The sequence below is a fragment of the Streptomyces sp. NPDC007991 genome (genome assembly GCF_042958445.1).
Classification (GTDB): Bacteria; Actinomycetota; Actinomycetes; order Streptomycetales; family Streptomycetaceae; genus Streptomyces.
The window spans coordinates 171098-285479 of sequence record NZ_JBIBJD010000002.1; the positions used below are offsets into that span (position 1 = coordinate 171098).

Below are 114382 nucleotides of genomic sequence, written 5' to 3' on the forward strand. Positions count from 1 at the left end.
CGGTGGCCGGACTGCTGGTGCGGTTCGCGTCGGCGACGGCGCAGCGGGAGTCGCGTGGCGAGTCGCGGTCGGAGCAGTACCGGCGGCTGCTGGCCGAAACCCCGTCCGCTCCCACGGCCGTCGAGACGTCGGCGGCCGAACTGGCCGCACAGGGCGACTTCCTGGGCTGGGCGAAGGCGCGCGGCCTGCGGCTTCCCGACGAGAAGGACGTCTTCCTGACCGACGCGAACGCGGCACCGGACTTCGTCTACCGGCTCCCGGGCGCCAACGTCGCGGTGTTCGTCGACGGCCCCGACACCGAGCCGAGCGCGCTGCGCGACGCCGACGCCGAGGAGCGGCTGTTCGACGCCACCTGGGACGTGGTCCGCTTCCCGCACGGCGGTGACTGGGACGCCATCGCAGCCGGCAACACCCGCTACTTCGGCTCTCCGGCCGCCCACTAGTCACCCACCCAGAGGATTTGAAGATCGCTATGGCATTCACGTATTCCGCCGGATCCCTGGTGAAGGCCCGTGGCCGCGAGTGGGTGGTACTCCCCGAGAGCGAGCCCGACCTGCTCGTCCTGCGTCCGCTCGGCGGCTCGGACGACGACATCGCGGCCGTGTTCCCGTTCGAGCCCGTCGAGGAGGCCCGCTTCGCCCCGCCGGAGCCGACCGACCTCGGCGACCAGCGTGCGGCGGGCCTGCTGCGCACGGCCCTGCGCGTGGGCTTCCGCTCGGGAGCGGGCCCGTTCCGCTCGCTGGCCGGCATCGCGGTGGAACCGCGCGCGTACCAGCTGGTGCCGCTGCTGATGGCCCTGCGCCAGAAGACGGTCCTCATGCTGATCTCGGACGACGTCGGTATCGGCAAGACCATCGAGGCGGGCCTGATCGCGAGCGAGATGCTGGCGCAGGGCGAGGCGAGCGGCGTGGCGGTGCTCTGCTCCCCGGCCCTGGCCGAGCAGTGGCAGCAAGAGCTGCGCGGCAAGTTCGGCATCGACGCGGAGCTGGTGCTGTCCTCGACGGTGTCGCGCCTGGAACGGGGCCTGGACCTCGGCCAGTCCCTCTTCGACAGGTACCCGAACGTGATCGTGTCGACGGACTTCATCAAGTCCACCCGCCACCGCGACGACTTCGTACGCCACTGCCCCGACCTGGTGATCGTCGACGAGGCCCATACGTGCGTCGCGGCCGACGACACCTCGGCGAGCGCCCAGAGCCAGCTCCGCTATGAGCTGCTGCGCCGGGTGGCGGAGGACGCCGATCGGCATCTGCTGCTGGTGACGGCGACCCCGCACAGCGGCAAGGAGTCGGCGTTCCGGAACCTGCTCGGCCTGGTCAAGCCGGAGCTGGCCCACGTGAACCTGGAGTCGGAGACGGGCCGGAAACTGCTCGCCCAGCACTTCGTGGCACGCAAGCGCGCGGACGTACGCCAGTACCTCACCAAGGAGGACGGCCTGGCGGACGACTCCCTCGCCGAACGCACCGCCTTCCCCTCGGACCGCTTCTTCAAGGACGAGACGTACAAGCTGTCCCCCGAGTACCGGGCCCTGCTGGACGACGCGATCGACTACGCGAGCGAGCGGGTCGAGCAGGCGGGCGGGCAGGGCAAGCGTGAAGCCCGTATCGCCTGGTGGTCGGCGATCGCCCTGCTGCGCTCACTGGTGTCCTCCCCGGCGGCAGCCGCGCAGACCCTCACGACCCGCTCGGCTGCGGCGATCGCGGCGTCGGCGGAGGAGGCCGACAAGCTGGGCGCCCCGCTGAACAGCGACGCGGCGGACAGCGACGCGCTGGAGGGCATGGACGTGGCGCCGGGAGCGGAGACGGACGAGGGCCCGGTGAAGTCGCAGCTGGCCGAACTGGCAGAACTGGCCGCGCAGTTGAAGGGCCCGGAGAAGGACCTGAAGCTGAAGGCGCTCATCAAGCACCTGAAGGCGCTGCTGGCCGACGGCTACAACCCGATCGTCTTCTGCCGCTACATCCCGACGGCCAAGTACCTGGCCGAACAGCTCGCGAACGACCCGGAGACGAAGAAGCGCGGCCCCCTGGGCGCGAAGACGGTCGTCAAGGCGGTCACCGGCGAGCTGTCGCCGCAGCAGCGCATCGAGCGGATCGAGGCGCTGGCGGCGGAGGCCGGCGAGGACGCGGCGGCCCGCCGGGTCCTGATCGCGACGGACTGCCTGTCGGAGGGTGTGAACCTGCAGCACTACTTCGACGCCGTGGTGCACTACGACCTGGCTTGGAACCCCACGCGCCATGATCAGCGAGAGGGCCGCGTCGACCGCTACGGCCAGCGCCGCGACGAGGTCCGCGTCATCACCCTGTACGGCGACGACAACGGCATCGACGGCAAGGTCCTGGAGGTGCTGATCAAGAAGCACCGCCAGATCAAGAAGGACCTCGGCATCTCGGTCTCCGTCCCCGACGAACTGTCGACGGGCGTGACGGACGCGATCGTGGAATGGCTGCTGATGCGCGGCCGGGAGAACGAGGACGCGCTGTTCAGGGCGGACGCGTTCAAGGTGAGCACGGCGAAGCTGGACAGCGACTGGAACTCGGCGGCGGAGCGGGAGCGGGCGTCCCGCTCACGGTTCGCGCAGCGTTCGATCCACCCGGAGGAGGTGGCCCGCGAGGTCGCGTCGATCCGGGAGGCGCTGGGCGGGGCGGGGGAGATCCGGACGTTCGTGCGGGAGTCCTTGGGCGCGCTGAACGCCGTGCTGCGCGACCACGGCGACGACTTCACGGCCCAGGTCGGCGGTACGCCGATGGGCCTGCGGGATGCTCTCGCGTCGACCGTGGGCGCGGAGGTGATCGAGAAGGACCGCGAGATCCCGTTCCGCAGCGACCCCGCGGTGGCACGAGGCGAGGCGGCCTTGGTCCGCACGGACCCTGTGGTGGGCGCACTGGCGTCCCACGTGCTGAACGCTGCCCTGGACGCCCAGGCGGAGGGCGCCCGTCCGGCGCGCCGCTGCGGGGTCATCACGACGGGTGCGGTGAGCACCAGGACGACACTGCTGCTGGTCCGGTACCGCTTCCACCTCACTCTGCCGTCGAGGAATGGTGAGCGGCAGCTGGTAGCGGAGGATGCTCGGCTGCTGGCGTTCGAGGGCGCGCCGAGGAACGCGGTATGGCTGCCCCAGGAGCGGGCGACGGAACTGCTGGACGCGACTGCGTCGGACAACACCGACCCGCACTTCGGCGAGCGGACGATGACGCGAATCCTCGACCAATTGCCGGACGTGAACGGCTATCTGGACTCATACGGCGACGAGCTGGCTGCCGAGTTGGACGCGGCCCACCGCCGAGTGCGTGCCGCGTCCGGCGAGATCGTCCGAGGTCTGTCGGTGACGGCGCAGAAGCCGGCCGACATCCTCGGCGCCTATGTCTACCTGCCCGCTGCTGCTTCTGTTTCGGTTGGAGTATCCGCCTGATGGCCGCCACCGCCCGCAACCAGGTGTTCACCGCCGTCCACACGGTCGGGGGGCTGCTGCCGGCCGACATGCTGCTCAGGATCTCGGAGGGCAAGGACGTCCCCGGCTGTAAGTCGGCCGACTACGGCCTGCCGTCGTCGCGTTCCGTGCGGGACGAGGCGGAGCGCAGCTGGGAGTACCTGAAGCCGCTGTGGCGGGAACTGCGCACACGCCTGCCGGAGAACCAGGAGACCGGTGTCCCGGCCTCCGACCCGACAGGGATCGCCGACACCGACTGGCTGGCGCCACTCTGGCGCGAGCTGGGCTTCGGCCGGCTTGCGGCGGTCGGCCCGGCGGGCATCACCGCCGACTCCGACTCGGAGAAGAAGTTCCCGGTCTCCCACCGCTGGGGCCACGCCCTGATTCACCAGACGGCGTGGAACGCCGACCTGGACAAGCGGCCGGGCGGCGCGGGCACGGTCCTGCCGCAGTCGATGCTCCAGGAGTGTCTGAACCGCACGGAGGCCCACCTGTGGGGCGTCCTGACCAACGGCCGCCAGGTCCGCCTGCTGCGCGACTCCAGTGCGCTCGCCACGGCGTCGTACGTCGAGTTCGACCTTGAGGCGGTCTTCGACGGCGAGCTGTTCAGCGAGTTCGTGCTGCTGTACCGACTGCTGCACGCCTCGCGGTTCGAGGTGGCGGAGGGGGCGCCGCCGTCCACGTGCTGGCTGGAGGCCTGTCGTACGGCGGCCATCGAGTCCGGCACGCGCGCCCTGGAGCACTACCGGGACGGCGTGCAGCAGGCCTTGGCCGCGCTCGGCACGGGCTTCCTGCGCCATCCCGACAACACGGACCTGCGCGAGGGGCTGGACCCGTCGGCACTCCAGTCAGCGCTGCTGCGCCTGGTCTACCGCCTGATCTTCCTCTTCGTGGCCGAGGACCGTAACGCCCTTCTGGACCCAGAGGCCGACGAACAGGCCCGCGACCGCTATCACCGTTACTTCTCCACGGCTCGGCTGCGTGAGCGGGCCCAGCGCAGGCAGGGCACCGCGCACAGCGACCAATACGAGGCCGTTCAGCTGGTGCTGGCCGCGCTGGGAGAGGAAGAGGGTCGACCGGAGCTGGGCCTGCCCGGCCTCGGCGGCCTGTTCAACGCGACGGAAGCGGACGCGCCGCTGCGCGGGGCCCGGCTCTCCAACCGGTACTTCCTGGAGGCGGTACGGCACCTCGCCCGCGTCCGCGACGCCGACTCCGGGCGTTGGCGCTCCGCCGACTACCGGCACATGGGTGCCGAGGAGCTGGGGTCGGTGTACGAGGCGCTGCTGGAGCTGGTACCGAAGCACAGCGCGGTGAAGCGTACATTCGAGTTGGTGGACCGGGCGGGCAACGACCGCAAGAAGACTGGGAGTTACTACACCCCGACCGCGCTGACCGAGACACTGCTCGACTCCACGCTGAACCCGGTGATAGACGCCGCTGTCGCGCGGGGCGAGGAGCGGGCGCGGACCGAGGGCGCCTCCGACCCCGCCGAGAGGATCCTCGAGGAACTGCTGTCCCTGACGGTCTGCGACCCGGCCTGCGGCTCCGGTCACTTCCTCGTCGCTGCCGCCCGGCGCATCGCCAAGCGGGTCGCGTCGGTACGGGAGCGGAACCCCGAGCCGACGGTCGATGCCGTCGGTGAGGCCCATGCACGAAGTCGTCGCCCGCTGTGTGTACGGCGTCGACCTCAATCCCATGGCCGTGGAGCTGGCCAAGGTGTCGCTGTGGCTGGAGGCCATGAAGGCGGGCCGCCCCCTCGGCTTCCTCGACGCCCACGTCAAGCACGGCAATGGCCTCATCGGGGCCACGCCAGCGCTGATGAAGGACGGCATCCCCAGCCGGGCCTTCAAGAAGACGGAGGGGGACGACGAGGCGTACGCCAAGAGGCTGTTCGCCGAGAACGAGCAGCAGCGCGCCGGGCAGGGCCTCCTGTTCGAAGCGGAGGAGCGCGAGCCGAATGTCTCCAACACCGGCTTCGCGACCGGCCTGCGCCGCATCATCTCCGCGCCTTCGCGCAATCTGACGGAGGTGCGGCGCAAGGAGGAGGCGTTCAAGGCGTGGTCGACCTCGACGGAGTACCTGCGGGCACTGCATCTCGCTGATGCATGGTGCGCGGCATTCGTGTGGGTGAAGCGGGAGGATGCGCCGCCGGCCATTACTCACCAGGTGTTCCGGGGACTGGAGGACCCCGAGGGGGATGCCGCGCCGCAGTCGACGCACGATGAGATCGTGCGGTTGCGGGAGCAGTATGCGTTCTTCCACTGGCACTTGGAGTTTCCGGAGGTGTTCCAGGTGCCGGTGAAGGGCGAAGAGGCGGGGGCTGAGTCGGATGGGGTCGACCCGGGTACCGGCTGGGCTGGGGGATTCTCGTGCGTGGTAGGGAATCCGCCCTGGGACAAGGTCGACTTCATGGACAAGGAGTACTTCAGCGTCGTGGAGCCCGAGATCGCGGCGATCTCGGGCACGGCTCGGCGGACGCGGATCGCTGAGTGGGAGCAGGAGCATCCGGCGGAGGGCAGGCGTTACCGGAAGGCGCGCCGCACTGTGAAGGGGACTTTCCACTTCGCGGGAGACTCCTGGGTGTTTCCGTTGTGCGCGAAGGGGCTGACGGTCAAGGGCGTCAACTCGCTTCAGACGGACACGCTGTTCGCGGAACGGATGTCGAGCGTGGTGGCGCCGGAGGGGCGGTTCGGCGTGATCCTGCCTACGGCTATCGCAACGGGGGCGGGCTCGCAACACCTATTCTCGGACTTTATGCAGCGGGGGACACTGGTCTCGCTGTATGACTTCGAGAACCGTCGTCCCAAGAGCCCGGCCCTACCGAAGGGTGGCAAGTGGTTCGAGAGCGTGGACTCACGCTACAAGTTCTGTCTGTTCTCCCTCACCGGCCGGGCCACACGCGCGGACGCCAGCCGCATCGGCTTCTTCCTGTCTGACATCACGGATCTGGAAGACCCGAACCGGGTCTTCGCTCTGGATCCGGGGGACCTTGCGCGGGTCAATCCCAACACCGGCACTCTCCCGGTGTTCCGAACGCAGCGGGACGCGGATATCACGGCTGGGGTATACAGGCACGTGCCCGCGCTGTGGAACGAGGGACGCCGAGACGGCAACCCGTGGGGCATGACTTTCAAACGCCTCTTCGACATGACCGACGACTCGGACCTCTTCCGTACGCGGGAGCAATTCGAGGGTGCCGGCTGGCAGGCTAAGGGCAACAGGTTCGTGCGGGGCGGGGAGCGAATGCTTCCGCTGTACGAGGGCAAGATGGCGCATCTATTCGATCACCGCTGGAACTCTTTCACTGGCACGGGCAACGAGGACCGCCGCCGGATCGAGTCCGCCGAGAAGCAGGACCCGGAGCTCTGTGCACACCCTCGATACTGGGTCGCGGAGCACGGTCCGATCACCACCGTCCGCAATGGCAAGGAGATTGAGGGACGCGGCGTCACTGAGCGCCTTGGCGAGGTGGGTTGGGACAACGACTGGCTGGTCGGGTGGCGTGACATCTGCCGTACGACTGACGAACGCACCGCCATCCCGGCCTTCCTGCCACGTACGGCGGTAGGCAACACCTATTCCTTGATGTTCCCGCGAGTCTCATCCCCGCTGGTCGCAGCTTTGCTCGTCACACAGTCGTCTCTGATCTTCGACTTCGTGAGTCGCCAGAAGATCAGTGACGCGCACATGAAGCCGTTCATCTGGAAGCAGCTCCCCGTCCCCACCCCCACCACCCTCGAACCCCACCTCCCCTTCCTCCTCCCCCGCGTTCTCGAACTCGTCTATACGGCCTACGACATGACTCCCCTCGCCCGCGACCTGGGCGATGAGGGCGAGCCGTTCCGGTGGGACGAGCCACGCCGGGCGCAACTGCGGGCCGAATTGGACGCGTACTTTTTCCACCTGTACGGCATCTCCGCTGAGGACACCGACTACATCCTGGAGACCTTCCAGTCGGAGTCGGGCGGCCTGAAGAACAACGAGATCGCCAAGTACGGCGAGTACCGAACCAAGCGGCTCGTCCTCACCGAGTACGACCGCATGGCCACCGCCGGCCTGAGCCTGGAGAAGCCCCTCGTGGACGGCGAGACCTACACCTCCCCGCTCACCCCGCCCCCGGGCCACGGCCCCCGCCACCCCGCCTGACAGCTCGTCCCAGAGACAGGAGCTCCACGGACCATGAGCGACCGGCAGTACCCGAAGCAGCCCGACCTACTTCCCTCGGACTACGAGCTCGACGCCTGGCGTGCCATCCAGCAGTTCAGGGGCCGCCCCCTGTCACGAGCGATGACCAACGCCGGCGAGCACGTGGCCAACGGAGTCGGAAAACTCGGCAAGCGTGTTGCGAAGCAACTGGAGAATCACCCACGGGCGCAATCAGCGGTCTCACGTGGACAGGCAGCGGTCGCCAAGGGCGCTCAAAAGGTCGGCACCGGGGCTCGCGGAGCCGCCGACGCCCTGCCTGACTGGAGCGGCACGGCCGTTCAGTCCATACGGCAGACCCTGGGGCGGGTCTCGCGAGCGGGACTCTCCTCCAAGCGCGTGGTGGCGCTTCACAAGAAGCGCGGGCACGAGGTCGAGTCGCTCCCCGACCTGCGCCGCCTCGACCTCGAGCTGGTCGACGCTGTCCGTGGACGAAAGGCGAGCTGGTACTACCCGGCCGCCGCGGCACTCTCAGGAGCGGGTGCGGGGCTTGTGATCTCCGGAGGAGAACTCGTCCTCGCCGCCTCCGCCGGCGCCGCGGCGGCGCCGTCGGGAGGCGCGATCGCGGGGGCGTTCGCCGCCGATACCGCTGCCGTGCTCGGACTCGCGTCCCGCGCCGTCGGCCAGGTCTCGCTGTTCTACGGCTACGACCACGAAGAGCCTGCCGAGAAGCTCTTCGTGATGTCTGTCGTGAACGTCGGAACGGCGAGTTCGGCCACCGCCAAGAACGCCGCGATGGCCGACATCTCACGGCTCACCCAGGCGCTCTTCCGCGGCAAGGCATGGGACGTCCTCAGCGACTCGGTCATCACCAAGGTCTCCCAGCAGTTCGCGAAGTCCTTCGGCTTCCGTCTCACCAAGAAGGGACTCGGCAAGGCCGTACCCGCATTCGGGATCGCCATCGGAGGCACCCTTAACTGGACCACCCTGGAGGGGATCATCGACGCCGCCGAGATGGCCTACCGGCGACGCTTCCTCCTGGAGAAGTACCCGCATCTCGCTGACGATGAGGAACCGGGACCGTTCCTCGGCGACGACCCCGGCGTACCGGACGACGCCGACGAGGAGATCAGCGTGCTCGCGGAGATCGTCGAGGCAGGTGGACCCGACATCCACTGACCCTTCGTGTCCCGGCGGTGCACGCCATCACGCGAACCGCCGGGACGAACACGGCTCAGTCCCCACCGCGAACCCCATGGAACCCGACCCGCCCCTCACACCCCGTGAGAACAAGGCCGAGTACGGCGCCTACCACACGAAAGAATGGAACGTTCCCGAGCACGAAGGCATGGCTTCCCTCGGCCTCACCCTGGCGACCTGGCCAAGCCCAGGGCGAGAAGTACACCTCCACCCTCACCCCACACCTCCGCCACCCCGAAAACCGATCCACACCCCCTCCAAGAGACAACCGGGTGGCCGATCAGCGTCGACCAGCCACGTCGAGTCGAAGGGACAGCCGATGGAACCTCGCGGCTACCGCATGGTCGTATCGACCCCGCAGGACTACGTCACCACCTCCGCCCTCACCGAACGCCAGTTGTACGCCTGGCTGGAACAGAAGCGCTACGACACCTCCGCGCTGGACGAGGGCCGCAACGACATAGCCGTGAACGTCACGCTCGACCATGACTCGGCGTCAGGCCTTCGTGGCGCCTACACCCGCTGGCGCATGCGTGAGACCCCGTCCCCGCAAGTCGGGACCTGGCAGTCCACGCTCACCATCCGCCGGGATCATCGGGACCCCGAGGACCGTACATGGCTCCAGGTCGACATCGAGCACATGCCGACGTCCCACGCCAGTACACCGACGCGCGCCAACACGCCCGGCATAGCACGCCTGCTTCTCGATTCCTTGGACGCCAGAGACGGCCTCGCCGAGGTGAAGTCGAAGCCCAGCTTCATCGAGCAGGAGGACGTCCAAGAGGTCATCGAAGAACTCTGCGATGAGCAGCGCCGCCTCCCCGTCGTCGTCGCAACTGTCCCGTACGGCTCTGACGCCGACACCTACGCCGAGACCACGGTGGAGACCGCCTGCAAGTACCTCCCCGGCCTCGCCATCCTCTACGTCCTCTCGCCCGAGGCTCAGCCCGCTTTCAACAGAGCTCTCGAATTCCACCCGGTGTTCGGGGGTGGCATCCGGACCTACCTCCCCGGCATAGACCCCGCCTGGAAGCCGGACGCCCAACGCCACCCGGTGATGTCACGGCGAACCCTTGAGGCGGACGTACACCGTGCCGCAAAGACCCTCGCCGTCCTCCCTCAACGTCTCGCGCTGCGCCAGCAGTTGCCCGGCGCCCTGGCATCGTTGCCCATCCAGCGAACCAGACCGCGCCAGCAAGCCCACGGCTCCGACATCGACAAACTGACCGTCGAGAACAAGACTCTGAACGCCCTCCTTGACGAGGCCGAACAGATCGAGGCGACCCGGACCCAGGAGATCAGCGGACTCAACGCGGACCTGGAGAAGGCGGACCTTGCCGCAAACGAACTCCTGGGCGAGAACGAGGAGTTGTACGAGCAGTTCCAGGCTGTCCAGCGCCGCGTCCGCTTCCTGCAGGAGCAGCTCAGGAACGCCGGAGAGTTCTCGGCTGCCAACGCCGAGCCCCCGGCTCCCGACATCATCTACCCGGAGACCTTCTCCGACCTGCTCGACCGCCTCGGTGAACTCCCGCACCTCTCCTTCACCGGCAAACAGAAGATCACCCGCGACCTCGACAGCCAGTCCGTGGACAACTGGCTCCGCGTCGCCTGGGACGCTCTCCTCGCCCTGAACCACTTCGCCAAGGCATCGGCGGACGGCACCGCAGGCGGCGACTTTCTCAGCTGGTGCAAGAGTGAGGAGCCGCACGCCTACCCGTTCCCGGCGGCCAAGGTCGCGATGCGGGAATCGGACACCGTGGCCCGCAAGGACAAGCTCCGCCGGGAGCGCATGATCCCCGTGCCCACGTCGGTGGACCCCGCCGGCGAGGTCTTCATGCAGGCGCACCTGCGCATCGGCTCGGGCAACACCGTCGCTCCGCGCCTGCACTTCTACGACGACGGACCGCAGACAGGCCTGGTGTACGTGGGGTATCTCGGCCCCCACCTGCGCAACACCCTTACCTGACGGGTGCGGTAGCGATCAGTCCTCGGTCACGAATGCCACGAACTCCGTCCAGTGGTCTCGCCCCACAGCGAAGTACGGGCGAGTCACATCCTTGGAGTCCCGTACGCAGACGGCCTGTTCGGTAAGGGCGATCTCGACGCAGGTGTCACCCTGGCTGCCGCTGTAGCTGGACTTGAACCAGGCCAGTTCCGTCGCGCTCATAGTTCCCCCGTTCACTTCCGACGGCCGTCTTCGTCGCGCTACCGTCCCCACAGGTGAACGCGAGGGGACGTGACGTACGGAACGCCCCTCGCACGCGGCATACGGCGACGACGGGGGGCGCAGTGGCAGAGGACACGACGGCCGGGACGGACAACCGAGGCCTCTTCGACGACTTCGGCGCCTTTCGGACCCCGACCACCGACGACTTCACCTCCGTACTGACCCACGGTCTGGTCGCCCCCGACGCCAACGTCCTGCTGAACCTCTACCGGTACACCGAGCAGGCGCGCGGCGACCTGCTGCGCGCGCTCGGCGCCGTCGAGGACCGGTTGTGGGTGCCCCACCAGGTCCTCGTGGAGTTCTGGCGGAACCGTGAGAGCACCCTCAGCGACGCCCGGTCGTCCGGTGCGCAGGCCGCCGAGGACATGGCCGGTCACGCGGCCCAGGCGGAGCGCACCCTGCGCACCTGGGCCAATCGTGTAGCCCTGCCGGAGGAGGAGACCGACCGTCTGCGGAGTCAGCTGAACAACGTGTTCGACGACGTGCAAGAGGCGATCGTCAAGGTCGGCGAGGGTGAGTGGCAGAACATCACCCACGACACGAGCACCGATCCGGTCATCGCGGAGCTGGAGCCCGCGCTGGACGGCCGGGTCGGCGCTCCACTGGGTCAGCAGGACTACGACAAGGCGATCGCGGAAGGCATGCGCCGGGTCGAGAAGCGGCTGCCTCCGGGCTACATGGACAAGACGAAGGAAGGTGTGGGAGCCGCCGCCGACTATCTCGTGTGGGAGCAGATCCTCCGGGAGGCCAGCCGCCGCCACTGCGACGTGCTGTTCGTGACCGCGGACGTCAAGGAGGACTGGTGGCGCAAGGAGCAGGGTTTCAACCGTGGCCCCCGTCCGGAACTGACCGAGGAACTCAGGGCCAGGGGCGGCGGGCGACTCTTCATGCTGACGCCCAAGAGATTCCTGGAAGTCGCCGCGCCGATCCTGGAGTTCGGTCTCCGCGAGGGATCCGTCGAGGACATCGAACGCGTCGAACGGATCGGGAACGACGACGGAACCTACGGCGGCTGGACGTCCGACGCACTCCAGGAACTCTTCGACCGGTTGACGTACGAGACCTACGCGGACAGGGTCGACGTCATCAAGTACGCCGCCGCAATGGATGGTGTCGCGGACGCCAAGAGCGTCTACGACATCTGTCACTACCCCTCGGACCGCTCCCTCAGAGGCTTCACCAAACCGGTCACCCGCATCACCGGCCTGTTGCGCAACCTGGGCAAGATCCCGGAATCAGCCGTCCAGGTCCTGAAGGCCGAATACGACGCGGACCCCGGCGGCCGCGCGTCCGGCTTCTCCGTCCACCCTCTCCTCGTACCGCTCGTCAACGAGCTGGGAGAGGAGGACGAGTCGTGACCGCCGACCGGACATCGCACGGCGCGTAAGCGGTCGGCGAAGCCGCGTTGTTACTCTCCGCGCCATGTCTCATGCATCAGCGCGGGAGATGCGCTCTCCGATCCTGTCGATCCACCCGTACATTCCGGCGTTCGAGCAGCATGACAAGGTCATCTGTTCCATGGCCACGAGCGGCGAGTGCGACAAGAAGCTCGTCGCGGAAGTGCGCACCGAGTTCCGCGACGGCAGCGTCCATCACTGGCGAGTGTGCGGCGAGTGGCTGACCACCCATCCGTCAGCCATCGCCCACATCAAGACGAACGGCTTCCAGGAGCCCGTCGCCCCTTGACGGTCGGCGTCGGATCGCCGGGTGACGTTTACGCCAGTCGGTAAACGGCCTGGTCCGGCTCCGGCCTCACGATCAGACCGTCGTCGGCGAGCTCGCGCAGGTTGCGGCGGGCTTCCTTGCCAGCGGCTTCGTCGTTCGCCGGCCGGTACCCGGCGACTCGTAGAGCCAGTACGGCACGTTCCGTGTTCCAGGTGCCGCCCAGCACCTGAATCACCGCGGCGAGCGCCTGCTTGTGCGTCAGCGGCTTCTCGGTCATCTCACCCTCCCCTTCGAAGACCGCCACAGGATGACACGCGGGGAAGGGCTTTTGCCGGCCGGACCAGCTCAGAAGCGGAAACCGAAGAGACCACGTACTCGGCGAACAGCAAGACTCCCGCGTCTGGGTCTGCCGTTTGTCAAGGTCGGTTGCCATGGCCTCCTGCAACTCCGCCGCATGCAGAGGTTTCGATACATGCCGTCAATCAGCCCACATATATCGGTGTTTGCTGCTTGCGATGTCATGGGCATTCTGTATGGGTCTGATCACCTGCGTGGGTGCAGCCTTGGGGGGCCGATGTCACGAGGGGACGTCTGGGCGGGAAAGGGCACCACCGGATCGGTCGCAGACCTCGTGGCCCGGTTCGGGCAGGAGGTCAGGGCCAAGCTGCAAGGCCCCGCCGGGGCGGCCAGCGGCAAGGAGGAGAGCCTCACCTCACCGGTGGAACAACTGCTACGCGGCATGGCCTTGCGGCAACGCCTCAAACTCGTCGCCCACGGTCAGACTCGAATCAAGAGACTCAGGATTCGGCCCGACTTCGCCATCAGCTGCGGCGGCAGGACCATAGGGCACGTCGAGCTGAAGCAGCCGGGCAAGGGGGTCGATCCGGAGAAGTGGTCTGTGAAGAGCCACGACCGGCAGCAGTGGGAGAAGATCAAGGCCCTCCCCAACGTGCTGTACACCGACGGACACGAGTGGGCGGTCTACCGTTTCGGCGTGCAGGTCGGTCCTATCGGGCGCCTCGTTGGAGATCTGAAATCCGGCAGTCGGCAACTCGTCGTCGCGGACGACGGGTTCGAGCGCGCCCTCACGCACTTCTTCACGCCGGCGCCCCTCACTCACGGCAGCATCGACGAACTGGTCAGGCGCATCGCGGGAATCTGCGCCCTGCTGCGCGACGACGTCACCGAACGTCTCACCCGCGAGGAACACGGGGAGGCTGACGCGGCCTTCTCGATCCTGGCTGGGAACTGGAAGGATCTACTCTTTCCCGACGCCCGTCCGGAGGAGTTCGCGGACCATTACAGCCAGACGCTGACCTTCGCCATCCTTCTGGCTCGCCTCGATCGGATCGATCTGTACCAGCTCTCCCTCCCCGAGGTTGCCATCCGATTAGGGAAACGGCACTCCCTAATGGGCAAGGCGCTGGCGGTACTGACGGACGAGGCCCTCGTCGATCTGCGAGGGATCATCGACACGCTGATCGACGTCATATCGGCCGTCGACCCTGAGATGTTCAAGGACGAGACCGGAGACGCCTACCTCCACCTGTACGAGGGCTTTCTGAGCGCCTACGACCCGGAACTGCGACGGCGCACAGGGACGTACTACACACCCGGCGAGGTCGTCCGCTTCATGGTCGGGTTCACCGACGAGGTGCTGCGTGGCCGGCTCGGCCAGGAGGACGGGTACGGAAGTGAGGACGTCACCGTGGTCGACCCCGCCATGGGTACCGGGACCTTCCTCATCAACATCATCGATCATGTGGCCAAGAACTTCGCGCTGAAGTACGGCAGGCACCTCAAGTCCGGGCTCCTGCGGGAACTCTCGAAGCGGCTCGTCGGGTTGGAGAAACAGACCGGGCCCTACGCAGTGGCCGAACTCCGTGTGCACCATGCCTTCCAGGCCCATGACACTGATGTGACGCGTCACCCACCAAGACTTCTCGTAGCCGACACACTCGACGATCCCGCCGTCGAGCACCACCTGGGCCTGATGTACGAGGCGATCGCCCGCCACCGCCGTATGGCGAACAAGATCAAGGCGGACGAGAAGGTCATGGTCGTCATCGGCAATCCGCCCTATCTGCGGGGTGCGAGACAGTCGGGCGTCGGACGCTGGATCACCGAGGGCAACCCGAACGATCAGGGCCCGATCCTCGCCCGCTTCCACCCTGAGGACAACGGACGCGTCGGATACGCACTCGACAACCTCTACGTCTACTTCTGGGCGTGGTCCACCTGGAAGGTCTTCGACCAGCTGACGGCTACAGGCACACCGAAGGCGCCCAGCGGAGTCGTCGCTCTCATCACCAACTCCGGATACCTGGACAGTGAGGGCGCGGCCGGCATGCGTCACTACCTGCGCGAGGCCGCCGACGAAGGCTGGGTCATCGGCCTCTCACCCGAAGGCCCCTACTCCGACACACGCACCCGCGTCTTCCAGGACGTGAAGCGCGAGATCTGTATCGCCGTCTTCGTCCGCCGGGGTTCCCCGGCCCCGGGGAACCCGGCGCGGGTGTGGCGACTCGACGTCCCCGCGGGTACGCGCGAGGAGAAGTTCGCCTGGCTGGAAGCGCTCGGAGTCGAGGGCCACCGGAACGGGACCTCCTGGCAGCTCTGCCCCGCAGAGTGGACCGCGCCTTTTCATGTCACGCCCGACGCCGAATGGTCAGCCATGCCGTCAGTGGACGCCTTGCTGCCCTGGACGAGCACCGGCAACACGAACAACCGCAGCTGGCCCGTCTCCCCCAGCCGGGACGTACTGGAACGGCGCTGGCGCAGGCTCATCCAGGCTCCGGCAGAGGCCAAGGCGGCACTGATGAAGAGCACCGGAGACCGTCGGCCGGACAAGCCTGAACCACCCCTACCCGGCCAGCAGGAGACAGTGTGTCTCGCCAGGGAGAAGGACACGGTTCCGGTCATCGCCCGATACGGGAGGATGACCTTCGACCGACAGTACATCATCGCGGACCGGAGAGTGATCGACCGGCCGCGGCCAGCGTTGTGGTTCGCTCACGACGACCAGCGCCAGATCTACCTGTCCGAACTCCACACGGAATCAGGTCGCCCCGGCCCGGCGGTGAGCTTCACCGCCCTTCTCCCCGACGTTCATCACTTCAAAGGCACCGAAGGCGGCCGCGTGGCGCCCCTCTACCGCCATCCGCACCTGGCGGAACCGAACGTCACACCCGGACTGCTGCGGTTGCTCACCAAGACGCACGGCTTGACGGTCACAGCCGAAGACCTCCTCGCGTACATCGCGGGGATAGCCAGCCACAGCGGCTACACCCGTCGCTTCTCGCCGAACCTGGCCGAGCGCGGCGCTCGTATCCCCCTGACACGTGACTCGGCCTTGTGGGCGGAGGTGGTGGAGGTGGGCAGGCGTACGGTGTGGATTCACACGTACGGCCAGCGCTTCGCCACTGACCGCGACAGCTCACACGGACCAACCCCGAGACTGCCCCTGGCGGAGCAGCCCGAATGCGTCATCGCGATCGGAGAGGACGACGGGCTGCCGGACAGCATCTCCTACGACGCGACGACGCGAACCCTGACGGTGGGTAGCGGTTCCATTCGCCCCGTGGCGCCGGAAGTGTGGGACTACCAGATCGGCGGGGTGCAGGTGATCCGCAAGTGGTTCAGCTTCCGCAAGCGTAAGCCGGACGTGGAACGGCAGACCCCATTGAACGACATCCTGCCCCCGACCTGGCCGTCCCGGTGGACCATCGACCTCCTGGACCTCATCAACGCGCTCGGGCTCCTCGTAGCCCTCGAACCTCGACAGGCCCGGCTCTTGGACGCCGTAAGCAGCGGCCCGCTCATCACCACGGACGACCTCCGCGACGAGGGCATACTGCCCGTGCCTGCCTACGCGTCCAAGGAACCGAAGCCACCGCGGAGGTCCCGGCGCACCCCCGGACCCGGTCAGGAGAGCCTCGACTTCCCCAACTGACACACGGCCAGCTCCCACCGTGCGGACCTCATACATGGAACGCGTCCACGCGCCCGTCACCGTAGGCCCCATGAGCGCAACCACGCCTCAGGTCCAGCCGTTCAGCAGACTTCCCGCAACGGCTGTCCTCGACCCGCCAATGCGCCCGCCCGTCTGATCCCCACCGAAGCGCTCCGCTACCGTCACCGAACGCGCTGAACAGATCGTCACCGAACCCGCCGACAGGGCCCCCTGCACGGTCGCGTCCAGGGCCGTGGCCTCCTCCTGGCCAACAGCCTCTGTGACCACTGAGATGTACACCTCGGCGCCCCGCCCCTCAAGACCGTCTGGGCCCAACTCGACCTCGAAAGCGACTGACCCGGCCGACGCACACACCACGCAGACCCAACGCCCTACACCCCCTGCACCCACCACCGTTCCGGCATCATGACCCCCATGACCGACGGCGTGGACATATGGGAAGCAGCGGCCCGGTTCGACCGGAGCACCGCCGCCAAGGACGAAGCCGGCGCGGAGCAGGAGCGCAAGCAGGTGCTGGCCCAGTTCCCCCTGGAGGAGTGGCCCCGGCTGCCCCTGGAGCGCTACGCGTTGGGCCTGGAGCAGTCCGGGCCGGGGATGACGTACTGCCGGCTCATGGAGTTCGGCACCCAGTCCTTGGGCAGCATCAAGGGCGGCAGTGCCGCGAAGCACATCATGTACCGCCACAACTCCGGTGAGTGGCGTCTGGCCGCGCCCCTGCGCGGGATGGAGCCCCAGGACGCCTGGGAACGTCTTCGGGCCGAATTTCTTCGGGCATTGACCGCCGTGGGTGTGGGTGACTTCGCAGCCGTGGACGAACTCGAGATCCTTCGGTTCGGGCCCGCGCTGGTGACCAAGACTCTCGCCACCTACTACCCCGAGCACTTCCTCCCGGTCTACTCCGCGGGGCACCTGCGGAAGTTCCTCGCCCTGCTGGGTGGCACGTCGGGCGCCGACTCCCCGACCTGGCGCAGCAACCGGCAACTCCTCGAACTCGTGCGGTCCCGGCCGGAGTTCGCGGGCTGGTCCGGGAACGAGGTGGTGACCTTCCTCTACCATGACTTCGACCCGCGTCCGCAGACGCGCACGATCTGGAAGATCGCCCCCGGCGAGCGTGGCCGCCTGTGGGAGGAGTGCCGCGACGGCGGGTTCATCTGCGTAGGGTGGGACGAGCTTCGCGATCTGGGTGAGTATCAGACCGACACCGAGCTGAAGGAAGCCCTCGACGCCAACTGGCCTCGTGGCAGCGGTCGTAGCCTCACCACCGCGCGCAGACTCCTCGCCTTCCGGGACCTGGAGGCCGGAGACCGGGTGGTGGCCAACCGTGGGATGGACGAGGTCCTCGCCACGGGTACCGTCACCGGGGGCTACCGGTTCGATCCCGAACGGCCGGAGTTCCGGCATGTGGTCCCGGTCGACTGGGACGTCTCCCACGCACAGAAGCTGTCAGGGCCCCAGCACGGCTGGCGGTCCACGTTCGCCAAGGTCGACCCGACGCTCTTCGCCAGGCTCACCGCCCATCGGGCGGCCGACTCCCCCGCACAGGCGGCCCCGTCGTCCACCGACCTGGCGCCCGAGGACGTGCGGGCCGTACTGGACGCGCTGGAACGGAAGGGGCAGGTGATCCTCCATGGGCCTCCCGGCACCGGCAAGACCCGGCTCGCGCTCAGTGCCGCCCTCTTCATGGCCGGCCGCGCGGACGCGATCAACACCGACCCGGCCCGACGTTCCGCGGCCCAGGCCGAGATGCTGGGCGGCGAGCGGGTTCATCTGGTGACCTTCCATCCCTCCTACGGCTACGAAGACTTCATCGAGGGCTTCAAACCGGATCTGAGCGCCACGGGCCCCGGGCTCACACTCGACCTCACCGACGGGGTGTTCCACGCCCTGTGCGACCGGGCCTCGACACATCCCGAGCAGACGTACCTCCTGATCATCGACGAGATCAACCGCGGTGACCTGCCCCGGATCTTCGGCGAGTTGATCACACTTCTCGAACTCGACAAGCGTGGTCTGCCCGTCACCCTGTCCCTCAGCGGGCGGAGCTTCTCCGTGCCGCCGAACATCCGGATCATCGGCACGATGAACACCGCCGACCGGAGCATCAGCCACCTCGACGCAGCCGTACGCCGCCGCTTCGCCTTCGTATCCGTCGGCCCCGATCCGGATGCCGTCTCCGGCACGGTCGGCCCGCTGGACCTGGCTGAGTTCTTCGAGTCCCTCAACACCCGCATCACCCGGCACCTCGACGCCGACCACCAGATAGGACACGCCTACCTGCTGCGTGACGGCGCGCCGATCGCCACGGAGGACGACCTCGCCGCGGCCTTCCACCACGAGGTGATCCCGCTGCTGGAGGACTACTGCCTCGGCCGTGCTGATTTGCTCCACCGCATCCTCGGCAGCCTGGTCGACGCGGACACCGGCCGCACGGCGCTGATGTCTCCTCAGGACCTCGCCACCGCCCTGGCCGCCGAGTTCAGCGGCGGTCAGCCGAGCCCCGATGTCTGAGCGCACCGAGGTCCGCCTCGGCGAGTACGAGTCCGTTCCGCTGGACATCGAACAGCTCACGTCCCGGGACGTCGATCGCCTGCACGCCCTCCAGGCAGGGGGTCGCCTCACCCTGCGCCCCGACCGCTCCGGATGGCGGCTCCGGGCGGACTCGAGCGTCGGAGTCGTGATCCTGGACCGCGTCCGTCTCGTCATCGAGCCCAAGTTCGCCATTCCGGGCGATCGGCTCATGAGCTGGCTCGCCTACGCACTGAACGCGCCCACGCCTGTTCGGACGACGTCACGGCGCTGGGCCACCGGCAAGGAAGGCTACGCCGACCTCGTGGCCGCGGCCCTCCTGGAGCAGTGTGAGCAGCTGGTGCGCGAAAGACTGCGCCGCGACTACGTACGTCACCAGAGCGTGGAACCTGTGTTGCGGGGGCGGCTGGACTTCGCGGCCCAGGCCACGCGTCGGTACGGGCAACTGGACCAGCTACACATACGCACCTTCGACCGCGCGACCGACATCTGGGACAACCGCGTCCTGGGGACCGCCCTGAGGGTCGCGCTCACTCTCACCGCCGGCTCCGACCTGGCCCGCGACCTGCACGGTATCGCCGGCGCGTTCCCACAGGCCGCCACCCCGGAGGCGGCACTGCGCGCCCTGGATCGCATCAGGTACACGCGCCTGAACGCCCGCTACCGTCCCGCCCACACCTGGGCACGCCTGCTGCTGCGCGGCGGAGGCGTCACCGACCTGCTCACCGACCTGGGCAGCACGGCGGACGGCCTCCTGCTGCGCATGCCCGCGCTCTGGGAAGCCGTCGTACGGCGCCTCGGCGCCGAGGCCGCCGCCCCGTGCGGCGGACACGCCATCCCCGGCAGCGGCGAGACGGGCATCACCGTCCGTGGGGACCTCGGCAACACCTCGACGTTCCGCCCCGACCTGCTTCTGAGCCTCCCGACGTCTGACCGACCTCAGCGCGCACTGCTGCCGGTGGACGCCAAGTACAAGCGTTACGACCGTCACGGCGTCAGCGCCGCCGACGTCCACCAACTCCTCACCTACAGCGCCGGCTACGCCCCCGCCGACGCTCCAAACGCGGTAATCGTTCATCCCCACCCGGGCGGCCACGCTCATCGCGTCCTCCGGGTCGACGGCTCGCGGGGCAGGCTCGGCACCGTTCACGTCATAGGCGTCGATACCCACGCGCCCCCTCAACGAGCGGCCGCGTGGCTTACCGAGCGGGCCGCGTCGGTGTGCGGACCATCGCCGCACTGAGCGGTGGACACGAGCAGTGATGCCTGCCGCGGCGCCGTCACCCGTTCCAGACGATGTTGCAGATGTAGACGCACTCGTGCCGGGGTACGGCGAGGAACTGGATGAAGCCGCGCCCGCCGAAGATCGGGAAGTTTCTCAGCCCGCCGGGTTTGTCCTCGGGTCTGCTCCCTGCCGTCTCGGCGTCGCGGCCCAACGCTGCGAGTTCGGTGGCGATGCGCTCCACCTCTGCGACAACGCCGACGGGGAGCCCGGCGGTCAGGTACTCCTCGCTCGGGTTGTAGTCCCACTTCCAGTCGGTCACAGGCCGGCCTCGGCCTCCGCCTCTGCGTGGATCTTCCTTATCTCGGTGATGGCATCCGCCGGATCCTCCACCCCGCCGCTCACCACGTCTTCCAGGTGGCGCAGGCGAGCGGCTCGTGAGGGGTAGCGCTGGATCGCGACGAACACGCCCCACGTGTGGACGAAGGTGCGCAGCGGTGCGAGGGACTGGGCCCGCTGAGCGCTGGTGGTCGCGTCGACGAGATCACGGACGAACGCCGGCATACGGCTCGGCGTGAGTTCTTCGACAGCGGCACGCAGGGCGTCGGGGGTCAGGGCAGGCATGGGGATGAGCGGCTCACCGGGCTGCGGCTGCGTGTGCAGTGCGGTCACGGTCATGCTCCCGGTTCGATGGTGGGCGTTGGCTGCGGTCTAGACGGTACTCGCACCGCGCCGGTTCGACGGCCGGATCAACGCACGGACATGAGCCGATCACGCCTGGTCGCGAGCCGGTGAGCGAGTCACGTCGCACAGAAAGAACGTGCTCCGGGCCGACGGGTCAGGCCGCGGCCGGTTCCCAGCGGTACCCCTCGCACGTTTCGCCGTACGGACGCAGCAGCGGTTCCAGCTCCGTGCGCACGAGTTCGGCGTCAGCCGGCGGGAGGGTCAGCGACGCCCGCCGCATGCGGACGCTCCAGGTCGCCGGGTCGGGGAAAACGGACAGTCGCGGCACCAGGTCACGTAGGACCAGACCCTCACGGAACGGAGCCAGCCCCGACACCTCCAGGCGGCACCCCTCCGAGTAAGAGCGCTCGTCGAAGACCACCGGCTCGTCCAGGACGCGCACGGGACTCGCGATCGTCGCCCGGCCGACGACCCGTCCAAGGTCCCGCGTCGGATTCCGGAAGCAACCGCGCGTGGTGTAGAGGAAGACCTCGTCGCCATCCCCCAACGCGCGCGCCGCCTTGGCCCGGCCTGCCGGAAACGCCATCCGCTGCTCGGTGACCACCCAGCTCAGTGCGGCGCGGTCTCCGATGATCAGCAGGTGCGCGGACGGCATGCGGTCACCTTAGCGGGCTTGCTCAACCGGCCTGACATCTCATACACGTACACAAATTCGAATACTTGGAATCCCAGAAACGCGTTGACAGTGCTAACAAGTTGTCGTCATGCTCGAACTGCCAACAAGGCATCAGCAGCCCGCGTGGCCCCTTCGGCCACGCCCGACAACGGGAACCGACCATGACCGATCAGCCCCCTGCCTCCCTGCGCGCCCTCCTCCTCGACCGCCTGCACCACGCGGACGACCTCACGCCTCAGGTGCGGGAGCTGCTGCGCGAGCTGGTCCCCGACGAACCGGCCAGGAGCAGCGGGGGTCGCGCCGGGCCCGCGCAGCTCCGGTCCATCACCGCGGCCGGCTGGCGCGGTGTCGGTCCGCGGACCGCACTCGAACTGCCGCCCGGGCCCGGCCTGGTCGTCGTCGCGGGTCCCAACGGCTCCGGGAAGTCGAGCTTCGCCGAGGCCGCCGAGACCGCGCTGACCGGACGCAACTCCCGGTGGGACGGACGGCGGGCCACCGACTGGCAGAAGGGCTGGCGCAACCTGCACAGTCCCGATGTCACCCCCGAGGTCTGCATTGAGCTGGCCGTCGGCGAGCGGGGCGAGGCGGTGACCGTGCGGCGGACCTGGCACGGGCTCAAGGTCGACGAGGCGCGCACCAAGGTCGAGGGACCGGACGGCTCGGAGCGGAAGCTGGAGGAGGTCGTCGACGCCGAGGCTCTGGACCTCGCCCGGCCCTTCCTGCCCTACAGCGAACTCGGTTCGATGATCAACGGCACGCTCGGCGGGCTGCACGACGCCTTCTTCAAGCTCCTCGGGCTCGAACTGCTCGCCGAGTTCGACGGTCGGGTCAGGGACGCCGTGAGCGAGTGCGAGCAGGTGATCAAGCACGCGGACGCCCTCACCACGCGGCTCCTCGACGCGCTGGGCACGCTCGACGATCCCAGATCCCGCGAGGCCACCCAGGCGGTGTCGGGAGCCAAGCGCGACCTCGGCCGGGTACGTGCGCTGCTGGGGAGCCGCACCCCGGCCGCCGAGGCCGAGCTGGCCCGGCTGCGACAGCTCGCGAGCCTCGCCGGGCCGGATCTGGCGGAGGTCGGCGGGGCTGTCGGCCGACTGCGGGAGGCCGCCGCCGCTGCCGAGGAGGCCCGGTACGGCGGCGCCGAGGAGGCGCGCCGTCTGGCCCGGCTGCTGGAGGCGGCGATCGAGCACCAGCGGCGCTCGGGGAGCTCGGACTGCCCGGTCTGCGGCGCAGAGAACCAGCTGGACCGGGCGTGGGCCGAGCGGGCGCGGACGGAGGTGGAGCGACTCCAGGCGGAGGCGGCCGACGCCGAGGCCGCCCGGCAGGAGGTGGCGGTGGCCGTGCGGGCCGGGCACGACCTCGTACAGCCGGTTCCGGTGTGGCTGCGCGGGGACGCCTCGCCGCTCGTGGGGGTGTGGCAGGAGTGGGTTCAGTGCCGGGACGTCACTCACCCCAGGGAGCTGGCGGACCGCGTCGAGCGTGCCGCGGCCGCCTTGGACGACGCCTGCCGGCAGGTGCGGGAAGAAGCCGTTCAGCGGCTCTCCGCACATGACGTCGCCTGGCGGCCGTTCGCCGTACGGCTGGCCGAGTGGCTCGGTGCCGAGGAGGCGGCCGAGGTCGCGCGTGAGCGGCGCAAGCACGCGCGCAGGGCGCGGGCCTGGCTGCGGCCGATCATCGACGAACTGCGTGACGAGCGGCTGCGGCCGTTCGCCCAGCGGTCGCAGGAGGTGTGGCAGAAGCTGTGCGAGCACAGCAGCGTCACGCTCGGTTCCGTCACCCTCGCGGGCACTCCCGGTCGCGGCAAGGTCGAGCTCGACGTCTCCGTGGACGACATGTCAGCCCCCGCCTACAGCGTGATGAGTCAGGGCGAGCTGCACTCGCTCGCGCTCTCGCTCTTCCTGCCCCGTGCCACGCACGCGGAGAGTCCGTTCGGGTTCCTCGTCATCGACGACCCCGTGCAGTCCATGGACCCCGAGAAGGTCGAAGGTCTGGCCCGGGTGCTCGACGCGTACGCTCAGGACCGCCAGGTGATCGTCTTCACCCATGACACCCGGCTCCAGCAGGCCATCGCACACCTCGGCATCAAGGCGACCGTCCTGCGCGTGAGCCGCCAGACCGACTCCGTGGTGGGCGTGGAGACGCTCACCGACCCGGTGGAGCAGGCTCTCGCGGAGGCGCGGGCCGTCTCACTGGACCGCAGCCTGCCGCAGGACGTGGCCGACCACGTGCTGCCCGCCATGTGCAGGGTGGCGGTGGAAGCGGCCTGTCTGGAGACCGCGCGGCGCAGGCTCCGCGATGAGAAGGGGCTCGGGCTTCGGGCCGTCGAGGAACGCGTGGAGTCCCTTGAGCGCACCAAGACGTATGTGTCGCTGGCCCTGCTCGGTGACGAGCAGCAGCCTACCCGTGCAGCCGTCGAACGGATCTGTCCCGGAGGCTGGGCGCTGATCGAGGCCTTCAACTCGGGGGCCCACACGCCCTTGCCGACCGTCGACGACCGAAGGAATCTCGTCCGCCGGACCAAGGCGCTCGCGGCGGCGATCCGCAGCAGTGCTGGGACTCACAGCACCGGGGGCGCCCGATGAGCACGTCCCCGGAGGCCCTGGTGACCGCCGCCGCCCGACTCCTTCTGCCCGCCCCCGGCACCGTGACCACCCTGCCCCCCGGCCTCCGCGCCCGTGCCGCCGCGGTCCTGCTCCGCATGGCGCTCGACCAGGCCCTGGACACGTACTGGCAGCGGGTCACTCCGTCGATGACGCTGGTCGGCAAGCACCGCATGCTGTGCCTGGAGTGGTACACGGGCCACGACACCGCCCGCCGGTGCCGCACCACCTGGTCGGCGCTCAGCGCGGCATGCCACTACCGCACGTACGAGCTGCCGCCGGCTCCGGCGGAGATCCACGCCCGGTTGCTGGAGGTCACCGCGCTCCTTGCGGCCCTGCGCGGCGGACCGGACACGGCTTCCGTCACGGCGGCAGGCGCCTGAGGATGCGTGCCGTGTCCCCATACGTACTCCTCTCCGAGCGCCTCCCTGTCAGCGGCGCCCCCTATCGTTCTGGATGAACGCACCGTGCACGAATGGGGAATGGTGACCATGGCCGACTACGGCACGCCGTACCCGGAGTTCCGGCTGAAGCTGCCTGGCGGCGGCCCCGAAGCCCGGGGACGGCTGCTGACCGAGAAGGGGACGAACGGCAGCCAGAAGTTCATTGTCCTGGCCGGGTCGCCGGGGCGCCCGGAGGTCGTGCCGTCCTTCCCCGTCCGCATGCCGTCGTCCTACCGGCTGAGGCAGCGGCTGATCGAGGACGACATCTTCGTGGAGTCGGAGACTTGGCCCGGCTGGATGGAGCTCGTCGAGGACGTCGAGTGCAACTCGCCGTCGGCCGCCGCCGAGATCCTGGTCGGGCGCAGTGCCAACGGATGGCTGGAGTGGAAGACCGACGACGGCCATCCGCTCTCGGACTACCTCGACCAGGTGTGGTGGGGACCCAACCGGGCCTGGCTGGTGCGCGGTTCCAACGTCTCGGGCCTCGACCTCGTCCGGCGCCTGTGGCTGCCCGAGGGGCTGGTGACCCTGCGAGCGCGCCACCTGCGACAAGGCGTCGAGCAGGGCATCAGCAAGGACCGGCTGCGCACGGCCGTCGAGGAGGACTACGCCTCCACCGCGACATACAACCAGAAGGTGCAGCTGGTCGAGGAACTGCACATGTTCCTCTCCCGGATGAAGCCCGGCGACACCATGTGCACCATCTCGGGCGGCCGACTGTACGTAGGCAAGATCACGGGAGACGCCGAGCAGCTCGCCTCCGAGGACGGCCGGTCGGATCTGCGCCGACCGGTGGACTGGGCGGACGACGGGCACGCATACGAAGGCCTGCCCGAAGCACTCCAGCAGAAGCTCTCCGCACAGCATGACGTCGTCGATCTGACCGCGGTGAAGGACCTCATCGACGGCCTGGGAATAAGCGACGAGGACCTCATCGAGGAGGCCGAGGCCGCCGATCGGGATCCGAGCGCGGAGATCCCCGCGCTCACCGCCCGGCGCGAGCTGGAGTTGCCCGAGCCCACGGACGAGTTGGCCGAGGAACTCCTCGTGCACGACACCGCCTGGCTGGGCGAGGTGCGTGATCTGCTGTGGGACGAACGGCAGTTGGTGCTGTACGGGCCGCCCGGAACCGGCAAGACGTATCTCGCCCTGAAGCTCGCCGAGTTCCTCGGCGGCGGGCCCGAGCAGGTCAAGCTCGTGCAGTTCCATCCGTCGTACGCGTACGAGGACTTCTTCGAGGGTTTCCGGCCGCAGGAGGATCCGCAGACCCGGGAGGTCGCTTTCCGGCTGACCGCCGGCCCGCTGCGTGAACTCGCCGATCTGGCCTCCCGCGAGGGCAACCGGCACATCCCGCACTTCCTGATCATCGACGAGATCAACCGGGCGAACCTGGCAAAGGTCTTCGGCGAGCTGTACTTCCTGCTGGAGTACCGCAACAAGTCGGCCCGGCTGACGTACTCCGGCGACGACTTCGCTCTGCCGCCCAACCTCTTCGTGATCGGCACCATGAACACCGCCGACCGGTCGATCGCCCTCGTCGACGCGGCGATGCGCCGCCGCTTCGCGTTCGTCGAGCTGTCCCCGCGCACCGAACCGACCAGCGGACTGCTGCGCCGCTGGCTCACCCGCGAGGGCCACGATACCGAGCCGGCCGACCTGCTTGAGGCGCTCAACTCCCGTATCGACGACGCCGACTTCCGCATTGGGCCCTCGTATCTGATGAAGCGGGGTGTCTACCGGGAGGGTGGCCTCGAACGGACGTGGCGGACCAAGATTCTTCCGCTGCTGGAGGAGTACCACTACGGGGAGGGCGTGGACATCGAGAAGCGGTACGGTCTGGCGGCGCTGCGGGAGTCGCTCGGGTGACGCACGTCATCGAACTCGTCGAGCATGCAACGGCCGTGGGCGTCGCGCTGCCGGACGCGGTCGGACGAGCGCTGGCGGCGGGGGACATCGTGGACGCCGCTCCTGACCCGTACATCGCGGGGCACTGGGCTCTGCGGGCCGGCAGCAAGGTCGGTGCCGTGGCGGTCGCAGTACCGGGCAGCGACGGGCCGGTCAGGGTTCGCGTCGCTCCCAAGGTTTCCATCGCCCGGCTCTTCTTCCTGCTCGGGTACAGCCTCGACCCGAAGGGTGGCTGGCGAGACGGGGAGGTCGATGTCACCGGACACCGTGATCTGCTGCCCGCGCTCGCCCATGCCGTGGAGCGGCAGATCGACCGGGCTCTGCGGCAGGGGCTCCTCCAGGGGTACCGGGTGACCGAGGAGACGTCCCTGGTCGTCCGGGGCCGCATCCGGGAAGCCGAGCAGATACGGCGGCGGTTCGGTGCGACGCTTCCGGTGGAGGTGGAGTACGACGAGTTCACCACCGACATCGCGGAGAACCGCCTGCTGCGGGCCGCCGTCGAGCACCTCCTGCGACTGCCCGGCGTACCCCACGAGGTGCGTCGCGGGCTGCTCCACCAACGTGCCCGCCTGGCCGATGTCACAGTGATCGTGCGCGGTCAACCGCTGCCTGACTGGCGGCCGAGCCGGCTCAACTCGCGCTACCAGCACGCCCTGCGTCTAGCCCGAACCGTCCTGGAGAACGCCTCCGTTGAACACGCGCCCGGCAGGCTGCACGTCGAGGGGTTCCTGTTCGACATGAACAAGCTCTTCGAGGACTTCGTGACCGTGGCTCTGCGGGAAGCATGCCGTCGCTTCGGCCACTCGGCGCGGCTGCAGGATCCGCATCACCTCGACGAGGCGGATGCGATCCGCATGAAACCCGATTTCGTGCTGTACGGGCCGAACGGCGCCCCGTGCGCCGTGGTGGACGCCAAGTACAAGGCCGAGAAGCGGGAGGGTTTTCCGGACGCCGACCTGTACCAGATGCTCGCGTACTGCACAGCGTTGGGCCTTCACGAGGGCCACCTGGTGTACGCCAAGGGCAACGCGCCACACGCGGCCCACAGGGTGCGACACGCGGGCATCGTGATCCACCAGCACGCTCTCGACCTCGATCAAGAACCCTCCGGCCTACTGTCGGACGTGGAGCAGGTGGCCGCCCGGCTGGTGAGTACCCCGCGCGTATGATCGATTGCGGAGTGTCCGTTCAGGGTGGGGAGTGCGCCTCGTGCCGCAGCTCGCGTTCGCCAACAGTTTCTGGGAGAGCTACGACGTCCTGGAGCGGCCCGTCAAAGCCGGTGTGCGCAAGGCAATGCAGAAGTTCCAACAGCTCACCGTGCCCGAACTGCGTGCGGACAAAGGGCTGCACCTGGAATCCGTGGAGAACGCGCGCGACCCGCGCATGCGGACCATCCGCATCAACGACTTCTGGCGCGGCGTCGTACTCGCGCCCGACGATGGCAGTGAGGTCTTCCTGCTCGTCAACGTCGTCCCGCACGACGACGCCTACACCTGGGCCGCGAAGCGGCTTTACACAACGAACTCCGCGACCCGGGCGCTGGAGGTCCGTAACGTCGCAGCGATCGAGCAGCTGACCCCGGCCCTGGAGAAGGCCGCCGCGGCCGCCGACGCGCTGCTCTTCGCGAACTACTCGGACACGGTCCTGCGCGAACTCGGCGTCGACGACCAGGTGCTCAGGGCCGTGCGGACCATCGTCGACAAGGCGCAGCTGCGGGCCTTCGAGACGCTGCTGCCGGAGGACCAGTGCGAGGTGCTGCAGTACCTCGCCGAGGGCTTCAGCCCCGAAGAGGTCTACCGGGACGTGGTCGCCGTGCGGCGGCCCGTCGACGCGGGGCCCGACCCGGACGAGAGCCTGGCCGTCGTCATCGCCAACACCACGAGCCGCATCACCCTGGTCACCGGCCCGGAGGAACTCGCCGACATTCTGGAGAAGCCGTTCACGGCCTGGCGGGTGTTCCTGCACCCCTCACAGCGCCGTGTCGCCTATCGGACGTCGTACGGCGGCCCGGTGCAGGTCACCGGCGGCCCGGGGACCGGCAAGACAGTCGCGGCACTGCACCGGGTCAAGCACCTGCTCACGCGCTCCCCGGACACCCGCGTACTGCTCACCACGTTCACCAACGCCCTTGCCGCGTCGCTGCGGGAGAACCTGGCCGTCCTCCTGGACGACGACGAGTCACTGCTCACGCGCGTCGAGGTGACCACAGTCAACGCCTATGCGCACGGCATCGTCACCCGCCTCGACGGCCGGGCGCCCTCCCCGATCGGCGACCGGGAGGAACGACAGGTGTGGCAGCGGGTCGTCAAGAAGCTCGGCCTGCCCTGGACGGAGCAGTTCCTGGCCCAGGAGTACCGCCACGTCGTCCTCGCCCAGGATCTGCGTACCCTGGACGACTACCGCGCGGCCTCCCGACGCGGTCGCGGCAGCGCGCTGTCGCCGGTCAAACGGGAGCGACTGTGGCCCGCCGTCGAGTTGTTCGAGTCCATGCTGCGCGACCAGAAAGCCACCACCCATCTCAAGGTGTGCGCCCGCGCGGCCGAACTCCTGGCCGCTTCTTCCCCCACGCACGACCATGTCGTCGTCGACGAGGCGCAGGACCTGCACCCGGCCCAGTGGCGCGTCCTGCGCGGCGCTGTAACAGCCGGCAGCGACGACCTGTTCATCACCGGCGACCCACACCAGCGGATCTACGACTCGAAGGTCTCCCTCGGTTCCCTCGGCATCTCGGTGACCGGCCGGACGCACCGCCTGCGCATCAACTACCGCAGCACGGAAGAAATCCTCGCCTGGTCGACAGGCATCCTCACCCCGGTGTCGGTCGACGACCTCGGTGGCGAGGGCAGCGACACCCTGGCGGGCTACCGGTCGCTCCTGCACGGCCGTGCACCGCATGTCAACGGATACGGCTCGGAGCAGGCGGAGATCGCAGCGCTCGTCGAGCGCGTCGAGGGCTGGATTGCGCAGGGCATCCGGCCGTCGGAGATCGGCGTCTGCGCCCGCTTCAACGTGCTGCTCGACAAGGCGTACGACAAGCTGGCCGCGGCCGGGGTGCCGGTAGTCCGGGTCAGGGACAATCCGAGGCCGGACACGGACGGCGTACGGCTGGCCACCATGCATGCCATGAAGGGCCTGGAGTTCCGCTGCGTCGCCGTCCTCGGAGCGACGGCGAGCGCACTTCCCTTCGCCCGCGAGGTGACGCCGGCCTCAGTGGACGCGCTGCAGCACGACTCGGACCTGCTCCGGGAACGGTGTCTCCTGTTCGTGGCATGCACGCGGGCACGGGAGGCGCTCGCGGTGTCTTGGAGCGGATCGGCCAGTCCGTTCGTTCCGCAGGCGAAGTGACGTACAGCTCCTCCTTGTTATGAGACCCCCCATCAGTCTCCGGGCGCGAGAGCACCGTTGCCGAGCCCGTCCCGTGCCAGCGCCGATGCCTGCCTGCTGAGCTCGACCACCCTGCGCGCCCGCTCCTCGAACTCCTGCAGCGCACGGAACGCTGCCCCGTAGCGACGCTGCTCAACGATGTCCATCTGCGGGATGCGAGCGCCCTTGCCGTCGAGCCGGTAGGTGCCGCTGGCGCTGGTGGACCGACGGGTGTTCGCCGCGCTGCGCAGAAAACCCCGGAGGTAGTCGGTATCGAGTTGATCGCTCACCGATACCGGCTCCGGATCGCCGTACTCGACCAGCCCCGCACGCGCGAGGTCGGCGACACTGACGGACGGCCCTTCCAGAGCACTGGCGCCGTCGCCTCCCATCAAGGTCGGCAGCAGGTCGGCCAGCAGGCTCACCTGCTCAGCCAGCTCCTGCCGAAGCGCCCGGTACTCGGTCGCGTAGTCGCGGTGGGACTCCTCAACGTAACGGCCGGGAGTGAGATCCACAGCGTCGTCGAGGAGTTCGATCAGAGGTACGTCCGCCGTCTGGTCGGGCTCTGGCTCCAGGGGGTTGTCCGGATCGTTCGCCGTGAGGTCGACCATGCGCACCTTGACGGTCGCGTCATCAGGAGATCGCGGGCGGCGCAGATGCCAGAGGTGCACAGGGAGGGCGTGTGAAGCAGCGGTCCCGGGGGGCAGGGCGATGACGTGCGTGAGGAGGCCGCGGCGCACGAGCTCGGCCCGGATACGGCGGCCCGCCTTGCGGTAGGCGACCGAGGCGGGCATGACCATGAGAACGCGCCCGCCCGGCACGGTGTGTGCGTAGGCGTGTTGCAGCCAGGCGAGTTCGCCTTCGGCACGTGAGGGTGTGCCGAGCTCCCACCGAGAGTCAAGGAGCAGGTCCTCGCGTCCCCAGTCTGTAGTAGCGACGGGCGGATCACAGACGACGAGATCAGCCCTGAGGTCCGACCAGTGGTCGTCACGCAGGGAATCGCCCGTACGGATGTCCACGCCGGTGCGCCCCGTGAGATCGGCTCGCAGCTGCGCGAATCGAGCGCTGCGGGCGTCGACCTCCTGACCACAGCGTGTCGGCCCGAGTTCGGGTCCGACAGCCAACAGGAGCGTTCCAATACCGCACGCCGGATCGAAGAGGGTCGCATCAGCCGACACCTCGCCGGCGAAGTGCCGCACCGCATGCGCGATACGCGGTGAGGTGACCTGGTCGGATCCGGCCCGGCGTACTGAATCGGTGAAACGCTCGGTGAGTGCGCTCACCACGTCACCGGGGGATCCGCTGTCGCCGAGCTGCCGCGCCAGTCGAATGGCGTCTGCTGGCAAAGTCTTCGGGACCTTCCCCTCACCACCGGCGAACATCTGGGCGACGTCGGCGAGCCCACCGATCATCTCATCGCCGTAGGCCGCTCGAAGTGCCTGCCACAGCGACACCTCCGCCGAGACATCCTGTCCCTTACGCTGCTTGTCCAGCCACGCCTGCACTGCGGCCAGGTCGAACAACGGACTGTTCGCACCGCCTCCTGCGGGCGCGGGGAAATCCTCGTGCCGCCGCCTCCAGTTGGAGACAGCGGCACGCGTGACCCCTGCGAGCCGAGCGATCTCGGAGCCGGTGACAAGCGGTCCGCTGACTGGCGGAGCGGGATGGTCTGCCATGCGCGCCACCGTACACGGACCTCACGGCCCCATCAACGCCTGGTGCGCGTTGACAGCGTACACACGTCCATGCTGCTTCCTACGCACACAGGACGAGGCGATGCTCAGTCGCACGCGCGGCCAGCGTGGTGACGGAATCGGAGAGCTCACGCCGCCGCGTCTCCGCGCGGTCCTGGGCACGGCTGCGCGAGGTGTCTGGTACTGGATGACACCAGCGAAGACTGCGCCTCTAGGAGGATCCCCAAGACAGCAACGACGATGCTCGACAGGACAGGCCGACCAGCCAGGGTTTCGCAGACTCATCAGCCGTCACGACGGGACCGCCCGGTTTTCCGACAGAGGCCGCTTCCCCACAGGTCAGACACCGAAGCTGCCGATCTCCGACCCCACACCCCATGGCTACTCTCATGGCTACGTAGGTAGCCACGCGTCCCCGTCTGAACCGGTGTGGACCGGAGTGTGTCCCAGCCCTGAAGTCGCGGGGAAAATGCCCAGCAGATTCGCCGGTCAGAACCCCCCAGCGGCAGACGAGTCGGGCTGTACGCCGGGTTCTGTTCCCGGGGTTCCTCGCGGAGCCCCGGGCGACGGCCATCCATCTAGGGCCGGCGTTGCCACCGGCCTCGTGCGGTCTACCCGCGGACTCGGGCGGGCAGCCCTCGAGCGTCCGCGCAGGAGCGCCGAGGCGCTCCCTCTTGACCTTGCTCCGGGTGGGGTTTACCTAGCTGCCTGAGTCACCCCAGGCACTGGTGGTCTCTTACACCACCGTTTCACCCTTACCGAGGGCCGGAGCCCTTGGCGGTTTGCTTTCTGTGGCACTGTCCCGCGGGTCACCCCGGGTGGCCGTTAGCCACCACCCTGCCCTGTGGAGCCCGGACGTTCCTCGGGGAGCTCCCCGTCAGGGGGACTCCACGCGGCCGTCCGCCCGGCTCGTCTGCCGTGTGGACCATGGTACCGGGCATGAGCGGGGTCGCGGACCGGCGGCGGTCGCCAGGACCGAACCGGCGAGGATCAGGGTGAAGGCCGCGATGACGCCGGGGGTGAGGCGCTCGTCGAGGAACAGGGCCCCGGCCGCCACCGCCACGGCCGGATTGACGTAGGTGATCACTGTCGCCCGGGTCGGGCCCGCCTCCTTGATCAGTTCCAGGAAGGCGACGAACGCGATCGCCGTGCAGAGCACTCCCAGGGCCGCCAGGGCGGCCAGGACCTCGGGGGCCGGCACCGAGGACGGCCAGGACAGGGCGGCCGCGGGGGCGTAGACGAGTGCGGCCAGGGCCAGACAGAACGCCGTGAGCTGGAGCGACGGGACTTCCTTCAGGCGCCGGGCGGCGATCAGGGGGGCCGTCGCGTAGCCGAGGACCGTCAGCAGGACCTCGCCGAGGGAGCGGGCGTCGCCGCCGGTGAGGTGCGGGATCGTGAGGACCGCCACGCCGCCCAGACCCAGTGCCAGGCCGGTGACGCGGCGTACGCCGAGTCGTTCCGTGTCGCCGAAGAACCGGGCGATGACCACACCGACGATGGGGACGCCGGCGATCAGCAGGCCCGCCGTGGAGCTGGACAGGTGGCGTTCGGCGTCCGTCAGCGTCCACCAGGGGCCGATGATCTCGATGCAGGCGAAGGCCAGGAGAGGGCGCCAGTGGGCCCGGACCGTGCGGGTCAGGCCGCCCTGGCGCAGCGCGAAGGGGAGCAGGAGCGCGGCGCCCAGCGCGCAGCGCGTGAACACCACCATGGACGGGGACACCGCGTCCACCGCCACCTTGATCATCAGGTAGGGGACGCCCCACACCACTCCCATCAGGGAGAACAGGAACCAGCCGCGTGCAGTCATACGGCGAGTTTCGGCCCCCTCACCCCGCCGCGTCTTGAACGCTGTTGCGGTACACCGCCGGGGTCACGCCCAGCACGCGGCGGAACCAGCGGGTGAGGTGCGCCTGGTCGGCGAAGCCGACGAGTGCCGCGACCTCGGCGGGGCGCAGGCCGGATTCCAGCAGGCCGCGGGCCCTGGCGACGCGGTGCTGGGCGAGCCAGGCGTAGGGCGGTACGCCCATCGTCGTGCGGAAGGCGCGCAGTAGTTGGTAGCGGGACAGGCCCAGGTCGGTGGCGAGGTCGGCCAGGGAGGGGGGCTGGAGCAGTTCGTCCGCGAGGCGGTCGCGTACGGCCCTGGCGATGTGGCCGGCGCCGTGCACCGTGTCCTCGCTCGCCCGGGCCGTGGAGTGCCGGCGGGCCAGGGCCGTGAGCAGCCAGGGCAGCCGCGACTCGGCCTCCAGCGGGTCGGGGCAGGCGCTGAGGTCGGTGTGGGCGGCGCGCAGGGCTGCCGCCAGCTCCGGGTCGTGCAGGACGGGGTCGCGGAAGTGCGGGAGGCCGCCGAGCGTGCCGTCGGTGAGGAGGGACGGCTCGGCGTACAGGGCCTGGTAGGCGTAGCCCTCGCGGGCGGCCGGACCGCCGGTGTGCACCTCGCCCGGTTCCAGGACGACGATCGAGCCGGGGTAGGAGCGGATCAGCCCGCCCCGGTACGCGATGGCCTCCGAGCCGCCGACGGTGACGCCGATGGTGAACTCGTCGTGGGCGTGGGGGGCGTAGACATGCTGGTCGAAGTGGGCGGTGAGGAGGTCGAGCGGCGGGCCGGCATGGCCCAGGCGTGCCCTTGTCCATCTCGCCTGTTCTCGTATCCCCATGTCGCCCCCCGCCACAGGGGATCAGAGGAGATCCGCGGTGTCCAGTTCAAAGGCGAACGGTTCCGGAAGAGCGATGGGCTTACCGAAGGGGCGGGCACAGTGCTCGCGGTAGTCGTCGTCCTTCGGCTCGCTGAAGACCGTGACCTGAGCCGTATCCCGGTCGACGAGCAGGTAGAGGGGGATCCCGGCCCGGGCGTAGCAGCGGCGCTTGGCCTCGCGATCGGCCTGCGGCTTGGTGGAGGTCACTTCCATCACCATGGCGACGCCGTCGCATGACATCCACGAGCCGGCCCCGCCGAACAAGTCCCGCTCCATGGGGCCGAAGGTGACGTCCGGAACCAAGTGGTTCTTGGGGCAAGCGCCCCCGCTTCTCAACTTCAGCCCCTTGTTCCCGGAGAAATCCATGTCGGTCCGGGATTGCCTGATCACTTGCCTCACGATACGGCTGATGTACTTCTCGTGATCCCCGTCCGGCGGCGGCGTCACAACGATCTCCCCCTCGATCAGCTCGGCCCGGAAACCCTCCGGGGTGTCCAGGGCGAGAAAGCCCTCCAGCAGGACGTCGTCCTGCGAGAGCGGCTCGTGGGCCATGGCGGTCATGTCACGCCCCTCCTTCGGTCGCTCGCCAGACTGGGACATCGGCTGATCACCTGCCGGTGGAATCGGGAACCGTTCCCTCGATCGTGGCACACGATCACCGCCCTCGTCAGAAGGTCGGCGAGCCGCCGCTTGACCCTGCCGCAACGTCAACGTCTCTACTGGTCCCATGCGGATCGGAGAACTCGCCGACGTCGTCGGTGTCACCACGCGGGCCGTGCGGCACTACCACCATCTGGGGCTGTTGCCGGAGCCGGAGCGGCGGGCGAACGGGTATCGGGAGTACGGGCTGCGGCACGCTGTCGTGCTGGCGCGGATCCGGCGGCTGACGGAGCTGGGGCTGGGGCTCGCCGAGGTGCGGGACGTGCTCGCGGACGATGCCGGGAAGGACCTCGTCGAGGTGCTGACCGAGCTGGACGAGGATCTGGCGCGGCAGGAGGCGGCCATCCGGGAGCGGCGGGGGCGGTTGCGGGTCCTGCTGGAGGCGGAGGGCGGGGTGCCGGCCGAGGGGCCGGTGTCGCCCGAGCTGGCCGCCTTGTTCGCCGGGACCGCGCATCTGTCGGGCTCGCCCATGGCCGCCAAGGACCGCGAGATCATCGCCTTCCTGGAGACGGCCATGCCGCCCGAAGCCCGGCAGCAGCTCGTGTCGTCGCTGGGTGAGGTGCTCGGCCCGCCCGAGGCCGTGGCGCGCGCCGACGAGGCGTACGCCCTGCTCGACGCGCTCGCCGACGCCGAGCCGGACGATCCGCGCGTCGATGGGGCGGCCCGGGCCCTCGCCGACTGCATCCCGCCCGGGCTGTTCCCGGAGATCGGGGACCTGGACCTCGACCACGACGGCAGCGTCCTGCGCGCCTTCTACGAGGACCTGGCCCCGGCCCAGGCGGAGGCGATCCGCCGGACGCTGAGGCTCCTCACCGAGGAGCGGCGATGAGGATCGCGCGCCTGCTGGTCCGGCACGAGGTGCGGCTGCTCGTGAGTTTGGTGCTGTGGGTGGTGCGGCGGACCGACGGGACGAGGGGTGGGCGGGCTTTCGGGTACGCGCGCGGGCAGGGCGCGATGATGTTCGGGTTCGGGTTCGTGTGTCTCGTCGAGACCGTCGCGATGTCCGTGCTGCTGCGCCACTGGCCGACCGTGCACGCCGTGTTTCTCTTCCTGGACGTGTACGGCATCGTGATCGTCGTCGCGCTGCACGCCTCGTCCGTCGTACGGCCGCACGTGCTGGATCCGGACGACGGCTCGCTGCGGATCCGCCGGTACGTCCATGTCGACCTGCGGGTGCCGCTGGAGCGGATCGCCTCGGTGCGGCGCGAGCTGCGGATGACGCACGAGCGGGCCGACGGCGAACTCGACGTCGAGGTGGGGTCCCAGACCACCGTCACGCTGGAACTGACGGAGCCGGTCACGCACGTCACCTTCTTCGGGCGTCGCAGGCAGGTACAGGTCGTCCGCTTCCACGCCGACGACGCCGACGGCCTCGTACGCGCCCTCGCCCGGGCCCGCGTCTGAGCTCCCCGTACGCTGTCGGCTGCAGTTCGATCGAAGGAGTACGCGTGCTTGTCCTGCTGCCGCCGTCCGAAGGGAAGGCCGCCTCCGGCCGTGGTGCCCCGCTGAAGCCCGAGTCGCTGTCGCTGCCGGGGCTGGCCGCCGCCCGTGAAGCCGTTCTCACCGAGCTGGTCGAGCTGTGCGCCGGCGACGAGGACAAGGCGCGCGAGGTGCTCGGGCTGAGCGAGGGGCTGCGGGGCGAGGTCGGGAAGAACGCGGAGCTGCGCACGGCGGGGACCCGGCCGGCCGGGGAGATCTACACCGGGGTGCTGTACGACGCCCTCGGCCTGGCCTCGCTGGACGTCGCCGCCAAGCGGCGTGCCGCGCGGTCGCTGCTGGTCTTCTCCGGGCTGTGGGGAGCGGTCCGGGTGACGGACCGGATTCCGTCCTACCGGTGCTCGATGGGGGTGAGGTTGCCGGGGCTCGGTGCGCTGGGCGCGCACTGGCGTACGGCGATGGCGTCGGTGCTTCCCGAGGCGGCCGGGGACGGGCTGGTGCTGGATCTGCGGTCGGCCGCGTACGCCGCCGCGTGGAAGCCGAAGGGCGAGGTCGCGGGGCGGACGGCGGCCGTGCGGGTGCTGCACGCGCCGACGCGGAAGGTCGTCAGCCACTTCAACAAGGCGACGAAGGGGCGGATCGTGCGCGGCCTGCTGACCGCCGGGGCCGCTCCGAAGGGGCCGGCCGAGCTGGTGGAGGTGCTGCGGGATCTCGGGTACGTGGTGGAGGCGGAGGCGCCCGCGAGGGCAGGGCAGGCGTGGTCGCTGGACGTGCTGGTGAACGAGGTCCACTGAGAGGTGTTGCAGCATGCGCAATGAGCTTTGCGCATGCTGCTGAACCGGCGGCAGGATACGGGCCATGGCCTCTCCCTCCGCCCTGCCCGCCTCCGTGCTGGACCTCGCGCCCGTCGTCCCCGTCGTCGTCATCGACGATGCCGGTGACGCCGTACCGCTGGCGCGGGCGCTGGTCGCCGGCGGGCTGCCGGCGATCGAGGTGACGTTGCGGACGCCGGCGGCGCCGGAGGCGATCCGTCGGATCGCCGGGCAGGTGCCGGAGGCGGTGGTCGGCGCCGGGACGGTGATCAGCCCCGAGCAGGTCGCGGACACTGTGGCCGCGGGCGCCCGCTTCCTGGTCAGTCCGGGCTGGACGGACGCGCTGCTGGAGGCGATGCGGGGCTCCGGCGTGCCGTTCCTGCCGGGGGTGTCGACCACCTCGGAGGTCGTGGCGCTGCTGGAGCGCGGGGTGCGGGAGATGAAGTTCTTCCCGGCCGAGGCCGCGGGCGGTACGGCGTATCTGAAGTCGCTGGCGGGGCCGCTCCCCCAGGCCCGGTTCTGTCCCACGGGCGGGATCGGCCCGGCCTCCGCCCCGGACTACCTGGCCCTGCCCAATGTCGCCTGCGTGGGCGGGAGTTGGATGCTGCCGCGGGACGCGGTCGCGGCGCGCGACTGGGGCCGGGTCGAGGCGCTGGCCCGCGAGGCTGCGGCGCTCAGCGCAGGTGGGACGTGTCGTTGAGGAGCCGGACGCTGGCGTTGCCGTCCGCGTAGTACGCGACGACCGACAGGGACGCGGCCGACAGTTCCATCCGGAACAGCGACTCCGGCGGGGCGCCGAGGGCGAGCCGGACGAGCGTCTTGATCGGGGTCACGTGCGTGACGAGCAGGACCGTGCGGCCCGCGTACGCCGCGACCAGCTTGTCGCGGGTGGCGGCGATCCGGGTGGCGGTCGCCGCGAAGCTCTCGCCGCCGCCGGTGGGTTCGGCGTCCGGGGAGGCCAGCCAGGCGTTCAGGTCGTCGGGGTGACGCTCGCGCACCTCGGCGAAGGTGAGGCCCTCCCAGGCTCCGAAGTCCGTCTCGCGCAGCCCGTCGTCGACGCTCACGTCGAGACCGAGCCGGGCGGCGACGATGCCGGCGGTCTCCCGGGTGCGGGCCAGCGGCGACGACACGATCGCCTGGATCGTGCCCCGCCGGGCGAGCAGGGCGGCTGCCCGCTCGGCCTGCTCCCGGCCGGCCTCGGACAGGGCCGGGTCGGTGCCCCCACTGCCGGAGAACCGCTTCTGCGGCGTCAACGGCGTCTCCCCGTGCCGCAACAGCACGAAGGTGGCGGGTGCACCCATGTCGGCGGGTGCCCACCCGGGCGCGGCGACGGCCTTGGCGGCCCGGGTGTCGGCGTCCGCCATGGCCACACGAGCGTCGGCGCCCGGCTGCTCGGCGACATCGGCACCCGCCCCGGCCGCACGACCGCCGGCATCCACCCCGGCCACAGGAGCGTCAGCACCCGCCTCCGCCGTGTGAAGGCCGGTGTCCGTCTTGGGGGCACGGGCATCGGCGCCGGCCCCGGCGGCACGAGCACCGTCGGCCACCTTCGCCGAGCCGGCGGCAGCCCCGCCCGGGCCGGCGACGGCCTTCGCGGCGCGAGCGTCGGCATCCGCCCGCGCAGCGTGGACATCGGCATCCGCCCCGGCGGCACGGACGTCCGAGCCTGCGGCAGCCCCGGCCGACGCGCCTTGGCCGCCCCGCTGCTCCGTCGCGCCGCGGGCGGAAGACGGCACGGGAGAAGGCCCGGGTTCCGGAGTCCTGCCGGCCGCCAGGGCTTCGCGTGCCCGCGCGGCGCCTGCCGCGGCGTCACCCGGCGGGCCGGGTGGAGCAGGCGGGGTGACGGCCCGGGCCGTGGTGTCCAGGTCCGCCGTGGAGGTCGACGCCGACCACTGCTCCCCCCTGGCCCCGGCGTCCATCGCCTCGTTGGCCAGCCGGTCCGCGTGCTTGTTGCGCTCGCGTGGGATCCACTCGTACGTCACGCGGCTGGGCGGGAAGACGCGGGCCGCGTCCGCCGCCAGGGGCTTCATGTCGGGGTGCTTGATCTTCCAGCGGCCCGACATCTGCTCGATGACGAGCTTGGAGTCCATCCGGACGTGGACCGTCGCCGCCGGGTCCAGCTCGTGCGCGGCGCGCAGGCCGGCGAGGAGGCCGCGGTACTCGGCGACGTTGTTCGTGGCGACGCCGAGGTACTCGGCGGCCTCCCGCAGCGTCTCACCCGTCGCCGCGTCGCTCACCACGGCCCCGTAGCCCGCGGGCCCCGGGTTGCCCCGCGACCCGCCGTCCGCCTCGACGATGAACTCCCGCACCGGACCGGCTCCCCGCGGCCTAGATACCGGACTCGGACGTGCGCACCAGGATGCGGCGGCAGTTCTCGCAGCGGATCACCGTGTCGGGCGCCGCGCTGCGGATCTCGCTCAGCTCCGTGATGGCGAGCTCCTGCCGGCAGCCCTGGCAGCTGCGCGCGTACAGCTTCGCCGCGCCGATGCCGCCCTGCTGCTCGCGCAGCTTGTCGTAGAGCCCCAGCAGATCGGCGGGGATCGAACCGGCGATGACCTCGCGCTCCTTGGTGACCGTGGCGATCTCGCCGTCGATCTCCTCGAAGGCCGCGTCACGGCGCGCGGTCGCGTCGTCGATCTTCGACTGGACGGAGGAGACCCGCTCGGTCAGCTCGGCGACCCGCTGCTGCGCGGACTCCCGGCGCTCCATGACCTCCAGCACCACGTCCTCCAGATCGCCCTGCCGCTTGGCGAGCGAGGTGATCTCGCGCTGGAGGTTCTCCAGGTCCTTGGGGGAGCTGACGGCTCCGGAGTCCAGGCGCTGCTGGTCGCGGGCGGCGCGCTGGCGCACCTGGTCCACGTCCTGCTCGGCCTTGGTCTGCTCGCGGGAGCAGTCGCTCTCCTCGGTCTGCGCTGCCACGAGCAGGTCGCGCAGCTGGGTGTGGTCCTTGGTCAGCGACTCGATCTCGGCGTGCTCGGGCAGCGACCTCCGCCGGTGGGCCAGCTGCTGGAGGCGGACGTCGAGGTCCTGGACGTCGAGGAGTCGGATCTGGTCGGCGGGCGCGGCGTTCAGTTCGGGGCTCCCAGGGGGTCAGAAGTGGTTGAGGCCGCGTGGGCGGTCCAGGGGTCGGTGACCGTCTTCGAGACGTGGACGCGCAGGTCCCATCCGTGACGGTCGGAGATCTCGTCGAGCTGGCTCGCGGCCAGCTCGCACCAGGGCCACTCGGTGGCCCAGTGCGCCGCGTCGAGCAGCGCGAGGGGGCTGTGGGCGCGGGCCTCGGAGACGGGGTGGTGGCGCAGGTCCGCCGTGAGGAAGGCGTCGACGCCCGCCGCGCGTACGTGGTCGAAGAGGCTGTCGCCGGAGCCGCCGCTGACGGCGACCGTGCGGACGAGCGCCTCCGGGTCGCCGGCGACCCGGATGCCCTGCGCGGTGGCGGGCAGCCGCTCGGCGGCGCGGGCGGCGAACTCGCGGACGGTCAGCGGGTGGTCCAGGGCGCAGACGCGGCCGAGGCCACGGCGGCCCTCGGGATCGGCGGGGTCCGGTACGAGCGGCCCGGTGACCCTGAGGTCCAGGGCGCTCGCGAGGGCGTCGGAGACGCCGGGGTCGGCGGTGTCGGCGTTGGTGTGGGCGACGTGCAGCGCGATGTCGTTCTTGATGAGCGTGTGGACGACACGGCCCTTGAAGTGCGACGCCGCGACCGTCGTCGTGCCGCGCAGATAGAGCGGGTGGTGGGTGACGAGCAGGCCGGCGCCCAGCTTCACCGCCTCGTCGACGATCTCCTGGACCGGGTCGACGGCGAACAGGACGCGCGTGACCTGCTGGTCCGGGTCGCCCGCGACGGTGCCGACCGCGTCCCAGGACTCGGCCCGCTCGGCGGGCCACAGGCTCTCCAGCTCGGCGATGACTTCAGACAGACGGGGCACGGGTGCAAGGCTACCCGTCTGATCTGTGGCGTTGAACCGCCACCGCCCCCGCCGGTCCGCCCTCGTCCCGCGCAGCACAATCGCCCCCTTTCCCTCAGGCGAATCGTTCCTGGAACACCCTTATGTGTGAAGTCGGGGCCTGCGGATCCCCGGCCGCGCGCACGAAAACTACGTTCGTCACTGGAGGTGACCGAACGATGACAGCGTGTGCGATCGAGCTTTCGGCGGGACACGAGGACGACGAGGTCGCGTCGGCAGGATGCACACTCACCGCGGACGGTGCCTACGCCGCACGCCTCGCGTCGGCCGGCGACTCCTGGTTCCCCGAGCGCTGGACCCTGGACGGCCCCGAGCCGTACGCGGTGCCCCTGCCCCGCAACCAGCCGGAGGAACCCGGCACCGAGGTGCAGCCGATGGGCGACGGGCGGGTCCTCATCCACCGCCTGGTGGCCGGGCGGCACGCCTTCTCGCTGCTGTACCCGACCGGACCCGGCACCGGTGAGCTGCCCCTGGGCGTGGTGGAGTGCCCGGACGACACGGCCCGGATGCGGCTGTTGCCGCCCGCCCCCGGCGGCGAGCGGGCGTACGCCCTGTCCGTCGGCCCGCGTGCGACGACGGTGTGGCTGGTGGCGGGCGGCGCCTTCGGGCCCGAGCGGCTGGCCGAGTTGCCCGGCCGCTGCTCGGGAGGGGTCTGGCTGGACCGTACGGGACGGCTGCTGGCCCTGGACCGGGAGACCGGCGGGCGCACCAAGGCCGTCGTGGTGGACCTGGAGCGCGGCGGGGAGGTGTCGCCGCTGCTCCAGATCGCCGCCGACAGCGACGACCGGCTGCTGCTCGCCGACCACGACAGCGGGCTGCTGCTGATCCGCTCGGACGCGCCCTCGCCGGGGCAGAACCGGCTGGGCTGGGGTGTCCTGGGCAGCACCCTGCCGGTGCGCTTCCCGGAGTGCCTGCGGCTGCCGGACTGCACCGTCACACCGTTCGCGATCCAGCCGGGGCAGATGCTGACGCCGGAGAGCTGCGCGGTGGCGCTGCGCGTGGACGGGCCGCGCGGCAGCTGGGTCGGGGTGTGGCGGCCGGCCGAGCGGCGGGTGCACCATCTCCCGGCACCCGAGGGGTGGCTGGTGGGCGCCGGCCTGTGGACGCCGGACGGGGTGCTGCGGCTGCCGTACGCGACGCAGGCCGTGCCGTGCGGCGTGGCACAGGTGAGCCCGCCCGCGGCCGTACCGCGCGAGCCCGGCGCCCCGCCGGTGACAGGACATCCCCCACAACCGGCGCCCCCGGCTCCGGAAACCTCGTTCACGCCTCCGCAGTCGGCACAGCCCGCACAACCCCCACAACCCACTCCACCCGCCGATCCGGCTCCGCCGCCGGCCCCCTCCCCGCCCCGCCCGGTCCCGCTGCAAGAGGCGCCGTTGGGACGGCTTGTAACGAACTAGTGCCGGTTGGCGTGGCCGCCTGGATCCGGGGGGCGGGGGGCCGGTTAAACTCGCCCGGCTGTTTGAAAGATCATGTTGACGGGGTGAATTCCATCCGATGAGCGACGCCAGCACGAACCAGTTGCACACGGCCGACGCCCAGGAGACCGCCGCCGGCCACGGCCGGCACCGCGGCGAGATCTCCACGCAGGCCGGCGAGACGGCTCCGCGCGGCCGCCACCGCAAGCCGGTGGCGGAGACCGAGCGGACCGAGCGGACCGAGACGGCGGCCTGACGGAACGTCAGTGCCCGTACGGAACGGCCCCACCCCCATGTGGCGGGTGGGGCCGTCTCCCGTTCTTCGGCCGTGCCCCGTCGGGGACTTCAGCCGTCCCCGGCCCGGCACTTCAGCCGTCCCCGGCCCGGGACTTCAGCCGCGCTTCAGCCCCAGCACCTCCGCCGCCGCGAACGTCTCGCCCGCCGGCCGGTCCGCGTAGTAGGGCCCGAGGACGGCCTCCAGTTCCTCGTACGTGAAGGTGTCCTGCTTGCTGTCGAACCGTGCGGCGACGCGCGGCCGTTCGACGACGGCCACCATGCCGCCGTGCACCACGAGGAGCTGTCCGTTCACATGCCTGGCGGCGGGCGAGGCCAGATAGCCGACGAGTGGGGCGACATGCTCGGGGGCGAGCGGGTCGAGGCCGTTGCCGGGGGGCGGTTCGACGCCCGCGAAGACGTCCTCGGTCATCCGGGTGCGGGCGCGCGGGCAGATCGCGTTGGCGGTGACGCCGTACTTGCCGAGGGCGAGGGCCGTGGAGGTGGTGAGGCCGACGATCCCGCCCTTGGCGGCCGCGTAGTTGGGCTGCCCGGCGGAACCGGCGAGGAACGCCTCGGAGGAGGTGTTCACGATCCGCCCGAACACCGGCTCCCCGGCCCGCTTGGACCGCTCCCGCCAGTGTGCGGCGGCGAACCGGATGGTGTTGAAGTGCCCCTTGAGGTGCACGCGCAGTACGGCGTCCCACTCCTCCTCGGCCATCGAGAACACCATGCGGTCGCGCAGGATGCCCGCGTTGTTGACGAGGATGTCGAGCTTGCCGAACGCGGCGACGGCCGACTCGACGAGCCCGCGGGCCTGCTCGAAGTCGGAGACGTCGCCGGTGTGCGCGAGCGCGGTCCCGCCGGCCGCCAGTATCTCGGCGACGACCTCCTCGGCGGGCCCGGCGGAGGCCTCGCCGGTGCCGTCGCGGCCGGGCCGCCCGTAGTCGTTGACGACGACGGCGGCGCCGAGCCGGGCGAGTTCCAGCGCCTCGGCCCGGCCGAGCCCGCGGCCCGCGCCCGTGACGATCGCGGACAGTCCCTCCAGGGGTGGCGGCAGTGGCATGGCGGTGGCCTCACATCTCGATGCACGTACGCAGGGCGGTCCCGGTGCGCATCTGGTCCAGGGCCTCGTTGATGTCGGCGAAGGGGACCCGGTGGGTGATCAGGCCCGCCAGGTCGACGCGGCCCGCGCGCCACAGGGCGATGGTGCGTTCGTAGGAGCGCAGGATGTCCCCGCCGCCGTACATGGACGGCAGGATCCGCTTCTCGTCGAAGAACAGCTCGAACATGTTCAGCTGGAGGACGTCGTCCATGGCGCCCGCGCCGACCACGACGAGGGTGCCGCCGCGCCGGGTGTTCTCGTACGCGGCGCGTGCCGTGGCGGACTTGCCGACGACCTCGAAGACGTAGTCGAAGCCCTCGCCGCCGGTGATCTGCTGCCCGGCGTCGGCCAGTTCGGCGGGCGGCACGGCCCGCGTGGCCCCGAACCGCAGGGCCGCCTCGCGTCGTGTCACGACCGGGTCGACGGCGACGATCTCGGCGGCTCCGCGCAGCCGCGCCCCCTGGATCACGGAGATGCCCACGCCGCCGCACCCGATGACCGCCACCGACGAACCGGCCTCCACGTCCGCCGTGTTGAGCGCGGCACCCAGTCCGGTCGTCACGCCGCAGCCGATGAGGGCGGCGATGTCGAAGGGCACGTCGTCGGGTATCGGGACCGCGCACCCGGCGTCGACGACGACCTCCTCGGTGAAGGTGCCGGTGCCCGCCATGCCGAAGACGTCCCCGCCGGGCCGCCGGAAGTTGGGGGTGCCCGCGTTCATGAACCCGGCCAGGCACAGCTCGGTCTGTCCGCGCTTGCAGGCGGGGCAGGCGCCGCAGGCGGGCAGCCAGCACACGACGACCCGGTCACCGGCCGTCAAGTGACCGACGCCTTCGCCGACTTCGAGGATCTCGCCCGCCCCTTCGTGCCCGGGCACGAACGGCCCGGGCTGCGGCAGCACCCCGCTCATCGCCGACAGGTCCGAGTGGCACAGCCCCGCGGCGCGCACCCGGATCCGCACCTTGCCGGGTCCGAACCCCACCGCCTCGACGTCGTCGAGGACCTCCAGCTTGTCCTGGCCGATCTCGTGCAGTACGGCTGCGCGCATGGTGCGGCTCCCCTCGTACGGCGTGTGGGACTCAGGTGTGTGCGACGACGGTGTCGGCGAGGACGGGCGCGTCGTCCCTCTCGACTGCGCTCACGGCGGCCCGGACCTCGCCGTCCAGGCGCCACATGCGGATGCGCAGCGTCTCGCCCGGGTGGACGACGCCGGCGAACCGGGTGGCGTACGAGCGCACCCGGGTCACGTCACCGTCGAGCAGCGTGCCGACGACCGCCTTGAGCGTCATGCCGTAGGTGCACAGCCCGTGCAGGATGGGCCGGTCGAATCCGGCGCGCTCGGCGAACTCGGGGTCGGCGTGCAGCGGGTTCCAGTCCCCGGACAGCCGGTACAGCAGGGCCTGGTCCTCCCGGATGTGCCGTTCGACGATGCGGTCCGGCTCGCCGGCGGGCGGTTCGAGCCGGGTGGACGGTCCCCGGTCGCCGCCCCAGCCGCCCTCTCCCCGGATGTAGATCTGCGCGTCGTTGGTCCACAACGGCCCGTCGTCGTCGGCGACTTCGGTGCGCATGACGAGGACGGCCGCCTTGCCCTTGTCGTACACGGCGGCGATCCGGCCGGTGGCGGTCGCGCGGCCCCGGGCCGGGATCGGGCGGTGGATCGTCAGGCTCTGCCCGCCGTGCAGGACGCGGGCGAGGTCGACGTCGACGCCGGGCATCGACAGCCCGCTGATCACGCCGGGGGATCCGGCGCCGGCGACGGTGGCGAAGCTCGGCAGGACGTGCAGCCGGGACTCCAGGGTGTAGCGCAGCTCGTCGGGGTCGGTGGCGGGGACGCCCGCGCCGATGCCGAGGTGGTAGAGCAGCACGTCCTTGTGGTCCCAGGAGAGCTCGCCGGTCCGGGGTTCGGCGGCGAGCGCCTTGGCTGCGTCGATGGGCATGGGGCTCCTGATCGCCGTGGGAAGGGCCACCGTGGGAAAGACCTCGGCACGGCCGTCCGCACCGTCGGCCGCACCGAGGCCGTCTGCGGCCGAACTGGAACGCGTTCCAGTCCTGCGTCCTCTGTATAGCCCAGGCCCCCGCAGTTGTGAAGGCTCCTGACACCGTGTCAGATCACGGTCGGATGGATTGCGACCCAGCGACCCATGACATGTGTCCCGCCGAACTCCGTACAACCGCATCCGCCGCCCAGCGGGGTTTACATCTATGTGGCGTTCCGAGCGTTCCGCAGGCAGACGCGCGAGGCCCGCTCCACGCGGGTGGCCTCGCCCTGCCGGCGGGTGCGGTGTCCTTCTTTCGACCGCGCGCACTCGGCCCTGACGGCGGCGGGCATCAAGCTCACGGTGACCCGCTCCGGCCCACCGCTCGGCCCGCAGGCCGAGGCGCTGCTCGGGTGGGTGGTCCGCGAGGCGGTCACGAACGCCGTGCGGCACAGCGCCGCGCGACAGTGCGAGATCACGCTGTCGGGCGGGGCGGAGCGGGTGCGTCTGTCGGTGGTGGATGACGGGGTGGGGGCGGTTGCGGCGGTTTCCGGCGGTGCGGGCAGCGGGCACCAGGATCGGGGGTCCGCGTCGGCACGGGATTGACCGGTCTGACGGAGCGGCTCGCGGCGGCGGACGGCTCGCTGACGGCGGGGCCGCGAGCCAGGGGCGGATTCGCCGTGTCGGCGGAACTCCCGCTCGATGTGGGCGTGCCGGGCGCGTACTCGGCGGTGGTGGAACAGGCCTGGCTGTTCGGCATACGACCCCCAGGCGCCCCAGGCGACCTGGGGGCGGGACGCCGTACGACCCGCGCGGGCGTGTACGTTGACCGATGGTCCGCGCGCGCCACCCGCACACGTACGCGTGCACGTCGACGGCGCCGCCAACCGCTAGGGGAAATGGAGCACATGGCAAGCGTCGCCGTCATCACCGCGCCGAACATCGGGTACCGCAACACCGGCATGCTGACCGTCGACTTGGCGTTCGAGTCCCTGCGGCGGCGGATGGCCCCCGGGACCGAGGCCACCTGGTACACCCTGCACACCCCGGAGACCGTGCCGCTGCGCGAGTGCGCGCGAGGCACAGACCTGCCGTTTCGCTTCCACCCCCTGGCCGAGCACCTCGACTCGCTCCGCGACCACGACGCGGTGGTCTTCTGGGGCGACTTCCTCCACACCCGGCACTACCTGGAGCAGGACGCGACGAACCGCCTGCTCGACTTCGGTTTCGCCGAGGATCGAGAGGCCGCGCGCACTCTGCTGAACCGCACCCTGCTGTTCGCGGACCAGCCGGACGAACTCCTCGCGCGGACCCTCAGCTACGGCGGGACGATCCTGCACAACGCGCAGTCCGACTACGAGGACAAGGAGTACGGCCCCCTGTTCGCACGCCTGGTGACGCGAAGCCGCCGGGTCTGGGTGCGTGACCCGCTCTCGGCGGCGAAGATCGCGCATCTGCGCGGGGACCGTACGACCGACCACTTCGGTTCGGACGCGGCGCTGCTGTCCCGCCCGGGCGACCTCGACCACCTCGCGACGACCGACTGGTCCCGGGCGCTCCCGGACGGCGGTGCGATCGGCGTGTTCCTCGGTGCGCGGACGCCGATCCCCGAGTGGCTGCCGGCCTTCTGCCAGGACCTGTCCGAGCGTCTGGGCGCCCCGCTCGAATGGCTGCCCTGGTTCGACCGGGACATCCCCGCTCCGGTCGGCCACATCGCGCAGCGCCCGGGCCGGCACACCATCGGCGACCTGGTGGGGGTCCTGCCCCGCTACCGCCTGGTCATCACGGACACCTACCACCTGGCCGTCAACTCCTGGGGCGCCGGCACTCCCGCGGTGTGCGTCGGCGCGCCCGAGCCGGCTCCCAAGACCCACGACGACTACCTGACGCTGAGCGATGTGAAGAAGCACGTCTTCCACATGGCCTACGACGCGACGGACTTCTACCTGTCCACCCTCCCCGACAGTGGGGAAGGCCACGAGCGCCGCATCGACCGGCTCGTGCGTCTCGTGGAGGGCGGCGGGGCCGAGACCGTCGCCGCCCGCATCCGCGCCCACGCCGACCACTCGGCGACCGCGTTCACGGAAACGCTGGCCTCGTTGCTGGACGCACCCCAGCGCCCCGGTAGCCCTGCCGGCCCTACCCCTGGCCCGTGACCGGCAGCCCCGTCCGCGTGCAACCGGTTTCCTCGTCAAGGACGGCCCCGTGGAGGAACTCGCAGGGGCTGGGCCCCCTCCCCCAAGAGAAGGTCAAGGTTTCGTTAGAGTGCCGAAGCAACGGAATAGTTGCCTACGCATACGAGGTTCACGCCTCACGTAAGCACGCACCTCCCGAACATCCCTGGCCTGGAGGCCCCTCTCCATGACGCAGACGACGACAGTCCCTCCCGCCGGCAGAGCGAGCGGGGCCGTGGTCCCGGTGCTCGCCTTCGCGGGCATCGTTGTCGCGGTGATGCAGACCCTGCTCGTCCCGGTCATCAAGGACCTGCCGCAACTGCTGGACACCGCCCCCAGCGACGCCACCTGGGTCCTGACCTCGACCCTCCTCTCGGGCGCCGTGGCCACCCCGATCATGGGGCGCCTCGGCGACCTCTACGGCAAGCGGCGCATGCTGATCACGAGCCTGACGGTCATGGTCGTCGGCGCCCTGGTCAGCGCGTCGACCAGCGACCTGCTGCTCATGATCACCGGCCGCACGCTGCAGGGCTTCGCGATGGGCGCCATCCCGCTCGGCATCGGCCTGATGCGCGACATGCTGCCCCGCGAGAAGCTCGGCTCGGCGATGGCCCTGATGAGCTCCTCCATCGGCGTCGGCGGGGGCCTCGCCCTGCCGGCCGCCGCCCTGGTCGCCCAGCACAGCGACTGGCACGCCCTGTTCTACGGCGCCGCCGGCCTCGGAGTCCTCGCCATCGCCCTCACCCTGCTCGTCGTGCCCGAGTCGCCGATGCGCGCCCAGGGCTCCTTCGATCTGCCGGGCGCCCTCGGTCTGTCCACCGGGCTCGTGCTCTTCCTGCTGCCGATCACCAAGGGCAGCGACTGGGGCTGGACCTCCGGCACCACGCTCGGCCTCTTCGCCGCCGCCGCGGTCGTCCTGCTCCTGTGGGGCGTGATGGAACTGCGCGTCAAGGCCCCGCTGGTCGACCTGCGCACCACGGCCCGCCCGGCCGTCCTCTTCACCAACCTCGCCTCGATCATGGTCGGCGTCTCCTTCTACGTCGTCTCCCTGGTCCTGCCCCAGCTGCTCCAGCTGCCGAAGTCCACCGGATACGGCCTCGGCCAGTCGATGGTCGTCGCGGGCCTGCTCGTCGCGCCGCTCGGCCTGACGATGATGCTCACCGCGCCCGTCTACGCCCGGCTGTCCGCGAAGTACGGCCCCAAGCTCACCCTGATCCTCGGCCTGCTGATCATCGCGATCGGCTACGGCGCCGGCCTCGGCCTGATGAGCGCCGCCTGGCAGAGCCTGGTCATCTCGGTCCTGCTGGGCGCGGGCATCGGCCTGGCCTACTCCTCGCTGCCCGCGCTGATCGTGGGCGCCGTCCCGGCCTCGGAGACGGGCGCCGCGAACGGCCTCAACACCCTGATGCGCTCCATCGGCACGTCCGTGTCGAGCGCCGTCATCGGCATGGTGCTGGCGAACACCGCGGACAACGTCGGCGGCGTCGAGATCCCGACCATGCACGGCTTCCGGCTCTCCTTCCTGATCGCGACCGGCGCGGTCGCCGTGGGCCTGCTCCTGGCCCTCTTCCTGCCCGGCCGCCGGCCCTCGGACAAGCCGCAGCTGCGCGCCAGCAGCGAGGAGGACGCGGGCCTGGAACGGGCCGAGCAGGTCCTGCGCGGCTTCCGGGGCCGCGTCCTGGCGGCGGACGGCGCGCCGGTCGCCCGCGCCAAGGTCACGCTGATCGACCGCCGGGGCCGCCAGGCCGGCGCGACGCTCTCCGCCGAGGACGGCGCCTACGCCCTCACCGTCCCGGCCGGGGGTTCCTACGTCGTCGCCGCCCGCGCCACCGGCCACGCCCCGCTCGCCTCGTCCGCGACCCACACGGGCGACGAGCGACCGGTCGACCTGGACCTGTCGCTGCCGGGCGAGACGGTCTCCGTCTGACCCCGCTGCCCACCCGGACCCCCTGTCACCCCCCGGCAGGGGTCCGGCAGCATGGGCGCCCGGACCGTCGCTCGACCGGAAGGAACCCCATGACCACGGCCCCCGAGCCCGAGATCCTTGCCGCTTTCGAGGCGGCGAAGGGGTTCATGCCCGTGGGTGAGGGCCTGGCGCTGTACGCGGCGGCGGTGGAGGCCGGGCGGCTCGGGCTGCCGCTGCTGGAGGTCGGCACGTACTGCGGCCGCTCCACGATCCTGCTCGCCGACGCGGCCCGCGAGGCCGGCGTCACCGCGCTCACCGTCGACCACCACCGGGGCAGCGAGGAGCAGCAGCCGGGCTGGGAGTACCACGACCCGGAGACGGTCGACCCCGAGCTCGGCCTGATGGACACGCTGCCCACGTTCCGCCGCACGCTGCACCAGGCGGGCCTGGAGGGGCACGTGGTCGCCCTGGTCGGCCGCTCCCCGCAGATCGCGGCGATCTGGCAGACCCCGCTCGGCTTCGTCTTCATCGACGGCGGCCACACCGACGAGCACGCCACCGCCGACTACGAGGGATGGGCCCCGCACGTGGCCGAGGGCGGCCTGCTCGTCATCCACGACGTCTTCCCCGAGCCGGAGGACGAGTTCACCGGCCAGGCCCCGTACCGCGTCTACCTCAGGGCCCTCGCCTCCGGCGCGTTCACCGAGGTCTCGGCGACGGACTCCCTGCGCGTGCTGCGGCGCACCGGCCCCGGTCTCTAGCCGAACGGCTGGCCGGGTGAACTGCACCCCCGCCACGCCCTCCCGGTCGGCCCACGGGCGGCGTGGCGAGTCGGCGGGTGACCGCCGCTGCCCAAGGATCCGGGCGCGTGGCACACACCTTCGCAGAGCTCGTGGAGAAGCAGCGCGCGGCGGACGAGGCGTACGCCCGCGTGCGGCAACTGCAGGACGCCTACGGTCCGCCCACCCAGACCAAGTGGAGCGCCCAGCAGACCAGCACCTGGGAGACCGCCTGGCGGGCCTGGCGCGACCTCGCCCGCGACGTCCAGGCGGCGGTGACCGCGTACGCGAGGCAGGAGGACACCCCGCGCCAGGAGATCGAGGCTCGGGTGAAGGAGGCGGTACGGCACGGGGACCCCGACGCGAACGGGGAGTAGCCGCCGCCCGCCCGGCCGTCGTCGAACCGCTGCCGCCCCGCGACGGCAGTTAGGGTGACACCCGTGTCGTATGTAGGCCCTGACTTCGAACCTCCCCAGCCCCGCCGCCCCCGCCGCGGCCCCCTGACCGTCGCGCTCGCCGCGCTGGTGCCCGGGGCGCTGCTCGGCTGGCTCGTGTACGAGACGGTGGGCGGCTCGGGGGACGACGGGGGGTCGGGACACGCGACCGTACGGTCCTCCTCGCCCGCCGCGTCGAACGCGCCTTCCGGCGACGCCAAGGAGCGGGGCGACTCACCGAGGCCCTCGCACACGCCCTCGGCCTCCGCGCCCGCCCCGGCCTCCGGCCCGCTCAAGGGAAAGGTCGTCGTCATCGACCCCGGGCACAACCCGGAGAACTTCCAGCACGCCTCCGAGATCAACCGCAAGGTGAACATCGGGACGAACTGGAAGGAGTGCGACACCACCGGCACCTCCACCAACGACGGTTACACCGAGGCGAAGTTCACCCTGGACGTGGCGCACCGGATGCGCACACTCCTCCAAGCGCAGGGCGCCACGGTGAAGCTGACGCAGGACGGCGACCGGCCGTACGGCCCGTGCGTGGACGAGCGGGCCCGGATCGGCAACGGGGCGAAGGCCGACGCCGTGGTCTCGGTCCACGCGGACGGCTCGGGCGCCGGCAACCGCGGCTTCCACGTCATCCTGCCCGGTGCGGTCCACGCCGGCGCCGCCGACACCCGCGCGATCGTCACCCCCTCCCGCGACCTCGGCGAGCGCGTCGCGGGCCGCTTCGTGGCCGTCACCGGCAGCGCCCCGTCCAACTACATCGGCGACGGCACGGGTCTCGTCACGCGTAAGGACCTGGGCGGTCTCAATCTGTCAACGGTTCCCAAGGTGTTCATCGAGTGCGGCAACATGCGCGATAGCAAGGACGCGGCGCTGCTGACCAGTGGCGCGTGGCGGCAGAAGGCGGCGCAAGGGATCTCTGAGGGAATCGTGAGTTTCCTGCGCGGGTAGTCCTCGGCGGGCTGATCCGGGCGGACACCCTGGTCGGGCGGACGATAGGGTCCGTTCGTACGATGAGGGGTCACCCCCGCGCTCCACACCGGGGCCTGACGGCGACATGGTGGCAGCGACGCCTCTACCGACGATGAGACGACCTACGAAGGACCTAAGGTGAATATCCGCTCCCTCACTCGAGGCGACGGCGTGGTGATCGGTGCAGCGGTGTTGCTGTTGATCGCGTCGTTCCTCGACCTCTACTCGTTCGACAATGTCCCCGACAGCGTCGACCTCCCCAGCCTGTGGGGAAGCGGGCCGGTCGTGTTCAGCGTCGTACTGGCGGGGATCATCGGCGCCGCGCTCCTCGTCGTCGCCCGGGGCCTGCCGCAGGTGCCGAAGATCGCGGGTCTCGATCTCGGTCAGTTCGGTGCCGCCTTCACCGTGTTCGCCGCGTGGAGCGCCCTCGGCAACATCTTCGACGTGCCCGGCGGCTTCGACAATTTCGGCAACAACAGCGAGGGCGCTCCGAGCCCCGGCATCGGCATGATCCTCGCCCTCGTCGCCACGCTGCTCCTGGCCGCCGCCGCCCTCGCCACCCCCCTCGTCCCCGCCCTCAAGGGCGCCCTCATCCCGGCCCCGCGCCCGGCCGCCGCGCAGCCCTACGGTGCGCAGCCGCCCGGTGGTTACGGCTACCCGGGCGCCCAGCAGCCGGGTGGCTACGGTCACCCGCAGCCGGGACAGCCCGGGCAGCCGGGGCAGCCGTACGCCGGGCAGCCGCAGCCGCAGCAGGCGCAGGCGCCGCAGCCCCCGGCCGGGGACTTCTCGCCGTTCTGGTTCGCGGTGCCGGTGCCGCGGCCGCTGTTCGCGGAGGACGGTTCGCCGACGCCGATCGCCGAACTCGCGCCGGGCACCTGGTACCTGGCCGTCGAGCAGCGCGGTCCGGTCCTGGTCGCCCAGACGCAGGACGGCCGTCGCGGCGTCCTCCAGGACACCTCGGGCATCCAGCGCGGCTGAGCCCCGAAGCGACGTACGGCCCCTCACTCTTCCGGGTGGGGGGCCGTTGCCGTACAGTCGTCGCCCACATCGGCTGACGATCCGTCAGGAGGCAGGCGTGCGGCTCGGTCTCGCCCTCGGTTACTGGGGTCGCGGCCCCTCCCCCGCCCATGTGCCGCTCGCGCAGGAGGCCGAGCGGCTGGGCTACGACTCGGTGTGGACGGCCGAGTCGTGGGGCTCGGACGCGTTCACGCCGCTCGCCTGGATCGCCGCCCGCACCTCCACCATCAAGCTGGGCACGGCGGTCGCGCAGATGGCGGCCCGTCCACCGACCACCACCGCCATGCAGGCGCTCACCCTCGACCATCTCTCCGGCGGTCGCATGATGCTGGGCCTGGGCCTGTCCGGCCCGCAGGTCGTCGAGGGCTGGTACGGCCGCCCGTTCCCGAAGTCGCCGCTGACCGCCACCCGTGAGTACGTCGACGTCGTACGGCAGGTGCTGCGGCGGGAGGCGCCGGTCGAGCTGGCCGGCCGTTTCCACGCCCACCCCTACCGGGGCCCGGACGCCACCGGCCTCGGCAAGCCCCTCAAACCGATCACCCACCCGCTCCGCCCGGACCTGCCGGTCCTGCTCGGCGCGGAGGGGCCGAAGAACGTCGCCCAGACGACCCGGATCGCCGACGGCTGGCTGCCGCTGTACTGGTCGCCGACGCGGCCGGAGGTGTACGGCCCCGCGCTGCGCGACCTTCCCGAAGGCTTCCTCGTCGCCCCCTTGGCCCAGGTCCGGGTCTGCGACGACGTCGCCGACGGCCTGTTGCCCGTCAAGGCCATGCTCGGCTTCTACATCGGCGGCATGGGACACGCGACCCGCAACTTCCACGCCGACCTGATGGCCCGCATGGGGTACGAGGAGGAGGCCCGCCGGATCCAGGAGTTGTTCCTGTCCGGCCGCCGGGAGGAAGCCGTCCTCGCCGTGCCGGACGCCTTCGCCGACGAGATCTCCCTGGTGGGGCCGCGCGAACGCATCGCGGAACGACTGGAGTTGTGGCGCGAAGGGCCCGTGACCGACCTCCTGGCCCTCGCACCCGACCCGCACACCCTGCGCGTGCTGGCCGAACTCAACTCCCGGTGAGCGGCGGCGGTCACCAGAAGATCGCGATCGCCTCCAGCGTCACCTCGCGGGTCTCCTCGCGCCAGCCGGTCATCTTGCCGAGGCAGCGGGCCGTGAAGGTGCCGGCCGGGATGGAGCGGCGCGCGTTCCCGGGGGCCACGACGCGCATGGACACCGGGGGCTGCTCCTCGCCGTACTCGGCCCGCAGCTCGAATCCCTCCGCCACGTCCGGCACGCGGGTGAAGACGCCTTTGACCGAGACGAATGCGCCGATGCGGCTCAGGGTCACCGTACGGCCGTCCGCCAGGTCGTCGGCGAGGTTCCGGTTGGGGACGACGGTCAGGGTGGTCAGGTCGGCGTGGACGATGGCGTCGGCCCGGTCGAAGGCCTGAAGGACCACACCGATGACGTTGATCGGTTTGTCCTTGCGCACGAACTTGCGGAACGTCTCCTGGCTGACGTCCCGCTTCAGCCGGAACCGGAACAGCCAGGTCAGCAGCCGGCTCCAGAAACCGACACTGGTGTCGACCTTCGTCCGCAGCTCGACGGCCTCCTCCAGCGCGGACCGGTAGTTGCCGAGCTCGTACAGGTCCATCACCGCCTGCTCGTCGAGGTACAGGCAGATGCTGTACGCCGACTGCCAGCGCCGCAGGTGTCTGCGCCGCTCCCGGGCATGGCGCACCAGGACCACCGCGAGGACGAGCACGCCGGCGGCCGTCACCAGCCAGACCGTCATCCACGGCCACCAAAGGCTCCACCACAGTGCGTCAGTGACAGCCACGGATCTCCTTGAAAGCCTCGGAAAGGGACGAGCCGGCGGCGTCCACCATCCGGCCGCCCGTCCGCGCCGCCGCGCGCCGTAGTTCCCTCGCGTCGGCCTCGCCGAAGTGGACGGGGTAGGTGTGGACGGCCGCGCGCACGCCGGGGGGCAGCGCCTTGTGACGGCGTACGAACTCGGCATAGGACAGGCCCGCGTTGTTCTCGCCGTCCGTCATCAGGACGAGGGAGACGGAGCGGTCGGGGTCGGCGGCCCGTTCCCGGGCGGCGGTGCGGTAGCCGTGGTCGAGGGCGGACCACACGGCGGTGGCGTCGCCGTAGCCGCCCCGGGCGACGGTGCCGGCGAGGGCGGTCAGGTCCTTCGGGCCGGTGACGGTGACGGTCTTCTCCTCCAGCACGCGGCCCCCGAACCGGACGACGGTCAGGCGCTCGCCCCGGTAGAAGCGGGTGAACTTGCCGGAGGCGGAGGGGTCCGCGCCGCTGAGTCCGGCGAAGGCCCGGCGCAGGGCGGCCATCCGGGCGCCGCGCATCGAGCCGGAGAAGTCGAGCAGGAAGACCACCTGGCTCGTGGTGCGGCGGCCGGGGTCGCCGTAGTCCGCCAGCAGGGTTTCGACGACGGCGGGCCGGTCGGGGTAGAAGAGCGCGTTGCCGACCGGTTCGCGCAGCCGCGGGTCCCGGGTGACCGCCGTGTTCACGGGGCGGCGCAGCGTGTCCCGCATGAGCTGCCGCTGCACCGAGTCGCGCCGCAGCCACTGCGTGACCTTGTCGTACGCCGTCCGGTGGGCCGGGTTCAGCAGGAGCAGCGGGAAGTCCGCCAGGACCATGCCGTCTTCGGGGCGGACGATCTCCAGGCGGTCGTCGAGGCGGTCGGTGGCGTTGAGGGCGAGCAGGTCGGACTCGTAGGTGATGAGGGCGTTGGCCTCGTCCTGGTGATCGACGTAGGAGTCGACGAGGGCGGGGCCGGTGTCGGCGGTGAGGGTCTGGCCGGAGCGGAAGCCGCGCAGCCGGTCGCAGGAGACGTCCTGGGGGCGCAGTGCGGCTCCGGTGCCGGCCGCGGCGGTGGCGACGCCGACGAGGGCGGCGAGCCCGCTGCCGGCGTGCCGGGGGTCGGCCATGCCGAAGCGGACGGTGCCCGTGGCGGCGGCGTCCGCGATGTCCGCCCAGGTGAGCCGGGCGCCGGGCACCCGGGCGCGGAGCCCTCGTGCCACGTCGGGCTTCAGGCCGATGACGACGGGGGACGTCATGATGGGGGTGCGCTGCAGTCCCCGCGTCGCGCTCTTGTGGGTGAGACGCAGAAAGCGGTCGGACGACAGCCAGGCGAGGTCGTACCTGTCGCGGTCGGGGGTCTGCGTCTCGGCGTCGGGCCGGTGGTCCAGGCGCAGGTCGATGCCGGTCTCGTCCCTCAACTCCGCCAGCACCGGGGCCGGCACGGTGAGGTCGGGGCCGGCGAGCACGCGCAGCCGGACCGTGTCGTCACCGTCGTCGCCCGAGCAGGCGGTGAGCGAGGCGGTGAGGAGCGCCAGGCAGAGCGCCAGCAGGCCCGCGCGGCGCTTCACCGGCTGCCCGTCCGGTCCGGGCAGTCTCCGACGATCTCGATCATCTTCTCCAGCAGGGGCAGGCTGGGCAGGACCGCCCGGGTGTCGTCGGAGGAGGTGGTGGGTACCGGGATGTGCCGCTCGGTGAGGAACCGGGTGAGTTCGTCGCTGGTCGCGCCGTCGGGGGCGTTGCGGGCCCGGAAGCCCAGCTCCAGGGCTCGGTGCTGGAGTTCGCGGTCGGTGCTGATCAGTTCGCCGAGCCGGGCGCCGTCGCCGGTCAGGGCGACGAGCTGGGGTTCGGTGACGAAGCGTGTGGACGGGTAGAGAAGGACGCGCTCGCCATCGGTCGTGCCCTTCGCCGCCCGGTGCCGGATCTGGTGGGCGAGGAACTGGTGCTCGTAGATCACCGAGATCGGGGCGATGCTGTGCCCGTCGGGGGACAGATACGTTTCGGCGCGTTCGGCGGACGGCAGTCCCTGCTCGACGAGGAGCGGCTTGATCTTCCGGGCGAGTCGCTCGGCCTCGGCCTCGCTGTCCGGCGCGTCGTTCCCGTGCTCGACGAAAGCCACGAGTCCGAGGTAGGTGCCGGCGGAGTTGGACTCGCAGATGTCGGAGGTCTGGGCGAGGATCTTGTTGCCGTTGCGGACGAGGTCGTCGCGGTCGATCTCGTCCCAGCGGTACCCGTCCCGGGAATCGCGCTGGGCGCCCTTCCTCTTGCCGTGCGCGAGATCGATGAACTTCCGCATGTCGAGGGTGTAGTACATCGGCCGGCTGCCCGCGCCCGGCAGGCGCTCCGCGACGCCTTCCGCCGTGAGCACCTCGGCGTAGTCCCGGTAGGTGGCGAGCACGATGGGGCTGACGAACGGGCGGTACAGCAGCACCGGACGGTTCGCCCGGGCGCGCTCCCGGCTGATCAGATCGGCGGCCGGCTGGCCGGAGGGGAAGACGACGTCGTACCCCGCGTAGTCCTGCTTGGCGATCTCACGCGAGCCCATGTTGGTGATGTGCACGCGGAAGCCGTGCTTCATGAGAAGCCGCTCGACCACGGGGTCCTGGAAGAAGTCCCTCTTCGAGGCCATCTTGGCCTCTATCGTGACCACCTGCCGCACCGGCAACAGCAGGTTCCCGGAGGTCACCAGCAGGACCAGCCCGATGACCGGGACGGGCAGCGCCAACGCCAGGGCTCTGCGCAGGCGTCGGCGCGGGGGTCTGGTGACGGTTAACCGAGGCTCTTCGGTGGTGGGTCTGTTCGCGGGCACCTGCGCTCTCCCCCCGTGACACCTGTGCTCTCCCCGTGTGCCGGCCAGGATCGTCGGTGATGCGGGTGTACCCCGAACGGCCCTTCCGGGAACTTCGGTTGAACGCGGTAAGAAACGCCCGGGGTTTGAACGAGGCCTCGCGGGCTACCCGGTGGGCATGTCCCCTCGATATCGCAACGGTGCGAATCAGGCCGGCACGGTCATCGCCGTCGTCGCCGACATCATGGCCCTCATCCTGGGCCTGTGGATTCTGATGTACCTGCTGGACGCCAACCGGGCGAACGACTTCGTCCAGTTCGTCCACGACGCGGCCCGCTGGCTCGCGGGCTGGTCCCACGACCTCTTCACGTTCGACGAGGCCTGGGCCCGAGTGGTCGCGGGCTACGGCCTGGCAGCGGTGGTCTACTTGTTCGTGGGCCACGCGATCGCCAATCGAGTACACCGGCACTGACACCCCAGGGGCGCGGGGCTGTGCCGACATGCGGCTCCGCCGCGTGAGCGCGATCAACCACACACAACCCGCGCCCGCCCCACGGCCACAACCCCCCGAGCTCTCAGGCGCAGCACTCCGAGTCCAGCCCCACAGGCAGACCCTCACCGCCGAAGACCCGGCACGTGGCCTCATGGCCCCCAAGTGCGGCCACGGCCAGCAGCAGCGACCCCGCAGTCCAGGTGGTCAACTCCCGCGGCCAGATGGCGTCGTCCTCGAAGACGTACCCCGTCCAGTACAGCCCGCTCTCCGGATCGCGCAGGTGCTGGATCGACTGGAGGATCTCCAGCGCACGGTCCGACTCCCCCATCGCCCACAGCGCCAGGGCGAGTTCCGCTGACTCGCCCCCCGTCACCCACGGGTTGGGAACCACGCACCGCACCCCCAGCCCGGGGACGACGAACCGGTCCCAGTCCTCCTCTATGCGGGCCTTGGCCTCCGCGCCGGTCAGGGCGCCGCCGAGCACGGGGTAGTACCAGTCCATCGAGTAACGGTTCTTGTCGAGGAACCGCTCGGGATGCCGGCGTATGGCGTGCCGCAGCGCGCCCGCGGCCAACTCCCAGTCCGGCTGGGCCTCTTCCCGCTGTTCGGCGATCGCCAGCGCGCAGCGCAGCGCGTGGTGGACGGAGGAGCTGCCGGTCAGCAGGGCGTCCGCCGTGTCCGTGCCGTCGTCGTCGCGCCGCCAGCCGATCTGGCCGCCGGGCTGCTGCAGGCGCAGCACGAACTCCACGGCCGCGTACACCGCCGGCCACATCCGGTCCAGGAACGTGTCGTCGCCGGTGGAGAGGTAGTGGTGCCAGACGCCGACGGCTGTGTAGGCGACGAAGTTGGTCTCCCGGCCCCGGTCGGTGACCTCGGCGAAGTCGCCGTCGGCGTAGGCCGCGTACCAGGAGCCGTCGTCGTTCTGGTGCCGGGCCAGCCACAGGTAGGCCCGTTCGGCGGCTTCGTGTTCACCGGCCGCGTCGAGTGCCATGGCGGCCTCGACGTGGTCCCAGGGGTCGAGGTGGTGGCCCCGGAACCAGGGGATCGCGCCGTCCTCGCGCTGCACGGCGAGGATGCCGGCGACGGTCGCGGCGGCCTGCGGGGCGGTGAGGACCCCGGGCAGGACCAGGTGTTCCGTCCGGGGAGTCGTCACTGGGCGTCCGCCCCGGTGTCGGACAGGCGCGGCAGGTGGGGCTTGGTCGCGTACGCCACGAAGCTCTTGCCGATCAGCGGGTTCAGCGCCTGCTCCGCGACCCGGGTGGCCAGCGGTTTCTTCATGATGTCCCAGACCAGGAGCTTGTGGTACGCCCGCACCGGCAGCGCCTTGTCGTTGTCGACGCCGAACGCGCACTTCAGCCACCAGTAGGGCGAGTGCAGGGCGTGGGCGTGGTGGGTGCCGTACGGCTCCAGGCCGGCCTCGCGGATCTTCTCCAGCAGCTCGTCCGCCCTGTAGATGCGGATGTGGCCGCCCTCGACCTCGTGGTAGGCGTCGGACAGGGTCCAGCAGACCTTCTCGGGGCCGTAGCGCGGGACGGTGACGGCGATGCGCCCGCCGGGCTTGAGCACGCGCACCATCTCGGCGAGGACGCCCTTGTCGTCCGGTATGTGCTCCATCACCTCGGAGATGATGACGACGTCGAAGGACTCGTCGGGGAAGGGCAGTGCGAGGGCGTCGCCCTCCATGGCCGTGGCGGTGGCGCCCTCGGGGGCCTCGCCGGCCTCCTTCATCGCCGCGAACCACTGGGCGACCTCGCGGATCTCCTCGGCGTTCTGGTCCAGCGCCACGACCTGCGCGCCGCGCCGGTAGCACTCGAACGCGTGCCTGCCGGCGCCACAGCCGAGGTCCAGGACACGGTCGCCCGGGGCGAGCGGGAACCGGGAGAAGTCGACGGTCAGCACGTGGCCCTGCTTTCGGAGTTGACGCCTGCTACATCTGTGGTGGCCGCGCAGACAGCACCTGCGGGAGCCGGGGGCGTCGAGCGGTCGCCGCCCGCCGCCAAACCGCCAAAGGCCCGGCGCGCGGGGCGGCCCTGGGGGTCACCCCCCGCGCGGGCGATCGCCTCGCGGTAGCGCACCACCGTGCCCTCCGCCGCCCTGGCCCAGGTGAAGTGCCGCAGCACCCGTTCCCGCCCGGCCGCTCCGAGCCGCGCGCGCAGCTCCGGGTCGCCCAGCAGCCGGACCAGCCCGGCCGCCAGTGCCTGCGAGTCGCCCGGCGGCACCGCGAGGCAGGTCTCCCCGTCTGGGCCGGCGACCTCGGGGATCGCCCCGCCGGTCGTGGCGAGCAGGGGCGTCCCGGTCGCCATGGCCTCGGCGGCCGGCAGCGAGAAGCCCTCGTAGAGCGACGGCACGCAGGCGATCTGCGCCGAGCGCACCAGGTCGACGAGTTCGGCGTCGGAGATGCCCTTGACGAACTCAACGGCGCCGTCGAGGCCGTAGCGCTCCATCGCCTGGGCGACGGGTCCCTCGGCCGGGCGCTTGCCGACGACGACGAGGTGGGCGCCGGGGTGCTCGGTGCGCACCTTGGCGAGTGCCTCGACGAGATGGACCAGGCCCTTCAGCGGCACGTCGGCGCTGGACGTCGTCACGATCCGGCCCGGTACGACCGGCACCGAGGGGTCCGGCGAGAACAGGTCGGTGTCGGCGCCGATGTGGACGACGTGGATGCGGTCCTGTCGGACGCCGAGGTGGTCGATGATCTCCCGCTGGGACGTGCCGGAGACGGTGAGGACGGACGGCAGCCGGCGCGCGACGCGCTTCTGCATGCGGGTGAAGCCGTACCAGCGCCGCACGGAGAAGCGCCGCTGCCGGCCCTGCGCCGCGTCCAGCTCCAACTGCCGGTCGACGGTGATGGGGTGGTGGATCGTGGTCACCAGGGGGGCGCCCACGTCTCCCAGCAAGCCGTACCCGAGGGTCTGGTTGTCGTGGACGACGTCGAACTCGCCGCGGCGGGCGCGCAGATGGCGGCGGGCGCGCAGCGAGAACGTCAGGGGTTCGGGGAAGCCGCCGGTCCACATGGTCGCGACTTCGAGCGCGTCGATCCAGTCGCGGTACTCGTCGCGCTTCGGGGTGCGGAAAGGATCCGGCTGGCGGTAGAGGTCGAGGCTGGGCAGCTCGGTGAGGCTGAGCCCGTCGTACCCCTCGTCGAGCACGGGATACGGCTGTGCGCCGATGACCTCGACCTGGTGGCCGAGGCGGGCCAGTTCGCGCGAGAGGTGCCGGACGTAGACGCCCTGGCCGCCGCAGAACGGGTTCCCTTTATAGGTGAGGAGCGCGATGTGGAGCGGTCGCAAGCCGTCGGCGGCGGGGTCCTCCGGAGCCCCGGCCTCCCTGGCCTCAGCGGTCACTCTGGGCCCCCTTCTGACTGCTCTGTCCCGCGAGATTACGCCGGGACGCTAATCTAGAACAAGTTTCAGACTTGATCGTTCGGAGGCTCTGAATCTACCGGCAGGTAGGGGTGCTGTGAGCAGTGGATCAGGTGATTCACGCCACGGCGGGCGCCGTGCCATGCTGTCTGATCACTCGTCCTCACGGACGGTCACGGAACGGGCCCGACCCATGCCCGCGGAAGCCAAGGTGAGCGCCATGGTGAACAAGGTGGCCAAGGTGGATGCCAGAGCCACAGCCCCCGGCTCCCCGCCCCTGACGGAGCGGCAGGAGGCCCGCCGTCGCCGCATCCTGCACGCGAGCGCGCAACTGGCCAGCCGGGGCGGCTTCGACGCCGTGCAGATGCGCGAGGTCGCGGAGTCCTCGCAGGTGGCGCTCGGCACGCTGTACCGCTACTTCCCCTCCAAGGTCCATCTGCTGGTCGCCACCATGCAGGACCAGTTGGAGCACATGCACGGCACGCTGCGCAAGAAGCCCCCGCAGGGCGAGACGGCGGCCGACCGGGTCGCGGAGACGCTGATGCGGGCCTTCCGCGCCCTCCAGCGCGAACCGCATCTGGCCGACGCGATGGTCCGGGCCCTCACCTTCGCCGACCGCAGCGTGAGCCCCGAGGTCGACCAGGTCTCCCGGCAGACGACGGCGATCATCCTGGACGCGATGGGGCTGGAACACCCCACCGGGGAGCAGCTCTCGGCGGTCCGGGTCATCGAGCACACCTGGCACTCGGCCCTCATCACCTGGCTGTCGGGCCGCGCCTCCATCGCCCAGGTCAAGATCGACATCGAGACGGTGTGCCGGCTGATCGACCTGACGGCGCCCGACGCTCGCGAATGACCCCCGGCGCACATGAATGACCTACGAGACGGGTTCCCTTCGCCGGCATGGTCCGGATCAGGTTCTGGGGGTCGCCTTCCGGTCTCAGGACCTCTCGATCCTTCGACCTTCCGGCCTCTCAGCCCTACCGTCGCAGTCGGCACCGGCGGAAGCCGAAACTTCCAGCCAGAGTCGGCCAACTCCGGTCGGACTCCCTCACTCGTCCCGTAGGCCTGATTCCAGGCTAGAACTTCTGGCCGGGAAGAGAAGCCCCTGTGCGGAATTTTTTACCTAAATATCCTGAGTGACCCATATGCCCCTCTTGAGGCCCAGTCGCCGCGACGAAACACCGAGCCGGAAGGAACATGAGGGAGTAAAAGCGACTTTTCGGGCTGAAGTGAGAGGGCAACCCCATGCCGAAGTACCTGTTCAAGGTGAAGCTCACCCCGGACGGACTGAAGGGCCTGCTCAAGGAGGGCGGGAGCACGCGGCGTGACGTCGTCGGGCGCATGGTCGAGGGCCTCGGGGGCCGGGTCGAGACGATGTACTGGGCCTTCGGCGACGACGACGTCTACGTCACGGCGGAGCTGCCGGGCAACACCTCCGCCGCGGCCATGGGCATGGTCGTCTCGGCCGCGGGCGGGGTCCGCACGAGCACGGTCGTCCTGCTGTCGCCCGAGGACGTGGACGAGGCCGTCCGGCAGCAGGTGGACTACCGGGCACCCGGCGCCTGAGGGACCCGGAACCGGCCGTCCCACCGGCACCGGACGGACCACACACCGGCCGCACCACCAGCACCTGAGGATCCAGAAGCGGCGGCCGCTCCACCGGCGCCTGACGGGCCCGGGGCGGCGGCTGCCCCTACTCCTCCGGCGGGAACACCGGCTCCCCGCTCTCCCCCAGCGTGATCGTGATGGCCTCCACGGGACAGTTCTCCGCCGCCGCCAGCACCCGCTCGTTCGCGTCCGTGTCCGGGGCGGACGGATGGGACTGCCGGGCGGCGTCCAGGCGGAAGCCGTCCGGCGCGTGGTGGAGGCACTGGGCGGAGCCGATGCACAGGGAGCGGTCGACCTCCACGTGCCAGCGGTCGCCCATCGCTACGCGTCCGCCGGGAGGTGGATCATCTTGTGCTCCAGGTACTCGCCGTACCCCTCGGGCCCGAACTCCCGCCCCAGGCCCGAGTTCTTGTAGCCGCCGAAGGGGCCCAGCATGTCCAGGCTGAAGGTGTTGACCGAGTACGTGCCGGTACGGACCTGCCGGGCGATCTCGATGCCGTGCTCGACGTCCGCCGTCCACACGCTGCCGCTCAGCCCGTAGTCGGAGTCGTTGGCGATCTTCACGGCGTCGGACTCGTCGTCGTAGGGCAGCAGGCAGATCACCGGGCCGAAGATCTCCTCGCGGGCGATGCGCATGGAGTTGTCGACGTCGCCGAAGAGGGTCGGTTCGACGTACCAGCCGCGGTCGAGTCCGGCCGGGCGTCCGCCGCCCGTGAGGATCTTGGCGCCCTCCTCCTGGCCGATGCGGATGTAGTCGAGGTTGCGCCGCTGCTGCCGCCGGGCCACCAGCGGGCCCACCTGGGTGGCGGGGTCCAGCGGGTCGCCGACCGTCAGCGCGCCCGCCGCGGCGGCGAGGGCGTCGGCGAACTCGTCGTAGCGAGAGCGCGGGAGGAGGATGCGGGTCTGGGCGACGCAGGCCTGCCCGTTGTTCATCCAGGCCGCGGGGGCGATGCCCGCCACGGCCGTCCCGACGTCCGCGTCCGGCAGGACGACGGCGGCCGACTTGCCGCCCAGTTCGAGGGTCACGCGGGTGAGGTTGCGGGCGGCGACCTCCATCACGCGCTTGCCGGCCGCGACCGACCCGGTGAAGGACACCTTGTCGATGCCGGGGTGCCCGACCAGGTACTCGCTCACCTCCCGGTCGGCGGGCAGGATCGACAGCACGCCCTCGGGCAGCCCGGCCTCCCGCGCGATCTCGCCGAGCAGGTACGCGTCCAGCGGCGACTCCGGCGAGGGCTTGAGCACGGCCGTGCAGCCGGTGAGCAGCGCGGGGGCGAGCTTGGCGGCGGCGACGAACTGCGGGACGTTCCAGGGCACGACGGCGGCGACGACCCCGACCGGTTCACGCCGCACCAGGATCCTGCCCAGCACGCCGTCGCGCCGCTCCTCGTGGGTGAAGTTCCGCGCGACGGTGATCGCCGAGTCCCAGACCATGACGGCGCCGAGGGCCTGGGCGAGGACGCTCCAGGAGTACGGCGAGCCGTTCTGGGCGGAGATCACGCGGGCGATCTCGTCGTGCCGGGCGGCGATCCCGTCCTTGATCCTGCTCACGACCTCGATCCGCTCGTCGAGGCTCATGCGCGGCCAGGGGCCCTCGTCGAAGGCCCGCCGGGCCGCCCCCACGGCCCGGTCCACATCCGCAGTCGAGGCGTGCGGGACGCGTCCGATGACCTCTTCCGTGTGCGGTGAGACCACCTCGATGACGTCCGTACCCAGGGGGTCGGTCAACTCCCCGCCGACGAACAGCTGTCCGTGTTCCACGAGCTCGGTCATGGCCGACTGCCTTCACATCTGACGGTGTTTCAGGAACTGATACCAGTTCTCGTTATAGTGGGCAATGGCCGTGGAACGGAGGGCACATGAAGAGCAGCCAGGACCGCGAGCCGGCACCGGCGGTGCACGACCACGGCGGAGGCGTCCGGTCCCTGCGCGTCCCCATCCCGGACAACCCCCTCGGCCACACGCTGGTGTACGTCGTCGACACCGACCGGGGCCCGGTACTGATCGACACCGGCTGGGACGACCCCGCGTCCTGGGACACCCTCGCGGCCGGTCTCACCGCCTGCGGCACCTCGGTCACCGAGATCCACGGCGTCGTCGTCACCCACCACCACCCGGACCACCACGGCCTGTCCGGCCGGGTCCGCGAGGCGTCGGGCGCCTGGATCGCGCTGCACGCGGCGGACACGGCGGTCGTACGGCGGACCCGCCAGGCCCGTCCCGAGCGCTGGTTCACGTACATGACGGCCAAGCTCGCCGCCGCCGGCGCCCCGGAGGAGCACATCGCCCCGCTGCGTGCGGCCCGGCCCCGCGCCCTGCCCGGCCTCTCCCCCGCCCTGCCCGACCGCGACATCGTCCCCGGCGAACTCCTCGACCTCCCCGGCCGCCGCCTGCGCGCGATCTGGACCCCTGGCCACACGCCGGGCCACGTCTGCCTCCACCTGGAGGAGACCCACCCCGCCGGGCTCCCCGGCCACGGCCGCCTGTTCTCCGGCGACCACCTGCTGCCCGAGATCACCCCGCACATCGGCCTCTACGAGGACCCCGACGACACCACCGTCACCGACCCCCTGGGCGACTACCTCGACTCCCTGGAACGCGTCGGCCGCCTCGCCCCCGCGGAGGTACTCCCGGCCCATCAGCACGCGTTCCCCGACGCCGCCGCCCGGGTCCGCGACCTGCTCGCCCACCACGAGGCCCGCCTCACCGACCTGCTGACCCTCCTCGCCGACCCGCTCACGCCCTGGCAGCTCGCCGAGCGCATGGAGTGGAACCGCCCCTGGGCCGACATCCCCCACGGCTCCCGCACCATCGCCGTCTCGGAGGCCGAGTCCCATCTGCGCCGCCTGGTGAAGGCGGGCCGGGCGGAGGCGGTGCCGGGGAGCGATCCGGTGACGTACACGGCGGTGCGATGAGGTGGCAAACCCGGCGCAGGACGGGCCGCCGGGATGCTACGCATCCGTCATGGACCCCTTGGAACGCCTCCTGGCCGAACGCGCCTGCGAGCGCCTGATCATCGACTTCGTCCACCGGCTCGACCTCGGCGAACCCTCCTGTGTGGCCGAGCTGTTCACCGAGGACGGCGTCTGGCAGTGGCCTGAGGACGGACGGCTGGTCAAGGGCCGGGCCGCCCTGCGCGGCTATTTCGGCTCCCGCCCCGCCGACCGGCTGTCCCGGCGCATGATGTCCAACGTCCTGGTCACGGTGACGTCCTGGGACACGGCCACGGCGATCTCGTACTTCACGACCTACCGCGTCGACGGCTACGAGGGCGGCGTCGTCCCGGCCGGGCCGCCGGTCCAGGCCGGGCACTACGAGGACACGTTCCACAGGGCCGACGGCGTCTGGCTGCTCGCCTCCCGGACCCTGCACCTTCCCTTCGGCGGAGCCACCCCGCGGCCGAACTCACCTTCGGCATAAGCCGGATGATGTCCGGGCAGGCCCCTAGGATGAATATGCCGCGGCGCTCCCAGGCCTGCGGAGCTGCGTTCCACCGCAAGGAGACATCCCATGGGCACCGAAGAGGCCGCTCGTACGACGTCCGGCAGCGGAGCCCTGGACAGCAGATCGGCCGGGCCCATGGTGCCGCGGCTGGTGCTGGGCGCCCGGCTCAGGCGACTGCGCGAGGAGCGGGGCATCGGCCGGGCGGACGCGGGGCATGTCATCCGGGCCTCCCCGTCCAAGATCAGCCGGATGGAGGCGGGCCGGCACGGGTTCAAGCTGCGGGACGTCACCGATCTGCTCACGCACTACGGCGTCACGGACGAGGCCGAGCGCGCGACCCTGCTGGCGCTGGCCGAGCAGGCCAACACCCCGGCCTGGTGGCAGTACTACAGCGACGTGGTGCCCGCCTGGACGCAGACGTACCTCGGCGCCGAGCAGGCGGCCGGCGTCATCCGCTGCTTCCAGGTCCAGCGCGTTCCCGCACTGCTCCAGACCGCCGACTACGCACGGGCCTGCCTCCGGCTCGCCCACCCGGACGCCGGTGCGCGGGAGATGGAACGCCGGGTCGCGCTGCGGCTGACCCGCCAGCGGATACTGCACCGGCAGCCGCCGACCCGGCTGTGGGCGGTGATCGACGAGGCGGCGCTGCGTCGCCCGGTGGGCGGTCTCTCCGTCATGCGCGCCCAGCTCAGGTATCTCATCGAGATGTGCCGGCTGCCTCAGGTCACGGTCCAGATCCTGCCGTTCGGCGCCGGCGGCCACGCCGCGGAGGGCGGTCCGGTCACGATCGTGCGCCTGCCCGGCGGTGAGTTGCCCGACGTGGTCTACCTCGAACAGCTCACCACCGCGCTCTATCCTGACCGGCCGGCCGAGATCGAGCGCTACTGGGACGCGATGAACCGGCTGGTGGTCGAAGCCGAGTCGCCGGACGAGACTCCGACCATCCTCCACCGCATCCTTCAGGAGACCTGATCCCGCCGGGCCGGGTTCAAATCTTGAGGGCGACGCCGCCGTACTGGTGCACCTCCGCCGGCAAATCCAGGGCCGCGGCGTCGGGGCGCCAGCGCGAGCAGGACGTCACGCCCGGTTCGAGCAGTTCCAGACCGTCGAAGTAGCGGGCGATCTGCTCGGGGCTGCGCAGGATGTAGGGGATCGAGCCGCCGTCGTTGTACTGCTCGATGGCCCGGACGTAGTCCTCGCTGGTGTCCGTGCTGTCGTACTGGACGAGGTAGCTGCCGGAGGGCAGGGCCTCCACCAGCTGCCGCACGATCGAGCGTGCCTCGTCGTGGTCCTCGATGTGGCCCAGGATGCCCATCAGCATGAGAGCGACGGGCCGGCCGAAGTCCAGCGTCTTGCCGGCTTCCCGGATGATCGTGCCCGGCTCGCGCAGGTCGGCGTCGACGTAGTTGGTGACGCCTTCCGGGGTGCTGGTGAGCAACGCGCGGGCGTGGGCCAGCACCAGCGGGTCGTTGTCGACGTAGACGATCCGGCTCTCCGGGGCCACCCCCTGGGCGATCTGATGGGTGTTGTCCACGTTGGGCAGCCCGGTGCCGATGTCCAGGAACTGGCGGATGCCCTCCTCGGCGGCGAGGTGGCGGACCGCGCGTGCGAGGAAGTAGCGGGCGGCGCGGGCCCCGGTCTCGATGCCCGGGAAGACCTCCCGGAACGCGTCACCGGCCACGCGGTCGACTTCGTAGTTGTCCTTCCCGCCGAGCCAGTAGTTCCAGATCCGGGCCGAGTGCGGCACGGACGTGTCGATCTTGGGAAGCGGCTCCTGCCCGGAGTTCCCCGCCTGATCACTCATGGACGCTCCTGCGTGTGGTCGTGGAGGCCCACGTTAGCTTGTCCGTCAGCGTGTTCGACCGTGGGCCAGGATCAACTCCTCTGCCTGGCCCAGCAGTTCGACTTCGTCCCGGCTCATGGACGGGTCGGCGGACCGGCGGCGCAGGGCCTCCGTCAGGGCGGGCCGGCCGAGGGGGGACGCGTCGGCGAGGAGGGCGGTCAGCATGGTGCCGGCCGGGCCGGCGAGATGGTCACCGGCGACGGCGGCCTGGGCGAGGATCACGGCCGACACGGCCCGGTCCAGGGCCGGGTCGCCCTCCTGCGTGTTCGACCAGTCGATGACGCGGGGGCCGTCGGGGGTCAGGATCACGTTCTCCGGGTGCAGATCCAGGTGCAGGACGCGGACGGCCGGGTCGGTGGAGCGCAGGGCGGGGAGGGTGTGGAGCCGGCGCAGCAGCCGGGCCAGGACAGAGCCCGCCTCCGCCGGGTCCAGCGTGCCCGCCAGGCAGGCCTGGAGCAGGGTCGGGCCGGAGAGCCGTTCCATCACCAGGTCGGTGCGCGAGCCGGTCGGGCGGACCCGGGGCACCGGGTAGCCGTGGGCGTGCACGTGCCGCATCACCTCGCCCTCGCCCGCCGCGTCGCCCCCGCCCTCCCGGTCACGCCGCAGCACCCACGCCTCGTCGAGCGCGTACACGTCGGCGCGGCGGCCCGAGCCGAGCAGCGGTCCCGGTGGTGGCATGGGCATGGGCCGAAGGTACTCCGGCCCCGGCACCGGCCCCCACACCCCTGAGCCCGTTGTGGACGTGCGGGTACAGTGGGCAGGTCGTCATCACACCCGTACAGGGGGAAGCCGGTGCAATTCCGGCGCTGACCCGCAACCGTGAACTGCCGCCCAGGCGGTGAGCCGGATCGCCCCGTACGGTTCGTGACCGGCTCACGTGCCCGGCGGAGCGCCGGTGCACGGCACCGTCGAGGTATACGGAGCCGAGCCGCCGGGGGTGCCCCGTGCTGCCCGGCTCCCCGCAGGGAGAGGCACCCGCCGATCATGAACGTCCGCAGCAGCGCCGCGGTCCTGGCCGCCGTCGCCGTGATCGGCGCCGCCACACCGGCCGCCGCCGCCCCGTCCCCTTCCCCGTCCCAGGCGCTTCCCTCCGCCCTGTACGGCGACAAGGACCCCCGGTACGACGGTGTCTGGCGCCAGTCCCTCGCCCTGCTCGCGCAGCACACCGTGGGGGTGAAGCCCGCGGAGAAGTCCGTGGAGTGGCTGGTGCGCCAGCAGTGCGCGAACGGTTCCTTCGCCCCGTACCGCGCCGACCCCACCGCCGCGTGCGACGCCAAGACCCCGGTCGACACGAACCAGACGGCCGCCGCGATACAGGCCCTCACCGCCCTCGGCGGGCACGACGCCGTCACCGGCAAAGCCGTCGCCTGGCTGAAGTCCGTCCAGAACAAGGACGGCGGCTGGGGCTACACGCCCGGCGGCGCCAGCGACACCAACTCCACCTCCGTCGTCATCGGCGCGCTGACCGCCGCCGGCGAGAAGCCGCAACAGGTCGACAAGGGCGGCAAGTCGCCCTACGACGCGCTGCTGGCACTCGCCCTCGGCTGTGACGGCGACGACGCGGGCGCCTTCGCGTTCCAGCCGGACAAGAAGGGCCGGCTGGCCGCCAACGCCGACGCCACGGCGGCGGGCGTGCTGGGCGCACTGGGCCATGGCATGGTGGTGAAGCCCGGCGCGAAGACCGAGGCCGCCGGGGGACAGGCCTGCGAGGACGACAAGACGCCGGAGCAGGCCGCGGCCAACGCAGCCGCCTACCTCACCAAGGCCCTCGTCAAGGACGGCCACCTCACCTCGCCCACCCCCGGCTCGGACCCCCAGCCCGACCACGGCAACACCGCCGACGCGGTCGTCGCACTCGCCGCGCACGGCGACACCGGACAGGCGGGCAAGTCCCTGCGCTGGCTGGAGAAGAACTCCGCGCCCTGGGCCGCCCAGAACGGCCCCGCCGCCTACGCCCAGCTGATCTTCGCCGCCCACGCCACCGGCACGAACCCGCGCGACTTCGGCGGCACCGACCTGGTGAAGCGGCTGAACGCGACCGGCCCGGCCCCGCAGACCGCCGGAAAGACCCAGGCAGCGGGCGAGAAGGGCGACTCGGACGTCTTCGGCGTCTGGTGGTACGTCGGGGTCTGCCTCGTCGCCGGCGTCGGCATCGGCTTCCTCTTCAGCGGCCGCCGGAGGAAGCAGCCGTGATCCGCCGGGCCGTCATCCTCCTCCTGGCCTCGCTCGTGCTGTGCGTGGGAGCGGGCCCGGCCCAGGCCGCGGGCTACCGGTACTGGTCGTTCTGGGACCGCGACGGCGACCGCTGGGTCTACGCCACCCAGGGCCCGTCGACGGCCCGCCCCTCGGACGGCGACGTCCAGGGCTTCCGCTTCTCGGTGAGCGAGGACTCCGGGGACGCGGCCCGGCCGCGCGGCGAGGCCGATTTCAAGACGATCTGCGCCACGACGCCCGCGCGGGACGGCAAGAAGCGGGTGGCTCTGCTCCTCGACTTCGGCACGAAGGCGGACGCCCCGCCCGGCGAGACCCCGCCCGCTCCCCGGACGGCCTGCGCCCAGGTCTCTCCCGACGCGACCACGGCGCAGGCCCTGGCAGCAGTGGCCAAGCCGCTGCGCTACGACACGGGCGCCCTCCTGTGCGCCATCTCGGGTTATCCGGGCAAGGGGTGCGGAGAGCAGATCTCCAAGCAGCGGCAGAAGCCGGCCGCGGAGAAGAAGAACACCTCGGGGGGCGGTCCGTCCCTGGGCCTGGTGGCGGGAATCGCCGTGGTGGCGGTACTGGGCGCGGCAGCAATCCGGCAGGTACGCCGACGTGCGTAGGACGACGCCCCGGCCTGCGGACAGTCGTGCCGCTGGGGCGGCGCCCGTCCCGGAGAGCGGCACCCCGCACCGCCGGGCTGCGCAGCCCACCGCCCTCCACCCCGGCGCCTGGTGGCTCTGGTCCCTCTCCCTCGGCACCGCGGCGACCCGCACCACCAACCCCCTCCTCCTCACCCTCCTCATCACGGTCTCCGCCTACGTCGTGGCCACCCGCCGCCCCGACACCCCCTGGTCCCGCTCCTACGGCGCGTTCGTCAAACTCGCCCTCGCCGTGCTGCTCGTCCGCCTGCTCTTCGCGACGATCCTCGGCTCCCCCATCCCCGGCACGCACCCCCTCCTCACCCTCCCCGAAGTCGGCCTCCCCGCCTGGGCCCAGGGCATCCGCCTCGGTGGCGAGGTCACCGCCGAAGCCCTCACCTTCGCCCTGTACGACGGCCTGAAACTGGCCACCCTGCTCATCTGCGTCGGCGCCGCGAACGCCCTCGCGAACCCCTCACGCCTCCTCAAGTCCCTCCCCGGCGCCCTCTACGAGATGGGCGTCGCGGTCGTCGTGGCCCTGACCTTCGCGCCCAGCCTCATCGCCGACGTCCAGCGCCTGCGCGCCGCCCGCCGCCTGCGCGGCCGCCCGGACAAGGGCCTCAGGGGCCTGCTGCAGGTGGGCCTGCCGGTCCTGGAGGGCGCGCTGGAGCGCTCGGTGTCGCTGGCCGCCGCGATGGACGCCCGCGGCTACGGCCGTACCGCCGAGGTCCCCGCCGCCGTCCGCCGTACCACCGCCGCCCTCACCCTCGGCGGCCTGCTCGGCGTGTGCGCCGGAACGTACGGTCTGCTCACCGCCGAGGGCGCCACCTACGGAGTCCCGGTCCTCCTCACCGGCCTCGCCGCCGCCCTCGCGGGTCTCCGGCTCGGCGGACGCCGGTCGTTGCGGACCCGGTACCGCCCCGACCGCTGGGACGTGCGCGCCTGGCTGGTCGTCGCCTCCGGTGTGGCTGTCGCCGCGCTGCTCACGCTCGCCGCGAGTCGCGACCCGGCGGCCCTGCACCCCGGGGTGGTACCGCTCATGGCCCCCACTCTCCCCCTCTGGCCCGCGGCGGCGATCCTCCTCGGCCTGCTGCCCGCCTTCGTCGCCCCCGATCCCAAGGAGCCGTCGTGATCCGCTTCGAGGATGTGTCCGTGACGTACGACGGTGCCGCCGAACCCACCGTCCAGGGCGTCGACTTCGAGGTCCCGGAGGGTGAACTCGTCCTCCTGGCCGGCCCGTCCGGTGCCGGCAAGTCCACCGTCCTGGGCGCGGTCAGCGGGCTCGTCCCGCACTTCACCGGCGGCACCCTGCGCGGCAGGGTCACGGTCGCCGGCCGCGACACCCGCACCCACAAGCCGCGCGAACTCGCCGACGTCGTCGGCACGGTGGGCCAGGACCCGCTCTCCCACTTCGTCACCGACACCGTCGAGGACGAACTCGCCTACGGCATGGAGTCGCTGGGCCTCGCCCCGGACGTGATGCGGCGCCGGGTCGAGGAGACCCTCGACCTGCTCGGCCTGGCCGACCTGCGCCACCGCCCGATCGCCACGCTCTCCGGCGGCCAGCGGCAGCGTGTCGCGATCGGCTCGGTCCTCACCCCGCACCCGAGCGTCCTCGTCCTGGACGAGCCGACCTCCGCGCTCGACCCGGCCGCCGCCGAGGAGGTCCTGGCCGTCCTCCAGCGCCTCGTGCACGACCTCGGCACGACGGTCCTCCTGGCCGAACACCGCCTGGAACGCGTCATCCAGTACGCCGACCGGATCGCCCTCCTGCCCGCCCCGGGCACGCCTCCGATCCTGGGCACCCCGGCCGAGGTGATGGCCGTGTCCCCGGTCTACCCACCGGTGGTGGCCCTGGGCCGCCTGGCGGATTGGAACCCCCTGCCGATGACCGTCCGCGACGCCCGCCGCCGGGCATCGGAGCTACGCCGGCGACTTGAGGGGCGGGAGGGCATCGCCCCCCAGGGGCGCGGGGAACCGCGCGACCAGCCCCCCACGAGCCGCACAGCCGAAGTACGAGCCCTCTGCGTCACCCGCGCCCGCATCCAAGCCCTCCGCCACATCGACCTCACCATCACCCCCGGCGAAACAATCGCCCTCATGGGCCGCAACGGCGCCGGAAAGTCCACCCTCCTCAACTCCCTGGTCGGCCTGGTCACCCCCAGCTCGGGAACCGTCCGGCTCGGCGAAGCCGTCCCTCACCGCACACGCCCCAAGGACCTCGTCCGCACAGTCGGCCTCGTCCCCCAGGAGCCCCGAGACCTGCTCTACGCCGACACCGTCGCCGCCGAGTGCACGGCAGCCGACCAGGACGCGGACGCAACCCCCGGCACCTGCCGGGCCCTGGTCACCGAGCTGCTCCCCGGCGTCACCGACGCCACCCACCCCCGGGACCTCTCGGAGGGGCAGCGGCTCGCCCTCGCCCTGGCCGTCGTGCTCACCGCCCGGCCCCCGTTGCTCCTGCTCGACGAGCCGACCCGCGGCCTGGACTACGCGGCGAAGGCCCGCCTGGTCGCGGTGCTGCGCACCCTGGCCGCCGAGGGGCACGCCATCGTGCTGGCCACGCACGACGTGGAACTGGCGGCCGAGATCGCCCACCGGGTCGTCCTGCTGGCCGACGGCGAGGTGATCGCCGACGGCCCGACGGCGGACGTCGTGGTCTCCTCCCCCTCCTTCGCCCCGCAGGTCACCAAGATCCTGGCCCCGCAGCACTGGCTCACGGTCTCCCAGGTCCGCGCGGCGCTCCAGCCCGGGACCGACGCGTGAACACTCGGCGCCAGGCCCGGGCCGTCCGCCTCGGCCCCCGCTCCGGCACCGCCCTGGCCCTCGTCAGCGCGGTCGGCGTCATCGCCTTCGGCTGGCCGTTCCTGACCCCGCCCACCTCGCGCCTCAGCGCGCACGCCCAGGACGCGCCCTGGCTCTTCGCGGGCCTGCTGGTGCTGCTCGTGGCGGTGGTGGCCGCGGCGATCTCGGAGTCCGGTCTCGGCCCGAAGGCGGTCGCGATGCTCGGCGTGCTCGCCGCGACGGGGGCGGCCCTGCGGCCGATCGGCGCCGGTACGGCCGGTATCGAGCCGATGTTCTTCCTGATGGTGCTGAGCGGGCGGGTCCTCGGCCCGGGATTCGGGTTCGTCCTCGGCTCGGTGACGATGTTCGCGTCGGCGCTGCTCACGGGCGGGGTGGGCCCGTGGCTGCCGTTCCAGATGCTGGCGATGGGCTGGTTCGCGATGGGCGCGGGCCTGCTGCCGGGCCCGGACCGGCTGCGCGGCCGGGGGGAGATCGTGATGCTCGCGGCCTACGGCTTCCTCGCCGCCTTCGCCTACGGCACGGTCATGAACCTGGCCGGCTGGCCCTTCATGAGCGCCCTCGCCTCGGGCGTCGGCTTCGACCCGCACGCGGCGGTCGCCGCCAACCTGGCCCGTTTCCTCGCGTACTGCCTGGCCACCTCGCTGGGCTGGGACCTGGGCCGGGCCGTCGTCACGGTCGTCCTGACCCTCACGCTCGGCCCCGCCCTCCTGCGGGCGCTGCGCCGCGCCACCCGCCGCGCGGCCTTCGAGACGCCGGTCACGTTCGACACGCCCCGGGGGGTGAAGCCCCCCACATGACCCCCGTCACCTACGAAGCGGGGCCGTAGGGACAGCCCCCGGTCACCCGCCAGACCTTCCGCGCACATGCGGCCACCCCTAGTAAGCCGGTTCCTTGCAGGCATCCGGCCCGCCTGTTTCGCTGGCCGAGCCCACCCCCGAAAAAAGCCGCACCCCCGAGACCGAAGGCGGCGGCCCCCTGATCCCCGGGGCCGTCGCCTTCGCCTACTTGCTCTGGAGCTTCCCCAGCGGCTCGGGGTCCTCCTCCAGCGCGACGGCCGCCGCCTTCCAGCCGGTGTCCCCGGGGTAGAGGGCGCTGCGCAGATAGGCGGTGGTGAGGCGCTGGAGCAGCGCGACGCGTGCGGGGCTCTCGTCGGTCGTCTCCGCCACCTCGTAGCCGGGGATGCCCCCGAGCGAGTGCTCCGCCCCGAACAGCGTGAGCAGGCTCTTGTTTCCCGGGCTGTAGGTGTAGGGGTCGGTGAACCAGTCCGGTCCGCGCGTGGTCAGCGCGGAGTCGTCGTGGTCCCCGGCGACGATGAGCGCCGGTGTGGTCATGCTGGCGAAGGACGGCCGCATGAAGGGCAGGTGCTCGACGGCGAACGGGGTCAGGTCGTCGCCCAGGCCGGCCATGGCGAGCAGCACGCCCGCCTTGACGCGGGGGTCGGACATGTCCTCGCCGGGGACACCGCCGGAGTCGAGGACGCGGGCGCCCAGGAGCGTGCTCGCCGTCTGGGCTCCCCAGGAGTGGCCGGCCACGGCGACACGGTCGTGGTCGAGGCGGCCAGCGAGGCCCGGCACGGAGGCTTCGAGGACGTCGAGTCCGTCCAGCACCCGCGTGAGGTCCTCGATGCGCAGGCGCCAGATCCGGGGCGTGCGGGGGTCCTCGGGAGGCAGGCCCAGCGTCCTGGAGTCCAGGTGGGTGGGCTGCACCACCACGAAGCCCTGGGCGGCCCAGTGGTCCGCCAGCGGGGCGTAGCCGTTCATCGACCAGCCGAAGCCGTGCGAGAAGACGACGACGGGCAGATCGCCGCCGGTCGCGGGGGCGGACACGCGGACCTGGAGGTCCTCACCGCGACCCGGGGCGGGCAGGACCACCGGCTTCGCGGAGATCACCATGGTCGCGTCGGACAGGGAAGCGCCGGGCATGGGAGTGCCTTCCGGTCAGGTCTGTCATCATGAATGAAAACGGAACGCCGTTCCGATTACGCCCCTCACGATACGGAACACGGTTCCGTTTTACAACCGCACGCACCACCCGCACGCAACCGCACGGAAGGAAGCCACGGTGAACGACAGCGGCCAGAGCGCCGGAAGCTCAGCCCGGTCCCAGCGCAAGGACGCCCGGCGCAACCAGCAGAGCCTGCTGGACGCGGCCGCCGAGGTCTTCGTCAGCTCGGGCGTGGACGCGCCGGTGCGCGACATCGCGGCCAAGGCCGGCGTCGGGGTGGGCACGATCTACCGCCACTTCCCCACCCGGGCGGACCTGGTCATCGCCGTCTACCGCCACCAGGTGGACGCGTGCGCCGAAGCCGGCCCGGCCCTGCTGGCGGCCGGCCCGACGCCCCATGCCGCCCTGGTGCGGTGGGTCGATCTCTTCGTCGACTTCCTGGTGACCAAGCACGGCCTGGCCACCGCGCTGCAGGGGGACAGCACCTGCTTCGGGCCGCTGCACACCTACTTCCTCGACCGTCTCCTGCCGGTGTGCACCCAACTGCTCGAAGCCGCCGCCGAGTCCGGCGAGATCCGCTCCGACCTCGACGCCTACGCGTTCCTGCGCGGCATCGGAAACCTCTGCGCAGGCGCGGACAGCGACCCCCGCTACGACGCACGCCGACTGGTCGCGCTCCTCGTCGCGGGACTACGCCAACCGCACTGACCGCTACGGGGCCTGAACCCGGAGTTCCTTCACCCCGTTGATCCACGCGGACCTCAACCGGCGTGGATCCTCGACCAGCCGGAGTCCCGGCATGGCGTCGGCGACGGCGTTGAAGATGAGGTCGATCTCCAGCACGGCGAGCGACTTGCCCAGGCAGTAGTGCGGGCCGCCGCCGCCGAAACCGAGGTGGGGGTTGGGATCGCGGGTGATGTCGAAGGCGTCCGGCTCGTCGAAGGCCTCGGGGTCGTGGTTGGCGGAGGCGTAGAACAGCCCCACCCGGTCGCCCTTGCGGATCCGTTTGCCGCCCAGTTCGGTGTCCTGTGTGGCGGTGCGCTGGAAGGCGGCGACCGGGGTCGCCCAGCGCACGATCTCCTCCGCCGTCGTCGACGGCCGCTGCCCCTTGTACAGCTCCCACTGCTCGGGGTGGGTGAGGAAGGCGTGCATGCCGTGGGTGATGGCGTTGCGGGTGGTCTCGTTCCCGGCGACGGCCAGCATCAGCACGAAGAAGCCGAACTCGTCGGAGTTGAGGTTGCCCTCGTTCTCCGCCGCGACGAGTTGCGTGACGATGTCGTGGGCGGGGCACTGCTTGCGGTCGGCGGCCATGTTCATGGCGTAGGCGATGATCTCCGTGGCCGACTCGGCGCCGACCTCCTCGGTGATGGCGTACTCGGGATCGTCGTACGCGATCATCTTGTTGGACCAGTCGAAGATCTTGTCCCGGTCCTCCTGCGGTACACCCATCAGCTCGGCTATCGCCTGGAGGGGCAGTTCGCAGGCGACCTGGGTGACGAAGTCGAACGGGCCGGTGTGGGCGCGGGCGTTCGCCACGATCGCCCGGGCGCGGGCCCGCAGCCGCTCCTCCAGCGCCCGGATCGCCCGGGGCGTGAACCCGCGCTGCACGATCTGCCGTACCCGGGTGTGCTCGGGCGGGTCCATGTTCAGCAGGATGAACCGCTGCGCGTCGATGGCGTCGCGCTGGATGTGCTCGTTGAAGCGGATGATCGCCGTGTTGAGGTACGACGAGAACAACTCCGGGTGCGTGGAGACGTACTTGACGTCGGCATGCCGGGTGACCGCCCAGTAACCCCCGTCCTGGAAACCGGCGAGACCCGCCGGCTGCGGCACCCAGCAGACCGGCTCCACCCGGCGCAGCTCGGCGAACTCCGGCAGGGGCACGCGGCTGTGCAGCAGGTCGGGGTCGGTGAAGTCGAACCCGTCGGGCAGCGCGGGACAGGACATGGGCGGCTCCCACCACTCGTACCGACTCTGATTCTGACGGCCCATCAGCTGTGCGGAGTTGCGGTGACGGTAGTAACGGGTTCTACAAGTAGCAAGAGGCACGGACCCCTCAATTGCCCGCACGCCCCTTGCGGTGAGCATGTGACCCTCAGCACACTGCAGGCAGAACTAGAACGCGTACTAGTTCCGCGTAGCCTCCCGGAGAGGACCCGCACCCATGGCTGCCGAACCCGTGATCGTCGAAGCCGTACGCACCCCCATCGGCAAGCGCGGCGGCGCGCTCGCCAACCTGCACCCCGCCTACCTCCTGGGCGAGACGTACCGCGAACTCCTCGGCCGCACCGGCATCCCGGCGGACTGCGTCGAGCAGATCGTCGGCGGTACGGTCACCCACGCCGGCGAGCAGTCCATGAACCCCGCGCGCACGGCCTGGCTCACGATGGGGCTCCCCTACGAGACGGCCGCGACGACCGTGGACGCGCAGTGCGGGTCCTCCCAGCAGGCCTCCCACATGCTGGCCAACATGGTCGCCACGGGCGTGATCGATGTCGGCATCTCCTGCGGGGTGGAGTCGATGTCCCGGGTGCCGCTCGGCTCGGGCTCCAAGCACGGGCCGGGCAAGCCGTTCCCCGACGAGTGGAACGTCGACCTGCCGAACCAGTTCGAGGCCGCCGAGCGCATCGCCCGCCACCGCGACCTGACCCGCGAGGACGTCGACGCCCTGGGCCTCACCTCCCAGGAGCGGGCCGCCCACGCCTGGGCGGAGGAACGCTTCAAACGGGAGACGTTCGCGGTCCAGGTCCCGACGACGGAGGAGGAGCAGTACGCCGGGCAGGGCATGTGGCGCCTGGTCGACAAGGACGAAGGTCTGCGCGACACGACGGCGGAAGGACTGGCCGCGCTGAAGCCGATCATGCCGACGGCCGTCCATACGGCGGGCAACTCGTCTCAGATCTCCGACGGGGCGGCGGCGATCATGTGGGCGTCGAAGAGGATGGCTCGCGCCCTGAAGCTGCGGCCCCGGGCCAGGATCGTGGCCCAGGCCCTGGTGGGCGCCGACCCCCACTTCCACCTCGACGGCCCGATCGACGCGACCAGGGCCGTGCTGGGCAAGGCCGGGATGTCCCTGAAGGACATCGACCTCGTGGAGATCAACGAGGCGTTCGCGTCGGTCGTACTGAGCTGGGCGCGGGTCTTCGAGCAGGACCTGGAGAAGGTGAACGTGAACGGCGGCGCGATCGCGCTCGGGCACCCAGTGGGGGCCACCGGGGCCCGGCTCATCACGACGGCACTTCATGAACTGGAGCGCGCGGACAAGGAGTTCGCGCTGATCACGATGTGCGCGGGCGGCGGTTTGGCCACCGGCACGATCATTCAGCGGTTGTAGTCGTCCAGTTGATGAACGTGGTGAACGTGGCGGGGTCGAGCGTGAGGATCGGTCCCGCCGGGTTCTTTGAGTCGCGTATGGCGATGGTGGCGTGGGGGGTTTCGGCGACTTCGAGGCACTGACCGCCCTGGTCGCCGCTGTGCGTGGACGCACGCCAGGCCAGCACGCCGATGGGAGCGCATTCGACGCACTGGCCGCCCTGGTCACTGCTGTACGACGACTTACGCCACTGGATCCCCGCCGGAATCGCCTTGCTTGCCATAGCGTTCCTCCATCACGCGCCGGATGAGCTTCGCCGAGTCCTTGAGGGAGAGCGCGGCAGCTCGGAGATGATCGTAACGGAGCGAGCAGTCCTTGACGGCGTCCGGATTGGCAGTCGGATGCCCACTGCCGTAGCTCTCCGTGTAGACGATGGTGGGGTCGCTCGCAAAGTGGTAGAGGTCGAATGAGCCTGTCAGTCCTGCGTGAGCACCGGCCGAGAACGGCAGCACCTGGATGTTGATGAGGGGGTTGCCCTCGAACGACAACAGATGGGCAAGTTGCTCCCGCATCACCGCCGGGCCACCGATCTCCAAGTACAGCGCGGCCTCGCTGAGGACCGCCCAGAAGACCGGCGGATCCCCCTTCTCGAAGACGCGTTGACGAGCCAGACGGACTGCCGTGCGGTCTTCGAGGTCGGTCCTGTCGAGCGCGCCGAGCACAGCCTGCGCGTAGCCCTGGGTCTGAAGCAGCCCGAGGATCATGTGCGTCTGGAAGGAGCAGATCTCGGTGGCCCGCATCTCCAGCTCGGCCACCTGCTGGAACCAGGCCGGGAGCCGACTCCGCAGCACCAGTTCCACCAGCCGGGAGAACATACCGTCCGTGCCCAGCGCCGCATCCACCCGTTCACTGAACTCCGGCGTCGGCACCTTCCGTGCTGTCTCGATCTGACCCACCAACGAGCCTGTGTAGTTGAGGATTCCTCCGAGCTGCTTCAGCGTCAGTCCCGCCGCCTCCCTGTGCCTGCGCAGCTCGTAGCCGTAGTAATCGAGCGGAGAAGCACCCGGGTCAAGGGCGTTGATGTTGGTCACGCAGAGCCCCTCTCACGCAACTCGGTCCACCACGGGACCGGTTGTATCCGTTCCGTAGCCCAGCGTAGTCACGGCACGTCAACATCGTCCCGTGAACGAATACATTCCCGCCCAGTACTCGATGCGCCTCACCGTCGGTGAACACGCCCCCCGCCACGTCCGCCGTATCGTCCGCTCCTTCCTCGAAGAGTGGCGCATGCCCGAGCTGTCGGACGCCGTCGAGCTGGGCGTGACGGAGCTGCTGGCGAACGTCGTCCAGCACGTCCCGGACCGCCGCTGCGCGCTGCTGTTGCTGCGGCAGCCGGGCGGGGTACGGGTCGAGGTGACGGACGGCAGTGATGAACTGCCGCTCTCCCCGGCGCACCTGGATCCGGAGGCGGAGGGCGGCCGGGGGCTGCTCCTGCTCGACGCGATGGCCGACAAGTGGGGCGTGTCGCCGTGGCACGGGGGCGGGAAGACGGTGTGGTTCGAATGCGGGGCCGAGTCCGTCACTCTGGGGGTCGCCCGTTCGTGAGCGTGCTGCGAAGTGTGTCCGCCCCGGCCGGGTCACATCCCAGCAAGGCCTGGCTGGAGTCCGGTGTGGGTGGCGCAGAAGGCGAGGGCGTCGGCTTCCATCTCGATACTGCGGGAGGCGGCGCGGGGGCCGTGGCCGACGCCGTCCTCGCAGCGCAGTACGACGGGTTTGCCTGCGGTGGCGTGTTGCAGGGCGGCGGTGAACTTGCGGGTGTGTGCGGCGCCGACGCGAGGATCGGTGCGGGCGGTGACCATCAGCACCGCGGGATAGCGGGTGCCGGGCCGCACGCGGTGGTACGGCGAGTAGCCGAGCAGGACGTCCAGGTGGTCCGGGTTGCCGGGGTCGCCGAACTCGTTGAGCCACCACTGGCCCATGCCCAGGCGGGGGTAGCGGACCATGTCGGTCGGGGCGCCCGAGCAGACGGCCGCGGCGTAGAGGCCGGGGTCACGGGTGATCGCGGCGGCGACCATGAGGCCGCTGTGCGAGGAGCCTTTGACGGCCAGTTGGTCGCGGGCGGTGATGCCTTCCGCGATCAGCCATCGGGCGGCGGCGGCGTAGTCGGCGAACGCGGTGGGCTTGTTCATTCCGCTGCCGGCCCGGTGCCAGGTGGTGCCCAGTTCCCCGCCGCCGCGTACCCCGGCGATGGCGTAGACGCCGCCGGCGGCGACCCAGGCCAGGATGGTGGCGGAATAGGCCGGGGCAGCTGTGGCGCCGAAACCGCCGTAGGCGGTCAGCAGGGTCGGTCGCGGCCCGGGGCCGCAGCCGGCGGGGGTGATGAGGAACAGCGGCACGTCGGTGCCGTCCTCGGACGGGTAGCTCAGCTGCCGCACCACCGCCTGAGGCCGCTTGTGCGAGGGGTCCGCGGCTGAGGAGGGGGAAACGGCTGGGTCGCTGTCGGCAACCGGGACGTCGGGATGGCACCGCTGGTCGTGCAGGCTGAAGCGGTGGACCGTCGGGGCGGTGACGAAGTCGCCGTAGATGAACCATGCCTGGTCCGCCTCACCGGGCGGCGCGGTGAGCCTGGTGACCGTGCCGCAGCCGGTCCCCGGGGTGTCGACCTCGGCCAGCAGACGCCCGGTGCTGTCGTGCAGCGACAAACCGGCCACGCCTCGGCGCGCGGAGCTGACCAGGAAGCGCGGCGAACCGGTGCCCGGCTCGACCAGTGCGACGCATGACGAGAGCAGCGTGTCCTGATCCGGAGTGATCAGCGGCGTCCACGCCGAGGCGTTCGGGCTGTCGGGAACGATCCGGCATATCTTTCCACCGGGCGCCCCATCGGTGGTGATCGCGTACAGCAGGCCGCGAGGGCCGAATTTGACCAGCGCCTGCACGCCCGTGGCCGTGCCGTCGTGCACCCGCCGCAGAGTGGGGGCGTGGGTGGGCGTGGCGGTCAGGTCGGCCAGGTAGACCTGGTTGCCGCACTGCGCGCCCGGGGCGCAGCTGACCATCAGCCAGTGCCCGTCCGCGCTGGTCGACACCGACAGCTGCCGGTTCTCGGTGGCGAAGACCACCGGGTCCTCGCCCGGATCCTGAGGGGTGTCGAGCAGTCGCAGCCGCACCTGCCGGTCACCGTTGGCGGGGCAGGTCACGTAATAGAAGCCGGCGTCGCCGGGCAGCCACGCCACCGGGGTGCCGCGTCCCGGACGCACCGGGGGGCCGAACCGGTGACCATCGGCTACGTCCACCACGTTCAGTTCGGGCCTCTCGCTGCCGTGGGACGAGACCTGGAAGGCCAGCAACCTGCCCGACCACGACGGCCGCCAGGCGTCCAGCGTCGTACGTCCCGACGGGTCCAGCACGGACGGATCAACCACCACTCGCTCGCCCTGCCCGGCCGTGGCGGCCACCAGCACGGGATGCTCCTGCCCCGCACCGCCCCTCAGGAAGAACCGGCGCCGGCCCCGCCACACCGGCGGCGACACCGCGGATACCGCCTGGCTGCCCGCGTCCACAAAGTGCCGCAGCAGCTTCCGGAACACCGGCCGTGTCCCCCACCCGTCCGCCTGCTCCGCCAGCCACCGCTCCTGGTCGGCCAGCCATTCCTTGCACCCAGCGTCCTCATCGTCCTCCAGCCACCGGTAGGGGTCCTCCATCCGGCGGCCGTGCACCTCGTCCACCACCACATCACGCCTGGTCAACGGCTGTGCTCCCATGGACGGCACCCCTTTCGACACGATGTGCGGCGACCCCCGGGGGGCCGCCGCACAAAGGTTCGGGTCAGTCGTTGTCGCCCGCGGAGAGGGCGAGCTGCCAGTCGGCGAGTACCGCCACTTCATCCGCCGGGAGCGGGAGGAACGGGATGATGAGGTTGAGGATGGGGAGCTCACTCATGACAGTGTTCCTTTCGTGGGCATTCATCCGTTGTGTCATGCCGAGTGCCCGCCCTCCCCGCCGGAAGGCTGCTCCATTGGAGTGAAGCGACCATCAGGGCACGCGACGATGAGGAATCACCGGCAAAAGTGGCTGAACGCGCACGCCGAAGGAGGCTGTTGCGGGGCGAAAATGGCGAGTTGCACGCGCCAAGTAATCGAGCCTGTGTTACCCGTGCACCTACACCGCTGACATCGGCCGGCACGACGAGCCGGACTCACCTGTGTACGGGTTTTCGGGTCGGTGTGCGTTCATGCTCGGCCGCCGCGGCGGCGGCCCGGGGGCCGGACAGCAGATAGGTGAGGGCGAAGCCCACCCCGACCACCACCGCTCCCCCGGCCGCGTCCAGCACCCAGTGGTTCCCGGTCGCGATGATCGAGGACGCGGTGAGCAGCGGGTGCAGCGCCCCCAGCGCCTTGATCCACCAGCGGCGTGCCAGGACGGCGATGACGAGGCCGCACCACAGCGACCAGCCGAAGTGCAGGGACGGCATCGCCGCGTACTGGTTGGTCAGGGACGTGAGCGTGCCGTAGTCGGGCCGGGAGAAGTCCTGGACGCCGTGGACGGTGTCGATGAAGCCGAGCGTCGGCATCAGCCGGGGCGGGGCCAGCGGGTAGAGCCAGAAGCCGACCAGGGCGAGCAGGGTGGCGAAGCCCAGGGCGGAGCGGGCCCAGCGGTAGTCGGCCGGGCGACGCCAGTACAGGACGGCGAGGACGGTCAGCGGGACGATGAAGTGCAGCGACGTGTAGTAGAAGTCGAAGAAGTCCCGCAGCCGGCCGACCGTGACGACGGTGTGGTTGGCCCAGCGCTCGATGTCGATGCGCAGGGCGCGCTCCAGGCCGAGGACCTGCCGGCCGTTCTCCTCGGCCTCGGTCCGGCCCGCCGAGTTGCTGCCGCCGGTCGCGGCGAGCCGGACCCGGGCGTAGGCGGCGTAGGTGACCCGGATGAGGAGGAGTTCCAGGAGGAGGTTCGGCCTGGTGAGGACCCGGCGCAGGAGGGGCACGAGCGGGACGTGCCGGAAGCGGGCCGGGACGGCGGGGGCGTACTCGGGCGGGAGCGGCGCCCGGTAGTGCGGGGAGGTGCGGGAGAGGAACGGCACGGCCGTGGCGGCGGCGAGGGCGGCGAGCAGGACGAGGTTGGTGCGCAGCGGGTCCAGCGCCCGCATGTCCGGCAGCAGCATGCTGGTCGGCAGGGTCATGATCAGGATGACGGTGACGGGCCAGACGTACCGGTCGCCGGCGCGTCTGCCGGCCCGGCCGACGACCGCGAGCAGCACCCACAGCAGCTGGTGCTGCCAGGCCGTGGGCGAGACGACGATCACGGCGCAGCCGGTGACCGCGACGGCGAGGAGGAGCTGGCCGTCGTCGACGTAGCGCACGGCGCGGCGCAGGGCCAGGACGGCGACGGCCGCGCCGAGCGTCAGGTAGAGCGCGATCTCCAGGGGCCCGGTCAGCCCGAGCCGGAGCAGGGCGCCGTGCAGGGACTGGTTGGCGAGGTCCTCGGCCGGGCCGCCGAGGCCGACGCCCGCCAGGTGGTGGACCCAGTAGCGGTGGGAGTCGTGCGGCATCGCCGCCCAGGCCAGTGCGGTGCAGGCGGCGAAGGTGCCGCCGGCGCGGAGCGCGGCGCGTCTGCGGCCGGTGCACCACAGCAGGGGCGTGAAGAGCAGCAGGGTGGGCTGGAGCGCCGCCGCGACGCCGATGAGCAGGCCGCTGGTCCGCTGGCCGCGGGCGGTGAAGCAGCCCAGCAGGACGAGCAGGACCGGGATGATGCTGGTCTGGCCGAGCCACAGCGTGTTGCGGACCGGCAGGGACAGCATGAGCAGGGCGATGGCGACCGGGGCGGCCAGCAGGGCGGTGCGGCGGCCGACGGGCTGGGGCAGGGCGCGGGCGGCGATCAGGCCGAGGGCGACGACCAGCAGCAGCGTGCCGAAGGTCCAGCCCCAGCCGAGGGCCTGTTCGGCCGCGCGGGTGAAGGGCTTGAGGACGAGGCCGTTGAAGGGGGTGCCGGTGAAACGGGTCGAGTCGTAGAGCGCGCCCTTCACGTGCAGGACGCCGTTGGGCCCGACCCAGGTCTCCAGATCCGTCAGCCGCTCGCCGCGCGGGGTGGAGAGAACGACGCTCACCTGCCGTGCGGCGAGGCCGGCGACGATCAGCCACAGCCCGAGACAGGCCATGCGCAGGGGTGTGCGGGTGGGTGTGCGGGTCCTGCCGACGGCTGTCGCTCCGAGGGCTTCCGCCGGTCGTCCGCTGCGCTCCGCGTTCGCCACGCCTCGTCGACCCTCTACCCGGTATGTCCACCTTCGTCCGGTTGACGATACTGCGCGTGGCGTGCGGTTGCCTCTCGTGACGCGAGAAGGATCACATCAAGATCTCGCGGGAACCGCTCCCAGCCGGGCATACGTGCCTGCGTAGCCGCTGTTTAGATGCACCCTGCAACGAAGGGCGTACCGCCCGTAAAGGGCTTTTCTTCGCCTATGGTCGCTTTTCGGCCCGTACGACAGCGCCGCCGCGCGGACCGCGTCCCTGTCCCCGTCGAAAGGTAGGCGAGCGAGTCTTGTCGACTGTCTCAGTCGTCGCTCCCGCGTCCGGCCTGAAGAGCCGCGCGGCGAAAACCCGCGACACCACCGTCACCGACCCCGCGCTCGTCAAGCGCGCCGTGAAGGCGGCGGCGCTGGGCAACGCGATGGAATGGTTCGACTTCGGTGTCTACAGCTACATCGCGGTCACGCTGGGCAAGGTCTTCTTTCCCTCGGGCAACCCCACCGCACAGCTGCTCTCCACGTTCGGCGCCTTCGCCGCGGCCTTCCTGGTCCGCCCGCTCGGCGGCATGGTCTTCGGCCCGCTCGGCGACCGCGTCGGCCGCCAGAAGGTCCTCGCGCTCACCATGATCATGATGGCCGCGGGCACCTTCGCGATCGGCCTGATCCCGTCGTACGCGACGATCGGTGTCGGCGCGCCGATCCTGCTCCTGGTGGCCCGCCTCGTGCAGGGCTTCTCCACCGGCGGCGAGTACGCGGGTGCCTCCACGTTCATCGCCGAGTACGCCCCCGACAAGCGGCGCGGCTTCCTCGGCAGCTGGCTGGAGTTCGGCACCCTCGCCGGCTACATCGGCGGCGCGGGCCTGGTCACGGTGATGACGGCCCTGCTCTCCGCCGACGACCTGACCTCCTGGGGCTGGCGCGTCCCGTTCCTGATCGCGGGCCCGATGGGCATCATCGGCCTCTACCTGCGGCTGCGTCTTGAGGAGACCCCGGCGTTCGCGGCCGAGGTCGAGAAGGCCGAGACCCACCGCCCCAAGGTGCCGCTGCGCGAGATGATCACCGGCCAGTGGCGCGCGCTGCTGCTCTGCGTCGGCCTGGTGCTGGTCTTCAACGTCACCGACTACATGCTGCTGTCGTACATGCCGAGCTACCTGACCGGTCAGCTCCACTACGACGAGACCCACGGCCTGCTCGTCGTGCTCGGCGTGATGGCCCTGATGATGATCGTCCAGCCGTTCGCCGGCGCGCTGACCGACCGGGTCGGCCGCCGTCCGGTGATCGCCGCCGGCTGCGCGGGCTTCCTGCTGCTGTCCGTCCCGGCCCTGCTGCTGATCCGCGAGGGCAGCCTGCTCGCGGTCGCCCTCGGCATGGGCGCCCTCGGCCTGCTGCTGGTCTGCTTCACGGCGGCCATGCCCTCGGCGCTCCCGGCGCTGTTCCCGACGAAGGTCCGCTACGGCTCGCTGTCCATCGGCTTCAACGTCTCCGTGTCCCTGTTCGGCGGCACGACGCCGCTGGTGGTCACGGCCCTGATCGGCGCCACCGGGAACATGATGATGCCCGCGTACTACATGATGGCCGCGGCCGTCATCGGCGGTTTCGCGGTGTGGCGCATGGCGGAGTCGGCCGGGCGCCCGCTGCCGGGTTCGGCACCGTCCGTGGCCGAATGAGACACGCCGGAGGAAATCCCCCTGACAGTGAACCGGTGCACCACGTATCTTCGTCACGCCAGTAGTTAGGGACACTAACTATGCGTACGAAAGGTAGAGGTGCATGAGCGAGTCGCACGTCTGGGACGAGGTCGACGCCTACTTCACCGACCGCCTCGCCCCGGACGACGAAGCCCTGGCGGCCGCACTGCGCGACAGCGACGCCGCCGGGCTTCCGCACATCAACGTCGCCGGCAACCAGGGCAAGCTCCTCCAGCTCCTGGCCCAGATCCAGGGCGCCCGCCACATCCTGGAGATCGGCACGCTCGGCGGCTACAGCACGATCTGGCTGGGCCGTGCCCTGCCCCCCGACGGGCGGCTGGTCTCCCTGGAGTACGACCCCAAGCACGCCGAGGTCGCCGTCCGCAACATCGCCCGCGCCGGCCTGGACACGCTCGTCGAGGTCCGGGTGGGCCCGGCCCTGGAGTCGCTGCCCCAGCTGGCCGACGAGAACCCGCCCCCCTTCGACCTGGTCTTCATCGACGCCGACAAGGCCAACAACCCGCACTACGTGGAGTGGGCCCTGAAGCTCACCAGCACGGGCAGCCTGATCGTCCTCGACAACGTCGTGCGCGGCGGCCGGGTGACCGACGCGGCGAGCACGGCACCGGACGTCACGGGCACCCGCGCCGCGATCGAACTGATCGGCAGCCACCCGCGGTTGAGCGGCACGGCGATCCAGACGGTCGGCATGAAGGGGTACGACGGGTTCGCGCTGGCACGGGTGCTGGCCTGACCGCCTGCGTCACACCTCGTGGAAGAAGCCGACGTTGACGCTGCGCGGGGCGGTGCGATCCTGGACGACGACCTCGCCGCTGCCGCCCCGGGGCAGCGGGACGGTGCCGCCGTAGGCGAGGGGCTGGGCGTACTCCCCGACCGTGAGCCGGACTTCGGAGGACGGATCGGGCTGGGAGCCGCGCAGCCAGGTCAGCTGCCAGGTCCCGTCGGCCCCGCACAGGAACTCCAGGTGGACACGGGAGACGAACAGCCAGTCGTCCGGCGTGGAGAGGCGGCACACCGACTTGTCGCGGCCCACCCGCAGCACGGCGCCCGGCTCGCTGGGCGCGTCGGCCATGAGCATGCCGGCCGTGGCACCCTCCTCCGCCGCGGACACGGCGGCCATGGTGAGTTCGAGCACGTGCGCTCCTCCTGAGACGTCCTGGTGGGACTGCAAGCCCGCCGCATGATAGAACGCGAGGCCGCACGGTGTCCGGCACAATGAGTTCATGACCGAGCGAAAGCCACCCGGCGTCGACTTCGAGTCCTGGGTCGACAAGCAAATCCGTGACGCGGAGACACGCGGCGAGTTCGAGCGGCTGCCCGGGGCGGGCAAACCGCTGCCGGCCGATGTGGACGCCACCTACGACGAACTGTGGTGGGTCAAGCGGAAGATGGCCCGCGAGGGCCTCTCGGTCCTGCCGCCGACGCTGGCGCTGCGCAAGGAGGCGGAGGACGCGCTGACGGCCGCGTACGCGGCGCCCTCGGAGCAGGCCGTCAGGAAGATCATCGGCGAGATCAACGACAGGATCCGCGAGATGATGTTCAAGCCGCCGCCCGGCCCCCCGCTCGGCAAGAAGCCGTACGACGTCGAGGACGTCGTACGGCAATGGCGGGAGCGCCGGGACGGTCGGTGACCGGGGCCCGGGGCACCCGGCTCACACGTGCAGCAGCCGTTCCGCCAGCTCCCGGTAGTCCTTCAGGGCCAGCCGCAACTGCTCGGTGTCGCCGCTCGACACGGGCCTGCCCTCGCCGCCCTCCACCGACTGCCAGGAGTGGCGCAGGGTGCGGCGGCGCTGTGTCACGGCCTCGGTGAACCGGGCCGCGATCTCCTCCAGGACGTGGTCGGCCTCCTCGACGGCGGCCCGGGGCGCGTCGACGAACTCGGCGACGGCGTGGTGCAACTGCGAGACGAGTTTGTCGGACTCGTCGTGGGGGAGCAGGTGCGTGCCGTGCCCCTTTCCGGTGGCGCTGTCCGTCGTGCCGTGCGGCGCCGTGCCGTGACCGGTGCCCAGGGCGGTCTCACCGCGGGCGTCGGGGGTGCCGGTGGTGCCGGTGGTGCCGGGGCCGGTGGACGAGCCGCGGACATCGGGGGTGCCCGGGGTTCCGGGGGTTCCGGGGGTGCCGGGAGCGGGGTCGCCGGGCGGTCGGGTCATGTCGGACATCGGATCTCAACTCTCCTTCGCCTGACGTCGGTGCAGCGCCCACGGCATGTGTCCGCCGCGGCCCGCCGGAGCGTTGCGGCCGTCGTTCAGCCCGGCCTTGTGGCGTCCGCCTTCATGGCGTCCGCCCAGGTGCGGGCCCGCGGTGTGGCCTCCGCCGTCGTGGCGTGCCGGCCGCACCAGCTCCTCGAACAGGGCGCGGGCCGCCACCATGGCCTCACGCATGTCTTCCGTACCGGTGCCGCCGTCGCGGGCGTCGTCCGCGCGCAGGTGCGCCGCGCGGTGGACGCGCCGGTAGCCGTCCACATGGTGGGCGTGGTGCACGGACAGCGCGGCGAGCTGTTCCTCGTACTGCCCGCCGTCCGGGAAGCCCCGGGCACCGGCGAGCTCCGCGAGCAGCCGGTCCGCCTCGGCGACCGCTTCCCGAGGCGAGTCGACGAACCGCTCCTGAGCGGCCGTCCAGCGCGCCTCGTACTGCTCGCGCCGCGCCGGCTCCAGCGCGCGTTCGCGCAGCTCGCCGTGGCGCTGCACGCGCTCGGCCAGCTCGCGCTCGGCGGCCTTGGCGTCGCCGTCGTGCCGGGCGACGGCCAGGTCGTACTCGGGTCCGAAGCGCCGCTTCAGGCTCGGGCCGCGCCGAGCCCCTCGGGTGCGCAGGGTCATGACGGCCGCGATGATGACGACGACCGCCGCGATCACGATCAGAGCAATGATCAGGCCAGTGGACATGAATGCCTTCCGGGTTCTCGGCCCAACCGGCTGTCCTCGCGAGCCGGTTCGCCGACCGGGTAGCCCGCAAGCGGACCCCCAAACGACGCCCGGGCCGCGGACGCCCCCGGGGTCATGGGGCCGCGGACCCGCTACGGCCCCCGCAGAGCATGCCGCTGCCCTCGTTCAGACCGGCCGCTCGGCATACGGCCGCTCCCGGCGCGAGCCGCACAGTTCGCTGTTCAACTCCCGCACGAGTTGGACGAGATCGGTCGGCCGGTCCGGCCCCCACCAGTCGCCGAGCAGCTCGCCGAGAGACACCTCACGGGCCTCGGCCAGCCGGTCGGCGACCTCGCGTCCCCGGTCGGTCAGGACGATGTCGAGGCCCGTGCGCACGACGAGCCTGCGCTCCTCGACCTGGCGTACGGCCTCCATGATCACGGCCAGCGGCACGGGCATCCGCTCGGCCAGCACGGCCGGCTCCACCGAGCCGTACCGCCTGGTCCGCAGCAGCAGCCAGCTCGCCGCGGGCAGCAGGTCGTAGCCCGCCCGGTCGGTGATCTTCCGGTAGATCTCACGCCGCCCCGCGCGGGTGCCGAGCACCGACAGCGCGCGGCACACCTCGTCGTACGAGGACCGCTCGACGGGGTTGCTGGCCAGGGTCTCCGTGACGTCGGGCGCGGTGACCGAGCCGCGCAGCCGGTCCTCCTTCAGGAACCAGGCCAGCACGAAGCCGAGGAGCGCGACCGGGGCGGCGTACAGGAAGACGTCCGTGATGGACACGGAGTACGCGTGCAGGGCCGGCGGGCGCAGGCCGGGCGGCAGGGCGGCGATGCCGCGCGGGTCGGCCTCCAGCGCGCCGACGGAGACGCCGGGCGGCAGCGGGGTCCCGCGGAAGGCGTCCGTGAGCTGGTCGCCGAGCCGGCCCGCGAAGACCGTGCCGAAGACGGCGACGCCGAACGAGGCGCCGATGGAGCGGAAGAAGGTGGCGCCGGAGGTGGCGACGCCCAGGTCCTCGTACGGGACGGCGTTCTGCACGATGAGCACGAGGACCTGCATCACCAGGCCGAGGCCCAGGCCGAAGACGAAGAAGAAACCGCTCAGCTCGGCGGTGGAGCTGTGCTCGTCGAGCTGGTGGAGCAGGAGCAGCCCGAGTGTGGTGACGCCCGTGCCGGCGATCGGGAACACCTTCCAGCGGCCGGTCCGGCTGACGATCTGCCCGGAGGCCGTGGAGGCCAGCAGCAGCCCCAGCACCATCGGCAGCATGTGCACACCGGACATGGTCGGGCTGATGCCGTGCACGACCTGGAGGAACGTCGGAAGGTAGGTCAGCGCGCCGAACATGGCGAAGCCGACGACGAAGCTGATCACGGCGGCGAGCGTGAAGGTGCGGACGCGGAAGAGCTTCAGCGGCAGGACGGGTTCGGCGGCCCGCCGCTCGACGGCCACGAAGAAGGCGGCGAGGACGACGCCCAGCACCGCGAGCGCGACGATCTGCGCGGATCCCCATCCCCAGGTCGTGCCCCCGAGGGAGGCGACGAGCACCAGGCAGGTGGCGACGGCCGCGATGAGGAACGTGCCGAGGTAGTCGATGACGTGCCGCGTGGCCCGGCGCGGAATGTGCAGCACGGCCGCGATCACCGCGAGGGCGACGGCCCCGACGGGCAGATTGACGTAGAACACCCAACGCCAGCTGGCGTGCTCGGTGAACAGCCCGCCGAGCAGCGGCCCGAGCACGCTGGTGGCGCCGAACACGGCCCCGAACAGCCCCTGGTAGCGCCCGCGTTCACGAGGCGGCACGAGGTCGCCGACGAGGGCCATCGACAACACCAGCAGCCCGCCGCCGCCGAGACCCTGCACGGCCCGGAAGGCGATGAGCTGGCCCATGTCCTGCGCCGTGCCGCACAGTGCGGAGCCGACGAGGAAGATGACGATGGCTGTCTGGAACAGCCGCTTGCGGCCGTACTGGTCGCCGAGTTTGCCCCACAGCGGGGTCGCGGCGGTCGCGGCCAGCAGGTAGGCGGTGACCACCCAGGACAGGTGGTCCAGGCCGCCGAGGTCGCTGACGATGGTGGGCAGCGCGGTCGACACGATGGTCTGGTCGAGGGCGGCGAGCAGCATGCCGAACAGCAGGGCGCCGATGGAGACCAGGACGTTCCCGGGCACCTGTTCCCGGACGGCGGCACCCTGGTCCGGCGCCGTCGTGGCGTGCGCATGCCCGGCCATGAGACCTCCTCAGGCTCCTGTGACATTTTCCATCCTGACCGGTGTGACCTGTTATGGCCCGACGAGTCCTTTTGGAAGCTTTCATTCCGGGAGCCGGCCCTCCGCACTGTGGAGAAGATCTGGATAACCTCTGGAGTTCGCGAGGGGAGGGAGGAACGCGTGGAACAGCCGAACGACCACCCGTGCCCGGAGTGCGGCACGCCCAGACAGCCGGACAACACCCCGTCCTGCACCTGCGCGCACCGCGCCGCAGAGGCCCTCCGCACCACCCGCACGACTCAGGCGGCGGCAGCGGAGGACTTCGACCCGCTCCGCATCCGCCCGTACGTGGAACTCACGCCCGAGCCGGTGACGGACCCCTCCGGGGACGAGCACACCCCTCGCGGCCCTTCGGCGGATGCCGCGCCCTTACGCGCCGACGCTGCCGCGCGGGCGGCGGAAGCCGCCCGGCGCAACCGCACGGACGGCCCGCCCACGCCCGCCGAGCCTCAGGGACAGCCGCCCCACGCCGCCCCGCAACGGCCCCGGCCCAGCCACTCCGGCGAACCCGCACAGCCGTCCCCGGGTGACGCCCCTGCCCGGTCTGCCGCCGCCCGCGCGGACGTTCCGACCGCGCTCTGGCACGCGAAGGCCCCGGGCCCTGAGCGTCCCACGCGGGCACCCGAAGGCACCCGGCGAGCGCACACGGACGGCCGCCCTTCGCCCACGGACCCCGCCCGGGCGACCGACGGCACCCCAGGTCAGCCCCTCGGGCGGGCATCCGACGGCACCCCGCAGCGTCCCTCGACCCACCCGGCGGAGCCCCGGCACGCCGACGTGCCGTCCTCGGCGAACCACTCCGACTCACCCCGGCATGGCCACACCTCGCCTGCCGACGCTCCCGGCCGTGCCGCCGAAGGCTCCCCGCAGCCAAGGCACGCGGACGGGCGGCCCTCCCCGGCAGAGGCCCACGCCTTGGCGGGGGCGACCGAAGGCACCCCACGCTTGGCGCACGCAGACAGCCCGCTCTCGCCCACGGACCCCGCACGGGCTGTCGAAAGCGGTTCCCGGCGAGCGCACGCGGACGGCCCGCTCTCGCGCCGGGAGGCCGCGAGGGCGACCGACGGCACCCCACGGCAGCCCTTCGGGCGGGCTTCTGACGGCACCCCGCAGCGTCTCCAGACCCACCCGGCGGAGCCCCGGCACGCCGACGCCCCCGCGCAGGCAGCCGAAGGCGCCCCACGACGGCCCGTGACGCCCCCCGGGCAAACCCCGGCCGCCGAAGGCGCCACCCCACCGCCGCCCTCCCCCGCCGAGGCGACCATGCCCCTGCGGCCGGTCGACCCGGACGCGACCACCGTGCTGCCGGTTTCCCCGGCCTCGCCGGACACCTCCGGGCCGTCGGCCTCCCCGGTCATGCCGGGGAGCACCGGGCTGCCCGCCTCGGCCGCCACCACCCCGCTCCCGACCCCCCTGGCCCCCTCCCCTGCCGAGCCCAGCGTCACCGACCTGCGGCTTTTCGGCGGAGACGGGCGAGGGCCGGGCAGGGTGGAATCGGATGAGGGCGGGTCGAGGACCCGGCGTCGGCGGCGGGGGGCGCTGCTCGGTGTGGCCGCCGGGGCCTGTGTCGCCGTCGTGGCGGCGGCCGGGTATGCCAGCGGGCTGTTCACCTACGAGGCGCCGTCCCGGGACACCGCGCTGCCGGACGACCTCCGGGCGAGCGTGCCGGACGCCCCGTCGAGCAGTCCGGCGTCCACGCCCCCGGCGCGCAGCGCACCGGTCACGCCGTCGGCCCCCGCCGTGCCGCCGCCGTCGCCGCCGGCCACCGGGAGCCCGTCGGCCTCCCCGTCGCCGTCCGCTTCGAGCGCCTCGCCCAGCCCGTCGCAGTCGGTCACCCCGTCGGCGCCCCAGACGTCCGCCACGCCCACCGGCCCCGGGAAGGCACCCCCCGGCAACTCCCGCCAGAACGGCGGCCCGACCGTCCTGCGCCTCGGCGACCGCGGCCCGGAGGTCACCGAACTCCAGCTCCGGCTGCGCCAGTTGTACCTCTACGGTGAGGACGCCGACGGCGACTACGACAGCCGGCTGGAGGAGGCCGTCCGCAACTACCAGTGGTCACGCGGCGTCCAGACCGACGACCTCGGCGTCTACGACCGGGAGACGCGGGCGAAGCTGGAGTCGGAAACCAAGCAGCCGTGACCGCCCCGGCCGCCCTACTGTGACGCCGTGACTACACAGGTGATCGTGCTCAACGGCGGTTCGAGCTCGGGCAAGTCCGGGATCGTCCGGTGTCTGCAAGAGGTGCTGCCGGACCCTTGGGCGGCCTTCGGCGTCGACTCGTTCGTCGAGGCGCTGCCCGCGAGGATGCGGGGCTCGGAGGAAGGGATCGCTTTCGCGGCGGACGGCGGGGTGAGCGTGGGCGCGCAGTTCCGCGCCCTGGACGCGGCCTGGACCGAGGGCATCGCCGCGATGGCCCGCGCCGGAGCCAGGATCATCGTCGACGACGTCTTCCTCGGCGGACCGCACTCGCAGGAGCGCTGGCGGAAGGCCCTGGCCGGACTCGACGTGCTGTGGGTCGGCGTCAGGTGCGACAGCGCGGTCGCCGAGGGGCGTGAGATCGCCCGAGGCGACCGGGTCCGGGGCATGGCCGCGTCACAGGCACGCCTCGTCCACGAGGGCGTGCGCTACGACGTGGAGGTGGACACCACCCACACCGAGTCCCTGGTGTGTGCGCGCACCATCGCCGCCCACGTCTGACCGACAGCACGGCGACGCCCCCGAGCCTGCCTCACCCGATGTGCAGCCGGATCGTCCCGTCCCCCACGGCCTCCGCCCGCACCCGCGTCAGGTCGTCCACCACCACGTCCGGCTCGTGGAACGCGGCCCGGGACCCGACCCCGACCACCGTCATCCCGGCGGCCCGCCCGGCCGCGATCCCGGCCCCGGAGTCCTCGAACACCACACAGTCCTCAGGCGCCACACCCAGCTCGGCGGCGCCCTTCAGAAAGCCCTCCGGGTCGGGCTTGCTCGCCCCGACGGACTCCGCGGTCACCCGCACCTCGGGCAGCTCCAGCCCGGCCGCGGCCATCCGCGCCGTCGACAGCGGGACATCGGCGGAGGTCACCAGCGCGTGCGGCAGGCCCCGCAGTGAGGCGAGGAACTCCGGCGCCCCGGGGACCGGGACGACACCCTCGGTGTCGGCCGTCTCCTCGGCGAGCATCCGGGCGTTGTCCGCGTGGTTGTGCTCCATCGGCCGACCGGGCAGCAGCAGCGCCATCGACGCGTATCCCTGCCGTCCGTGGACGACCTTCATGACCTCGTCCGGGTCGAGCCCGTGCCGCTCGGACCAGCGCCGCCAGACGCGTTCGACCGAGGCGTCGGAGTTGACGAGGGTGCCGTCCATGTCCAGCAGGAGGGCGCGGGCGGTGAGCACGGCGGTGGCCGTCATCGGCAGCTCCAAGGCTCAGGGCGCGAACGAGGGCGAGGCTCAGCCCCCGGGCGGAACAAGGCGGCCCCGCCCGCCGGTCAGGGAAAACGGGCGGGAGCCACTTTGTTCCTCCACGGTACAAAACAATTCCCGGATCGGCCAGGGCCTGCCGCGGACGTTCACCCACCGTTCAGCTCGCCCCCGGCTCACCCGGCCACGGCCTCCCACAGGCTCCACACCCCGAGCCCCAGCATCACCAGCGCCGCCACCTGCGTGATCAGCCGCAGCGGCACCTTCTTCATCAGCGCCTTTCCGCCGACGATGCCGATCCCGGCCACCGCCCACAGCGCGAGCACCGCACCCAGGCCGACGGAGAGCGGGTCGTCGTAGCGGGCGGCCAGGTTCGCCGTCATGATCTGCGTGAGATCACCGAACTCGGCGACCAGGATGAGCATGAAGCCCGCGCCCGAGACCTTCCAGAAGGACTGGTTCTCCGGCTTGCGCACCTCTTCCTCTTCCTCGCCCTTCTTCAGCAGCAGCACCGCGGCCCCGCCCAGGAAGAGCACACCCGTCAGCGCCTGCACGAGCTGCTGCGGCAGCAGCGTCAGCACACTGCCCGCCGCGACGGCGAGCGCGACATGCAGCGCGAACGCGGCGGCGACACCGGCGAAGACGTAGGAGGCGCGGTAGCGGGTGCCGAGGACGAGGCCGGCCAGGGCGGTCTTGTCCGGCAGTTCGGCGAGAAAGACGACACCGAAGACGACGGCCGTCACGGTCAGGCTGATCAAGGGTTCCTCAATCGGTCGGGGCTGCCCCGCCGAGAGTGCTGGATCCTCACACACGACACCTCGGCACGGCAGCACATTCGGCGCCCGTGCCGTGGGGCACGGGCGTGCACTGCTTGCCGAAGGTCTCGCTGGCCGGTCCGTCGAAAGGACCTGCCTCCGGGCGCCGGCTCAGACGAGCTGAGCAGTATGTCGACGGTCCGGCGAAGAGCTACTCCCCTTCTGCGCCGTCCATGGTACGCGACACGCCTGGAACGAAAAGTTCCGCCCTGAACCTTGTCATGTCATGCACGCGTCACTAACTTCTCACCGGGCGCACACCTCCCCGCAACACGGCGCGACGAGCATTCCCTCGCTCGCAGCCCAACGCCCCCACCCCACAAGGGAGTTCGCATGCCGAAGTTCTACGCGCGTCGACGCCTCAGCATACTCGCGGGCCTCACCGGTCTCATAGCCTCGGCCGGGCTGCTCAACGGCCCGGCCGCCTCCGCCGCCCTGCCCACCCCCGTCAGCGGGGCCACCGCCCGCTCCTACCTCGCCTCGCTCACCGTGGCCACCGAGGACCGCACCGGCTACGACCGCGACCTCTTCCCGCACTGGATCACCCAGTCCGGCGCCTGCAACACCCGCGAGGTCGTCCTCAAGCGCGACGGCTCCAACGTCCAGCAGGACTCCTCCTGCGCCGCCACCAGCGGCAGCTGGTACTCCCCCTACGACGGAGCGACCTGGTCCGCCGCCTCGGACGTCGACATCGACCACCTGGTCCCGCTGGCCGAGGCCTGGGACTCCGGGGCCGACTCCTGGACGACCTCCCGCCGCCAGTCCTTCGCCAACGACCTGACCCGCCCCCAGCTCATCGCCGTCACCGACAACGTCAACCAGGCCAAGGGCGACCAGGACCCGGCCACCTGGATGCCCTCCCGGACGGCCTACCGCTGCACCTACGTCCGCGCCTGGGTCCAGGTGAAGTACTACTACGGCCTCTCGGTCGACTCGGCCGAGAAGTCCGCCCTCCAGAACTACCTCGCCAACTGCTGACACGTCGCGCACCGCTGACACGCGCGATTTTCACGCCGGGACCTCCCCGCCGACCTCCGTCGCTGCGTACCGTACGGGGCGACGGAGAGGGGATCGGCGATGGCCGGACTGCGGCTCGGACCGCTGCTGAGGTACACGGACGGCGCGTCCGCGACCGTATGGGTCGAGACGAGCCGTCCGTGCACGGCCGCGGTGCGCTGCGCCGACGGCGCCGGCGGCACGGCCCCGACCTTCCAGGTCGCGGGCCACCACTACGCGCTGATCACGGTGACCGGCCTCACGGCCGGTACGGCCACGGCGTACGAGGTCTTCCTCGACGGCACCCGCGTGTGGCCGCTGCCCGAATCGCCCTTCCCGCCCTCGTCGATCCTCGCGCCGGGCGGCGAGGGCGGCCTCCGGGTCGCCTTCGGCTCCTGCCGCTGGGCCGCCCCGCCGGCCGGCGGGCACGACCCGGTGGGCCCGGACGCCCTGAACGCGCTGGCCACCCGCCTCGTGGCCGACCCGGAGGGCGAGCGGCCCGACGTCCTGCTGCTGCTCGGCGACCAGGTGTACGCCGACGAGACCTCCGAGACGACGCAGCGCTGGCTGGCGGCCCGCCGTGACCTGGACGACCCGCCAGGCAACGGGGTCGCGGACTACGAGGAATACACGCACCTGTACTACGAGTCGTGGCTCGACCCCCGCATCCGCTGGCTGCTGTCCACCGTGCCCAGTTTCATGATCTTCGACGACCACGACGTCATCGACGACTGGAACACCTCCGCCGCCTGGCTCGCCGACATGCGGGCCACCGACTGGTGGCGGGAGCGGCTGCTGAGCGGCCTGATGTCGTACTGGGTCCACCAGCACCTGGGGAACCTCTCCCCGGCGGAGCTGGCGGCCGACCCGGTGTACGAGGGCGTCCGCGAGGTCCCCGACGGCACCGACGTGCTGCGCGCCTTCGCCGCCCGGGCCGACGCCGACCCGGCCACGGCCCGCTGGAGCTACCGGCGCGACTTCGGGCGCGTGCGCCTGCTCATGATCGACAGCCGGGCGGCCCGGGTCCTCACCGAGGGCAGCCGCGCCATGCTCGACCCGGACGAGGAGGCCTGGCTGCGCGCGCAGGTGCGCGACACACCCGGGTCGTACGACCATCTCCTCCTCGGCACCTCGCTGCCCTGGCTGCTGCCGCATCTGGTGCACGACGCCGAGGGCTGGAACGCTGCGCTGTGCCAGGGCGAACGGGGCGAGCGCTGGGCGCGGTTCGGGGAGAAGGTGCGGCGCGCCGCGGACCTGGAGCACTGGGCGGCGTTCCCCGAGTCGTTCGCCGGGCTGGCGGAGCTGATCGCCGAGGCCGGCTCGGGGCGGGGCGCCCCGGCGACGGTGTGCGTGCTGTCCGGGGACGTGCACCACGCCTACGTCGCCGAGCCCTCCTGGCCCGGGCGGGGCCCGGACGCCAAGGTGGTGCAGCTCGTCTGCTCGCCCGTCCACAACTCCGTCCCCGCGTCGATCCGGACGGGTTTCCGCATCGGCTGGAGCGCGGTGGCGCGCGGGCTCGGCCGCGCTCTCGCCCGGCACGGACGCCTCCCCCGGCCGCCGGTGAGCTGGCGCAAGACGGGCGGCCCCTGGTTCGGCAACCAGCTCATGACGCTGACCCTGCGCGGCCGTTCGGCCCGGCTGCGGCTGGAGCAGGCGCGGACGCGCAAGGGTGAGGACCCTCGCCTGACGACACTCCTGGACTCCGAGCTTGCCCCATAACGGGCCTGTTCCCGCCCGTTTGCCGCCCTGTGACCCGTGATGCTCGTGACACGTCCCACAGCGCGGTCAATCCTTCGCCGCGCTTCTCCGTTCCCGCTCCCGGCGACGGCATGATGAGGCGGACCGTCCGCTTCCCCACCGACGGACCGCCGACCGCGCCCCACACGCCCGGGAGTCCCACCCTTGCCTGCGCCGACCGCAGAATCCGCCCCGCTCTCCGTCGCGCTGGTCGGTGCCGGCCCGCGCGGCACCAGCGTCCTGGAACGCCTCAGCGCCTCCGCCCCGGAGCTCCTCCCGCCCGGGGCCCGGCTGACGGTCCACGTGATCGACCCGGACCCGCCCGGACCCGGCCGGGTCTGGCGCACCGACCAGTCGCCCGAGCTGCTGATGAACACCGTGGCCTGCCAGGTGACCCTGTTCACCGACGACAGCGTGGACTGCTCGGGCCCGATCCGCCCGGGCCCGAGCCTGCACGAGTGGGCACGCGGCACCCTCGGCCCGGACGAGTACCCGACCAGGGCGGAGTACGGCCGTTACCTGGAGTGGGTGTTCGCGCAGGTCGTCCGGGACGCGCCGGCGGGCGTCCGGGTCGAGACCCACCGGGCCCGCGCGACACGGCTCGACGACACCCCCGGCGGGCACCAGACCCTCACCCTCGACGACGGCCGCACCCTGACCGGCCTGTCCGCCGTGGTCCTGGCCCAGGGGCACCTGGCGACGACCGCGGACCCGGCCCAGCGGCGCCTGGCGGCCCACGCCGCACACCACGGCCTGCGCCACGTCCCGCCCGCCAACCCCGCCGACGTCGACCTGTCCTCCCTGCCGCCCGGCGAGCCCGTCCTGCTGCGCGGCCTCGGCCTCAACTTCTTCGACCACACGGCCCTGCTGACGACCGGCCGCGGCGGCCGTTTCGTACGGGACGCCCGGGGCAGCCTGCGCTATCTCCCCTCGGGCCGCGAACCGCGGCTGTACGCCGGTTCCCGGCGCGGCATCCCGTACCAGGCGCGCGGCGACAACGCGAAGGGGGCGTACGGCCGGCACGTCCCGCTGGTCCTCACACCGGACGTGATCGCGGGCTTCCGCAAGCGCGCCGACTCCGGGGAGGCGCCCGACTTCCTGGCGGAGATATGGCCGTTGGTCGCCAAGGAGGTGGAGACGGTGTACTGCACGGCGCTGCTCCGGCGGGCGGGAGCCTCCGCGCGCCGGTGCCAGGAGTTCACCGGTCACTTCCTGTCCGTGCCGCACGGAGATCCCCAGGAGGCCGTACTGCTGGGCGAGTTCGGTGTGGCGGACGCCGACCGCTGGAGCTGGGAGCGGATCGCCCGGCCGTACGCGGGACGGGACTTCGCGCATCCCGGCGAGTGGCGTGACTGGCTGCTGTCGTATCTGCGCGAGGACGCCGCGCAGGCGGCCCTGGGCAATGTGCGCGGCCCGCTGAAGGCGGCTCTCGACGTGCTGCGCGACCTGCGCAACGAACTCCGGCTGATCGTGGACCACGGCGGTCTCGCCGGCGCCTCCCGCCGGGACCACCTGGACCGCTGGTACACCCCGCTCAACGCCTTCCTGTCCATCGGCCCGCCCCGGCGGCGCATCGAGGAACTGGCGGCCCTGGTGGAGGCGGGGGTGGTGCGGGTGCTCGGGCCGCGCCTGAGGGTGACGGAGGCGGACGGGGCCTGGGTGGCGCACTCACCCGATGTGCCGGGCTCGGCCGTGCGTGCGAGAACCCTCATAGAGGCCCGCCTGCCGGAACCCGACCTGCGGAAATCAGCCGACGGACTCCTTGCGGAGCTGCTGCGGACCGGGCGGTGCCGTCCGCACACCGTCGACGGTTATGAGACAGGTGGGTTGGACGTGACACCGCGGCCCTACTACCTGATAGACCGTCAAGGAATCGCGCATACCAGCCGGTTCGCCTTCGGAGTGCCGACGGAGGGCGTGCACTGGGTGACGGCGGCGGGGGCGCGTCCGGGCGTGGATTCGGTCACACTTTCGGACGCGGACGCGGTAGCGAGAGCCGCCCTACGTGCGGTTGTGAGGCACAGCGAGCCTCAGCCGCAGATGAACCAGTGGCCAAATGTTGAACTTGAAAGCATCTAGGAGGCACACCTACCGTGGGTTACTCATCGGTTCCGTCCCCGGACCGGCCCTCCCCAGGCCGGCCAACCGAAGGAGTCCCCCACATGACCGCACGCCTCAACGGCGCGCAGCCGTACGCTCTCGGACTGTTCCGGATCGTCATCGGCCTGCTCTTCGCCTGCCATGGCGCCGTCGCGCTCTTCGGCGTCCTCGGAGGCGTGGACGGCAAGGGCGCCACCGCGGCGACCGGCGCCTGGCCGAACTGGTACGCGGCCGTCATCGAACTCGTCGGCGGCATCCTCATCCTGTTAGGTCTGGGCACCCGCGTCGCGGCCTTCATCGCCTCCGGCTCGATGGCGTACGCGTACTTCAAGGTCCACCAGCCGCAGGCCCTGTGGCCGATCGACAACAGCGGCGAGGGTGCGGCCATGTACTGCTGGTCCATGTTCCTGCTGATCTTCACGGGCTCCGGCGCGTTCGGCGTGGACCGGCTGCTGGCCAGGCGCACCTCGGCGCAGGACCGGCAGGCCGCGGACCGGACGCCGGTTGCGGCCTGAGCCGCGGCCCGGACCGCATCGAGCGCAGCGGCGCCTCCCCTCGCGTGAGGGGAGGCGCCGTTCTGCTTGCCGCATGCGGGGCCCTCCGTGCCGAACCCCCGTGAACGGCCCGTCGCCCCCAGGCGTACGCTGTATGGCTGTCATCGGCCACTCCCGCCGCTCCGCCGCGCCACCGGGGCACGGTCTGGCCCACGGGGGACCAACGGGGAGTTGCGGTGCTGGAGCATGTCGGGTCGCTGTTCGGCAGCCCATGGATCTACGCGGTGGTGACCCTGTCCGTCCTGCTCGACGTGTTCCTGCCGGTGCTGCCCAGCGGCGTCCTGGTGATCACGGCCGCGACGGCGGCGGCCGCGGGTTCGGCGGCCGACGTGCCCGACATCGTGGTGCTGACCCTCTGCGCGGCCACCGCCTCCGTCCTGGGCGACCTGGCCGCCTACCGCCTCGCCTGGCGCGGCGGCGACCGGCTGGACCGGGCGATATCGCGCTCCCGGCGCCTGAGCACCGCGCAGGAACGTCTCGGCACGGCCCTCGCACGGGGTGGCGGGGCCCTCGTCGTCCTCGCCCGCTTCGCGCCCGCCGGCCGCTCGGTCGTCTCCCTCGGCGCGGGCGCCGCCCACCATCGCGCCCGCGACTTCCTCCCCTGGTCGGCCCTGGCGGGTCTCACCTGGGCCGTGTACAGCGTCGCCCTCGGCTACTTCGGCGCCCACTGGCTGGGCGCGAGCTGGCTGGGCACGGCGGTGTCGGTGGCGGCGTTGTTCGGGGCGGGGGCGGGAGCGGCGTACCTGATGCGCAGGGAGCCGGGGGCGTCGGGGGTGTCGTAGGGCCCGGCAGGCCCTAGCTTGCCCGCTGGGCTCCGGCGCCGCGGATCTCCAGCCCGTCCAGCAACTCGGCCGTGGCCTGCGCAACAGCCTCCACGGCGCGGTCGAACACCTCCTGGTTGTGAGCGGCGGGGGCGCGGAAACCCGACACCTTCCGCACGTACTGCAAGGCGGCGGCCCGAATGTCCGCTTCCGTGGCCTCTTCGGGCAGGACGGGCGGACGCAAGGTCTTGATACTCCGGCACATGCCCCCAGTCTCGCCCTTCCGGCCCCCGTACGACAGGGACGCCTGCCATGATCTCCGCGAGGCGGCCACCACCGTGGGGCCGACCGACGAGAGGAACCCGACATGGGGAACGACATCACCGTGGCCGTCCTGGGCCCCGGCGGCGTGGGCGGGCTGCTCGCCGCCCTGCTCGCCCGCGCCGGCCACCGGGTGATCTGCCTGTCCGGCGAGGAAACGGCCCGTGCCCTGCGCACGGACGGCATCCGGGTCCGCAGCGCCCACTTCGGCGACTTCACGACCCGGGTCGAGGCGGACACGCACCTGCGCGAGCCCGTCGACGCGTGCCTGGTGGCGGTCAAGCACACCACTCTCGACGCCGCCTCGGCACGCGTCCCGGCCCCCGCGCTGGCCGACGGACTCCTGGTGCCGTTCCTGAACGGCGTCGAACACCCGGCGGCCCTGCGCGCCCGCTACCGCCCCGACCGCGTCGCCCCCGCCGTCATCCGCGTCGAGTCGACCCGTGTCGCCCCGGGCGTCATCGAACACGGCAGCCCCTTCGCGGAGGTCGACCTGACCGGCGCGGCGGTGCCCCGGGACCGCCTCGACACCCTCGCCGAGATCCTCACCGCCGCCGGCCCGGCCTCCCGGGTCCAGGACGACGAGACGGCGGCCCTGTGGGCGAAGATGTCGTTCCTGGCCCCCATGGCCCTGCTGACCACCCGCTACGGCGTCCCTCTCGGAGACGTCCGCACCCGTCACCGCGACGAACTGACCGCACTGGTCGAGGAGACCGCCGCGATCAGCCGCGCGTGCGGCGGCCCGGCGGACCCGGCGCGGGCCCTCGCCCGCTACGACGCCTTCCCGCCGTCGACGAAGTCCTCGATGCAGCGCGACGCCGAGGCGGGCCGGCCGCTCGAACTGGACGCCATCGGCGGCGCGTTGCTCCGCGCGGCCGAGCGGCACGGCGTACCGGCCCCGGTGACGGCACGGGTCGTGGGCGAGCTGACCGCCGGGGCACATCCGTAGCGGCACGCCGCACGGACCACGGGAAGAAACTCGCCTGACTAATTCGAACAGGCGTATCATTGTGTCGTGGCAACGACCTATGACTTTCCGAGTGACCTCCTCGCCGGTCAGGAGGAACTCCATCAGGTCCGGGCCGAACTGTCGGCCCTGCTGAAGCGGCTCCCCTGGTCGGTCGAACCACTGGACGGCTTCAGCGACGACAACGGCTGGCGCAAGGTGGAGCGCCCCGCCTCCCCCGGCTGGACCGCCGACGAACAGGCCGAGGTGGAGAAGCTCCGGCGACGCGAACACGAACTCGCGGTGTTCATCAGCACGCACCGCTACTGGTCCGAGCTCTCCGGCCCCGAGCGGGTGACGGCCCGCTCGGAGCTGAAGCACGCGCACGAGGCTCCGCCGGAGGAGACGGACGGGGCCTCGTAGCGGCGGAACGTACGCAACGTCAGCCGCTCTTACCGAGGAGCTTGGTCATCTCGCGGGGGGCCGCACGGACATGCGGCCCCCCATCGGGCGTGCGGCCGCCCGCGACCCGATCGGGTGAACTCGTTCGCCCTTCTACAACTGCACTCCGCCTCCACAGGTCATGCACCCGCACGACACGAATGATCTCGAGGTGGAACTCATGAGCCAGCAGCACCCGCAGCACCCGCGGCAGCCGGGGTACGGCGCCCCGGCGCCCCAGCCGCCGAAGAAGCGCAGTGCCGGAAAGATCACGGGCCTCGGCTGCGCGGGCATCATCGCTCTCTTCGTCATCGCCGGCGTCGCCACGGGCGGCAAAAGCGCCGACAGCGACGACACCTCAAGCAAGGACAAGGCCGTCGCCGCCGACAGCAAGCCCAAGGACGACAGGGCCGAGAAGGCCGAGCGGGCCGACGAGAAACCCGAGGCCGAGCAGTTCCGGACCTGCGTCGCGAAGAACGGCACGGACACCGAGAAGGCGGCAGTCAAGCACGTCACCAAGGTGACCGGCGCGGACAAGCGCAACGACATCCTCGACGCCGCGGAAGTCTTCACCGACTTCACCGGCGGCCTGATGGGCCCGCACCAAGGCGAGGGCAAGCTCATCGCTTCCGCGTTCACATCGTGCTACGAGTCCAAGAACGGCCTCGTGACCGTGTACGACAAGGACGGCGAGCTACTCGCCAACGCGAACTACTGACAAGCGCAGAGGGCGGACCCGACCGGTGCCGTCAACGGGTCGACCGCCCGCCGCTCAACGCCGTCCGCCCCCTCGACGGGTAGCCCTTCGCGGATCCAGTACTCGATCCCGCCGATCATCTCCTTGACGCGATAGCCGAGCTGGGCAAGGGCGAGCGCAGCACGGGTCGCGCCGTCACATCCAGGCCCCCAGCAGTACGTGATGATCGGAACCGCCGAATCCAACAGGCTCGCGGCGCGCTCCGGGATGTCGGCGCTGGGCAGGTGCACCGCACCCGGCACATGCGCCTGCGCCCACGCGGCATCTCCCCGCGAGTCGACGAGCACGAAGCCCGGGTCGCCGGACTGCAGCGAGGCATGGACATCGGACACATCTGCCTGGAAGGCGAGGCGTGCGGTGAAGAAGGCGGTCGCCTCGTCGGGTGTCGCCGGCGGCACCCGAAGGGCGGCGCTGATCTGGGTCTTGGTCATGCCCTGGACGCTATGCCTCCGCCCCTTCCCTCAGAACCCACGATCCACGGCTTTGCTCGCCCTTCGCCGTGGACTCCGTGGTAATTATCGGCTATGGCCGTTGATCCTCTTGACGCTACCGATTTCCGAATCCTGGAAGCCCTGCAACGCAACGGGCGTGCCAGTTATGCCGAGTTGGCCCGTAGCGTCTCCATGTCGCCGAGCGCCGTCACTGAACGAGTCCGACGGCTGGAGGAGTGCGGGGTCGTCTCCGGCTACTCCGCCGTCGTGAGCCCCGAGGCCCTGGGGCTCGACATCCTTGCTTTCGTCCGCCTGCGCTACCCCACTGGCAACTACAAGCCGTTCCACGACCTGCTCGACACCACACCCGAGATCGTGGAGGCCCACCATGTAACGGGCGAGGACTGCTTCGTCCTCAAGGTTGTCGCTCGCTCGATGCGCGACCTGGAACGCACCACGGGCCGCATCGCCGCTCTGGGCTCCGTCGCCACGAGCGTCGTCTACTCCAGCCCGCTTCCAAGCCGCTCAATAACGACTGTCGTGTCCCAGGAACCGTCCGGCGGGTCCGGCGGCTGACCCATCAGACAGGCCCTCCGTCCCGCCCCGCGCCATTCGATCAGGGAGGATCGGACCACGTCCCTGTGGACCTCTCGGTTCGTCGGATGTCGATCACGGGAGAGGCCCCTCAGGGAGTTTCCCGAGGGACCTCTGGCCTGCTGCTCCGTACCGTGGGCGCGGACGGTTTCGAACCGCCGACATCCTGCTTGTAAGGCAGGCGCTCTACCCCTGAGCTACGCACCCGACTCCCGGGCCACGCGCCCAGGACGAGTCGACAGCCTACATTGCCCGGGGCGCGGTCCCGCAAACCCGATTCGCGGGGCGGCCCGGGGGTTAACCCCACCGTCGTTCCGGGAGCGGTCCGGATCCCCCGGCGGGGCCTGAATCCATACGGTCGTAGAGCGCTCGAAAGCGCTCGTCGTCCGTCCAGGGGGAGATCGTCATGGCCCGCACCACCCGCACCGCCGGCACCACCCGCACAGTCCCGGCCCGCGCGGTCGCCGTCGCCGGTGCCGTCGTAGTGCTCATCGCCGGTCTCAGCGCCTGCGGCGCGTCCGCGGGGGACGACACCGACCCCGACCGCCGGTCCTTCGACCTGCGGAGCCGCACGCTCACCGTCGACTCCGACGACTCGGCCCTCGAGATCGTCGCCGCCGACAAGAACCCGTCCGGCAGGATCGAGGTCACCCGGTGGTTCCAGGGCTCGGTCGTCGTCGGCAAGGAGCCCCGGGCCACCTGGTCCCTGCGGGACGACCGGCTGGTGCTGCGGCTGAAGTGCTCGGGATTCGTCGTCGACTGCTCGGCCAAGCACCGCATAGAGGTACCGCGGGGCGTCACCGTGAAGGTCCGGGACGACGACGGCAGCGTGCGCGCCCACGGCTTCCGGGACCCCCTGGACATCCGCACCGGCGACGGCTCGGTCCGCGTCACCGACACCACCGGCCCCTTGAACATCCGTACCGGCGACGGCTCCGTCCGCGTCACCGGCACCACCGGCCCCCTTCGGATGCGCACCGGCGACGGATCCATCCGGGCGGACGTCTCCTCCCGTGACGTCCGCACCCACACCGGCGACGGCTCGGTCCGCCTGGAACTCGGCGCCGTACCGGACCGCGTCGAGTCCCGCAGCGGCGACGGTTCCGTGACCATCGCGCTGCCCGAGGCCGCCTACCGCGTGACCACCGAAACCGGTGACGGCGGCGTGGATGTGTCCGTCCCCCGCGACGAGAGCAGCTCCCATGTGGTGTCCGCCCACACCGGCGACGGCAAAGTGACGGTCCGAACGGCGAACTAACCGGCCCGTGTGTTCGTCCTTAACCGGTGGGAGAATGACAACCGGGCAGGGTGACCACAGCACGGGAGAGGGATGTGACGGCGACTCCAGCGCAGCCGTACTCGCCGTCGCTGCCGCGCGCACACCGCCCGCGCCGCCGCCTCCCCCGCGCCCCGGGCCCGGTCCGGGACGCGCTCACCCTGATGGGGCTGCCCCTGCTGGCCGCACTGGCGCTGCCCGCCGCCTTCGCGGGCGGGGGCACCCGGCGCTGGTTCGGCGGCCGTGCCGAGAGCCAGCGGGCCGAGGCACAGGCCGCGAAGGACGCCGCCGCGGCCGCCTTCTACGAGCTCGACACCGCCCAGCGCGACCTGCGCATCTCGATCGAGACGATCACCGCCGTCGACAACTCCCACGCCGCCCGGCGTGCCGTCGCCGACTTCGACGCGCTCGGCCGGCGCATCGACGAGGCCAGCCGCCAGTACATCAACGCCGTCGACGCCCACGACCTCGACCGCGACGACCTGGAGGCCTCGGCCGCCTCCCGCGCCCGCACCGAGCTGACCGCCGCCAAGGAGGAGCTCGGCCGGGTCAAGCAGGAGCTGGACCGGTTCACCGAGGGCCTCGGGCCGCTGCTCGGCAAGGCCGAGACCCAGCTGGCCCGCCTCGCCCCGGCGGTCGAACGCGCTCGTCAGGCCCTGCTCGCCGCCTCCAACGCCCTCGACTCCGTACGGGCGACAGGGCTGCAGGCCGACGATCTCGCCGCCCGTCTCGCCGCCCTCTCCCCCGAGCTCACCAAGCTGAACCAGGGCGCCGGGCAGCACGGCGTACCGCAGACCCTGGAGCGGGCCGAGCAGGTCACCCGCGGGGCCGAAGCGGTCCGTGTGGAGGCCGAGCGGCTTCCGGAGCGCGCCGCCGAGATCGATCACCGGCTGGTCTCCCTGCGCACCCGCGCCCAGGCCCTCACCACCCGCTCCGAGCAGGTCGAGCCGATCCTGAGCGAACTGCGCCGCCGTTTCAGCGTGGCCTGCTGGCAGGACCTGCAAGGCGTCCCCGGCGTCGCCGCCGAGAACGTACGCCAGGCCGAGAGGAAACTGGCCGAGGCCCAGTCCGCCCGCGACGAACAGCGCTGGCCCGATGCCACGGCCCTGCTGTCGACCGTACGAGCCCTGCTGAACACCACCGACGAGGCCGTCTCGGCCGCCGGCGACCGCCTGCACCGCCTGAACGCCGTGCAGAAGGACCCCCAGCAGGAGATCGAGCGCACCCGCTTCGCCATCCGCGACGCCCAGCGCCTGGCCATGGCCGGCCGCAACACCCCCGACCCGCGCCACGCCCGGCCGCTGGACGACGCGGTGTCCCGCCTGGAACGGGCCATCGCCACCCTCGACGGCCGCCACCCCGACTACTGGCACTTCCTCACGGAAACGGAAGCGGTCCGCCGGGCCGTGGCCCACGTGGTCTCCGAGATCCGCGAGGAGCGCGGGGCCGGACACTGAGCCCGGCCCCCGTCCGGTCTAGGTGCGGTAGGCGTAGTAGTACGCGTTCGGATACGACGCGACGAGGCTCGCCACCGACCTGCGGAGGGTGTTGTTGGAGTGGTAGGTCACGTACGGCACACCGCCGCTCCTGTACGTGACGATCATGGTGTGGTCCTTGGACCCGTCCCTGTCGAAGTCCATCTGGAGGACGTCACCGACCTCCAGCTGGAAGACGTTGGCGAGCGGCTTGGTCCGCTTGGAGTTCTGGGCGAACCAGGACCACTCGTTGACGCCGACGAAGGAGTCCGACTGGATGTCGGCGTTGCCGAACCACTTGGTGTAGTCGTACACGTAGCCGGGGGCGTGCTTCCAGCCGCCCGCCTTCAGGGACTGGCTGACGAAGTTGGTGCAGTCACCGCCTGCGCCGTGGCCGCTGAAGTCCGGGTAGTCCTTGTTGTAGACGTTCCAGTACTTCTCGGCGTAGGCCGCCATGGCCTTGTAGTCGTACGTCGTGCCGGTCTTCGGGTCGGCGGCCGGGTTGCGGGTGATCGCCGCGCGCGGGGCGTTCGGCGTGTCGTTGTCGGCAGCGGTCGCCTTGACGGGGGCCGGCCTGGAGAGCGTGTTCACGGCGAGACCGTCCTGGTCGGCGTCGCGGATGCCGGTCAGCTGCCAGTCGCCCTGCCGGTCGGCCTTGAAGGTCAGCTCGTGCCGCGCCTGGAAGGCGGTGGTCTTCGGCGCGTCGCCACGGGGCCGGGCGTAGGTCAGGGTCGTGGTCTCGGTGACCTCCGCCGTGGCCGTACGGCCCGTCACCCGTGTGGCGTTCAGGGTGACGGTGGTGCCGGCCCTGCCGTACCTCTCGCCGGCCTTCGCCAGCTTCTCCTTGCGCCGCTCCAGCGCGGACAGGGTGGCGTCCTCGGTGCGGGCCGTGCCGGAGGACAGCGTGACGTCGCCGGAGAAACCGTCGGCGAGCGGCTTGTCCGCGCCGGTCCGCCCGCCGTCGACCAGGGCGTTGGTGCGGTCGGTGAAGACCGCATCCGCCAGCCGCTGGAAGGTGGCCCTGGTCTGGGCGTCCACCGTCGGGTCGTCGCTGACCGCCGCGCCGGCGCTCCAGTTGGGCAGCAGGGCGACTCCGGCGACGACCGAGGTCGCCGCCGCCCCGAGTATCGTGACGCGACGGCGCGTCCCGCTCAATTTCCTTGATTTCACTGGTGTGTTTCCCCTCTTGCCCCGGCCAAGGGTTGCCGGGGTAGGAGATCTTCGCATGAAATGTGTGGCTACTGTGAAGGGTGTTGCGTCTGTTACTTCTGAACCTGATCACTTCACGACCGTCGACCAGTCCGGCGACTGCGCCGGGTCCAGGCCGCGCAGCCGCTGCAAGGTCCCGGGCCTCTGCACGTCGAGCCAGTCGGCCAGTTCCCGGAAGGACACGCACTTGACGTCCTTCTTGGTGCACATGTCCTTGATGACCCGGTCGACGGCCCGCATGTAGATGCCGCCGTTCCAGTCCTCGAAGTGGTTGCCGATGAACAGCGGGGCCCGGCTGCCGTAGTACACGCGGTTGAAGCCGGACATGTAGGAGGCGACGGTCTGCTGTTCCCACCGCGGGTAGTTCGCCGGGTCGCCCTCGGTCTCGCCGTCGGACTGGTTGTAGAGGAAGTTGAAGTCCATCGACAGGCCCTGGTAGGTGCCGCCGTCGTACGGGAGCATCTGCAGCGGGAAGTCCCAGATGCCGTTCTGCTTGCCGGGCCATATCTGGAAGTCGCCCGCGGAGCTGGCGTCGTAGCGCCAGTGGTACCCCTCGGCGGCCTTCAGCAGGTTCTTCTGGCCCTCCAGGCAGGGCGCGCGGCCGCCGGTGACCTCCTTCCTGATGTCGAACGGCAGGGGGTCGACGTCCTGGAAGCCGGTGTTGGTCTTCCAGTTCTCGGTGAAGTCGTAGAACTGGTCGATCTCGCTCTTCCACTCGGCGACGCTCCAGTCGCCGCCGCCCTTCTTGCCGCAGAAGTGGCCGTTGAAGTGGGTGCCGATCTCGTTGCCGTCCTGCCACGCCTTGCCGAGTTGGTCCAGCGTGGTGCGGATGTGCTCGTCGGTGGCGAAGCTGATCGCCGCCGAGCCCTTGGCGTGCCGGGGCGGGGAGTAGAGCTCCTTCTTGTCCCTGGGCAGCAGGTAGATGCCGGTGAGGAAGAAGGTCATGTGAGCGTCGTACTCCCTGGCCAGCTCCCGGTAGTGCGAGAAGAGCCCGTCGTCGCCCTGCAGCGCGCCGTCCCAGGAGAAGACCACGAACTGGGGCGGCTTCTCGCCCGGCTTGAGCGGAACCGGCTTCAACTGCCCGCGCTGCGGGCCGGTGTAGGAGGTGGAGCCGTCTCCCAGGACCTTCGTCCTGCCGTCCCACCGGGGCTCCTGGTCCGGCTTGGCGGGGGACCCCTTGCGGGCCCCGGAGGAGGCGGTCGGGGCGGTGGTGTCCGAGCGGGTCAGGACCAGATAGCCCGCGACCAGGGACGCGATGACGAGAAGGGACGCCAGGGTCAGCACCCCGGGGGGCGTGGTGCGGCGGGGTGCGCGGGGTCGGCGGCGGCGGCCGGACGGCGGTTTCATGCGCGGCTCATTCTGCGAGGGGGGAGTGGGGGGACAGAACGGTTCTGGGCGGGGCTCAGCCGATGCCGCGGGCACCGGACCAGATGCGGTACGGGACGCTGTCGCCGGGGGAGCCCGCGATCCCCTTCAACGGCAGCGGTTCGAGGCTCTTGGCGAGGTCGATGCGGTAGGCCACCACGGCCGTCGACACGGAGTTGGCCGTGCCGATGTACCAGGCGGCGGTGTCGTTCTGCGTGGTGCCCGCCTTCCCGGCCACCGTGGCGGTGGTGGCCGCACCCGGTCGGGCGGTGCGGAAGGCGTCGGTGAGGGCGGACTGGACCGCCTCGGCCACGGTCGCCTTCACCGCACGGCGGGACGCGGGCTTGGTCAGCGCGACCTCGGAGCCGTTGCGGGTGATCCGGGCCACCGAGTACGGCTCGACGTGCCGGCCGGCAGCGGCGAACGTGGTGTATCCGCTCGCCATGCGGATCGCGCTGGGCGTGGCACTGCCCAGGGACATCGCGGGCACCTGCGGGCCGAAGCTGGAGGGGAGCAGGCCGGCCCGCTGGGCGGTGTCCCGCACCGTGTCCAGGCCGGTGTCCATGCCGAGCTGCATGAACGGCGTGTTCACCGACAGGGCGAGCGCCCGGCTCAGGCTGATGCGCCCATAGGACTTCCCGCCGTCGTTGCGGGAGGTGACCTGCTTGCCGCCGCGGTCCCAGTAGGGCCCCTCGGGTGTCATGACGCGGATGCCGTCGTCCCCGTCGTACAGCGTCTGGGGGGTCACCTCGGTCGCGGGGCCCTCACGGGTCTTGTGCACTCCGTTCTCCAGGGCGGCGGCGTAGACGAACGGCAGGAAGGCCGAACCGGCGGGGACGGTGGTGGCGTTCGACTCGTTGTAGCCCTGTTCGCGGTGGTCGGGGCCGCCGTGGACGGCGAGGATGCGCCCGTCGGTGGCCACCGACGCGGCGCCGAAGTGCAGGGACTTCGCCTTGGCCGCGTCGTCCTTCCGTGCCTGCTCGCGGGCCTTGTCGACGGCGTCGGTGAGCGCGGTCTCCTGCCTGCGGTCGAAGGTCGTGTAGATCTGGTAGCCGCCGAGGTCGAACTCCCTGGCCGACAGGTGCGCCGCCTTCTTGGCGTACTGGGCGGCCAGTTCGACGAGATAGTCGCTCTGCTTGCCGGTGTCGTACCCGGGCGCCCGCTTCAGCGGCTCGGGGAACTCCTTGTAGCGGGCCCGCTCGGACTTCGACAGCGCGCCGGTGTCGACCATGCGGTCGAGGATCCAGGACCAGCGCTCCACCGCCCGGGCGTGGTTGGCCTTGCTCAGGGCCGGGTCGTAGAGCGCGGCGCCCTTGAGGAGGGAGGCGAGGTAGGCGGCCTCACCGGCGTCGAGTTCGCCGACGTCCTTGCCGTAGTAGGCCTGGGCGGCGCGCTGGATGCCGTAGGTGCCGCGGCCGAACCAGCTGGTGTTGAGGTAGCCCTCGAGGATGTCGTCCTTGCTCATCCCGTTGTCGAGCTTGAGGGCGAGCATCGCCTCGGTGAACTTGCGGCCCACCGAGCGGTCCGGGTTGAGGTAGACGTTCTTGACGTACTGCTGGGTGATGGTGGAACCGCCCTGGGTGTCCCCCTGGCCGACGGTGCGCCACAGGGCACGGGCGAGGCCGCTGAAGGATATGCCGGGGTCGCTGTAGAAGCTCGCGTTCTCCGCCGCCAGGACCGCGTCGCGGACGTCCTCGGGGATGTCCTCCAGCGGCATGTCCTGCCGCCGCACCCAGCCGGTGCGTGCCATGGGCGTCCCGTCGGACCAGAAGTAGACGTTGTCCTGCTGGGTGGCGTACGAGTTGAGGTTCTCCGGAATGTCCGTGGCGGCGTAGGCGGAGCCCAGGAGGACGACGGCCAGGCCCGCGGACGTCAGCGCGGTACCGAGCCACTGCCGCCAGGAAGGCGCCCAGCGGCGCCAGCCGGTGCGGTCGGCGTGCGGGTAACGGGGGCGGAGGCGGCGGGCGTGGGACCCGACGCGGGTGACGAGTCGGGTCAGCCTGGGGCCTGCGGCGGGGATCCGGGACAGGGGGGAAGGCCGGGGAGCCCTGCGCCGGTGGCCAGGCCTGCCGGGGGCGCTGCCGTCCGGGGCCGTGGCGGAGGACGGGTTCGCGTTGTGGGTGGCGGCCCCTTCGACGGTGCGTAAGAGCACGGTCTCGTCCGCGTTCATGGAAGCGGGGACCTTCAACTGCATGGTCTCGTCCGGTTCCCGCCCAGCCTTGTACACGGTTTGTCTCCCTCCCGCTCACGGTGGTGCTCACGCGGAAGGGCATGGCTGCCGTGGTCGACGGCAACGAGCCCTCATGTCCCCCCGCCTTGCGGCTCCTCGTGGCGATCGAAAGCTATCAGCGGCCTTTACAGTTCCTCCACACTGGTGTGGCAAGAGTGATCAAAAGGAATCCCGAAGGGCGGGATTTCCGTCGGCGCGGATTAGTCTGTCCCCATGCCTCGCTACGAGTACCGCTGCCGGACCTGCGGCGACACCTTCGAACGCAGCCGTCCCATGGCC

At 71.1% G+C, this 114382-nt stretch carries 98 protein-coding genes, 1 tRNA gene, 1 other RNA gene, 4 pseudogenes and 2 riboswitches (2 of these 106 cut by a window edge); of the genes and pseudogenes, 60 read left to right on the forward strand and 44 right to left on the reverse strand.

Annotated features, from left to right (window positions below; genetic code table 11):
- The 5 genes and pseudogenes from ACFZDA_RS04930 to ACFZDA_RS04950 form a co-directional block, all read left to right on the forward strand.
- A pseudogene (locus ACFZDA_RS04930) lies at nt 1-443 on the forward strand (protein kinase) (it extends 5848 nt beyond the left edge of the window).
- Nucleotides 444-472: 29 nt separating this feature from the next.
- A complete protein-coding gene (locus ACFZDA_RS04935) occupies nt 473-3409 on the forward strand; it encodes a helicase-related protein (protein ID WP_391075021.1) in 2937 nt (978 codons plus the stop codon).
- Nucleotides 3409-7573 (forward strand): annotated as a pseudogene (locus ACFZDA_RS04940) (Eco57I restriction-modification methylase domain-containing protein). Before ACFZDA_RS04935 ends, ACFZDA_RS04940 begins: the two are co-directional and overlap by 1 nt.
- 33 nt (nt 7574-7606) lie before the next feature.
- Nucleotides 7607-8749 carry an EcsC family protein gene (locus ACFZDA_RS04945; protein ID WP_391075024.1) on the forward strand — a complete coding sequence of 381 codons (1143 nt, stop codon included), beginning with the start codon at nt 7607-7609 and terminating at the stop codon, nt 8747-8749.
- Nucleotides 8750-9089: 340 nt separating this feature from the next.
- Nucleotides 9090-10736, forward strand: a complete 1647-nt coding sequence (locus tag ACFZDA_RS04950; protein WP_391075027.1) for a hypothetical protein — start codon at nt 9090-9092, stop codon at nt 10734-10736.
- A gap of 15 nt (nt 10737-10751) precedes the next feature.
- Here ACFZDA_RS04950 and ACFZDA_RS04955 read toward each other — a convergent pair whose 3' ends face one another.
- Nucleotides 10752-10937 (reverse strand): DUF397 domain-containing protein, encoded by a 186-nt coding sequence (locus ACFZDA_RS04955; protein WP_391075030.1) that lies wholly within the window; start codon nt 10935-10937, stop codon nt 10752-10754.
- A 122-nt stretch (nt 10938-11059) separates the two neighbouring features.
- On the opposite strand from ACFZDA_RS04955, the gene ACFZDA_RS04960 reads away from it, so the two are divergent.
- Together ACFZDA_RS04960 and ACFZDA_RS04965 are read left to right on the forward strand one after the other, a co-directional pair.
- Nucleotides 11060-12355 carry a PIN-like domain-containing protein gene (locus tag ACFZDA_RS04960; protein ID WP_391075032.1) on the forward strand — a complete coding sequence of 432 codons (1296 nt, stop codon included), beginning with the start codon at nt 11060-11062 and terminating at the stop codon, nt 12353-12355.
- A 64-nt stretch (nt 12356-12419) separates the two neighbouring features.
- Nucleotides 12420-12683, forward strand: coding sequence for a hypothetical protein (locus ACFZDA_RS04965; RefSeq protein ID WP_391075035.1), 264 nt, complete (start codon nt 12420-12422; stop codon nt 12681-12683).
- Between the two features lie 28 nt (nt 12684-12711).
- Here the strand turns inward: ACFZDA_RS04965 and ACFZDA_RS04970 are convergent, their stop codons facing one another.
- The gene (locus ACFZDA_RS04970) at nt 12712-12939 is read right to left on the reverse strand and encodes a hypothetical protein (protein WP_391075038.1); all 228 of its coding nucleotides are present in this window, start codon (nt 12937-12939) and stop codon (nt 12712-12714) included.
- A 51-nt stretch (nt 12940-12990) separates the two neighbouring features.
- Between ACFZDA_RS04970 and ACFZDA_RS04975 the strand changes: the two genes are divergently transcribed.
- The 3 genes from ACFZDA_RS04975 to ACFZDA_RS04985 all read left to right on the forward strand — a co-directional run bounded on the left by ACFZDA_RS04975 (nt 12991) and on the right by ACFZDA_RS04985 (nt 20404).
- On the forward strand, nt 12991-16614 hold the full coding sequence (locus ACFZDA_RS04975; RefSeq protein ID WP_391075040.1) for a type ISP restriction/modification enzyme: 3624 nt from the start codon (nt 12991-12993) through the stop codon (nt 16612-16614).
- 435 nt (nt 16615-17049) lie between these two features.
- Nucleotides 17050-19143 carry an AAA family ATPase gene (locus ACFZDA_RS04980; protein WP_391075042.1) on the forward strand — a complete coding sequence of 698 codons (2094 nt, stop codon included), beginning with the start codon at nt 17050-17052 and terminating at the stop codon, nt 19141-19143.
- Entirely contained in the window at nt 19136-20404 is a 1269-nt protein-coding gene (locus tag ACFZDA_RS04985; protein WP_391075044.1) for an McrC family protein, read from the forward strand. Before ACFZDA_RS04980 ends, ACFZDA_RS04985 begins: the two co-directional genes overlap by 8 nt.
- A 37-nt stretch (nt 20405-20441) precedes the next feature.
- Here ACFZDA_RS04985 and ACFZDA_RS04990 read toward each other — a convergent pair whose 3' ends face one another.
- The 3 genes from ACFZDA_RS04990 to ACFZDA_RS05000 form a co-directional block, all read right to left on the reverse strand.
- Nucleotides 20442-20705: a hypothetical protein gene (locus tag ACFZDA_RS04990; protein WP_232646744.1), complete on the reverse strand. Its 264-nt coding sequence runs from the start codon at nt 20703-20705 to the stop codon at nt 20442-20444.
- Nucleotides 20702-21055 (reverse strand): DUF6247 family protein, encoded by a 354-nt coding sequence (locus ACFZDA_RS04995; RefSeq protein WP_391075046.1) that lies wholly within the window; start codon nt 21053-21055, stop codon nt 20702-20704. The genes ACFZDA_RS04990 and ACFZDA_RS04995 overlap by 4 nt, the downstream gene beginning before the upstream one ends.
- A 166-nt stretch (nt 21056-21221) precedes the next feature.
- The gene (locus ACFZDA_RS05000; RefSeq protein WP_391075049.1) at nt 21222-21722 is read right to left on the reverse strand and encodes a hypothetical protein; all 501 of its coding nucleotides are present in this window, start codon (nt 21720-21722) and stop codon (nt 21222-21224) included.
- 182 nt (nt 21723-21904) lie between these two features.
- On the opposite strand from ACFZDA_RS05000, the gene ACFZDA_RS05005 reads away from it, so the two are divergent.
- The 5 genes from ACFZDA_RS05005 to ACFZDA_RS05025 all read left to right on the forward strand — a co-directional run bounded on the left by ACFZDA_RS05005 (nt 21905) and on the right by ACFZDA_RS05025 (nt 30036).
- Entirely contained in the window at nt 21905-24325 is a 2421-nt protein-coding gene (locus ACFZDA_RS05005) for an AAA family ATPase (protein ID WP_391075052.1), read from the forward strand.
- Nucleotides 24322-24726, forward strand: a complete 405-nt coding sequence (locus tag ACFZDA_RS05010) for a hypothetical protein (protein ID WP_391075055.1) — start codon at nt 24322-24324, stop codon at nt 24724-24726. The genes ACFZDA_RS05005 and ACFZDA_RS05010 overlap by 4 nt, the downstream gene beginning before the upstream one ends.
- A 99-nt stretch (nt 24727-24825) precedes the next feature.
- Entirely contained in the window at nt 24826-26652 is a 1827-nt protein-coding gene (locus ACFZDA_RS05015) for a DUF4357 domain-containing protein (RefSeq protein WP_391076744.1), read from the forward strand.
- Nucleotides 26649-27860 carry an McrC family protein gene (locus ACFZDA_RS05020; RefSeq protein ID WP_391075058.1) on the forward strand — a complete coding sequence of 404 codons (1212 nt, stop codon included), beginning with the start codon at nt 26649-26651 and terminating at the stop codon, nt 27858-27860. Before ACFZDA_RS05015 ends, ACFZDA_RS05020 begins: the two co-directional genes overlap by 4 nt.
- Before the next feature lie 40 nt (nt 27861-27900).
- Entirely contained in the window at nt 27901-30036 is a 2136-nt protein-coding gene (locus ACFZDA_RS05025) for a UvrD-helicase domain-containing protein (protein WP_391075061.1), read from the forward strand.
- A 32-nt stretch (nt 30037-30068) separates the two neighbouring features.
- Here the strand turns inward: ACFZDA_RS05025 and ACFZDA_RS05030 are convergent, their stop codons facing one another.
- The 5 genes and pseudogenes from ACFZDA_RS05030 to ACFZDA_RS05050 all read right to left on the reverse strand — a co-directional run bounded on the left by ACFZDA_RS05030 (nt 30069) and on the right by ACFZDA_RS05050 (nt 35002).
- The gene (locus ACFZDA_RS05030; RefSeq protein WP_391075063.1) at nt 30069-31730 is read right to left on the reverse strand and encodes an N-6 DNA methylase; all 1662 of its coding nucleotides are present in this window, start codon (nt 31728-31730) and stop codon (nt 30069-30071) included.
- A gap of 524 nt (nt 31731-32254) precedes the next feature.
- Nucleotides 32255-32660: RNase P RNA component class A (rnpB, locus tag ACFZDA_RS05035), an RNA gene on the reverse strand.
- 115 nt (nt 32661-32775) lie between these two features.
- Nucleotides 32776-33555, reverse strand: a pseudogene (locus tag ACFZDA_RS05040) (DMT family transporter); the annotation flags it as partial.
- Between the two features lie 19 nt (nt 33556-33574).
- The gene (locus ACFZDA_RS05045; RefSeq protein WP_391075066.1) at nt 33575-34402 is read right to left on the reverse strand and encodes an AraC family ligand binding domain-containing protein; all 828 of its coding nucleotides are present in this window, start codon (nt 34400-34402) and stop codon (nt 33575-33577) included.
- A 21-nt stretch (nt 34403-34423) separates the two neighbouring features.
- Nucleotides 34424-35002: a Uma2 family endonuclease gene (locus ACFZDA_RS05050; protein ID WP_391075069.1), complete on the reverse strand. Its 579-nt coding sequence runs from the start codon at nt 35000-35002 to the stop codon at nt 34424-34426.
- Between the two features lie 166 nt (nt 35003-35168).
- On the opposite strand from ACFZDA_RS05050, the gene ACFZDA_RS05055 reads away from it, so the two are divergent.
- From ACFZDA_RS05055 to eda, 4 genes are all read left to right on the forward strand, one after another.
- Complete coding sequence (locus ACFZDA_RS05055) at nt 35169-35930, forward strand: MerR family transcriptional regulator (RefSeq protein ID WP_391075072.1); 762 nt, start codon at nt 35169-35171, stop codon at nt 35928-35930.
- Nucleotides 35927-36505 (forward strand): hypothetical protein, encoded by a 579-nt coding sequence (locus ACFZDA_RS05060; protein WP_391075075.1) that lies wholly within the window; start codon nt 35927-35929, stop codon nt 36503-36505. Before ACFZDA_RS05055 ends, ACFZDA_RS05060 begins: the two co-directional genes overlap by 4 nt.
- Before the next feature lie 44 nt (nt 36506-36549).
- Complete coding sequence (gene yaaA / locus ACFZDA_RS05065) at nt 36550-37332, forward strand: peroxide stress protein YaaA (protein WP_391075078.1); 783 nt, start codon at nt 36550-36552, stop codon at nt 37330-37332.
- Nucleotides 37333-37396: 64 nt separating this feature from the next.
- A complete protein-coding gene (gene eda / locus ACFZDA_RS05070; protein WP_391075081.1) occupies nt 37397-38050 on the forward strand; it encodes a bifunctional 4-hydroxy-2-oxoglutarate aldolase/2-dehydro-3-deoxy-phosphogluconate aldolase in 654 nt (217 codons plus the stop codon).
- On the opposite strand, the gene ACFZDA_RS05075 is transcribed toward eda, so the two are convergent.
- The 3 genes from ACFZDA_RS05075 to ACFZDA_RS05085 are packed head-to-tail and all read right to left on the reverse strand — an operon-like array spanning nt 38025 to nt 41273.
- Entirely contained in the window at nt 38025-39659 is a 1635-nt protein-coding gene (locus tag ACFZDA_RS05075) for a bifunctional RNase H/acid phosphatase (protein WP_391075084.1), read from the reverse strand. The genes eda and ACFZDA_RS05075 overlap by 26 nt on opposite strands.
- Before the next feature lie 19 nt (nt 39660-39678).
- Entirely contained in the window at nt 39679-40422 is a 744-nt protein-coding gene (locus ACFZDA_RS05080) for a C4-type zinc ribbon domain-containing protein (RefSeq protein ID WP_391076747.1), read from the reverse strand.
- Nucleotides 40419-41273 carry a Nif3-like dinuclear metal center hexameric protein gene (locus ACFZDA_RS05085; RefSeq protein ID WP_391075087.1) on the reverse strand — a complete coding sequence of 285 codons (855 nt, stop codon included), beginning with the start codon at nt 41271-41273 and terminating at the stop codon, nt 40419-40421. Before ACFZDA_RS05085 ends, ACFZDA_RS05080 begins: the two co-directional genes overlap by 4 nt.
- Before the next feature lie 197 nt (nt 41274-41470).
- Here ACFZDA_RS05085 and ACFZDA_RS05090 point away from each other — a divergent pair, with 197 nt between their 5' ends.
- Both ACFZDA_RS05090 and ACFZDA_RS05095 read left to right on the forward strand, forming a co-directional pair.
- The gene (locus tag ACFZDA_RS05090) at nt 41471-42712 is read left to right on the forward strand and encodes a hypothetical protein (protein WP_391075090.1); all 1242 of its coding nucleotides are present in this window, start codon (nt 41471-41473) and stop codon (nt 42710-42712) included.
- A 97-nt stretch (nt 42713-42809) separates the two neighbouring features.
- Nucleotides 42810-42986, forward strand: coding sequence for a hypothetical protein (locus ACFZDA_RS05095; RefSeq protein ID WP_391075092.1), 177 nt, complete (start codon nt 42810-42812; stop codon nt 42984-42986).
- Nucleotides 42987-43121: 135 nt separating this feature from the next.
- On the opposite strand, the gene ACFZDA_RS05100 is transcribed toward ACFZDA_RS05095, so the two are convergent.
- Genes ACFZDA_RS05100 through ACFZDA_RS05110 form a run of 3 tightly spaced genes read right to left on the reverse strand, consistent with a single transcriptional unit; the run spans nt 43122 to nt 46045 of the window.
- Complete coding sequence (locus tag ACFZDA_RS05100; protein ID WP_391075095.1) at nt 43122-44069, reverse strand: 3-oxoacyl-ACP reductase; 948 nt, start codon at nt 44067-44069, stop codon at nt 43122-43124.
- Nucleotides 44070-44079: 10 nt separating this feature from the next.
- Nucleotides 44080-45156, reverse strand: coding sequence for an alcohol dehydrogenase catalytic domain-containing protein (locus ACFZDA_RS05105; protein WP_391075098.1), 1077 nt, complete (start codon nt 45154-45156; stop codon nt 44080-44082).
- Between the two features lie 31 nt (nt 45157-45187).
- Nucleotides 45188-46045 (reverse strand): MaoC/PaaZ C-terminal domain-containing protein, encoded by an 858-nt coding sequence (locus ACFZDA_RS05110; RefSeq protein ID WP_391075101.1) that lies wholly within the window; start codon nt 46043-46045, stop codon nt 45188-45190.
- 357 nt (nt 46046-46402) lie between these two features.
- Here ACFZDA_RS05110 and ACFZDA_RS05115 point away from each other — a divergent pair.
- The 8 genes and pseudogenes from ACFZDA_RS05115 to ACFZDA_RS05150 all read left to right on the forward strand — a co-directional run.
- Nucleotides 46403-46788 (forward strand): annotated as a pseudogene (locus ACFZDA_RS05115) (ATP-binding protein); the annotation flags it as partial.
- Between the two features lie 204 nt (nt 46789-46992).
- A complete protein-coding gene (locus ACFZDA_RS05120; RefSeq protein WP_391076750.1) occupies nt 46993-48240 on the forward strand; it encodes a hypothetical protein in 1248 nt (415 codons plus the stop codon).
- 205 nt (nt 48241-48445) lie between these two features.
- On the forward strand, nt 48446-50185 hold the full coding sequence (locus tag ACFZDA_RS05125) for an MFS transporter (RefSeq protein ID WP_391075103.1): 1740 nt from the start codon (nt 48446-48448) through the stop codon (nt 50183-50185).
- An 89-nt stretch (nt 50186-50274) separates the two neighbouring features.
- Nucleotides 50275-50925 carry a class I SAM-dependent methyltransferase gene (locus ACFZDA_RS05130; protein WP_391075106.1) on the forward strand — a complete coding sequence of 217 codons (651 nt, stop codon included), beginning with the start codon at nt 50275-50277 and terminating at the stop codon, nt 50923-50925.
- A gap of 107 nt (nt 50926-51032) precedes the next feature.
- Nucleotides 51033-51320 (forward strand): hypothetical protein, encoded by a 288-nt coding sequence (locus ACFZDA_RS05135; protein WP_391075108.1) that lies wholly within the window; start codon nt 51033-51035, stop codon nt 51318-51320.
- 63 nt (nt 51321-51383) lie between these two features.
- The gene (locus ACFZDA_RS05140) at nt 51384-52337 is read left to right on the forward strand and encodes an N-acetylmuramoyl-L-alanine amidase (RefSeq protein ID WP_391075111.1); all 954 of its coding nucleotides are present in this window, start codon (nt 51384-51386) and stop codon (nt 52335-52337) included.
- A gap of 159 nt (nt 52338-52496) precedes the next feature.
- Entirely contained in the window at nt 52497-53336 is an 840-nt protein-coding gene (locus ACFZDA_RS05145) for a hypothetical protein (protein WP_391075114.1), read from the forward strand.
- A gap of 97 nt (nt 53337-53433) precedes the next feature.
- Nucleotides 53434-54447: an LLM class F420-dependent oxidoreductase gene (locus ACFZDA_RS05150; RefSeq protein ID WP_391075117.1), complete on the forward strand. Its 1014-nt coding sequence runs from the start codon at nt 53434-53436 to the stop codon at nt 54445-54447.
- 10 nt (nt 54448-54457) lie between these two features.
- On the opposite strand, the gene ACFZDA_RS05155 is transcribed toward ACFZDA_RS05150, so the two are convergent.
- From ACFZDA_RS05155 to ACFZDA_RS05165, 3 genes are read right to left on the reverse strand one after another with little or no spacing between them, the layout of a single operon-like run.
- Complete coding sequence (locus ACFZDA_RS05155) at nt 54458-55207, reverse strand: hypothetical protein (RefSeq protein ID WP_391075119.1); 750 nt, start codon at nt 55205-55207, stop codon at nt 54458-54460.
- Nucleotides 55194-56759: a substrate-binding domain-containing protein gene (locus ACFZDA_RS05160; protein WP_391075122.1), complete on the reverse strand. Its 1566-nt coding sequence runs from the start codon at nt 56757-56759 to the stop codon at nt 55194-55196. The genes ACFZDA_RS05155 and ACFZDA_RS05160 overlap by 14 nt, the downstream gene beginning before the upstream one ends.
- On the reverse strand, nt 56756-57913 hold the full coding sequence (locus tag ACFZDA_RS05165) for a hypothetical protein (RefSeq protein WP_391075125.1): 1158 nt from the start codon (nt 57911-57913) through the stop codon (nt 56756-56758). Before ACFZDA_RS05165 ends, ACFZDA_RS05160 begins: the two co-directional genes overlap by 4 nt.
- Before the next feature lie 241 nt (nt 57914-58154).
- On the opposite strand from ACFZDA_RS05165, the gene ACFZDA_RS05170 reads away from it, so the two are divergent.
- A complete protein-coding gene (locus ACFZDA_RS05170) occupies nt 58155-58448 on the forward strand; it encodes a hypothetical protein (protein ID WP_354735227.1) in 294 nt (97 codons plus the stop codon).
- A 103-nt stretch (nt 58449-58551) separates the two neighbouring features.
- Here the strand turns inward: ACFZDA_RS05170 and ACFZDA_RS05175 are convergent, their stop codons facing one another.
- From ACFZDA_RS05175 to ACFZDA_RS05185, 3 genes are read right to left on the reverse strand one after another with little or no spacing between them, the layout of a single operon-like run.
- Entirely contained in the window at nt 58552-59622 is a 1071-nt protein-coding gene (locus tag ACFZDA_RS05175; RefSeq protein WP_391075128.1) for a prenyltransferase, read from the reverse strand.
- On the reverse strand, nt 59619-60368 hold the full coding sequence (locus tag ACFZDA_RS05180; protein ID WP_391075131.1) for a methyltransferase domain-containing protein: 750 nt from the start codon (nt 60366-60368) through the stop codon (nt 59619-59621). Before ACFZDA_RS05180 ends, ACFZDA_RS05175 begins: the two co-directional genes overlap by 4 nt.
- The gene (locus tag ACFZDA_RS05185; RefSeq protein WP_391075133.1) at nt 60362-61813 is read right to left on the reverse strand and encodes a glycosyltransferase; all 1452 of its coding nucleotides are present in this window, start codon (nt 61811-61813) and stop codon (nt 60362-60364) included. Before ACFZDA_RS05185 ends, ACFZDA_RS05180 begins: the two co-directional genes overlap by 7 nt.
- Nucleotides 61814-62024: 211 nt before the next feature.
- Here ACFZDA_RS05185 and ACFZDA_RS05190 point away from each other — a divergent pair, with 211 nt between their 5' ends.
- Both ACFZDA_RS05190 and ACFZDA_RS05195 read left to right on the forward strand, forming a co-directional pair.
- The gene (locus tag ACFZDA_RS05190) at nt 62025-62687 is read left to right on the forward strand and encodes a TetR family transcriptional regulator (protein WP_391075136.1); all 663 of its coding nucleotides are present in this window, start codon (nt 62025-62027) and stop codon (nt 62685-62687) included.
- Nucleotides 62688-62704: 17 nt separating this feature from the next.
- Nucleotides 62705-62894: riboswitch (TPP riboswitch) on the reverse strand.
- Nucleotides 62895-63079: 185 nt separating this feature from the next.
- Entirely contained in the window at nt 63080-63400 is a 321-nt protein-coding gene (locus ACFZDA_RS05195; protein WP_391075139.1) for a GYD domain-containing protein, read from the forward strand.
- Nucleotides 63401-63527: 127 nt separating this feature from the next.
- Here the strand turns inward: ACFZDA_RS05195 and ACFZDA_RS05200 are convergent, their stop codons facing one another.
- Together ACFZDA_RS05200 and ACFZDA_RS05205 are read right to left on the reverse strand one after the other, a co-directional pair.
- Nucleotides 63528-63761, reverse strand: coding sequence for a 4Fe-4S domain-containing protein (locus ACFZDA_RS05200; protein WP_391075142.1), 234 nt, complete (start codon nt 63759-63761; stop codon nt 63528-63530).
- Between the two features lie 2 nt (nt 63762-63763).
- On the reverse strand, nt 63764-65215 hold the full coding sequence (locus tag ACFZDA_RS05205) for an aldehyde dehydrogenase family protein (RefSeq protein ID WP_391075144.1): 1452 nt from the start codon (nt 65213-65215) through the stop codon (nt 63764-63766).
- Between the two features lie 86 nt (nt 65216-65301).
- On the opposite strand from ACFZDA_RS05205, the gene ACFZDA_RS05210 reads away from it, so the two are divergent.
- The 3 genes from ACFZDA_RS05210 (at nt 65302) to ACFZDA_RS05220 (ending at nt 67858) form a co-directional block, all read left to right on the forward strand.
- A complete protein-coding gene (locus ACFZDA_RS05210) occupies nt 65302-66357 on the forward strand; it encodes an MBL fold metallo-hydrolase (protein WP_391075147.1) in 1056 nt (351 codons plus the stop codon).
- Between the two features lie 49 nt (nt 66358-66406).
- Complete coding sequence (locus ACFZDA_RS05215; RefSeq protein WP_391075150.1) at nt 66407-66862, forward strand: nuclear transport factor 2 family protein; 456 nt, start codon at nt 66407-66409, stop codon at nt 66860-66862.
- Between the two features lie 90 nt (nt 66863-66952).
- The gene (locus tag ACFZDA_RS05220; protein WP_391075152.1) at nt 66953-67858 is read left to right on the forward strand and encodes a Scr1 family TA system antitoxin-like transcriptional regulator; all 906 of its coding nucleotides are present in this window, start codon (nt 66953-66955) and stop codon (nt 67856-67858) included.
- 16 nt (nt 67859-67874) lie between these two features.
- On the opposite strand, the gene ACFZDA_RS05225 is transcribed toward ACFZDA_RS05220, so the two are convergent.
- A complete protein-coding gene (locus ACFZDA_RS05225) occupies nt 67875-68690 on the reverse strand; it encodes an SAM-dependent methyltransferase (RefSeq protein ID WP_391075155.1) in 816 nt (271 codons plus the stop codon).
- 45 nt (nt 68691-68735) lie between these two features.
- Complete coding sequence (locus tag ACFZDA_RS05230; RefSeq protein WP_391075157.1) at nt 68736-69413, reverse strand: phosphotransferase; 678 nt, start codon at nt 69411-69413, stop codon at nt 68736-68738.
- Nucleotides 69414-69509: 96 nt separating this feature from the next.
- Nucleotides 69510-69583, forward strand: a riboswitch (cobalamin riboswitch).
- Between the two features lie 130 nt (nt 69584-69713).
- Here ACFZDA_RS05230 and ACFZDA_RS05235 point away from each other — a divergent pair.
- From ACFZDA_RS05235 to ACFZDA_RS05255, 5 genes are read left to right on the forward strand one after another with little or no spacing between them, the layout of a single operon-like run.
- Nucleotides 69714-70922 (forward strand): prenyltransferase/squalene oxidase repeat-containing protein, encoded by a 1209-nt coding sequence (locus ACFZDA_RS05235; RefSeq protein ID WP_391075160.1) that lies wholly within the window; start codon nt 69714-69716, stop codon nt 70920-70922.
- Entirely contained in the window at nt 70919-71548 is a 630-nt protein-coding gene (locus tag ACFZDA_RS05240) for an SCO2322 family protein (RefSeq protein WP_391075163.1), read from the forward strand. Before ACFZDA_RS05235 ends, ACFZDA_RS05240 begins: the two co-directional genes overlap by 4 nt.
- Complete coding sequence (locus ACFZDA_RS05245) at nt 71541-72698, forward strand: CbiQ family ECF transporter T component (protein WP_391075165.1); 1158 nt, start codon at nt 71541-71543, stop codon at nt 72696-72698. The genes ACFZDA_RS05240 and ACFZDA_RS05245 overlap by 8 nt, the downstream gene beginning before the upstream one ends.
- Nucleotides 72695-74332, forward strand: a complete 1638-nt coding sequence (locus ACFZDA_RS05250) for an ATP-binding cassette domain-containing protein (RefSeq protein WP_391075168.1) — start codon at nt 72695-72697, stop codon at nt 74330-74332. The genes ACFZDA_RS05245 and ACFZDA_RS05250 overlap by 4 nt, the downstream gene beginning before the upstream one ends.
- Entirely contained in the window at nt 74329-75168 is an 840-nt protein-coding gene (locus ACFZDA_RS05255) for an ECF transporter S component (RefSeq protein ID WP_391075171.1), read from the forward strand. The genes ACFZDA_RS05250 and ACFZDA_RS05255 overlap by 4 nt, the downstream gene beginning before the upstream one ends.
- A gap of 204 nt (nt 75169-75372) precedes the next feature.
- Here the strand turns inward: ACFZDA_RS05255 and ACFZDA_RS05260 are convergent, their stop codons facing one another.
- Nucleotides 75373-76293, reverse strand: a complete 921-nt coding sequence (locus ACFZDA_RS05260; RefSeq protein WP_391075174.1) for an alpha/beta hydrolase family protein — start codon at nt 76291-76293, stop codon at nt 75373-75375.
- Nucleotides 76294-76432: 139 nt separating this feature from the next.
- Between ACFZDA_RS05260 and ACFZDA_RS05265 the strand changes: the two genes are divergently transcribed.
- Nucleotides 76433-77023, forward strand: coding sequence for a TetR family transcriptional regulator (locus ACFZDA_RS05265; protein WP_391075177.1), 591 nt, complete (start codon nt 76433-76435; stop codon nt 77021-77023).
- Between the two features lie 3 nt (nt 77024-77026).
- Here ACFZDA_RS05265 and ACFZDA_RS05270 read toward each other — a convergent pair whose 3' ends face one another.
- Complete coding sequence (locus ACFZDA_RS05270) at nt 77027-78262, reverse strand: cytochrome P450 (protein WP_391075180.1); 1236 nt, start codon at nt 78260-78262, stop codon at nt 77027-77029.
- Nucleotides 78263-78479: 217 nt separating this feature from the next.
- Here ACFZDA_RS05270 and ACFZDA_RS05275 point away from each other — a divergent pair, with 217 nt between their 5' ends.
- The gene (locus ACFZDA_RS05275) at nt 78480-79649 is read left to right on the forward strand and encodes a steroid 3-ketoacyl-CoA thiolase (RefSeq protein WP_391075183.1); all 1170 of its coding nucleotides are present in this window, start codon (nt 78480-78482) and stop codon (nt 79647-79649) included.
- Here ACFZDA_RS05275 and ACFZDA_RS05280 read toward each other — a convergent pair.
- Entirely contained in the window at nt 79633-79911 is a 279-nt protein-coding gene (locus ACFZDA_RS05280; protein ID WP_391075186.1) for a DUF397 domain-containing protein, read from the reverse strand. The genes ACFZDA_RS05275 and ACFZDA_RS05280 overlap by 17 nt on opposite strands.
- Nucleotides 79871-80719 carry a Scr1 family TA system antitoxin-like transcriptional regulator gene (locus ACFZDA_RS05285; RefSeq protein ID WP_391075188.1) on the reverse strand — a complete coding sequence of 283 codons (849 nt, stop codon included), beginning with the start codon at nt 80717-80719 and terminating at the stop codon, nt 79871-79873. Before ACFZDA_RS05285 ends, ACFZDA_RS05280 begins: the two co-directional genes overlap by 41 nt.
- Before the next feature lie 91 nt (nt 80720-80810).
- On the opposite strand from ACFZDA_RS05285, the gene ACFZDA_RS05290 reads away from it, so the two are divergent.
- Entirely contained in the window at nt 80811-81233 is a 423-nt protein-coding gene (locus ACFZDA_RS05290; RefSeq protein ID WP_391075190.1) for an ATP-binding protein, read from the forward strand.
- Between the two features lie 32 nt (nt 81234-81265).
- Here ACFZDA_RS05290 and ACFZDA_RS05295 read toward each other — a convergent pair whose 3' ends face one another.
- Both ACFZDA_RS05295 and ACFZDA_RS05300 read right to left on the reverse strand, forming a co-directional pair.
- Entirely contained in the window at nt 81266-83371 is a 2106-nt protein-coding gene (locus ACFZDA_RS05295) for a prolyl oligopeptidase family serine peptidase (protein WP_391075193.1), read from the reverse strand.
- 449 nt (nt 83372-83820) lie between these two features.
- Nucleotides 83821-85869 carry a phosphatase PAP2 family protein gene (locus ACFZDA_RS05300; RefSeq protein ID WP_391075195.1) on the reverse strand — a complete coding sequence of 683 codons (2049 nt, stop codon included), beginning with the start codon at nt 85867-85869 and terminating at the stop codon, nt 83821-83823.
- Between the two features lie 287 nt (nt 85870-86156).
- Between ACFZDA_RS05300 and proP the strand changes: the two genes are divergently transcribed.
- Nucleotides 86157-87530, forward strand: a complete 1374-nt coding sequence (gene proP / locus ACFZDA_RS05305) for a glycine betaine/L-proline transporter ProP (RefSeq protein WP_391075198.1) — start codon at nt 86157-86159, stop codon at nt 87528-87530.
- A 103-nt stretch (nt 87531-87633) separates the two neighbouring features.
- Complete coding sequence (locus ACFZDA_RS05310; RefSeq protein WP_391075201.1) at nt 87634-88305, forward strand: class I SAM-dependent methyltransferase; 672 nt, start codon at nt 87634-87636, stop codon at nt 88303-88305.
- A gap of 9 nt (nt 88306-88314) precedes the next feature.
- On the opposite strand, the gene ACFZDA_RS05315 is transcribed toward ACFZDA_RS05310, so the two are convergent.
- Nucleotides 88315-88707, reverse strand: a complete 393-nt coding sequence (locus ACFZDA_RS05315) for a hypothetical protein (RefSeq protein WP_391075204.1) — start codon at nt 88705-88707, stop codon at nt 88315-88317.
- A gap of 88 nt (nt 88708-88795) precedes the next feature.
- On the opposite strand from ACFZDA_RS05315, the gene ACFZDA_RS05320 reads away from it, so the two are divergent.
- Nucleotides 88796-89203, forward strand: coding sequence for a DnaJ family domain-containing protein (locus ACFZDA_RS05320; protein ID WP_391075207.1), 408 nt, complete (start codon nt 88796-88798; stop codon nt 89201-89203).
- Nucleotides 89204-89224: 21 nt separating this feature from the next.
- On the opposite strand, the gene ACFZDA_RS05325 is transcribed toward ACFZDA_RS05320, so the two are convergent.
- The 3 genes from ACFZDA_RS05325 to ACFZDA_RS05335 form a co-directional block, all read right to left on the reverse strand.
- Nucleotides 89225-89731 carry a hypothetical protein gene (locus ACFZDA_RS05325; RefSeq protein WP_391075210.1) on the reverse strand — a complete coding sequence of 169 codons (507 nt, stop codon included), beginning with the start codon at nt 89729-89731 and terminating at the stop codon, nt 89225-89227.
- 6 nt (nt 89732-89737) lie between these two features.
- The gene (locus ACFZDA_RS05330; RefSeq protein ID WP_391075212.1) at nt 89738-90454 is read right to left on the reverse strand and encodes a hypothetical protein; all 717 of its coding nucleotides are present in this window, start codon (nt 90452-90454) and stop codon (nt 89738-89740) included.
- Between the two features lie 165 nt (nt 90455-90619).
- A complete protein-coding gene (locus ACFZDA_RS05335) occupies nt 90620-92659 on the reverse strand; it encodes a DHA2 family efflux MFS transporter permease subunit (protein ID WP_391075215.1) in 2040 nt (679 codons plus the stop codon).
- Between the two features lie 1230 nt (nt 92660-93889).
- Here ACFZDA_RS05335 and ACFZDA_RS05340 point away from each other — a divergent pair.
- On the forward strand, nt 93890-94837 hold the full coding sequence (locus ACFZDA_RS05340) for a peptidoglycan-binding protein (RefSeq protein WP_391075218.1): 948 nt from the start codon (nt 93890-93892) through the stop codon (nt 94835-94837).
- A gap of 27 nt (nt 94838-94864) precedes the next feature.
- Nucleotides 94865-95395, forward strand: coding sequence for a chloramphenicol phosphotransferase CPT (gene cpt / locus ACFZDA_RS05345; RefSeq protein WP_391075222.1), 531 nt, complete (start codon nt 94865-94867; stop codon nt 95393-95395).
- Between the two features lie 31 nt (nt 95396-95426).
- On the opposite strand, the gene ACFZDA_RS05350 is transcribed toward cpt, so the two are convergent.
- Nucleotides 95427-96086, reverse strand: a complete 660-nt coding sequence (locus tag ACFZDA_RS05350) for an HAD-IA family hydrolase (RefSeq protein ID WP_391075225.1) — start codon at nt 96084-96086, stop codon at nt 95427-95429.
- A 185-nt stretch (nt 96087-96271) separates the two neighbouring features.
- Nucleotides 96272-96853: a TMEM165/GDT1 family protein gene (locus ACFZDA_RS05355; RefSeq protein WP_391075228.1), complete on the reverse strand. Its 582-nt coding sequence runs from the start codon at nt 96851-96853 to the stop codon at nt 96272-96274.
- A gap of 390 nt (nt 96854-97243) precedes the next feature.
- On the opposite strand from ACFZDA_RS05355, the gene ACFZDA_RS05360 reads away from it, so the two are divergent.
- The 5 genes from ACFZDA_RS05360 to ACFZDA_RS05380 all read left to right on the forward strand — a co-directional run bounded on the left by ACFZDA_RS05360 (nt 97244) and on the right by ACFZDA_RS05380 (nt 103079).
- Nucleotides 97244-97888: a DUF1524 domain-containing protein gene (locus tag ACFZDA_RS05360; RefSeq protein ID WP_391075231.1), complete on the forward strand. Its 645-nt coding sequence runs from the start codon at nt 97244-97246 to the stop codon at nt 97886-97888.
- Nucleotides 97889-97987: 99 nt separating this feature from the next.
- The gene (locus ACFZDA_RS05365; protein ID WP_391075234.1) at nt 97988-99625 is read left to right on the forward strand and encodes an alkaline phosphatase D family protein; all 1638 of its coding nucleotides are present in this window, start codon (nt 97988-97990) and stop codon (nt 99623-99625) included.
- A 183-nt stretch (nt 99626-99808) separates the two neighbouring features.
- Nucleotides 99809-101722 (forward strand): FAD/NAD(P)-binding protein, encoded by a 1914-nt coding sequence (locus tag ACFZDA_RS05370; RefSeq protein WP_391075237.1) that lies wholly within the window; start codon nt 99809-99811, stop codon nt 101720-101722.
- An 83-nt stretch (nt 101723-101805) separates the two neighbouring features.
- Nucleotides 101806-102258: a DoxX family membrane protein gene (locus ACFZDA_RS05375; protein WP_391075239.1), complete on the forward strand. Its 453-nt coding sequence runs from the start codon at nt 101806-101808 to the stop codon at nt 102256-102258.
- 215 nt (nt 102259-102473) lie between these two features.
- The gene (locus ACFZDA_RS05380) at nt 102474-103079 is read left to right on the forward strand and encodes a VTT domain-containing protein (protein ID WP_391075242.1); all 606 of its coding nucleotides are present in this window, start codon (nt 102474-102476) and stop codon (nt 103077-103079) included.
- A 13-nt stretch (nt 103080-103092) separates the two neighbouring features.
- On the opposite strand, the gene ACFZDA_RS05385 is transcribed toward ACFZDA_RS05380, so the two are convergent.
- On the reverse strand, nt 103093-103323 hold the full coding sequence (locus ACFZDA_RS05385) for a DUF2277 family protein (RefSeq protein WP_391075245.1): 231 nt from the start codon (nt 103321-103323) through the stop codon (nt 103093-103095).
- A gap of 102 nt (nt 103324-103425) precedes the next feature.
- Between ACFZDA_RS05385 and ACFZDA_RS05390 the strand changes: the two genes are divergently transcribed.
- The 3 genes from ACFZDA_RS05390 to ACFZDA_RS05400 all read left to right on the forward strand — a co-directional run bounded on the left by ACFZDA_RS05390 (nt 103426) and on the right by ACFZDA_RS05400 (nt 105484).
- The gene (locus ACFZDA_RS05390; RefSeq protein WP_391075248.1) at nt 103426-104328 is read left to right on the forward strand and encodes a 2-dehydropantoate 2-reductase; all 903 of its coding nucleotides are present in this window, start codon (nt 103426-103428) and stop codon (nt 104326-104328) included.
- A gap of 66 nt (nt 104329-104394) precedes the next feature.
- A complete protein-coding gene (locus tag ACFZDA_RS05395; RefSeq protein ID WP_391075250.1) occupies nt 104395-104748 on the forward strand; it encodes a hypothetical protein in 354 nt (117 codons plus the stop codon).
- A gap of 199 nt (nt 104749-104947) precedes the next feature.
- A complete protein-coding gene (locus tag ACFZDA_RS05400) occupies nt 104948-105484 on the forward strand; it encodes a hypothetical protein (protein ID WP_391075253.1) in 537 nt (178 codons plus the stop codon).
- Here the strand turns inward: ACFZDA_RS05400 and ACFZDA_RS05405 are convergent.
- Nucleotides 105478-105954 (reverse strand): rhodanese-like domain-containing protein, encoded by a 477-nt coding sequence (locus ACFZDA_RS05405; RefSeq protein WP_391075256.1) that lies wholly within the window; start codon nt 105952-105954, stop codon nt 105478-105480. The two genes, ACFZDA_RS05400 and ACFZDA_RS05405, sit on opposite strands and share 7 nt — an antisense overlap.
- Nucleotides 105955-106047: 93 nt before the next feature.
- Here ACFZDA_RS05405 and ACFZDA_RS05410 point away from each other — a divergent pair, with 93 nt between their 5' ends.
- A complete protein-coding gene (locus tag ACFZDA_RS05410; protein ID WP_391075259.1) occupies nt 106048-106530 on the forward strand; it encodes a winged helix-turn-helix transcriptional regulator in 483 nt (160 codons plus the stop codon).
- 153 nt (nt 106531-106683) lie between these two features.
- Here ACFZDA_RS05410 and ACFZDA_RS05415 read toward each other — a convergent pair.
- Nucleotides 106684-106755, reverse strand: a tRNA-Val gene (locus ACFZDA_RS05415).
- A gap of 199 nt (nt 106756-106954) precedes the next feature.
- Here ACFZDA_RS05415 and ACFZDA_RS05420 point away from each other — a divergent pair.
- Nucleotides 106955-107806: a DUF4097 family beta strand repeat-containing protein gene (locus tag ACFZDA_RS05420; protein ID WP_391075262.1), complete on the forward strand. Its 852-nt coding sequence runs from the start codon at nt 106955-106957 to the stop codon at nt 107804-107806.
- Nucleotides 107807-107880: 74 nt separating this feature from the next.
- Nucleotides 107881-109281 (forward strand): hypothetical protein, encoded by a 1401-nt coding sequence (locus ACFZDA_RS05425; protein ID WP_391075265.1) that lies wholly within the window; start codon nt 107881-107883, stop codon nt 109279-109281.
- An 18-nt stretch (nt 109282-109299) separates the two neighbouring features.
- On the opposite strand, the gene ACFZDA_RS05430 is transcribed toward ACFZDA_RS05425, so the two are convergent.
- From ACFZDA_RS05430 to ACFZDA_RS05440, 3 genes are all read right to left on the reverse strand, one after another.
- On the reverse strand, nt 109300-110469 hold the full coding sequence (locus ACFZDA_RS05430) for an amidase domain-containing protein (protein WP_391075268.1): 1170 nt from the start codon (nt 110467-110469) through the stop codon (nt 109300-109302).
- Between the two features lie 108 nt (nt 110470-110577).
- A complete protein-coding gene (locus tag ACFZDA_RS05435; RefSeq protein ID WP_391075270.1) occupies nt 110578-111855 on the reverse strand; it encodes a hypothetical protein in 1278 nt (425 codons plus the stop codon).
- Nucleotides 111856-111910: 55 nt separating this feature from the next.
- Nucleotides 111911-114067 carry a transglycosylase domain-containing protein gene (locus ACFZDA_RS05440; protein WP_391076753.1) on the reverse strand — a complete coding sequence of 719 codons (2157 nt, stop codon included), beginning with the start codon at nt 114065-114067 and terminating at the stop codon, nt 111911-111913.
- A gap of 249 nt (nt 114068-114316) precedes the next feature.
- Here ACFZDA_RS05440 and ACFZDA_RS05445 point away from each other — a divergent pair, with 249 nt between their 5' ends.
- Nucleotides 114317-114382: the 5' portion of an FmdB family zinc ribbon protein gene (locus tag ACFZDA_RS05445; protein WP_391075273.1), read on the forward strand. The gene runs 162 nt beyond the window's last position; the window shows 66 of its 228 coding nt (coding positions 1-66); the start codon lies at nt 114317-114319; the stop codon falls past the right edge of the window.

Coding starts and splice junctions, on each gene's coding strand:
- ACFZDA_RS05440 (WP_391076753.1), bottom strand. CDS start 114,067: ATGCAGTTGAAGGTCCCCGCTTCCATGAACGCGGACGAGACCGTGCTC.
- ACFZDA_RS05260 (WP_391075174.1), bottom strand. CDS start 76,293: ATGCCCGGCGCTTCCCTGTCCGACGCGACCATGGTGATCTCCGCGAAG.
- ACFZDA_RS05385 (WP_391075245.1), bottom strand. CDS start 103,323: ATGTGCCGGAGTATCAAGACCTTGCGTCCGCCCGTCCTGCCCGAAGAG.
- ACFZDA_RS05005 (WP_391075052.1), top strand. CDS start 21,905: ATGACCGATCAGCCCCCTGCCTCCCTGCGCGCCCTCCTCCTCGACCGC.
- ACFZDA_RS05410 (WP_391075259.1), top strand. CDS start 106,048: ATGGCCGTTGATCCTCTTGACGCTACCGATTTCCGAATCCTGGAAGCC.
- ACFZDA_RS05095 (WP_391075092.1), top strand. CDS start 42,810: ATGAGCGACGCCAGCACGAACCAGTTGCACACGGCCGACGCCCAGGAG.
- ACFZDA_RS05335 (WP_391075215.1), bottom strand. CDS start 92,659: ATGGCCGGGCATGCGCACGCCACGACGGCGCCGGACCAGGGTGCCGCC.
- ACFZDA_RS05105 (WP_391075098.1), bottom strand. CDS start 45,156: ATGCGCGCAGCCGTACTGCACGAGATCGGCCAGGACAAGCTGGAGGTC.
- ACFZDA_RS05420 (WP_391075262.1), top strand. CDS start 106,955: ATGGCCCGCACCACCCGCACCGCCGGCACCACCCGCACAGTCCCGGCC.
- ACFZDA_RS04950 (WP_391075027.1), top strand. CDS start 9,090: ATGGAACCTCGCGGCTACCGCATGGTCGTATCGACCCCGCAGGACTAC.
- ACFZDA_RS05090 (WP_391075090.1), top strand. CDS start 41,471: ATGACAGCGTGTGCGATCGAGCTTTCGGCGGGACACGAGGACGACGAG.
- ACFZDA_RS05050 (WP_391075069.1), bottom strand. CDS start 35,002: ATGACCGCCATGGCCCACGAGCCGCTCTCGCAGGACGACGTCCTGCTG.
- ACFZDA_RS05030 (WP_391075063.1), bottom strand. CDS start 31,730: ATGGCAGACCATCCCGCTCCGCCAGTCAGCGGACCGCTTGTCACCGGC.
- ACFZDA_RS05390 (WP_391075248.1), top strand. CDS start 103,426: ATGGGGAACGACATCACCGTGGCCGTCCTGGGCCCCGGCGGCGTGGGC.
- ACFZDA_RS05190 (WP_391075136.1), top strand. CDS start 62,025: ATGCCCGCGGAAGCCAAGGTGAGCGCCATGGTGAACAAGGTGGCCAAG.
- ACFZDA_RS05055 (WP_391075072.1), top strand. CDS start 35,169: ATGCGGATCGGAGAACTCGCCGACGTCGTCGGTGTCACCACGCGGGCC.
- ACFZDA_RS04955 (WP_391075030.1), bottom strand. CDS start 10,937: ATGAGCGCGACGGAACTGGCCTGGTTCAAGTCCAGCTACAGCGGCAGC.
- ACFZDA_RS05310 (WP_391075201.1), top strand. CDS start 87,634: ATGAGCGAGTCGCACGTCTGGGACGAGGTCGACGCCTACTTCACCGAC.
- ACFZDA_RS05060 (WP_391075075.1), top strand. CDS start 35,927: ATGAGGATCGCGCGCCTGCTGGTCCGGCACGAGGTGCGGCTGCTCGTG.
- ACFZDA_RS05225 (WP_391075155.1), bottom strand. CDS start 68,690: ATGAGTGATCAGGCGGGGAACTCCGGGCAGGAGCCGCTTCCCAAGATC.
- ACFZDA_RS05010 (WP_391075055.1), top strand. CDS start 24,322: ATGAGCACGTCCCCGGAGGCCCTGGTGACCGCCGCCGCCCGACTCCTT.
- ACFZDA_RS05125 (WP_391075103.1), top strand. CDS start 48,446: ATGACGCAGACGACGACAGTCCCTCCCGCCGGCAGAGCGAGCGGGGCC.
- ACFZDA_RS04980 (WP_391075042.1), top strand. CDS start 17,050: ATGACCGACGGCGTGGACATATGGGAAGCAGCGGCCCGGTTCGACCGG.
- ACFZDA_RS05375 (WP_391075239.1), top strand. CDS start 101,806: ATGACCGCACGCCTCAACGGCGCGCAGCCGTACGCTCTCGGACTGTTC.
- ACFZDA_RS05235 (WP_391075160.1), top strand. CDS start 69,714: ATGAACGTCCGCAGCAGCGCCGCGGTCCTGGCCGCCGTCGCCGTGATC.
- ACFZDA_RS05400 (WP_391075253.1), top strand. CDS start 104,948: ATGAGCCAGCAGCACCCGCAGCACCCGCGGCAGCCGGGGTACGGCGCC.
- ACFZDA_RS05280 (WP_391075186.1), bottom strand. CDS start 79,911: ATGGCAAGCAAGGCGATTCCGGCGGGGATCCAGTGGCGTAAGTCGTCG.
- ACFZDA_RS05405 (WP_391075256.1), bottom strand. CDS start 105,954: ATGACCAAGACCCAGATCAGCGCCGCCCTTCGGGTGCCGCCGGCGACA.
- ACFZDA_RS04970 (WP_391075038.1), bottom strand. CDS start 12,939: ATGACCGAGAAGCCGCTGACGCACAAGCAGGCGCTCGCCGCGGTGATT.
- ACFZDA_RS05320 (WP_391075207.1), top strand. CDS start 88,796: ATGACCGAGCGAAAGCCACCCGGCGTCGACTTCGAGTCCTGGGTCGAC.
- ACFZDA_RS05360 (WP_391075231.1), top strand. CDS start 97,244: ATGCCGAAGTTCTACGCGCGTCGACGCCTCAGCATACTCGCGGGCCTC.
- ACFZDA_RS05365 (WP_391075234.1), top strand. CDS start 97,988: ATGGCCGGACTGCGGCTCGGACCGCTGCTGAGGTACACGGACGGCGCG.
- ACFZDA_RS05230 (WP_391075157.1), bottom strand. CDS start 69,413: ATGCCCATGCCACCACCGGGACCGCTGCTCGGCTCGGGCCGCCGCGCC.
- ACFZDA_RS05325 (WP_391075210.1), bottom strand. CDS start 89,731: ATGTCCGACATGACCCGACCGCCCGGCGACCCCGCTCCCGGCACCCCC.
- ACFZDA_RS05130 (WP_391075106.1), top strand. CDS start 50,275: ATGACCACGGCCCCCGAGCCCGAGATCCTTGCCGCTTTCGAGGCGGCG.
- ACFZDA_RS05275 (WP_391075183.1), top strand. CDS start 78,480: ATGGCTGCCGAACCCGTGATCGTCGAAGCCGTACGCACCCCCATCGGC.
- ACFZDA_RS05100 (WP_391075095.1), bottom strand. CDS start 44,069: ATGCCACTGCCGCCACCCCTGGAGGGACTGTCCGCGATCGTCACGGGC.
- ACFZDA_RS04965 (WP_391075035.1), top strand. CDS start 12,420: ATGTCTCATGCATCAGCGCGGGAGATGCGCTCTCCGATCCTGTCGATC.
- ACFZDA_RS05270 (WP_391075180.1), bottom strand. CDS start 78,262: ATGTCCTGTCCCGCGCTGCCCGACGGGTTCGACTTCACCGACCCCGAC.
- ACFZDA_RS05110 (WP_391075101.1), bottom strand. CDS start 46,045: ATGCCCATCGACGCAGCCAAGGCGCTCGCCGCCGAACCCCGGACCGGC.
- ACFZDA_RS05000 (WP_391075049.1), bottom strand. CDS start 21,722: ATGCCGTCCGCGCACCTGCTGATCATCGGAGACCGCGCCGCACTGAGC.
- ACFZDA_RS05205 (WP_391075144.1), bottom strand. CDS start 65,215: ATGACCGAGCTCGTGGAACACGGACAGCTGTTCGTCGGCGGGGAGTTG.
- ACFZDA_RS05170 (WP_354735227.1), top strand. CDS start 58,155: ATGTCCCCTCGATATCGCAACGGTGCGAATCAGGCCGGCACGGTCATC.
- eda (WP_391075081.1), top strand. CDS start 37,397: ATGGCCTCTCCCTCCGCCCTGCCCGCCTCCGTGCTGGACCTCGCGCCC.
- ACFZDA_RS05045 (WP_391075066.1), bottom strand. CDS start 34,402: ATGGGGATACGAGAACAGGCGAGATGGACAAGGGCACGCCTGGGCCAT.
- ACFZDA_RS05350 (WP_391075225.1), bottom strand. CDS start 96,086: ATGACGGCCACCGCCGTGCTCACCGCCCGCGCCCTCCTGCTGGACATG.
- ACFZDA_RS04945 (WP_391075024.1), top strand. CDS start 7,607: ATGAGCGACCGGCAGTACCCGAAGCAGCCCGACCTACTTCCCTCGGAC.
- ACFZDA_RS05120 (WP_391076750.1), top strand. CDS start 46,993: ATGGCAAGCGTCGCCGTCATCACCGCGCCGAACATCGGGTACCGCAAC.
- ACFZDA_RS05200 (WP_391075142.1), bottom strand. CDS start 63,761: ATGGGCGACCGCTGGCACGTGGAGGTCGACCGCTCCCTGTGCATCGGC.
- ACFZDA_RS05220 (WP_391075152.1), top strand. CDS start 66,953: ATGGGCACCGAAGAGGCCGCTCGTACGACGTCCGGCAGCGGAGCCCTG.
- ACFZDA_RS05210 (WP_391075147.1), top strand. CDS start 65,302: ATGAAGAGCAGCCAGGACCGCGAGCCGGCACCGGCGGTGCACGACCAC.
- ACFZDA_RS05015 (WP_391076744.1), top strand. CDS start 24,826: ATGGTGACCATGGCCGACTACGGCACGCCGTACCCGGAGTTCCGGCTG.
- ACFZDA_RS05195 (WP_391075139.1), top strand. CDS start 63,080: ATGCCGAAGTACCTGTTCAAGGTGAAGCTCACCCCGGACGGACTGAAG.
- ACFZDA_RS05215 (WP_391075150.1), top strand. CDS start 66,407: ATGGACCCCTTGGAACGCCTCCTGGCCGAACGCGCCTGCGAGCGCCTG.
- ACFZDA_RS05330 (WP_391075212.1), bottom strand. CDS start 90,454: ATGTCCACTGGCCTGATCATTGCTCTGATCGTGATCGCGGCGGTCGTC.
- ACFZDA_RS04985 (WP_391075044.1), top strand. CDS start 19,136: ATGTCTGAGCGCACCGAGGTCCGCCTCGGCGAGTACGAGTCCGTTCCG.
- ACFZDA_RS05435 (WP_391075270.1), bottom strand. CDS start 111,855: ATGAAACCGCCGTCCGGCCGCCGCCGCCGACCCCGCGCACCCCGCCGC.
- ACFZDA_RS04935 (WP_391075021.1), top strand. CDS start 473: ATGGCATTCACGTATTCCGCCGGATCCCTGGTGAAGGCCCGTGGCCGC.